This is a genomic window from Streptomyces lucensis JCM 4490, from assembly GCF_014650035.1.
Taxonomy (GTDB): Bacteria; Actinomycetota; Actinomycetes; order Streptomycetales; family Streptomycetaceae; genus Streptomyces; species Streptomyces lucensis.
Genome location: NZ_BMUE01000003.1, coordinates 570414 through 681285, shown reverse-complemented (window position 1 = coordinate 681285; position 110872 = coordinate 570414). Strand labels below are relative to the sequence as shown.

Sequence of the window (110872 nt, the reverse complement as noted above, 5' to 3'; positions counted from 1 at the left end):
CTGGTCGACTCGGCCGTCGTCGACCTGCCCTACGTCCTGATCGGCAGCGGCCGCCGCCGCGGCAAGCTCCTGGTGCCCGGCAAGGCCCTCGCGGAACTGCCGGGTGCGCTGGTGCTGGAAGGCCTCGGCTCCGTCTGACCGGGCCGGTCGTCCCGTCCGGCGGAGCACGGTCCCGGCGCCGGCCTCAGTACGCCGCCGCCGTCCCCAGGTACTGCTCGGCGAAGGCCGCCGCCGCGAGGGGGGAGGTGAACAGCCGGCGCAACCGGGCCAGCGTGGTTCCGGCCCGGTAGGGGTCGCCGCTGGAGACGCCGTGGTAGATGCCGGAGAGCCACTGCGAGAACTCCTGGTACTCCCACACGCGGCGCAGGCAGGTCCGCGAGTAGCCGTCGAGGCCGGCCGGGTCGCCCCCGGTCAGCCGCGCGGCGAGGCCGTCGCCGAGCAGGAACGCGTCGTGCAGCGCCAGGTTCATCCCCTTCGCCGCGATCGGGGCGACGAGGTGGGCGGCGTCGCCGGCCAGGAAGAGGCGGCCGAACACCATCGGCTCGACGACGTAGTTGTGCATGTCCAGCACCCGCTTCTCCAGCAGCCGCCCCTCCGTCAGCGGCGGGCGGTCCGCCGCCCGCAGACGCTGCTGGAGCTCGCTCCACACGCGCTCGTGCGGCCAGTCGTCCGGGTGGTCGCCGGGAGGGCACTGGAGGTAGTAGCGGGTGACCTCGGGGGTACGGGGCATGTGCCCGGCGAAGCCGCTCGGGTGCATTCCGAACAGCACCCGGTCCGAGGACGGCGGCGCCTCGGCGAGCAGCGCCAGCCAGGCGACGCCGAGGTCGTACCGGGACGTGCGCGCCCGATCGGGCAGCGCGGCCCGGCTCGCCCCGCGTGCCCCGTCGCACCCGGCGACGAAGTCGCAGCGCACCAGCAGCCGTTCACCGCTGTCCGGGTCGGTGTAGGAGACGGCGGGCCGGTCCGAGTCCAGGTCGTGCAGGCGTACGTCCCGCACGCCGAAGCGGATCTCGCCGCCGCGCACGTCGGCGTACTCGCGCACGAGGTCGCTCACGAGCAGCGGTTGCGGGTACACCCAGTGGTGACCGGCCGTCAGTTCCGTGTAGTCGAAGGGGTGTCCGTGGCCGTCGAAGCGGAACTCGCACACGGAGTGCCGCTCCGCGCGCTCCAGCAGGCCGCCGGCCAGACCCCGCTGTTCGAGTCCGCGTACGACCCGTTCCTCGATGAACCCCGCCCGCGGCCGCTGTTCGACGAACCGTCTGCTCTCGGTCTCCAGGACCAGACAGCCGACACCGGCGGCCCGCAGGATGTTGCCGACGGTCAGGCCGGCCGGCCCCGCGCCCACGACGACGACCGGAAACCGGGACGGGGCGGGGGAGTCCGAGTGGGGGGAGGGAGACGTCACGCACGCATTATGACGGTGTCCCGTCAGCAGAGCCGACGGGACACCGCGGGTGACGCGGGAGCGGGTCAGTGCGCAGGCGCGTCCGTGACCACGACCTCGTCGATGCTGCGCTCGATGGCCTCGGGGTGCGAGGCGACGGCCTTGGCCCAGTAGTAGATGACCAGGGAGAAGGCCGTGACGACCAGGATGTCCCACCACAGCGGGATGACGCCCCGGCCGCCGAAGCCGCCCAGCCAGGAGATCACGCCGAGGCCGATCAGGTAACCGGGCAGCCACTGCGCGGCCCGGAAGTCCAGCCGGGGCGCGTCGGGCAGCCGCTTGCTGGTGGCGTACCAGGCGTAGGAGCCCAGCAGTATGTAGCCCAGCAGGATCGCGAAGCCCAGCCGCCACAGGGTGTCCCAGCCGGCCCAGTAGATGATGAGGTTGGCGACCACGAAGGACAGCGGGGAGATGATCTTGCCGGCGGGCAGCCGGTAGGGGCGCTCGAGGTGCGGCAGGCGGTCGGCGAAGACGCCGTAGGCCAGCGGCGCGCCCGCGTACATCAGCACGCTCGCCGAGGTGATGAAGCCGACCAGCTCCTGCCAGCTCGGGAACGGCAGGAAGCAGACCACGCCGGTGACGAACGACATCAGGAGGCCGAACCACGGCACGCCGCGCTTGTCCGTCCTGGCGAACGCCTTGGGCGCGTAGCCGTTCTTGGCCAGGCCGTAGGAGACGCGGGAGGTGGCGGTGGTGTAGATCAGGCCGGTGCCACCGGGGGAGATGATCGCGTCGACGTACAGCACCCAGCCCAGCCAGCCGAGGCCCACCAGGGTCGCCAGGCCCGCCCACGGACCGCTGATGCCGGGGAAGTCCAGCTTGGCCCAGCCGTGCGCGAAGGAGGTGTGCGGCAGCGCGCCGATGAACACGACCTGCAGCAGGATGTAGATCACGGCGCCGATCGCCACCGAGCCGAGGGTCGCCCGCGGCAGGTCGCGCTTGGGGTTGCGGCTCTCGCCCGCCAGCTGGATCGCCTGCTCGAAGCCGAGCAGCGCGAAGATGATGCCGCTGGAGCTGATGGCGCCCAGGATGCCCTTGGCGCCGAACGGCGCGAAGCCCTCGGAGGTGAAGTTGCCCGCGTGGAAGTTGCCCGCGGCGATGACGAAGATCGCTCCGAGCGGGACGGCGATCTTCCACCAGGTCGCGGCGCTGTTGGTGTGCGCCAGGGCCCGGACGCCGAAGAAGTTGACGCCCACGAAGACGGCCATCAGGGCGACGGCGGTGACGAAACCGCCGGCGGTCAGGGTGCCGTCGGCGTGCTGCAGGCCCTGGGCCCACTTCCAGTGACCGGCGTAACCGATCATGGCCTCGACCTCGATCGGGGCCACGGTGGCCGCCTGCAGCCAGGCGAACCAGCCGAAGGACATGCCGGCCAGGCCACCGAAGGCGTAGTGCGGGTAGCGCGCCGTGCCGCCGGCCACCGGGAACATGCCGCCGAGTTCGGCGTGCACCAGCGCCAGCAGCACGATCGCTATCGCGCCGATCACCCACGAGATGATCGCCGCGGGGCCGGCCACGACGACCGCCTTCTCGGCGCCGTACAGCCAGCCGGAACCGATGATCGAGCCTACGGAGGCCCACATCAGGCCGATCAGCCCGACGTCCCGGCGCAGACCGCCGGACTCCGTCGTGGCCTGTGGCAAGGCGTCGACTTTCGCCATGTCAAGTGGCCTCTCACTTCATGAACGCGCAATTAACGAGCAAGGACGCCACAGGCTAGGAAGGGTTTCCGCGTCAGCAAAAGGCTGTTTTACAAAACTTGACCCAGGATCTTGCCGGGCTTGAAGGCAACTCACGAGTAAGGCTTCGTGCAGGTCAGGCATCGAGTCAGAATGTCAATATTCAGCGGAGAATTGTGAGAAGAAGGTGAGACAGGTCACCGCACACGGGGAATTTCGATCGCCGGGCACCGGTCCATGACCATCTCCAGACCCGCCGCCCGGGTCCGCGCCAGGGCGGCCTCGTCGACGACGCCGAGCTGGAACCACACGGCCCGCGCGCCCTTCGCCACGGCCTCGTCGGCCACCGCCCCCGCCAGTTCGCTGTTGACGAAGACGTCCACCACGTCCACGTCGAAGGGGATGTCGGCCAGACAGGCGTACCCCGGCTCGCCGTGCACCGTCTCGGCCTTCGGGTGCACCGGCACGATCCGCTTGCCGAACCGCTGCAGCACCTGTGCCACGCCGTACGCGGCCCGGTTCCGGTTGGCGGACAGACCGACGACGGCCCAGGTGTCGCCCAGCTCGGTCAGAATCCTGCGGATCGTCGCCTCGTCGCCGTACACGGCTGCCTCCTCGGGCTGCGGGGTCGTGGGGTCGTGCCGCTGGGGCAACAGCGCCTCCGGAACGCTGATTCCCCGCCCGGTACCCCGCCACGGTGTCCGGAATCGGCGTGAGGTGCCCCCCTTCGGCCGCCCGCCCGCCTACGCTCGCCCCGTGCTGCGCATCCTCGACGCCCGAACCGGTGACCCCGTCGCCGCCGCGCCCGCCCGCCGCGGCCTGACCCGTGTCGAGGCCCACGCCCACGGCCTCGACCTCACGGCCCTGCGGGTGCTGCTCACCGCCGACCTCCTCGTCCGCGCCCTCGAACTGGGCGGCACCCCGGTCTGGACGACTCTCGACGCCCCGCACCGGAACGCCGAACTGCGTGCGGCCGCCGCGACCCTGTCGATCCGCCCCTTCGAGGACGGCCGCGACCTCGCGTCCGGACTCGGGGAGGCGCAGGCGATCCACATCGTGGCCCAGGAGGGCGGGCGCGTCCCCGCCGAGGGGCCGGTGATGGCCGTGGCCCCGGCACGGTGGACGCGGGCGCGGTCCGGTCCGTCCCCGTCCGGTGACGCGCCCGGGCCCTCCTCGGACCCCGGTTCCGTCCAGGAGACGGAGCCCCCGTCCGGCGCGTTCCTCGCGCCGCCGCCGGACGACCCCGTCTCCCCGCCGGCCGCCCCGCTCGCCGACCCAGCCGCCCTGCGGCTGGCACTGCTCTCGGTGCCGCGCGGTGCGCCCGTGCGCCTGGACCGCGCCGTGCTGGACGGGGCCGCCCAGCGCCTCGCCCGCTGGCGGGGGGCCGCGGCCGGCTGGGCCCGGCAGCCCTCGCGCCCGGTGCCCGGCGAGGTGCGGGCGCGGCTGCGGGACGCCTGGGAGGACGACCTCGACCTGCCCGCCGTGCTGGAGGTGCTGCGGGACGTGGAGAGCGACCGCCACCTGCCCGACGGAGCCCGCTTCGAGACGTTCGTGTACGCCGACCGGCTGCTGGCCCTCGACCTGAGCAGCGCCCTCGGGAGCCCGGCGTGATCGAGCGGGCGGGCGCCGGCCCGCTGCGCCGCCTGGTCGTGCTGCGGCACGCCAAGTCCGCCTGGCCGGAGGGCGTCGAGGACCACCGCAGGCCGCTCGCGCCGCGCGGCCTGCGTGACGCCCCGGCCGCCGGGCGCGCCCTCGCCGAGGCCGGCGGCCTGCCCGACCTCGCCCTGTGCTCCACCGCCGTACGGGCCCGCCGTACCTGGGAGCTGGCCTCCGCCCAGTGGGGCACCCCGCCCCCGGTCCGTTACGACCGGCGGCTGTACGCGGCCGGCGTTCCCGGCCTGCTCCAGGTCGTGCGGGAGGTGCCCGGCGAGGTGGAGACGCTGCTGCTCGTCGGGCACAACCCGGGCCTCGAGGACCTGGTCCTGGAACTGGCCGGGGACGGCCTGGACGACGCGCTGGAGCGGGTGCGGACGAAGTTCCCGACCGCCGCGATCGCCGTGCTCACCTGGCGCGGCACCGGCTGGCCGGCCCTCGCCCCGGGCGCCGCGCTGCTCACGTCCTTCCTGGTGCCGCGCGGGGAGAAGGGCCACGGCGGCGGGCGCGGGAAGTAGCCGGCGCGGCGGGCGGGCGCCCTCGGCATAGGCTGACCGGATGCAGGACGAGTACCGCACCGTGGCCCGGCCGGGCGTGCACGAGACCGAGATCAACCGCTCCCGCTTCCTGTGCGCCCTCGCCCCGGCCGCCACGGAGCGGGAGGCGCAAAACTTCATCGCCTCCGTCCGCAAGGAGCACGCCGACGCCACCCACAACTGCTGGGCGTACGTCATCGGCGCCGACGCCTCCGTGCAGAAGGCCAGCGACGACGGCGAACCGGGCGGCACCGCCGGGGTCCCCATGCTGCAGATGCTGCTGCGCCGCGACGTGCGGTACGCCGTCGCCGTCGTCACCCGCTACTACGGCGGGGTCAAGCTCGGCGCCGGCGGACTCATCCGGGCCTACGGCGGAGCCGTCGGCGAGGCCCTGGACGCGCTCGGGACGATCACCCGGCGCCGCTTCCGGCTGGCCACGCTGACCGTGGACCACCAGCGCGCGGGCAAGGTGCAGAACGACCTGCGGGCCACCGGGCGCGAGGTGCGGGACGTCCGCTACGGCGAGGAGGTCACCATCGAGATCGGCCTCCCCGACGCCGACGTGGCCGCCTTCCGCGCGTGGCTCGCGGATGTGACGGCGGGCACGGCCGGGCTGGAACTCGGTGGTGAAGCCTACGGCGACGCCTGACAATTGGGGTTAATCGGACACAAGTGGCCTGTGGTCGCCCGGACGTGACGAGCTGGTACGGGAGTGACCGCCCGTGACGCCGGACCCGGCCGTTAGTCTCGGTCAACATGCGATTCCTGCACACGTCCGACTGGCATCTCGGCCGGGCCTTCCACCGGGTGGCCATGCTCGGGGCCCAGGCCGAGTTCATCGGGCACCTCGTCGCCACCGTGCGCGAGCGCGAGGTGGACGCGGTGGTCGTGTCCGGGGACGTGTACGACCGCGCGGTGCCGCCGCTCGCCGCGGTCGAGCTGTTCGACGACGCCCTGCACCGCCTCGCGGACCTCGGCGTGCCCACGGTGATGATCTCGGGCAACCACGACTCGGCCCGCCGCCTCGGCGTCGGTGCGGGACTCATCGACCGCGCGGGCATCCACCTGCGCACCGAACCGTCCGCCGTGGGCACGCCCGTCGTGCTGGCGGACCCCCACGGCGACGTCGCCTTCTACGGCCTGCCCTATCTCGAGCCCGCTCTGGTGAGGGACGAGTTCACGGTGGAGCGGGCCGGCCACGAGGCGGTGCTCGGCGCCGCCATGGACCGCGTCCGCGCCGACCTCGCCACGCGCGCGCCCGGCACCCGTTCCGTCGTCCTCGCCCACGCCTTCGTCACCGGCGGCCGGGCCAGCGACAGCGAGCGGGACATCACCGTCGGGGGTGTGGCCGCCGTACCGGCCGGCGTCTTCGACGGCGTCGACTACGTCGCCCTCGGGCACCTGCACGGCTGCCAGACGATCAGCGAGCGCGTCCGCTACTCCGGCTCCCCGCTCGCCTACTCCTTCTCCGAGGCCGACCACCGCAAGAGCATGTGGCTCGTCGACCTCGGCACCGACGGAGCCCTGGACGCCGAGCGCGTCGACTGCCCGGTCCCGCGCCCGCTCGCCCGCCTGCGCGGCACCCTGGACGACCTCCTCGCCGACCCTGAGCTGGCCCGGCACGAGAACGCCTGGATCGAGGCCACCCTCACCGACGCGGTCCGCCCGGCCGACCCGATGGCCCGGCTCGCCGAGCGCTTCCCGCACACCCTCAGCCTGGTGTTCGCCCCCGAGCGGGCCCCGGACGACCCGCAGGTGTCCTACGCCCGGCGGCTCGCCGGCCGCAGCGACCAGCAGATCGCCGAGGACTTCGTCGCGCATGTGCGCGGCGCCGGACCGGACGAACGGGAGGCGGCCGTGCTGCGGGACGCCTTCGACACGGTGCGCGCCGACGACGCCGCACGGGAGGTGGCCCGGTGAGACTGCACCGGCTGGACATCACCGCCTTCGGGCCCTTCGGAGGCTCCCAGAGCGTCGACTTCGACGCGCTGTCCGCGGGCGGGCTCTTCCTGCTGCACGGCCCGACCGGCGCCGGCAAGACCTCCGTCCTGGACGCCGTCTGCTACGCCCTGTACGGCTCCGTCCCCGGCGCCCGGCAGAGCGGCCAGGGCATGAACCTGCGCAGCGACCACGCCGAGCCCGGCACCCGCACCGAGGTCCGCCTCGACCTGACCGTCGCCGGACGCCGACTGGAGATCACCCGCCGCCCGCCCTGGGAGCGGCCCAAGCTGCGCGGCAGGGGCACAACGGTCGACAAGGCCCAGACCTGGCTGCGCGAGCACGACGCCACGGCCGGTGCCTGGAAGGACCGCAGCCGCTCCCACCAGGAGATCGGCGAGGAGATCACCCAGCTGCTCGGCATGAGCCGGGAGCAGTTCTGCCAGGTCGTCCTGCTGCCCCAGGGCGACTTCGCCCGCTTCCTGCGCGCCGACGCCGAGGCCCGGGGCCGCCTGCTCGGCCGGCTCTTCGACACCCAGCGGTTCGCCGACGTGGAGAAGCGGCTCGCCGAACGCCGCCGCGCCACCGAGGCCCGGGTCCGGGAGGGGGATGCCGCGCTGCTCGCCGACGCGCACCGCATGCAGCAGGAGGCGGGCGACGCCATGGAGCTGCCCGAGCTGGCTCCGGGCGAGCCCGGCCTGGCCGACGCCGTCCTCGGTGCCGCCGCCGTCGCCCGCAGCATGGCCCGCGAACGCCTCGCGGTCGCCCGCAGCGGCCTCGACGCCGCGGAGTCCGCCCACGCCGCGGCCCGAGGCGCCCTGGAGGACATGCGCGAACTCGCCCGGCTGCAGAGCCGGTTCGCCGAGGCGCGGCGACGTGCCGAACTGCTGCGGGAACGGGCCGGTGACCACCGCGAGGCACAGGAGCGCATGGCGCGGGCCCGCAAGGCCGAAGCCGTCGCGCCCGCGCTGGAACTGCGCGAGGCCGCCGAGGAGGAGCACCGCCGGGCCGCCCGGGCCGAGGCGCACGCGCGTGCGGCGCTGCCCGGCTCCCAAGCCGACGCCGACGCGAGCGGACTCGCCGCCGCCGCCCGCCGGGCCGCCGAGGAACTGGGCGGCCTGGACGCCGCCCGGCGCGCCGAGCGGCGCCTGGTCGGCCTGGTCGAGGAGCGGGCCGGACTCGACCGGCAGGAGCGCGCCGACGAGGACGTCCTGCGCGAGGCCGACGCCTGGCTCGACGGCTGGGACACCCGGCGCACGGCGCTGCAGGCGCGCGTCGAGTCCGCCCGGGAGGCCGCCACCCGCGCCGAGCAGCTCGCCGTCCAGCGGGAACCCGTGCGCCGGCGCCTCGACGCGGCCCGGACCAGGGACCGGCTGAGCGGGGAGCTGGAGCAGGCCACGCAGCAGGCCCTCGCCTCCGGGCAGCGGGCCCTGGACGCCCGTGCCCACTGGCTCGACCTCAAGGAACAGCGCCTCGACGGCATCGCCGCCGAACTCGCCGCACATCTCACCGACGGCGCGCCGTGCGCCGTCTGCGGGGCGACCGAACACCCGGCGCCGGCCCGCAAGGTCGCCGGCCACGTCGACCGCGAGGCCGAGGAACGCGCCCTCGCCGCCTGCCGGCGGGCCGACGAAGGGCACGCCGAGGACGAGCGGCGCCTCGGCACGGTCCGCGAGGCCCTGGCCGCCGCCACCGCCGAGGCCGGCGACGCCCCCACCGCCCGGCTCACCGCCGAGGCCGACGACCTGGAGCGGGAGTACGCCCGCGCCCGCCGCGACGCCTCCGCCCTGCACGCCGCCCACGAGGAGCTGCGCCGGGCCGAGCGGGAACGCGAACAGCGCCTCGCCGACCGCCAGGAGGCCGCCGTACGCACCGCCTCCCGGCTCACCAGGCGCGAGGCCCTGGAGCAGGAACAGGCCGCCCTGGAAGCCGAGTTGACGCAGGCGCGCGGCGCCGCCGGCAGTGTGGCCGCCCGCGCGGCCCAGCTGGAGCGGCAGGCGGCGCTGCTCACCGAAGCCGCGGACGCCGTGCGCACCGCGCGGGACGCCGCCCGGCTCCTGAAGGACGCCGACGCCCGCCTCTCCGACGCCGCCTACCGGGCCGGCTTCGACACCCCGCGAGCCGCGGCCGCCGCCCTCCTGGACGACTCGGCCCACCGCGAGCTGCAACACCGCCTGGACGCCTGGCAGTCCGAGGAGGCCGCCGTACGCGCCGTCCTGGCCGAGGCCGCGACCGCGGCGGCCGCCCAGCAGCCGCCCGCCGACGCCGCCGCGGCCGAACTGGCCGCCACCGGGGCGGAACACCGCCTGCGCGAGGCCGCCTCAGCACGTGACGCGGCCGCCCGCTGCTGCGCCGAACTCGACCGCCTCTCCGCCCGGGCCACCGAGGCCGTACGACGCCTCGCGCCGCTGCGCGACGAGTACGACCGCGTCGCCCGGCTCGCCGCCCTCACCGCGGGCACCTCCGCCGACAACGAACGCAGGATGCGCCTGGAGTCGTACGTTCTGGCGGCCCGCCTGGAGCAGGTGGCCGCGGCCGCGACCGTCCGGCTGCGGCGCATGTCGTCGGGCCGCTACACCCTCGTCCACTCCGACGACCGCACCGGACGCGGCCGCAGCGGGCTGGGCCTGCACGTGGTCGACGCCTGGACCGGCCGGGAACGCGACACCGCCACCCTGTCCGGCGGCGAGACGTTCTTCGCGTCCCTCGCCCTCGCCCTCGGCCTCGCCGACGTGGTCACCGACGAGGCGGGAGGGGTCCGCCTGGACACCCTCTTCATCGACGAGGGCTTCGGCAGCCTCGACGACCAGACCCTGGACGAGGTGCTGGACGTCCTCGACTCCCTGCGTGAACGGGACCGCAGCGTCGGCATCGTCAGCCACGTCCCGGACCTGCGGCGCCGCATCCACGCGCAGCTGGAGGTCGTCAAGGGCAGATCGGGCTCGGCGCTCCGCCAGCGGGGCGCCTGACCTCCACGGCCGACCGAACACCGGGCCCGCGTGGGTGGCCCGGTCAGTCGTTGCGCCAGATCTGGAGGGTCCACTTCCAGGATCCGGAATTGTCCCCGAGGTTCTCGTCGTTCATCCCCACCCCCATGCGCACCGGCAGTCCCGGAGCGGCCCAGCACCGCTGAACGTTGAGTTCGCGGACGAAGTGCGGGTTCCACGGGTTGGGGTCGCTCCCGCTGGCCACCCAGCCGCCCGGGTTGTTGTTCATCCGGAACACGTTCGCGTACTTCTTCCAGCCGGGGAACGGGTAGCCGGAGGTGGCGGCCTCGTTCTTGCCGTCGATGCCGTAGAACTCGGTGTTCCAATGGGAGATCGAGACTCGCGCGGACTCGTCCACCACCACGTGCAGGGCGTTGCCGGGGAAGATTCCGTTCGGCGGGTTGGGGCCTCCCGGGAAGCCGTCGTTCCCCCCGCCTGTCTGGGTGAAGGGAACGCTCACATCAGGCTGCCGGCCGTCCATGCACTTCTGCATGCCCGTCTGGCCGGCGACCGCGGGAACCGGGCTGAAGAGCATCGACGTGCTCACTGTGCCCAGGAGCAACACGGTCGTACCGATGCGCCGGCCGAGACGCCCGGCGGGTAACGGAGCGGATGGGATGTTCATGCGGTCCTCTCGATTGCCTCGGCCGTCAGGCCCGGGTGATCGGGGTGCCAGTCAACACAGGGCGGACGGTCCGTCGGTAGGGCGCGCGGGGGCTCGCGGAGCAGCCGGGGAACGCGGGTGCGTTGCGAGGGGTGATCGCGGGACTCCCGCTTCCGGTGAGGCATGCGGGGCCACCGGCCCCGGTGTTCAGCGGCCGAGTGGCCGCCGGGGGAGAGGGGAGGAGTAGACGACGCTGGTCGTCACCGAGCCGAGGGCGCCGATCCGGCCCGAGATCTCCTCCAGGTGGGACATGGAGCGCGCGGCGACCTTGATGACGAAGCAGTCGTCGCCCGTGACGTGGTGCGCCTCCAGGATCTGCGGTGTCGCCGCGACCAGGTCGTGGAACGGCTTGTAGTTGCCGTTCGGGTACCTCAGGCGCACGAAGGCCAGGATCGGCAGGCCGAGGCGCTCGGGGTCGACCACCGCCGCGTACCCCTGGATCACGCCCGCCTCCTCCAGCCGCCGGACCCGTTCGGTGACGGCGCTCGGCGACATGGAGACCTCGCGGGCCAGCTCGGCGTAGCTCACCCGCCCCGCACGCTGGAGGACGTCGAGGATGCGCCAGTCGGTGGCGTCCGGGGAATACGCGGTCATCCCGGATGGATAGCAGGGCAATCCCCGGCCGGGCAAGGCGGACGCCGTGGATCGTCACTTCAGGGGGCGGGCGGCGGGCCGTAGATTCTGGGTCATGATCACCACGGCTCCCGAGAACCCCGTCCTGCGGGTCGCGCCCGCCGCTCCCGCCGAGGCCGCCGCCCACTTCCGGGCGAGCCTCGCCTTCCACACCGACGTCTCGGACGTCGCCGCCGCGCTCGCGGGCGACGGCGACCCCGGCTTCGTCCTCGTGGACACCCGCTCCACCGAGTCCTGGGACCAGGGCCACGTCCCCGGCGCGGTCCACCTGCCGACCGCACTCGTCCCCGAGCAGGCCGGACGGCTCCTGGACAGGTCCGTGCCGGTGGTGACGTACTGCTGGGGTCCGGGCTGCAACGGCGCCGCCCGCGCGGCCCTCGCCCTCGCCGAACTCGGCTACCAGGTCAAGGAGATGCTCGGCGGCTTCGAGTACTGGGCCCGCGAGGGCTTCGCCTACGAGACCTGGCAGGGCCCGGCACGCCGGGAGGCCGATCCGCTGACGGCGCCCGTGCGGGGCGAGTGCGGCTGCTGACACCCGCCCGCGCGGGCGCCCCCGCGCGGTCAGCGCAGGGCGTCGAAGGCGATGCTCAGATGCCGGGGACCGCGCAGCACGGCGTTCTGCCGGTAGGGCGGCGGGTCCTCGACCAGGCGGGGATTCTCCAGCCGCCGGGCCAGTTCGGACAGCGCGATCTGCGTCTCCAGCCGGGCCAGCGGCGCCCCGAAGCAGCTGTGGATGCCGCTGCCGAAGCCGAGGTGCTGGATGTCCTCGCGGTCGGGGTCGAACTTCTCCGGGTCCTTGAACCGCTCCGGGTCCCGGTTGCCCGCGGCGAGCATCAGCCAGATGCGCGAGCCCTTGGGGATGGTCACCCCGCGCATCTCGATGTCGGCGATGCACGTGCGCTGCGGCACGATCTGCACCGGCGGCTCGTAGCGCAGCAGCTCCTCCACGATCCTCGCCGACAGCCCCGGGTCCTCCCGCAGCCGGTGCAGAACGTCCGGGTGGCGCAGCAGGGTGAGCATGCCGTTGGTGATGAGGTTGACCGTCGTCTCGTGACCGGCGATCAGCAGGAGCACCGCGGTGCTCATCACCTCCATCATGGTCATGGCGCCTTCCGGGCCACGGCTGTCGGCGAGGTCGGACAGCATGTCGTCCTGCGGGTCCTTGGTGCGCTGCTCGACCAGCCCGGCCAGGTACATGCCGAGCTGCATCCGCGCCTCCTGCGCCGACTTCACGAACTCCTCGTCCGCCTCCGCGCGCGTCTCGGGGTCCAGGGTGGCGACGAGCGGGTCGACCCAGGCGCGGAAGCGCGGTTCGTCCTCGCGGGGCACGCCCAGCAGCCGGCAGATGACCGTGACCGGGAACGGGTACGCGAACTGGTCCACCAGGTCGATCTCGCGCGCCTCGCCGAAGCCGTCGATCAGCCCGCCGACGATCGCGTGCAGCTCGCCCCGCATCGACTCGATCCGGTGCGGCTTGTGGGGCGGCCCGAAGGCGCTGTTGGCGATGCGCCGCAGCCGGTCGTGCTCCGGCGGGTCGAGTCGGAGGAAGGACGGGGGCAGTCCCGTGCTCTGCGCCTCGGCCAGCTCGTCCCCGGCCGCGGCCAGGTTCGCGGCGTCGGAGCTGATCCGCGGATCGTGCAGCAGGCTCCTGATGTCCCAGTACGAACTGATGACGTAGGGGCCGTCCTCCTCCTCGTGCAGTACCGGGGTCCTGCGCAGCTCCTCGTACAGCGGATACGGGTCGGCGCGGTTGGCGAAGTCGGTGATCCGGCGGAACAGTGAGGCCTGCGTCATGACAAGTCCTTGGGGCGTCGGGGCCACGGCGGGGTTCAGTGGCGGGCCGGGGTGAACACCAGCTGCTGGTCGGCCGGTGAGTAGCCGCTCAGCGTCACCGTGGGGCCGTGGGTCGGCAGGGACGGGTCGGGGAAGTCCGCGTCGACCGGCTGCCGGCCCTCCGGGCGCCGGTCCACGGTCGTGTAGTCCACCGGGAACGGCGCGCCCCGCTCGATCTGCCGCTGGTAGAACTCCAGCCAGCGCGTGTTGTCGAAGCTGACGGCGGCGACCACCCGGCCCTGGTGGCCGTAGACGCCGACGAACCGGCGCTCGGCCAGCGAGCCCTGCGTGATCATGATCTGGTCGCCCATCGGCGGCACGCCGACCGACTTGATGTTCACCTTGAACTGCGAGGACCAGAAGGCGGGCATCCACAGGTGCGGGCGCCGGTCGGCGCCCCGGCAGATCATGTTGTGCGCGGCGGTCTCCGCCTGGGCGACGGCGTTGCCCCAGTGCTCGAGGGAGAGGAACTGGTAACCGAACAGCGCGTGCGGCGACCGTGCGACGTCGCCCGCGACGAACACGTCGTCGGTGACGATGCCCCGGAAGTCGAAGGCCCGGCAGCCGGCGTCGCAGGCGATGCCCCGCGGGCCCGCTCCCAGCCCCGACCCGGTCAGCCACTCGGTGTTGCGCAGCGAACCGAGCGAGACCACCACGACGTCCGTCTCGACCTCGCTGCCGTCGGACAGGTGGACGGACCGCACCCGCCCCGCCGGGTCGCCCTCCAGCGCGGTGACCGTGATGCCGGTGCGCAGGTCCACGCCGTTCCCGGTCTGCAGGTCGGCGGCGACCGCACCGATCACCCCGCCGAGCGCGCCCACCAGCGGCGCTCCGGCCCGCTCCGCCAGGGTGACGGCGAGGCCCATCTCCCGGCACGCCGAGGCGACCTCGCAACCGGCGAACCCGGCGCCGATGATGAACACCCGGCGCGCGGACCTCAGCCGCTGGAGCAGCCGCGCCGCGTCGTCGCGGGTCCGCAGCAGGAAGACGCCGTCCAGGCGGCCCTCCTCCTCCTTGAACCAGGGCCGGGCCCGCACTCCGGTCGCGATCAGCAGCCGGTCGTACTCCACCTCGTCCCCGTCGGCCAGCCGCACCCGCTTGGCCGTCAGGTCGAGACCGGTCGCCGGGACGCCCAGCCGCCACTTGGCGTCGACCTCCCGGCGGTGCGGCAGCTCGGTGTGCAGCGGCGACGCCTTGCCCAGCAGGACCGCCTTGGACAGCGGCGGCCGGTCGTACGGCTCGTACGGCTCGTCACCGATCATGGTGAGCGAGCCGGTGAAGCCCTCGGCACGCAGGGTCTCGGCGGCCCGCAGTCCGGCCAGTGAGGCGCCCACGATCACGATCCGGCCCTCGCGCCTGAGCCAGTCCAGGTAGTCAGCGGCCATCGGCTGCCTCCCGCGCGGCTTCGCCCGCCGGCCCGCTCGGGCCGTCCAGGCCGTCGGCCGTGATCGCCTGCACCGGACAGGCGGCGACGGCACGCGCCAGCCGCTCCCGCTGCTCCTCCTGGGCGCGCGGACTGTACACCAGGGTCTCCTCGCCGTGCATGGCGAAGACATCGGGCGCGAGGAAGGCGCACTGCGCGTAGCCCTGACATTTGTTGAGATCGACGACGAGCCGCATCGACGCTCCGCCCTTCCGGTGGCCAGGTCCGGGGCGCGCCCCCAGGGCGTGCGGTGTCTCCGGACGGCGGTCATGTCCCGCACGCCAGCATGGGAGCCGGGCGGGGACCCCGCGCGGCGGGCGAGCCGTCCGGGTGAGCCGCGCTCCGCTTCCGGCCCGGTCAGGCGGGCCCGGCGGTACGGGCCCGCGCACGGCGGCCCGCGTTCAGGATGTGCAGGCCGAGCACGAGCGACCAGGCGGGGAAGACCAGTTCCGACCAGGGCACGTTCGAGGCGACGAAGAGCAGCGTCACGGCGGTGACGACGCCCAGGAGGGTGAGCGGCCGCGGCAGGACGCCGAGGCGGTGGCCGATCACCGACATGGAGGACACGAAGACGGCCGCCATCCGCGTCGCGTAATCGGTCAGCAGCGTGTACGCGAAATGGCGGCCGAAGTCCCAGGCGGCCAGGTCGGGAGCCTGGCCGGCGGGGTGCCCGACGGACAGCACGGCGCTCGCCGCCGCGGCCCCGGCGAACAGCGTCGCGGTGAAGACCAGCCCGCTGCCGAGCAGGACGGTGGCGAGGAACCTGTCCTCGGCCTCGCCGACGTGCGCGCGCACCGCGCCGACGAACCACAGGAAGAAGATGCCGGCGAACGGTACCAGCGCGAGGGCGGCCAGTACCGCTTCCCGGCGCCCCGAGTCCGTGAACGCCTCGGGGGTGACGGCGTCGGCCCCCTCGGGAATCCCCAGCCGCATCAGGACGATCGCAGCCGCCAGCAGCAGCGCGAAGACGACCCCGGCCAGCCCGGCGGCCCGCGGTGTCTCCAGCGCCTGCTGCCCCGGCCCCTTCTCCCGCATGCCCGGCCCGCCTCTCCGCGTCGGTTCCCGGGCACCAGCCAGCCGCGCCTCCCCCGCCCGCGCCACCGGGGTACGGCCGTACGGCCGAGCGGCCGTACCCGGAACGACGTCCTGGGGCCGGTCCAGGGCGGGTTCCGGCGTCGCGGCCGGCCCGCCGTCAGAGCCGGGACAGCTCGTCCACCAGGTCGTCGAGGCCCAGCGAGCCCTGCGAGAGCGCCGCCATGTGCCAGGCCTTCAGGTCGAACGCGTCGCCGTGCCGCTCGCGCGCCCTCTCCCGGCCCAGCAGCCAGGCCCGCTCACCGAGCTTGTAGCCGATGGCCTGGCCCGGGATCGTCAGGTACCGGGTCAGCTCGCTCTCCACGAAGTCCGCCGGCCGGCTGCTGTGCGCCGCGAAGAACTCCTGCGCCAGCTCCGGCGTCCACCGCTCCCCGGGGTGGAAGGGCGAGTCGGCCGGGATCTCCAGCTCCAGGTGCATGCCGACGTCCACGATCACCCGGGCCGCCCGCATCATCTGCGCGTCCAGGTAACCGAGCCGCTCCTCCGGGTCGGTGAGGTAGCCCAGCTCGTCCATCAGCCGCTCCGCGTACAGCGCCCAGCCCTCCGCGTTGGCGCTGACGCCGCCGACGGTCGCCTGGTAGCGGGAGAGGTCCCCGGCCACGTGCGCCCACTGCGCGAGCTGCAGGTGATGGCCGGGCACGCCCTCGTGGTACCAGGTCGAGACGAGGTCGTAGACCGGGAAGCGGGTGCGGCCCATCGTCGGCAGCCAGGTGCGGCCGGGCCGGGAGAAGTCCTCCGACGGGGCCGTGTAGTAGGGGGCGGCGGCACCGCCGGGCGGGGCGATGAGCGACTCCACCTTCCGGACCCGCTCGGCGAGTTCGAAGTGCGTGCCGTCCAGGTCCTCGATGGCCTTGTCCATCAGGCCCTGCAGCCACTCGCGGACCCCTTCCACGCCCTCGACGTGCCGGCCGTGCTCGGCGAGGTGCGCGAGCGCCTCCCACGGGGTCGCGGCGCCGGGCAGGATCTTCTCCGCCTCGCGCCTCATCTCGCCGTGGATGCGGTGGAACTCCGACCAGCCGTACGCGTACGCCTCGTCCAGGTCCAGGTCGGTGCCGTTGAAGTAGCGGGCCCAGCGCGCGTACCGCTCGCGGCCCACCGTGTCCGGGGCGTCCTCGACGGCCGGCGCGTACACGTCCCGCAGCCAGTCCCGCAGCTCCACCAGGGCACCGGTCGCCGCGCGGGCCGCCTCGTCCAGCTCGGCGCGCAGCGCCTCGGGCCCGGCGGCGGCGAAGTCCTCGTACCAGCCGCGGCCCGCGCCGTCCGTGTCCGTCCACTCGGTGAGCTGCCCGAGGAAGGTCCGGGTCGGCCGGGGCGCCGCGAACAGCTTGCGGTCGAGGCCGAGCCGCAGCGAGGCGCGGTAGCCCGCGACCGCGCCCGGCACCGCGCGCAGTCGCTCGGCGATCGCCGCCCAGTCCTCCTCCGTGCGCGCCGGGGTGACCGTGAACACGTCCCGCACCCAGTGGCCGGGCGTGTGCATGTTGCCGACCGCGCGCAGGTGCTCGTCCGCCTCGTGGACGGCGAGTTCGGCGGTCAGCCGCTCCCGCAGCAGCCGCCCGCAGCGCCGCTCCGCGTCGCTGTCCGCACCGGGCCGGCGCTCCGCCTCGTCCAGCTTCGCCAGCGTGCTGCGGGCCAGCTCCGCGAGGGCCTCCCGGCCGGCGGGCGAGTAGTCGGGCAGCCTGCTCGAACTCTCCTTCACACCGAGGTAGGTACCGGTGACCGGGTCCAGGGCAATGAGGTCGTCGACGTAGGCGTCGGCGACCTGACGGGGCAACGGGCTCTTGGTCTCAGACATGCGGCCCATCCTCGTACGGACAGGATCACCGCGTCACCCGTTCAGCTCTGGGCGTGGCCGGGAGGCAGCAGCGGCCCGCACTCCCACTGCTGGAAGATCAGCCGGGTCTCCACCCGGGCCACCTCCCGCCGCGCCGTGAACTCGTCCAGCACCAGCCGCTGCAGGTCGGCCATGTCCGCGACGGCCACATGCACCAGGTAGTCGTCCGGACCGGTCAGGTGGAACACCGTCCGTGCCTCCGGCAGCTCCCGGATCCGCTCCACGAAGGGTCCCACCAGCTCCCGCCGGTGCGGCCGCACCTGGACCGACAGCAGCGCCTGCAGGCCGCGCCCGAGCTTGGCCGGATCCAGCCGCAGGCGGTTGCCGAGGATCACGCCCGACCGGCGCAGCCGGGTCACCCGGTCAAGACAGGTGGACGGGGCCACGCCCACCTGCGCGGCGAGGTCGCGGTAGGTGGTCCGGGCGTCGTTCTGCAGCAGCCTCAGCAGATGCAGGTCCACCGGATCCAGTACGACGGAATCGGCCATTGGCCGAACGTAGCACGGTGTTCGATTCCAGAGAACCGTTCGATGTTCACCCTTCCGCCCATGGACACAGCGAGCACCGGTGCCTACGACGACGTACGCACCGCAACGAGAGCCCTGGCCACCGAGGCCGTCCACGCCGGCCGCGACGACCTCGCCGGACAGGGCCTGCACGCCCCGCCGATCGACCTGTCCACCACCTACCCCTCCTACGACAGCCGCGCCGAGGCCGCCCGCATCGACGCCTTCGCCACCGACGGCGCCGACCCGGTGGGCCCGCCCGTCTACGGCCGGCTCGGCAACCCGACCGTCGCCCGCTTCGAGACCGCGCTCGCCCGGCTGGAGGGCACCGAGTCCGCGGTCGCCTTCGCGAGCGGCATGGCCGCGCTCAGTGCGGTGCTCCTCGCCCGTTCCGCCATGGGCCTGCGCCACGTCGTCGCCGTACGGCCGCTGTACGGCTGCAGCGACCACCTGCTGACCGCCGGGCTCCTCGGCACGGAGGTCACCTGGACCGACCCGGCCGGCATCGCCGACGCGCTGCGCCCGGACACCGGCCTGGTGATGGTCGAGTCCCCGGCCAACCCGACCCTCGCCGAGCTCGACCTGCGGGCCGTCGCGCACGACTGCGGCACCGTCCCGCTGCTGGCCGACAACACCTTCGCCACCCCCGTGCTGCAGCGGCCCGCCGAGCAGGGCGCCCGGCTGGTGCTGCACAGCGCCACCAAGTACCTGGGCGGTCACGGCGACGTGCTGGCCGGAGTGGTCGCCTGCGACGAGGAGTTCGCGGGCCGGCTCCGGCAGATACGTTTCGCCACCGGTGGGGTGCTGCACCCCCTGGCGGGCTATCTGCTGCTGCGGGGGCTGTCCACCCTGCCGGTACGGGTCCGGGCCGCGTCCGCCAACGCCGCCGAACTGGTCCGCCGGCTCACCGCCGACCCACGCGTGTCGCGCGTCCACTACCCGCGGATCGGCGGCGCGATGATCGCCATCGAGGTGAACGGCGACCCCCACGAGGTCATCTCCGGCGTCCGGCTGATCACCCCGGCGGTGAGCCTGGGCAGCGTGGACAGCCTCATCCAGCACCCCGCGTCCATCAGCCACCGCATCGTGGACGCCGACGACCGGCGCGGCGCCGGGGTGAGCGACCGGCTGCTGCGGCTCTCGGTGGGTCTGGAGGACGTGGAGGACCTGTGGGCCGACCTGGACCAGGCCCTGGGCGAGCACACCCGCACGCCCGTACCGCTGCGGGAGGCGGTGGTCTGACGGGAGGACAGGCGGGCGCCGGGGACCGCCGGTCGGCTGCTGCCGACCTCACGCCCACCACACCGCCCGCGCGGTCACGGCGGCGCCGGTCATCGCCGTCGTGACTGAGCTGCGACGCGCCGCATCGCTCGTCGGCTGCTGCGCGACGCGGCCGGCCGGGGGATGCGGCTGGTCGGCGGATGCGGCCGGCCGAGGGCGGTCGGCTCGGCAGGTCCGCGCGAGCGAGTGCCCATCCTCGCCCGGCCGAGCGGTGCCGGCGGCCATCGAGCGCTGGGGCGGACGGCCCGGCGGGCAGGCGTCCGGTCGTCGCGCGCCTGCAGGTCACGAGGGGCGGACGGCCCGCCAGGGTGCGTGCGGACGGCCCGGCGGTGGTGCCGGGCCGTCCGCGGTCGGTGCGTGTACGAGGTCGGCTCAGTCGCGGTGCGCCGGGTCGGCGACGCGCTGCCGGTCGAGGTCGTACGGGGCCCCGGCGGCAACGGGTGCGGCGTCCAGGCGGGCCGTGACGACCAGCGTGCCCTCCTCGATCTGGTAGTCCAGCGGCAGCCCGAGGCCGCGCATCGCGGCGACCATGCCGGTGTTGGAGGCCTGTGTCACGGCGTACACGCTCTCGCAGCCGGCCCGCACCGCCATGGCCACCAGCCGGCCGAGCAGTTCGGCGCCGACGCCCCGCCGCTGCCAGTCGTCCTCGACCAGCAGGGCGACCTCCGTCTCGTCGCCGTCCCACAGCAGGTGCCCGAGCCCGACGATGCGGCCCGAGGCGGTCTGCGCGGCCAGGGTCCGTCCGAAGCGGGGGCTGAGCAGATGGTTCAGGTAGCGGTCCGCGTCACCGACCGGGCCGTGGTACCGCATCCCGAGAGTGCGGGCCGAGCACCGCTCGTGCATCGCCTTCGCCGCCGCCAGGTCCCCGGTGTCGACCCGGCGCACGGTGATGTCGCCGCCCTCCGGCAGCGTCAGCACGTCGTGGCCGGCCGGAATCCGCGGGCCGAGCCGGTTGTCCAGCTCCACCAGCGCCCGGGCCCGCGCGAACTCGGTGGGAGTGAACGGCAGGTACGGCCGCTCCACGGTGAGTACCCCGCCCTCGGGCGCCCGCAGCCGCATGACGGTGTCCTCCAGCACTCCCTCGGCCGGCACCGGGTCCGGTCCGCGCCCGCCGCCGACCGGCCTTCCGGGCAGTGAACGGATCGTGCACCGGCCCAGCAGCTGACGGAGCGCCAGCGGAAGTTCGGCGGCGTCCAGCGCGGTGCGGGCGGCCAGGCCGAGCACCCGGGTGGGAGCGTCGACCAGGTCGTGCGCGTCGGCCCGCTCGATCCACGTGGACGTGCCGCCGGCCAGCGAGACCGCCCGGGTGATCCCGGCCGCCGGCAGCGCCCCCGGGGCCCGCAGCAGGAACTCGTCCACGGTGCCCTCGGCCAGCGGGTGGGTCTGCAGACTGAGGATGTCGACCCGCCGCTCGGCCAGCGCCGTGCACAGCACGGCGAGCGAACCGGGTTCGTCCCGCACCGTCGTCCGCATCCGCCACAGCACGCTGGTGCCGGCCACGTCCGGCGCGACGGCACCGGCCGGCTCGCCGGTCGCGGGCCGCCCGGTGGGCCCGGCCGGCCGCCTTCCGGCGGCCGTCCGGGCACCGGTATCACTGACCGGCGGTGCGTGTCCGTGGCGCCGTGCCCACCAGACGTGGAATCCCGCCGTCGCCGCCAGGACGATCGCCGAGATCATCAGCAGTGCGGGGCCGTCGGGGCCGTGCCCGATCAGGTTCGCCACCGCGTCCGCCACCGCGACGGCAGTGAAGAGCGCGGCGAGTTCGACGACGTCGCGCCGCCAGTGGTGCACGGGGCGCCCGTGTTTCGTCCGGGTCACATCAGACATCTCTGGAGTCATACGACCACTGTGCAGGACGGGTGTTGCGTGATCACGAACGGTTTGTGACCGACAGGTAAAGCATGCTCCGCCCTATTTGTTGCGTTTTCCGTCGCCCGCCCGGGAACGGAGCCGCCGTGCCGCGCACCGGGGGATGACGCCGGGGCGCGGCACGGTCACAGAAGGGTACGGGAGCGGACGGCCCCGCCCCCCGCCTACTGGCCCACCCGGCCCGGCTGCAGCGTCCGCGTGAACAGCACGGTGCCGTCCTGCTCGCGCAGCCGGACCGTCAGCTCCCCGCTGCCGCCGTCGATGTCGACCTCGCCGAAGAACTGGTAGCCGCCCGCGGGCGACACGTTCGACGCGGACGGCGCCTTCACGAACACCCGCTCCGGACCGAACGTGCCGTCCAGCGCGCTGGCCGGGAAGGCGCCCGCGTTCAGCGGCCCGGAGACGAACTCCCAGAACGGCTCGAAATCGGTGAACGCGGCCCGCGACGGCTGGTAGTGCTGGGCGGAGGTGTGGTGCACGTCCGCCGTCAGCCACACGGTGCCGGTGATCCGCCGGTGCTTGACGAAGCGGAGCAACTCGGCGATCTGCAGCTCGCGGCCGAGGGGTGCGCCCGGGTCGCCCTGGGCCACGGCCTCGAAGTTCGGCCTGCCCTCCGTGGTGTCGGGCACCACGAGACCGAGTGGCATGTCCGCGGCGATGACCTTCCACACCGCACGGGAGCGGGCGAGTTCCCGCTTGAGCCAGCCCAGCTGCTCGCGGCCCAGGATGCCCTGCGGGTCGACGGTCCGGTCGCCGGTGGAGTTGGCGTTGCGGTAGGTCCGCATGTCGAGCACGAACACGTCCAGCAGCGGGCCCTGGCGCAGTACCCGGTAGACCCGGCCCTCCTTCGCGCCGGGCCGCAGGGTGCCGATCGGGAAGTACTCGCCGAACGCCCGCCGGGCACGGGCGGCGAGGACGTCGACGCTCTTCTCGGTGTACCGGGTGTCCGTGGCGGCGATCACCTCGCCGGGGTACCAGTTGTTGCGGACATCGTGGTCGTCCCACTGGACGATCGAGGGCACCTGGGCGTTGAACCGCCGCAGGTTCGCGTCGAGCAGGTTGTAGCGGAAGTTGCCCCGGTACTCGGCGAGGGTCTCGGCGACCTTCGACTTCTCCTCGGTGGTGACGTTGCGCCAGGTGCCGCCGTCGGGCAGTGCCTGCGTGGCGGCGATCGGCCCGTCGGCGTAGATGTTGTCGCCGCTGCACAGGAAGAAGTCCGGGTCCAGCCTGGCCATCGCCTCGTAGATGCGGTAGCCGCCCCGGTCGGGGTTGATGCCCCAGCCCTGTCCGGCCAGGTCGCCCGACCACAGGAACCGCACGCCGTCGCGGCGGTGCCGGGAGGCGGTGCGGAAGGCGCCCGTCACCGGTTCGCCGGTGCGGCGCGGGTCGTCGGGGTCGGCGAGGAGGACGCGGTAGTGGATCCGCTCGCCTGGCGGCAGCCCATGCAGCCGGGTGGTGCCGGTGAAGTCCGTGCCCGCGCCCAGCAGCGGGCCGTGCCAGCGGCGCGGGTCGCGGAACGACTCGGTGGCCGCGGTCTCCACGATCATCCGGGCCGGCCGGTCCGAACGCACCCACACCAGACCGGAGTCGGCGGTGACGTCGCCGGTCTGCACACCCCAGTCCGCCCGGGGGCGCCCGGAGCGGGCGAACGCCGGGGCCGCGCCGAGGCCCACGGGCAGGGTCAGGGCCGCCGACGCGGCGAGGGAGCCGCGCAGGACACTGCGGCGGGCGGGGAACGGACGGTGTGACATGGCTGCGCCTCCAGGGACGGGATCCGGCCAGTGTGCGCAGCCACACCTACTGCGGCGCCGCGGCGCGCACGGAAACCGGAGGTGAACAACGAGCCGTGCGGCCGGATCGCGGCGGCCCGGCCGGGGCTGACGGGGCGTCGGCCAGTGTTCCGCGGCGCGTCCGCGAGCAGCGCGACCGGAGCGCGCTGCGACCGCCGGGGCGTGCCCCGCCCGCCGCCGTGGCCGCCACGCACGCGAGCGGGGGAGGGGCAGCTGCGCGCCTGGCGTCCGCGCGCAGCTGTCCTTCCCCGCGTCGCTGTCCCTCCCCGCGTCGCCGGTACGCGCGCGCGTACCGGCGACGTGCGTGACGGTGGTGCCGGGCGCGTACGGCGCGTCCGGGTGGTGCCGTACGCGCCGGTCAGCGGCTGCGGTCCAGGATGACGCGGGAGACCAGCGCCGGGTCGTCGTTCATCGGGCAGTGGCCGCAGCCGGGCAGCCGTACGAGCCGGGCGTGCGGGATGAGCTGCTTGGCGCGGACGCCCTGGCGGCGGAGGAGGATGCGGTCCCGGGTGCCCCAGGCCACCGTGACCGGCAGGCCGGGCAGGGCGTCGGTGAACCGCACGCCGTCACCGGCCCGCAGGGTCGCGTCGAAGCCGGTGGCCCCCACGAGGGCCAGCGTCTCGGCGACCACGGCCTCCGGGGCGCGGCGCCCGGGGCGGGCGTAGATCGTGCTCGTCAGCGCCGTGCGGCCGGCGGCGGTGCGGCTCAGCCGTTCCACCAGCGGCAGCGGGAGCCGCTCGGCGGTGGCGCGCATCGCCCGCAGCACCGTGAAGGCGTAGCGGCGCTCGGCCTCCGTCCAGAAACCGGCCGGGGACAGGGCCGTGACGGACCGTACGAGCTTCTCCCGGCCCAGTTCCAGGGCGAGCAGGCCGCCCAGCGAGTTGCCGGCTACGTGCGGTCGGTCCAGCTCCAGTGCCTCGAACAGGGCGCCGAGCACGGCGTTGGTCGTCGGCAGGTCGTACGCCAGGCCGGCCGGCAGGCCCGGGGAGGCGCCGAATCCGGGGAGGTCGACGGCGATCACGTCGCGCTCGGTGGCGAGGATGTCCACGACCGGGTCCCAGACCTGCCGGTGATGGCCGATGCCGTGCAGCAGGACCAGCGGTTCGCCGCGTCCCGCGCGCGCGTAGGACACGGTCACGTCCCTCGGGCCGTGCCCGGTGGGGACCTCGAAGGAGACGGTGGCAGACATGGTTGCTCCTCGGCTGGGTGCTGACGGACGCCGTAGACAGCTTGTCAGCAATTGCTACCGACGGGTAGCCCCCAGGCGGCGTACACGGCGCCGGCATCCGCGCGTCAACGCGCGCGGCACACCTCGATGTTGAAGTCGGCGTGCCCGAACTCCCGGAACATCGTCAGCCACAGCGGCAGATACATCTCCACGGCCCGCGCCGACCGGATGCCGCCCAGGTCCAGGACCCGCCCGGCCGGCCAGCCGAACTCGCCGAGCAACTCCTTCACCTGCTCCTTCGCGTCGGCGTTCTCGCCGCACACGAACACGGCGTGCCCGCCCGGCACCCGTCCGGGGTCCACCATCACCTGGCAGTTCACGGTGTTCAGCGTCTTCACCACGCGCGCGTGCGGGAAGGCCTGCTGGATCCGCTCGCCCACGCTGTCCGACTCCACCGGGTCCAGCCGCGGTTGCCCGTCCTCGAACGCCAGCGGGTTGGACACGTCCACCACGACCTTGCCGTCGAGGTGTCCGGCGCCCACCGCCCCGAGGGCCTCGAGCGCCACCCGGCCGCCCACCGCGTTGATCACCACCTCGGACGCCGCGGCCGCCTGCGCGAAGGTGCCCGCGTGGGCCCGGCCCGCCGCGGCGGTGGACCACTCCCGCGCCACGGGGTTGTCCTCCGAGCGCGATCCGAGGGTCACCTCGTGCCCCAGCTCCACCAGCCTGCCGCCCAGTGTGCGGCCCACCTCGCCCGTGCCCAGCACCGCGTACCGCATCGGTTCCTCCAGCTCCACCTGCCGCCGGCCCCCGGCGGTCCGCGGACATTGTGATCGCCGCGCGGCCCGGACCCGGCGATTCCGGGTGGACACCCACCGGGCGTGTCGGATGGGATGGACAGGTGACCACCGACCTCGCGACCGACGTCTTCGAAGAACACCGGCCCCTGCTGATGGGCGTGGCCTACCGCATGCTGGGCCGGACCGCCGACGCCGAGGACGTGGTCCAGGACGCGTGGCTGCGCTGGTCCGGCGCGGACCGCGCGGAGGTCCGCGAACCGCGCGCCTACCTGGTGCGCATCACCACCCGTCTGGCCATCGACCGGCTGCGCCAGGTCAAGGCCCGCGGCGAGACCTACACCGGCCCCTGGCTGCCGGAGCCGTACGTCACCGAGTTCGGCGGCGCCGCCCCGGACACCGCGGACCGCGCCGTGCTCGCCGACACGGTCTCCCTGGCCGTGCTGGTCGTCCTGGAGTCCCTCTCCCCGCTGGAGCGGGCCGTCTTCGTGCTCAGGGAGGCCTTCGGATACCCCTACGCCGAGATCGCCGCGCTGCTCGACCGCGGCGAGGCGGCCGTACGGCAGCTCGCCGGGCGGGCCCGCAGGCACGTGGCGGAGGGGCGGCCGCGCTACGAGGTCGACCCCGCCCGGCGCCGGGACCTGACCGAACGCTTCCTCGCCGCGGCGGGCGGAGGCGACCTGGCGGGGCTGATGTCCCTGCTGGCCCCGGACGTCCGCCTGATCGGCGACAGCGGCGGCAAGGCCAAGGCGCCGCTGCGCACCCTGCACACCGCCGACAAGGTGGGCCGCTTCCTGGTCGCCGTCTCGGGCAACCGGCTTCCGGGCATGGCCCTGCGCTTCCTGGAGGTCAACGGCGGTCCCGCCGTCCTGGTGACGACCGACGGCAAGCCCGACAGCCTGATCCAGGTGGACGTCGCCGACGGCCGCGTCAGCACCGTGTACATCGTGCGTAACCCGGACAAGCTGCGGCACCTCGCCGACCGCTGAGCCACGCCCCGCGAGCCCCCGTCGTGCGACGGGGGCTTCGCCGTGCCGTCACACACACCGCCGTGTGCGAACGCCTCGTGAACGCTCCGCGGCGCGCCGCCCGTGCGCTGCCCAAGGGGCGAGGATTGGTCTTGACCAAGGGTGACCGCAGCCCTATCGTCGCAGAGAAGTGCAACAACCTTTAATAAACAAGGGCGCTAAAAACCGCCGGACCACGGCTCATGCGGAGGACAGGGTGGGGACCACGCAGCTGGATTCGGTGCCGGAACCTAAGTACTGGCATCTCAAGACCGTGCTCACCGAGGCACTGGACTCCGAGTTCTCGGTCGGCGAGATCCTGCCCAACGAGCGGGACCTCGCCGCGCGCTTCGGCGTGGCCCGCGCCACGCTCCGCCAGGCTCTCGAACAGCTGGAGCTGGAAGGCCGGCTGCAGCGCCGGCGCGGCGTCGGTACGACCGTCGCGCCGCCGCGTGTGGGGGTGGCGGTCGGCACCGAGCAGCACGCCTGGCCGGGGGCCGAAGGGGACGCCTGGCAGCCCGTCGACTGCGCTCTTCAGACGCCGCCGGCGGCCGTCGCCGCCGCTCTGGAGACCGGCGCGGACGAGCCCGTCCACACCGTCCACCGCTCCCGCGTGTCCCACGGCCAGCGCGTCGCCACCGAGCTGCTCTACATCCCGGCGGCCTCGGTGCCCGGCCTCACCGCGATCGACGCCCCGTCCGGCACGGCACGCACGCGTGCGGTGCTGCGCGAGCTGCAGCACCTCGCGCTGGAGGGCCAGGACCGCGCCGTCGAGCTGGGCTCCGCGCGCGCGGACGACGCCAAGGAACTCGACCGGCTGCCCGGCGCGCCCGTCCTGGTCGTCACCACCCGCTTCTTCGCGCAGGGCCGCACCGCGGCGCTGTCCGTGGCGACCTACCGCGCCGACACCTGCCGGCTGACCTTCGGCGACTCGCCCGGCGTGGAAATACACCACGACCCGGAACGACGGGCCTCCTGAGCCCCGACCCCGACGTGGGCCGGACGACCTGAGCCCGTCCGCCGCCCACGGCCCGACACCGGCCGGCCCGCGCGCCGGATCGGTGCCGGGCCGCCTCGCGCCGTCCTGAACCGGGCGCAGGCCCGCCCTCCGGTGCGGTCCGCTCCGCCGCCAACACGCCGCCGCCAACACGCCGCCGCCAACACGCCGTCAGCAACACGCCGTCACCGTGGCGTATACGGTGACCAGTTGCGTCTCGACGTGGCCGCGTGGTGCCGCGGTGCGCCTGCGGCACGACGCCTCGCCGTCCTGTGCGTCACCGGTTCCCGTTCGCCGGGCTCCGGACCGTGCTCCGGGTCGGGTCGGGTCGGTCAGCGGCGGGCCGTCACCGTGCCGTCCACCGCGAAGAGTTGCTCCTCCACGTGATCCAGCGCGAGCCGCAGCGCGCCCGTGGCCACGGCCGCCTCGCCCAGCAGGGACAGCGCCACCCGGGGCGGCCGCAGGCAATAGCGGTCCAGTTCGCGCCGCAGCGGTTCCAGGACCCCGTCGAGGCCGGCGGCCCAGCCGCCGATCACGACCAGTTCCGGATCGAGCGCGAGCACCAGCGCGGCCACGTCGTGCACGAGCCGCTGGATGAACCGTTCGACCGCCGCCCGCGCCCGCTGGTCGCCGTCCCGTGCCAGTGCGAACACCTCGGCGACCGCCTGCTCGTCCAGCGGGTGCAGCGGCTGGTCGGTGGTGGACAGCAGCGTCTCCGGGGTCACCTCCCGGCCCAGCAGGTGCAGCGCGCCGATCTCCCCGGCCGCCCCGCCGTAGCCGCGGTGCAGCCGACCGCCGATCAGCGAACCCGCACCGGGGCTCAGCCCGGCCAGCACGAACACCACGTCGTCCGTCTCGGTCGCCGCCCCCTTCCAGTGCTCGGCGACGGCGGCCGCGTTCGCGTCGTTCTCCACCAGCACCGGGCACTTGAACGAGCGGCTGAGCCGGTCGGCCAGCTTCAGCCCCGTCCACTGCGGCAGGGCCGTGCTCAGCCGTACCGTCCCGTCGGACCCCACGATGCCCGGTGTGCCCACACCCACCGCCCGCAGCGAGCCGCGCGCCACCCCGGCCCGGCGCAGCAGCTCGGCGACGGCGCCGCGCAGCCGGTCGAGCCGCTCGTCCGCCGGGGCGGTCTCGTCGACCTCCTTGGCCTGCGCGCCCAGCACCCGCCCGTCCAGATCGGACAGCAGCGCCGCGACCCGGTGCGGCCCGATCTCCAGGCCCAGCAGGTGCCCGGCCTCGGCCCGGAACCGGAACCGGCGGGCGGGCCGGCCCTGGCGGCGCGCGGTGCCCTCGTCGGCCGCCGTCTCCACGACGAGCCCGGCCTCCATGAGCCCCTCGACGACGCCCTCGACGGTCGGCCGGGACAGTCCGGTGACCCGGGTGACCTCGGTGAGTGTCGCGCAGTCCGTGGCACGCAGCGCGTGCAGCACCACCGCGGAGTTGATCCTTCGCAGCAGCGAGGGATCGCCACCGGTCAGCTGCCCCACCGTCCGTCCTTCCAGCTCGCACGCGTGTTGGGCGGATCGTACTCGCCCCGGCGTACCCCGGCGAGCGCCGGGTTCCGCCCGGGGCCCGCCCGACGTGCACCCGGTACGGCGCGGCGCGGCCGGGCGGTTCGCGTGGTGCCCGTCAGCGTGGCGCCACGTACCCCGATTCGCGGCGGCGGACCTCCCCCGCACGGGGGAGACGATCTGCTGATCGTCCTTCGCGATCGGCGACATGTCCTCGGGCGTGGCCGGCCTGCTGCCCGACCGGGCCGGCCAAGTGGCGCTGCACAGCACCTGGGACGGCTCCCTCGGTCCGTGGGACGGGCCCGCGGTGGCCACGCTGTGGGCGGCGGCGGCCCTGCTCGCCGGGGCGTGGTCCCCGCACCGCAGGGACGTCTGACGGGCCGCCAGTTGTCAGTGGTGCCCGCTTTACTGGGTCGCATGGACATCGCGAAGTGCCTGAGCCTCATGGACCTGCTGTGCGCCCGGGAGTTCCCAGCGGTGCACGGCAGGTCGGAGCACGGCGAGAGCGGTCCCGGCTATCACATGGCCGCCTTACGGACGAGCGGTGACTTTTGGGAGGACGACGGCACGGCGTGGGAGGAGACCGCGGCGCAGTTCGAGGCCGACCGGGACGGTCTGGCCGAGCGGCTGACGGATCGGTGGGGGCCGCCCCAGCACTTCAGCCTGCGCGGCGTTCTCGGCCGGGCGATGGGAGGCGAGGACATCGAGGAGCCGTGGGCCGGCCTCAGCGAGCACGTGCCGGACGTCCACCTGTGGCAGGCCACCGGCTCGGGCCGGTGGGTCGCGCTCGGCGTCTCCCACTGGGACAAGGAACTGCCCCTTCAGCTCCTCGGCGTGGTGACCGAGACGGATCCTCCCTGATCCGCCGCGCCGGCCGCCTCCCGCAGCCGGGCGAACTCCTCGGCCATCGTCGTCGCGGTCCAGTGCGCGTTCAGCCCGCTCGGGTTGGGCAGCACCCACACCCGCGTGCCGCCGACGGTCCGCTCCTGCGGCCCCACCAGCGCCCGGCGGTCGCCGAAGGCGGCCCGGTACGCGGTCACCCCGACGACGGCCAGCCATCCGGGCCTCAGCCGCGCCACCTTGGCGGTCAGCAGCCGGCCGCCCTCGGCGTACTCCCCGGCGGTCAGCTCGTCCGCCCGCGCGGTCGCCCGCGCCACCACGTTGGTGATGCCCAGCCCGTACGACAGCAGTTCGTGCTGCTCCGCGGGCTTCAGCAGCCTCGGGGTGAAGCCGGACAGGTGCAGCACGGGCCAGAACCGGTTGCCGGGGCGGGCGAAGTGGTGACCGGTCGCCGCCGTCATCAGACCGGGGTTGATGCCGCAGAAGAGCACCCGCAGGCCGTCCGCGACGACGTCCGGCACGAGACGGTCGCGGGCGGCCTCCAGGTCGGCCCGGGTGAGGCGGGGAGTGCTGGTCAGAGGATCGCTCCGGGGGTGTACCCGGCGGCCTCCGGGTGCTGCTTCGTGATCTCCTCGATCCTGCCGACGACCACGCCGACCTGGGCCGCCGCGGCGCCGGTGAAGGACAGCTTGTCGGCCATCAGCGCCGCCAGCTGCTCACGGTCGAGCGGCAGGCGCTCGTCGGCGGCGAGCTTGTCGAGCAGGTCGTTGCGCTCGGCGCCCCGCTCGCGCATGGCGAGCGCGGTGGCCACGGCGTTCTCCTTGATCGCCTCGTGCGCCACCTCGCGGCCGACCCCGGCGCGCACCGCGCCCATGAGCACCTTGGTGGTGGCCAGGAAGGGCAGGTAGCGGTCCAGCTCACGGGCGACGACCGCCGGGAAGGCGCCGAACTCGTCGAGGACCGTCAGGAAGGTCTCCAGCAGGCCGTCCAGCGCGAAGAAGGCGTCCGGCAGCGCGACCCGGCGCACCACCGAGCAGGAGACGTCGCCCTCGTTCCACTGGTCGCCCGCCAGCTCACCGGTCATCGAGGCGTAGCCGCGCAGGATGACCATGAGCCCGTTGACGCGCTCGCAGGAGCGGGTGTTCATCTTGTGCGGCATGGCGGAGGAGCCGACCTGGCCCGGCTTGAAGCCCTCGGTGACCAGCTCGTGGCCGGCCATCAGCCGGATCGTCTTCGCCAGCGAGGACGGCGCCGCCGCGAGCTGCACCAGCGCTGTGACGACCTCGTAGTCCAGCGAGCGCGGGTACACCTGGCCGACCGAGGTGAACGCCTGCGAGAAGCCGAGGTGACGCGCGATGCGGTCCTCCAGCTCGGCGAGCCGCGCGGCGTCCCCGCCGAGCAGGTCGAGCATGTCCTGCGCGGTGCCGACCGGGCCCTTGATGCCGCGCAGCGGGTAGCGGCCCAGCAGCTCCTCGACGCGGCCGTGGGCGGCGAGCAGTTCGTCGGCGGCGGTCGCGAACCGCTTGCCCAGGGTGGTGGCCTGCGCGGCGACGTTGTGGGAGCGGCCGGCCATGACCAGCTCGGCGTACTCGCCGGCCAGCTTGCCCAGGCGCGCCAGCACGGCCACCGTACGGTCGCGCATCAGCTCCAGCGAGAGCCGGATCTGCAGCTGCTCGACGTTCTCGGTGAGGTCACGGGAGGTCATGCCCTTGTGCACGTGCTCGTGCCCGGCGAGGTCGTTGAACTCCTCGATCCGCGCCTTCACGTCGTGCCGGGTGACCTTCTCCCGCTCGGCGATCGAGGCCAGGTCGACCGTGTCGAGGACGCGCTCGTAGTCGGCGATCGCCTCGTCGGGCACCTCGATGCCGAGGTCCTTCTGGGCCCGCAGCACGGCGAGCCAGAGCTGCCGCTCCAGCTTCACCTTCTGCTCGGGGGACCAGAGCGTGGCGAGCTCGGCGGAGGCGTAGCGTCCGGCGAGGACGTTCGGGATGCGGGGCTTGGCGGGCGCAGAAGTCACGTGAACAGAGTCTACTGGCGATTCGTGCAGGCCAGCGCCACTGTCCTGTTCGGCGGAAGCTACGAGAGCCGCGTCACGTCCCCGGTGCCGACCGGTCGCGCGGGCACGGCCGCCCGGGCGTCCCGGGAGTGTCCGCCGCTACGCGGGGCCTTCGTACGGCAGCAGCTCAGGCCGCTTGGCCGGGCGGCCGTCGCCGGAGGAGCGGCCGGTCAGACGCCGTCCTATCCACGGCAGCAGGTGCCGCCGGGCGAACCGCGCGTCCGCGACCCGCCGGGTCAGCCACCCGGGCGGGAGCGTGGCCGCCATCGGCACGTGCCACTCGCTGTCCTCCGGCTCGTACCCGAGCGTCTGCCACACCGCCTCGGCGACCCGGCGGTGCCCCTCCGCCGTCAGGTGCAGCCGGTCCACGTCCCACAGCCGCGGGTCGGCCAGCGACGGCGCCCCGTACAGATCGGCCACCAGGGCACCGTGCTTCGCCGCCAGCTCGTCCACGCAGGCGAACAGCTCCTCCATGCGCGGCCGGAAGCGCTCCAGCACCGGTCCCTGACGGCCGGGGCTGCGCATCAGCACCAGCTGCCCGCAGGACGGCGCCAGCCGCTCCACGGCCTCGGTGAGCAGGTCCCGGACCCGGACCATGTCGCACTTGGGACGCAGGGTGTCGTTGAGCCCGCCGACGAGGGTGATCACGTCGGCGCCCATCGCGGCCGCCACGTCCACCTGCTCGTCGACGATCTGCCCGATCAGCTTCCCGCGCACCGCGAGGTTGGCGTACCGGAACCCGGGGGTGCGCGCGGCCATCCGGGCGGCGAGGAGATCGGCCCAGCCGCGGTAGGAGCCGTCGGGCAGCAGGTCCGACATGCCCTCGGTGAAGGAGTCGCCGACCGCGACCAGGCTGGTGTACGTGCGGGGTGTGGGATTCGTCTGCATGGCGACAGGGATCGTATCCCGGCTCCATACCCGTCGGTCGGTCGGCCCCGGCCGCGGTCCGGCCGGCCTTCGCTCGGGCTGCCTCGCGCATGTCCCGCACGTGCCCCGCCCGCGGCTCACACGGGCTGGCCGAACAGCTCCCGCAGCACGTCCTCCATGGTGACCAGGCCCGCCAGCCGCCCGTCGTCGCCGAGCACGGCCGCCACGTGCGTACGGCTGCGCCGCATGGCGGTGAGCACGTCGTCCAGCGGGGTCCGCTCGCGCACCCGCGGGATGGGCCGCATCTCCCGCAGCCGGAACGGCACGTCGCGCGGCGAGGCGTCCAGCGCGTCCTTGACGTGCAGGTAGCCCACGATGCGCCGGCCCTCGTCGACGACCGGGAACCGGGAGAACCCCGACTCGGCCGAGAGCCGCTCCAGCTGTTCCGCGGTGACGCCCACGCGCGCGTAGACCACCCTTTCCAGCGGTACCACCACGTCCCGCACGGGCCGGCTGCCCAGCTCCAGGGCGTCGTGCAGCCGTTCCTGCGCCCGGTCGTCGATGAGGCCCGCCTCGCTGGCGTCCTTGACGATCTCGGCGAGTTCGGTGTCGGTGAAGGTCGCCGCGACCTCGTTCCTGGCCTCCACCCGCAGCAGCCTGAGCAGGCCGTTCGCGAAGGCGTTGATCGTGAAGATCACCGGGCGCAGCGCCCGGGAGAGCGTGACCAGGGGCGGCCCGAGCAGCAGCGCGCTGCGCACCGGTTCGGCGAGCGCGATGTTCTTGGGGACCATCTCGCCCAGCAGCATGTGCAGGTACGTCGCCAGGGTCAGCGCGATCACGAAGGACACGGCGTGACCCACGCTCACGGGGACGCCCAGCGCGTGGAACACCGGCTCCAGCAGGTGGGCGATCGCCGGTTCGGCGACCACGCCGAGGACCAGGGTGCACAGGGTGATGCCGAGCTGGGCTGCGGCCAGCAGGGCCGAGACGTGCTCCAGGCCCCACACCACACTCCGGGCGCGCCGGTCGCCCTCCTGGGCGAGCGGTTCGACCTGCGAGCGGCGCACGGAGATCAGCGCGAACTCCGCGCCCACGAAGAAGGCGTTGACGACGAGGGTCGCCAGGCCGATGAGCAGCTGTACGGCGGTCATCGCGCACTCTCCGGCGTGTCGTCGGTCTTCTCGTCGGCCAGCGGCGCGTGCAGCAGCACCCGGGCCGCCCGGCGGCCCGAGGCGTCCACCACGTCCATGCGCCAGCCGGCCACGTGCACCGCGTCACCGATCTCGGGTATCCGGCCCAGCCGGGTGGCGACCAGGCCGGCCAGGGTCTCGTACGGCCCCTCGGGCACGCGCAGGCCCACGCGCGCGAGCTGGTCGGTGCGGGCGGCGCCGTCGGCCGAGTACAGGGCGCGGCCCTCGGCGTCCGCGCCGGCGGGCGCGAGGTCGGGCGTCTCGTGCGGGTCGTGCTCGTCCCGCACCTCGCCGACGACCTCCTCGACGATGTCCTCCAGCGTCGCCACGCCCGCCGTGCCGCCGTACTCGTCGATGACGACGGCCATGGTGCGCCTGCCGGAGAGCCGGTCCAGCAGCCGGTCCACGGTCAGGGACTCGGGGACCAGCAGCGGCTCGCGCATCATCTGGGAGACGCGCCGGTGGCACCGCTGCTCGGCGGGCACGGCCAGGACGTCCTTGACGTGCGCGGTGCCGACGACGGAGTCCAGGCTGCCCCGGTAGACGGGGAACCGGGACAGGCCGGTGGCCCGCGTCGCGTTCGCCACGTCCTCGCAGGTGGCCTGGGCGTCGAGGGCGATGACCTGCACGCGCGGGGTCATCACGTTCTGGGCCGTGAGGTCGGCCAGGTTCAGCGTCCGGACGAACAGCTCCGCGGTGTCCGCCGCCAGGGCGCCCGCCTTGGCGGAGTGCCGGGCGAGGGCGGCCAGCTCCTGCGGACCGCGCGCGGAGGCCAGCTCCTCGGCCGGTTCGATGCCGAGCCGGCGCACGAAACGGTTGGCCGTGTTGTTCAGGTGCGTGATGAAGGGCCGGAAGGCCGCGCTGAACCAGCGCTGGGCGCTGCCCACCCGCCTGGCCACCTTCAGCGGTGAGGAGATCGCCCAGTTCTTGGGCACCAGCTCGCCGACGACCATCAGGAACACCGTGGACAGGGCCGTGCCCAGCACCAGGGCCACCGAACTCGCCGTGGTCTGCGACAGGCCCATCGCGGTGAACGGTCCGGCGAGCAGCCTGGCGATCGACGGCTCGGCGAGCATGCCGACCACCAGATTGGTCACGGTGATGCCGAGCTGGGCGCCGGAGAGCTGGAAGGTCAGGTTCCGCACGGCCTCCAGGGCGCCCTTGGCGCCGCGTTCGCCGCGTGCGGCGGAGCGCTCCAGCTCGCTGCGCTCCACCGTGGTCAGCGAGAACTCCGCCGCCACGAAGGCGCCGCAGGCGAGGGAGAGCAGGATCGCCACCAGGAGGAGGAGCACTTCGGTCATCGGGTCACCCCCGTCCCATGATCGGACAGGGCGGGGCGGAACGCGCGGTGTCGCCGACCGGGGGGATCGCCCATGGGCGGACGCTCACAACCTTTCATAGAGGGCCGAGTGCTCCCTCAAGGGTAAAGGATGGGCAAAGAAGGCGGTGATCTCATCGCGTCAGAGGCTTGACCCACCGCCGCCAGCGCTCCTCGGGGCCGTACCCGGCCGCGGTCCAGGCGTGGTGGGCCGTCTCGTTGCGCACCAGCACCATGGCGTCCGCGCGCCGGCCGCCGAGCCGTACGAAACGCTCCTCGGCGGCGGCCAGCAGCGCCGAACCGATGCCCTGCCGCCGCCGGCCCGGGCTCACCGCGAGCCGGTACAGATGGCACCGCCAGCCGTCGAAGCCGGCGATCACGGTGCCGACCAGCTCGCCCTCCGACTCGGCCAGGAGCAGCGCCTCCGGGTCGCGGGCGACCAGCCGCTCCACCCCGGCGCGGTCGTCGCTGATGCTCGTGCCCTCGGCGGCGCTCCGCCAGAAGGCGAGCACCGCGTCGAGGTCGGCGTGGACGGCGGGGCGGACGCGCACATCAGTCATGTGATCATCGGAGCACGGTCGGCGTGGCCGGCCCCGGCATTTCCATCATGCGGACTCCTCGCGAAGCCGTTCCATCACCGGGGCGAACGCCTCCATCGACGGTTCCAGCACGGTCAGGTACGAGAACCCGAACCGCTCGCGCTGCGCCCGCACCTTGGCGACGACGTCGTCCAGCGGGCCGGCCAGCACGATGGGCAGCGCCAGGGCCTGCTCCAGGGTCAGTCCGGGCAGCCGCTCCAGCAGGGGCTTCAGCACCGGTCCGGGGTCGTCCGTGACGGCCACGAGCTGGATCAGCAGGTTCAGCTCGGCCGGTCGCGCGCGGCCCGCCGCCAGCCCGCGGTAGCGGGCCACCCGCTCGTCCAGCTCCTCGGCGGTCAGCGGCTGCAACGACCCCGCGGCGGCGCCGGGCCGGGCGCCGGTGAACGCGGCGATGTCCGCGTGCCCGGCGGTCAGGCGCAGCATCCGGTCGCCGTTGGCGCCGATCAGCAGCGGCACCCGGGGCTGGACGGGCCGCGGCGCGTGCTCCTCGGAGCCCAGCAGCCGGTCCAGTTCGACGACCGTGCGCCGCAGGTGGTCGACCCGCTCGCGCGGTGAGCCGAACGGCAGTCCGGCCGCCTCGTGCTCGGCCGGGACGTACCCCGTGCCGAGGCCGAGTTCGAGCCGGCCACCGGTCAGCGCGTCCGTCGTCGCCACCTCGCGGGCGAGCAGGGCCGGGTTCCAGAAGCCCGCGTTGAGCACGAAGGTGCCGAGCCGCGGCCGCTCGGTCGCCTCGGCGGCCGCGACCAGCGCCGGGAAGGGCGCGACCATGCCCAGGTGGTCGGGGACCAGGATCACGTCGTAGCCCAGCTCCTCGGCGCGACGGCACGTCGCCCGCCACTCGGCGCCGGGTGCGGGCGCGAGCAGATTGACCCCGAAACGGAACGGACGCGGCATGAACTCTCCTCCTGAGCACAGGACTTGCTCTGCACCGGTCATTCCATCACGCCCGCGGCACGCCCGACGCCCGCCGGAGAGCGCCGCGAGGGCCCGCGTCACTCGTGCGCGATCGCCGCCAGCACGTTCATCCGCGACGCCCGCAGCGCCGGCAGCAGGGCCGCCACGACGCCCACCACCGCCGAGCCGATCACCACCGTGACGAGCGTTCCCCAGGGGATCGCGAGCGCCGTCAGCCCGCGCAGGGCCAGCACCTGCTGCATGCACACCCCCCACACGAGCCCCAGACCCAGCCCCAGGACCGCGCCGAACACCGCGATCACCACCGACTCCAGCCGGATCATCCGGCGCAGCTGCCGCCGCCCCAGCCCGATCGCGCGCAGCAGCCCGATCTCCCGGGTGCGCTCCACCACCGACAGGGCGAGGGTGTTGACCACGCCGAGCACGGCGATGACGATCGCCAGCCCGAGCAGTGCGTACACGAGGTAGAGCAGGACGGCGATCTGGTCGTGGACCAGGTTCTTGTAGTCGCTCTGATCGCGCACCTGCACCTGCGGGAACGGCTTGAGCGCCCGCTCCAGGCGGGGGCGCAGCTCGGCCGCCGTCGTCCCGGGAGCCGTGTTGACGTACACCGCGGAGTCCTGACCGTGCGGGACGTACCTCTCCAGTGTGCGCAGGCCGAGGAAGACGCCGCCCTGCGTGCCGAACCCCCCGGCCGGCTCCTGCTCGGTGAGCGCCCCGACCGTCAGTTCCGCCCGGCGCCCGCCCGGGAACTCGACCGGGATCACGCCGCCGGTCCGGACGCCGTGGTCCCGCGCGAAGCCGGCGTCCATGCCGAGGCGCCCGTCCGCCAGCGCCTGCGCCGAACCACCGCGCGCGTAGGTGAGGTGCGCGACGTCGTCGAGCCGGGGCCCGTACCCGGTGGCGGTCGTCCTGACCCGCGTGCCGTCCGGCATCCGCACGGCGACGGGGCTGAGCCGCTGCCGTACGACGACGCCGGCGCCGGGCGTGCCGGCCACCCGGTCGGCGACCTCCTTCGTGAAGGGCGTGAAGCCGGCGCTCTGGACGATGAAGTCGGCGCCGAGTGTCCGGTCGATCCGCTGGTCGAACGACGCCGACAGGGAGGCGCTCGCCACCGACATCCCGCCGACCAGGGCCAGGCCCACCATCAGGGCGGCGGCCGTGGCGCCGGTGCGGCGGGGGTTGCGCAGGGCGTTGCGCCGGCTCATCCGGCCGACCGGGCCGAACACCAGGGGGAAGGCCGCGCCGAGCACCCGGATCACCGGCCGCACCAGCAGCGGTCCGGCGACGACGGTCGCGATCAGGGACAGCACCACGCCGAGCCCCAGCAGCGACGCCGCCTGTGCGGTCCGCGTGGCCGCCGTGCACCCGGCGAGCGCGGCCGCGCCGGCCGCCCCGACCACCGCGCCGGTGATCGCCCGCGCCCTCAGCGGCCTGCCCACCCCGGCCACTTCGGCGTCCGCGAGCGCCGCCATGGGCGAGACGGCCGCCGCGCGCCGCGCGGGCAGGTAGGCGGCCACGAAGGTGACGCCGAGGCCGACGGCGTACGCGGCGACGGGCGTCCCCCAGCCGATGACCGTCTCGGCGGCCCTCAGGTTCGTCCCGAACGCGCTCATCAGCCGGATCAGCCCGAGGGCCAGCCCGATCCCGGCCGCGAGGCCGAGGGTGGAACCGACCAGGCCCAGCAGCAGTGCCTCCGTGAGCACCGACCGGCGCACCTGCCGCCGGTCCGCGCCGAGTGCCCGCAGCAGGCCCAGTTCCCGGGTGCGCTGGGCGATCAGCATGGAGAAGGTGTTGACGATGAGGAAGACGCCGACCAGCACCGCGACGCCGGCGAAGCCCAGCATCACGTACTTGATCACGTCGAGGAAGGTGCCGAGGCCGGCCGAGGCCGACTTGGCCTGCTCGTCCGCGGTCCGCAGGTCGTAGGTGCCGGTGCCGATCGCCGCGCCGACGCGGCGCTGGAGCTGCGCGTCGGTCACGCCCCGCGCCGCGTCCACCGAGACGCTGGTCGCCCTGGCGGCGGACCCGAGCAGCTGCCGGCCGGCCACGGCCGGGTCCAGGAAGATCCGTGCGGCACCCGGGTTGGTCGTGGTGAAGGTGGCGATGCCGACGACACGGACGTCGAAGGTGCCCGGTTGTGCCTGCACGGTCAGCGTGTCGCCGATCCGTACGTGCTTCCGGCCGGCGGTGTCGGCGTCCAGCAGCGCCTCGCCCGCGCCGTGCGGCGCGTGACCGGAGGTCAGTTCCACCGGGCCGCGGCGGGTGGCGTACCAGGAGGCGGCGATGGTGGGCGCGCCGGTGGTCGGGCCGACGGACCTGTCGTGGCCGTCGACCACCACGACGTTCTGCACCGACACGTCCGCGTAGGCCCGGGCCACCCCGGGGACCACCGCCACCCGGTCCCGCAGCGCGGCCGGCAGGGTCTGCACCGCGCCCGTCGCCCGCGCCGCCCGCGGGTCCTCCTTGGGGCTCACGGTGACGTCGGCGGCGGTGGAGGCGAACAGCCGGTCGAAGGTGCGGCCGACGGTGTCGGAGAAGACCAGGCTGCCCGCGACGAAGGCCACGGACAGGAGCACGGCCACCGCGGACAGGGCCAGCCGCCCCTTGTGCGCGAGGAAGCTCCTCAGGGTCGCCTTGAGCACCGGGTCAGTCCTCCTGGGCGGCGACGACGCCGTCGCCGAGCCGGCCGCGGACCACGTCGAACCGCTTCATGCGCTCGAGCACGGCATCCGCCGTCGGCCGTTCCATCTCGTCCACGATCCGCCCGTCGGCGAGGAACAGCACCAGGTCGGAGTGGGCGGCGGCGCCCGGGTCGTGGGTGACCATGACGACGGTCTGGCCTAGGTCGTCCACCGCGCCGCGCAGGAAGCCCAGCACCTCCAGACCCGCCCGCGAGTCCAGGTTGCCGGTCGGCTCGTCGGCGAAGACCAGCTCGGGCCGGGAGGCCAGCGCCCGCGCGCAGGCGACGCGCTGCTGCTGACCGCCGGAGAGCTGCGCGGGCCGGTGCGTCAGGCGCCCGCGCAGTCCGAGGGCGTCGATGACCTGGTCCAGCCACCGCCGGTCGGGTTCGCGGCCCGCGATGTCCATCGGCAGGGTGATGTTCTCGGCGGCGGTCAGGGTCGGGATGAGGTTGAACGACTGGAACATGAACCCGATCCGGTCCCGCCTGAGCCGGGTCAGCTCCCGCTCCCTCAGCCCGGTGATCTCGGTGTCGCCGAGCCACACCTGACCGGCCGACACCGTGTCGAGGCCCGCCAGGCAGTGCATCAGCGTGGACTTCCCGGACCCGGAGGGGCCCATCACCGCGGTGAAGCGGTGCCGCGCGATGTCCACGTCGACCGAGTCCAGGGCGACCACGGCCGTCTCGCCGGAGCCGTAGGCCTTGGTCAGTGCGCGGGCCCGGGCCGCCACGCCACCGTCCGGGGGGAGTCCCGGGGCGTGCTCCGCAGCAGAAGTGGACAAGACCGCCTCCAGGTCGCCTCGACGTCCCGACTCCATGGCCCCCAGCCGAGCCTAGTGTGACGCCTCCCACGGCCGGAATCCCTCCTTGAGCCGGGGACACGCACCCGATGCCGGCGACTCCCGCCCGGTCCCTTGCCGCTGCCGGCGCTCCGGCGCAGTTCGCCCTCCGCGGTGGCCTACGCCTACCTGGTCGCGAGCGGCGAGAAGGCCGCCACCACGCGCGAACAGGTCCGGGACCTCGCCCGGCTGGTCAAGGACGGCGCGGCGAGCGTCGACGACATCGCGCGGGAACTGCGGCTGGAACCAGGGACCGCGGCCGGGGCCCGGGCGCGGCCGGGCCCGTGATCAGCGGGTGTCCGGCTCGTCCGGGCGCCAGGCGACGCCGAGCGCGCAGTACGAGGCCGGCAGCGCCGGACCCTCCTGCGGCAGCATCACCCGCCTGAGCGGTCCTAGCCGGAACCCGGCCTCGCGCAGCGCGGCCACCGGCTCGCGGGACAGGTGGCAGCCGCCGCTCAGCAGCGGCCACACGGTGCGGTCCAGGGTCTGCTGGGTCAGCGTCATCACCCGGCCGCCGTCCCGCCCGTGCTCGAAGAACCGCACCTCGCCGCCCGGCCGGAGCACCCGACGCACCTCGCCCAGTGCCCGCGTCACGTCCCGCACGCTGCACAGCACCAGCGACAGCACGGCCGCGTCGAAGGCCTCGCTCTTGACGGGCAGCGCCTCGGCCGCCCCCGGCACCACGTCCACCGGTACCTGCGCGCGCAGCGCCGCCCGCGACGCCAGCTTCCGCAGCAGCGGCTCCGGCTCGATGGCGACGACCTCCGCCACGGTGCCCGGATAGTGCGCGAAGTTCAGCCCGTTGCCCGCGCCGATCTCGATCACCCGCCCGGACAGCCCGGCGAGCAGCCGCTCGCGCACGCCGGCCATGCCGAGCCGGGTCTCGGCGCCCACACTGAGCCGGGCGTAGCAACGGGCGAACAGCGGATGGCGGACGGGACTCCGCGCCATCGTGCCGCTACCGGTCGACGACAACCGCATGACAACCTCCCCGGGGCCGCTCGGGCCCGCCTACGGTGAGTGTCCCCCGTACGGCTGTCCCGCACCCCCGCCGAACGGGGCAACCACCCGCGTCCGGGGCCGGAAGGGCGTCAGGGCGCCTGCCGGATGCGGAACGCCTCCGCTTCCCAGGTCCCGTCCAGCCGCGGCGCCAGCCAGCCCGGCGCCGCCGTGCGGAAGCCGGCGGGCGGCAGTGCCGCGGCCCCGGCGGGCAGCGCGCCGAGCAGCGGGGCGCCGGCGACCTCGGGCAGGTCGGCGACGTTGCAGCGGGCGGCGAGGTCCGGTTCCGTGGGCCAGCTGCCGATCACCACACCTGCCAACTCGATCTCCCGCCGTCGCAGTTCGCGCGCGGTCAGCTCGGTGGCGTTCAGGGTGCCCAGCCCGGCGGGGGTGACGACCAGCACCGGCGCGCTCAGCAGCCGGGCCACGTCGGCCAGCGTGCCGCCCGCCGCGTCGAACCGGACGAGCAGCCCGCCCGCCCCCTCGATCAGCACCAGATCGTGCTCGGTGGCCAGCTTGGCGGCCCGTTCGGCGACGTCGTGCGGGTGCACGGGCGTCATCCCGGCCCGCCGGGCCGCCGTGCCCGGCGCCAAGGGCTCGGGGTAGCGGGCCAGTTCGGTCGCCGTGACCGGGCCCGCGAGCCGCGCGACCTCCTCCGCGTCCCCGCGCTCGTCCGGCCCCACGCCCGTCTGCGCGGCCTTCAGCACCGCCACCGATCGCCCGGCCGCGAGCGCGGCGGCGGCGACGGCGGCGGTGGTGACGGTCTTGCCGATCTCCGTGCCCGTCCCTGTGATCACCAGTACCGGCATGTCATCCCTCCCGCGCCGCGGCGCACACCGCGCGCGCGATCCGTGCCACGTCCTCGTCCGAGGTGACGTACGGCGGCATCGTGTAGATCAGGTCGCGGAACGGGCGCAGCCACACGCCCTCCCGCACGGCCGCCCGGGTGGCGGCGGCCATGTCGACGTCGTGGTCGAGCTGGACGACCCCGATGGCGCCCAGCACACGCACGTCCAGGACCCCGGGCAGTTCCGCGGCCGGCGCGAGTCCCTCGCGCAGGGCCGTCTCGATCCGCTTGACCTCCGACAGCCAGTCCTGGCCGAGGAGCAGATCGAGGGAGGCGCAGGCCACCGCCGCGGCGAGCGGGTTGCCCATGAACGTCGGTCCGTGCGCCAGGACGGGCACCTCGCCGCGGGAGATGCCGTCGGCGACCCGCGCGGTGCACAGGGTGGCCGCCAGCGTCAGGTAGCCGCCGGTCAGCGCCTTGCCCACGCACATCACGTCCGGGGTGACACCCGCGTGGTCCGCCGCGAACAGCGCGCCGGTACGGCCGAAACCGGTGGCGATCTCGTCGAACACCAGCAGCACGTCGTGCGCGTCGCACGCCTCGCGCAGCACCCGCAGGTAGGCGGGGGAGTGGAAGCGCATGCCGCCCGCTCCCTGCACCACCGGCTCCACGATCACGGCGGCCAGCTCGTCCGCGTGCTCCGCGATCAGCGCGCGCAGCTGCGCGGCGTACGACTCCTCGTACTCCGCCGGCGGCGCGTCCGCGAAGACCTGGCGGGGCAGCACCCCGCTCCACAGCTGGTGCATCCCGCCCTCGGGATCGCACACCGACATGGGAGTCCAGGTGTCACCGTGGTAGCCGCCCCGCCAGGTCAGCAGCCGCTGTTTGCCGGCCCGGCCGAGCGAGCGCCAGTACTGCAGGCACATCTTGACCGCGACCTCGACCGACACCGAGCCCGAGTCGGCCAGGAACACGTGCTCCAGGCCATCGGGCGACATGTCGACAAGACGCTTCGCCAGCCGCACGGCGGGCTCGTGCGTGAGCCCGCCGAACATCACGTGGCTCATCCGGCCGAGCTGTTCCCGCGCGGCCTGGTTGAGCAGCGGGTGGTTGTAGCCGTGGATCGCCGACCACCAGGACGACATCCCGTCGACCAGCTCGCCGGAACCGTCCGCGAGCCGCAGCCGGACACCGCTCGCCGACTCCACGACGAGCGGTTCGGCGCGGCCGGGCATCGGGCCGTAGGGGTGCCAGACGTGCCGCCGGTCCAGCTCCAGCAGTTCGGGCACGCCCAGCCGGGGCAGGTCAGGCATTGGGCGCGAGGTCCGTTCCGGCGCCCCGGCGGCGGACCGCGACGAGGTCGGGACGCGGCTCGTTGGCGGCGGCGGAGGCCGTGCCGCACCCGTCCGCGCCCGCGTGCGAGCCGCACCCGTCCGCATCGGCGTGCGAGCCGCACCCGTTCGCGCCTTCGTGCGAGCCGCAGACGGATCCGCAGCCGGCGCTCTCGTGCGAGCCGCAGCCGCCCCCGGCGGCCGCGGCCCGGTGCTCCGGCAGCGTCACCTGGTCGGCGCCCTCCACCTCGAACCCGGCGTCCGCGATCATGTCCAGGTCGGCCTTGCCGGCCTGGCCCTCGCTGGTCAGGTAGTCGCCGAGGAAGATGGAGTTGGCCAGGTTCAGCGCGAGCGGCTGCATCGTGCGCAGGTGGACCTCGCGGCCGCCGGCGATGCGGACCTCCACGTCCGGGCAGACGAACCGGACCATCGCCAGGATGCGCAGGCAGCGCTGCGGGGTGAGGTTCCACTCCTTGGCGAGCGGAGTGCCCTCGAACGGGATGAGGAAGTTGACCGGCACCGAGTCCGGGTCCAGCTCACGCAGCGAGAAGACGACGTCGACCAGGTCCTCGTCGCTCTCGCCCATGCCCGCGATCAGGCCGGAGCAGGCGGACAGGCCGGCCGCGTGCGCCTTCTGCACCGTGTCCACCCGGTCGGCGTACGTGTGCGTGGTCGTGATGTCCCCGTACGTCCCCTCGGACGTGTTGAGGTTGTGGTTGTACGCGTCCGCGCCCGCCTCGCGCAGCTTCTCGGCCTGGCCGCCGGAGAGCAGGCCGAGGCAGGCGCACACCTCGACGTCCTCGTTCTGCTCCTTGATGGTCCTGATGGTCTCCGAGACCCGGTCCACGTCCCGGTCCGTCGGGCCGCGCCCGCTGGCCACCAGGCAGACGCGCTTGGCGCCTCCCGCCAGGCCGGCGGCGGCCGCCTGGGAGGCCTCGTCCGGCTTGAGCCAGGTGTACTTGAGGATGTCGGCCTTGGAGCCGAGCCGCTGGGAGCAGTAGGAGCAGTCCTCCGGGCACAGGCCCGACTTGAGGTTCACCAGATAGTTGAGTTTCACCCGTCGCCCGAACCAGTGTCGGCGCACCTTCCCGGCCGCGGCCACCACATCGAGCAGGTCGTCGTCGGAGGTGGCCAGAACGGCGAGTGCTTCCTCGCGGGTCGGCAGCTCGCGCCGAAGCCCCTTGTCCACCAGCGTGTTCAGCAGGTCCATGAGGTCCGATCCTGTCCTACGGGACCGCTCCCGGCCAAGGAGAGTTTGCACAACGGAGACGGTTCACCGTGTGGGTATCGCCACACCCTGGGCCGTCCGGGGTACCGCTAGGGTCTGTGCGCTACCTACAAAAGCACCGGAGGACCCATGGCGTTCGGCTGGATCGACGAACAGGCCGGGGCGCGCCGCCGTGCCGGTCTCGTACGGACCCTGCGCCCGCGCCCCGCCGACTCGCCGCTGCTGGACCTGGCGAGCAACGACTACCTGGGCCTGGCGCACCACCCCGAGGTCACCGAGGGCGCGGCCCGGGCCGCCCGGACCTGGGGCGGCGGTTCCACCGGCTCCCGGCTGGTCACCGGCACCACCGAGCTGCACACCGAGCTGGAGCGCGAGCTGGCCGCCTTCTGCGGCTTCGAGGCGGCCCTGGTCTTCTCCTCCGGCTACGCCGCCAACCTGGCCGCGGTCACCGCGCTCGGCCCGCACGGCTCCCTGATCGTCTCCGACGCGGGCAACCACGCCTCGCTCATCGACGGCTGCCGGCTCGCCCGGGGCGGCACCCAGGTCGTGGGGCACGCCGATCCCGAGTCCGTGCGCAAGGCCCTGGCCACGCACGAGGGGACGGCGATCGTCGTCTCCGACACGGTCTTCTCCGTCGACGGGGACCAGGCGCCGCTGGCCGCGCTGGCCGAGGCGTGCCGCGAGCACGGCGCCGGGCTGGTGGTGGACGACGCCCACGGCCTCGGCGTGCTGGGCGACGGCGGCCGGGGCGCGCCGTACGCGGCCGGGCTCGCGGGGGCCGGCGACGTGGTGGCGACGGCCACCCTGTCCAAGTCGCTGGGCAGTCAGGGCGGTGTGGTGCTCGGTCCCGCCCGGGTGATCGACCATCTGGTCAACGCGGCCCGGACGTTCATCTTCGACACCGGTCTCGCTCCCGCGGCGGCCGGTGCCGCCCTGGCCGCGCTGCGGCTGCTCGTGCGCGAGCCGCGGCGCGCGGCACGGGCCCGCGAGGTGGCCGCGGAGCTGCACGCACGGCTGACCACCGCGGGCCTGGAGGCGGTACGTCCGGACGCCGCGGTGGTCTCGGTGCGGGCTCCGTCCCCGGAGCAGGCCGTGCGCTGGGCGGCCGACTGCCGAACGGCAGGGCTGGCCGTGGGCTGCTTCCGTCCTCCTTCCGTGCCCGACGGCATCTCGCGGCTGAGGCTGACCGCCCGTGCGGACCTCTCCGGGACCGAGATCGAACGCGCTGTACGTGTGATCGGCGAGACGCGACCATGAGTCGGCGTGACACGGCCGTGTGTCGCACGAGATTGGCGAAAAAACTGACGAGAAACCGACGAGAAATTGACGAGAGCGGACGAGGTGGGACGGGAGCGGGCGAGACTGATCGGCTCTGATCAGCGTCGGCCGGTCGGCAGCGGACCGGACGCGGTCACCGCAGCGCGGTGACGAATCCCGACCAGCTCTCCGGGGAGAAGAGCAGCGCGGGTCCGGCCGGGTTCTTGGAGTCGCGCACGGCGAGCAGCCCGGCCCGCGGGCCGACGTGCGGCCTCGCCGTCTCCACGCAGTTGTTGGCTCCGGTGCTGTGGCTGCTGCGCAGCCAGCGCACGTCATTGAGGTCGGTACTGGCAGGTACGTTCCGAGGCAGTGCGGTCATGGTGCCTCCCTACGCGCCGTCACCTATTCCGGCGATGTAGTCCAACGATTCCTCGGGTGAAAGGGCGTGGAACTGAAGGGTGTCGAAGGCCTCTGAGTAGGCCACCAGGTCTTCTTTCCGTTCCAGGTAGAGGCTACTCGCCAACTGGTCAAGGACAACTACGTCCAGATCAGAAGTGCTCGGAAATGAGAAAATAACGAAAGGCCCGGTGAGGCCGATATGTGCTCCCGCCGTGAACGGCAGAACCTGGAGCCGTACCTGGGGCAGCCTGGCCGCCTCGGTCAGCCGCTCCAGTTGCCGGGCCATCACCTCGGGACCGCCGACCTCGCGCCGCAGCACCGCCTCGTCGAGTACCGCGTTCAGTTCGAGCGGTGGGTCCGAACGCAGCACGTCCTGCCGGGCGAGGCGCACCTCCACCAGCCTGTCCAGGCGTTCCTCGTCCACGTCCTTCACGGCCGCCCGGGTCACCGCGCGGGCGTATTCGGCCGTTTGCAGCAGGCCGGGCACGACCGTGGTCTCCAGGGTGCGCATCGCGCTCGCCTGCGACTCCAGGCTGATGAAATCCCGGTACGTGGGCGGAAGCACCCCGCGGTAGGCATGCCACCAGCGGTCGCGGCCACCGGCGTCCTCGGCCCCCGCCAGCATCATCAGCAGCTCGCGCAGCTGGCCGTCCCGCACCGCGTAGGCGTCCAGCAGTAAGCGCAGGTCGTCCGCTTTCACGCCGCTGGCGCCGGTCTCGATGCGGCTGACTTTCGACTGGTGCCAGCCGACCAGTTGGGCCGCCTCGCCGCTCGTGAGTCCGGCGCCGGTACGCAGCGTGCGCAGTTCGGCGCCCAGTTTGCGGCGGCGCACCGCCGGACCGTTCTGCATGGGCCCCTCCTTTACTCCTGACGGGCCGCCCCAATACGGTCTCGCGTCGCAGAGTTCACCGCTTCGAGCGACAGATATATGCATAACCAGGTGGATCGCTCCCCGTGACCGGCCCGGTGATGGCAGGCTGACGAGGAAGCACCAGACCGGGACCGTACTCGAACCATCAGCTCCGTGTGGACTGCGGTCCCGTGGGAAAGGGACGACGTCGCCATGGCAGACCATCTGGAAGCATCCGTCACTCTGCCGAGCGATCCCGCCTCGGTCTCCGCCGCCCGCACCTACGTCGTGGGAACCCTCGCGGAGTGGGGTCTGTCGTCGGACACCGAAGCGGCCGACACCGTACGGCTCATCGTCTCCGAACTCGCCACCAACGCCGTGCAGCACACGTTCGGCCAGTCACCCACCTTCACGGTCGACATCGCGCTGGACCGTGACGAACACCTGCGCATCGGCGTCACGGACGGCCACCCCCGCTTCCCCAAGAGACTGCCCGCCGCGGTCCAGCAGGACAACGGCCGCGGCATGGTGATCATCCGCTGTCTCACCGCCGAGTGCGGCGGCAGACTCCGCGTCCGCCCCACCCGCGAGGGCGGCAAGACGGTCTTCATCGAACTCCCCTGGACCCTCACGACCGATCCCGCCACGCCGCCGGGCCGGCCGTAGGACTCCTGGCTGGCCACAGGACTGCGGGCCGGCCGCAGGATTCCGGGCCGGCCGCCGCCCTCCGGGCCGAGGGGGCTGTCCGCCCGGGGTGAGAGACCGGACGGTGGCGGGCCGGGGCGAGAGGCCGGACGGTGGCGGGTCCGGGAGCGGCGGGCGTGGGTGGACCGCCGCGGACGGGCCGGGCGGCCGCAGGCGCCCTGTGAGGGGGCGGAAGCAGGAGGAGACGTGCCGAGCGGCGGCGGGTCGGCGGACGGCCCGCGGACGGGTGGCCGGCACGCGCCGGCGTGCCCCACAGGATTCCGCGGGTCTCCGAGGGCCCTCGGACGCCCGCCCCGCCGGAAGCGCCCCGCGGCGAGGCCGGGAAGGCGCCCGCGCCGGGGCGTCCCGCCGGTGACGCCGGCGGTGCCGGGAGCGGCCCGCTGCCGGAGCCGCTCCCGCCTTGACGAAGGGTCAGCTGACCCGGCCGTACCAGACGCTCTTGGTCCAGAGCTTCTGCAGCTTCACCACGTCACCGGTCTTGGGGGCGTGCCAGATCTTGTTGTGGCCCGCGTAGATGCCGACGTGGTAGACGCTGGAACCGTAGTGGAAGAAGACCAGGTCGCCGGCCTTGCGGTTCCTGGCGGAGATGTGGTGCGTCTTGTTGTACTGCTGGGCGGCGGTACGCGGCAGCTTCTTGCCCGCCTTCTTGAACGAGTACAGCGTGAGTCCCGAGCAGTCGAACCTGCGCGGCCCGGTGGCCCCCCAGGCGTAGGGCGCGCCCTTCTTGGAGGCCGCGACCTTGAGGGCTTTCGCCGCCACGGTCGCCGCCGAGGCCTCGGTGGCGAGGCCGGGCACCGCGATCGAGCCGCCCACGGCGGCGAGAGTGAGTGCCGAGGCCGTGCCGGCCCGGGCCATCAGCGACGGGACACGATTGAGCGCAGTCATGCGCAACCCTTCGTCAGCCGCCTGTGAAGGATGACCTGTCGGATTCGGGCTGGCGAAGTTGCCCGGCCGCGTTGCCGCGGCTTCACCCCAAGGGTTTCCGGAACATCGGGCCGTCTGCAGGGTGCAGACGGACATCCGTTCCGGCGACCCGTCATGCTCGGGTCCTCCACTCCTGCCGATCCACTCCTGTCGACCGGTCATCCGGGCGGCGGCAGGACTCGGCGTCCGCCCGGACCGCCCCGCCGCTGTGGCGGGGGCTTGTCGTCAGCAAGGGATCTTCACCCACAGCTGTCTGAAAATCCCAACGGAACCGGGGATTTGTGGCGTTACTCACCACTCACCCGTTCGGGTGGACAGCGTTGCGTTCGAGGCACCGTCAGTTCCCCGACGTAGCCCCCGAGCTGGGGCGGAGCACCCCTGCGGCGGTCCCGGAGCCCCCGGTCGCGCAACTCGGGAGCCCCGGAAAACGATCTGGATATACACCGGTCGGTGGTAAGTCGTTCGGGCCGTTTCAAGTCGGGCCCGGAACACGTGTGGACGCAGAGGACCCGTCGCTCCGGAACGTGTGTCCGCGTCAGCCGCCGCAGTCGGGCGGGAGCGTGACGCGCGCGGCGCGGCGCTCACCGTCCAGCACCCGCAGAGCCCGTGCCAGCGTGTCCCCGTGCAGCTCCGTCTCGCCCCGCTGGTGCATCACCGTGAGCGCGTCGCACAACCGCGCCGCCTTGTGCACCAGGGCCTGCGCCGCCCGCAGGGCGCGGTAGGTGTCGCCGTCCCGTGCCGGGTTGATCCGGCCCAGCAGGTCGATCGCCTCCAGGTACCGGTCGATCAGTTCGCCCTCGGCGCGCGTCAGGGCGGGCAGCGGCGGCAGCTCCGGCGGCAGCATCCGCGCTCACCCCGATTCCGGTGCGCCGGGCATGCTCCGGCGGCTGGGCACGACGGCGTCGACCAGGCCGTGGGCCAGCGCTCCCGGGGCGTCCAGGACCAGGTCCCGTTCCAGGTCCCCGCGCACCTGCTCCGCCGTGCGCCCCGTGTGCCGTACGAGCATCCGTTCCACCAGGTCCCGGGTCCGGGTCAGTTCACGGGCCTGGATCACGAGGTCGTCCGGCTGACCGTGCACCGGCTCGGGCAGGGCCGGCTGGGTGATCACCACGCGTGCCCCCGGCAGCGTGAACCGCTTGCCCGGTGTGCCGGCCGCGAGCAGGACTGCGGCGACGGAGGCGGCCTGCCCCAGGCAGTAGGTCGCCACGTCGCACCCGACGTACCGCATCGTGTCGTAGATCGCCGTCATCGCGTCGAACGAACCCCCCGGGGAGTTGACGTACAGCGTGATGTCCCGCTCCGGGGCGGCGTGTTCCAGGTACATGAACTGCGCCGTCACGTCGCTCGCCGCTGCGGCGTCGACCGGCGTCCCGAGGAAGACCACCCGCTCCTCGAAGAGCCTGCCGTAGGGATCGAGCGTGCGCGCCCCCGTTCCGGTGCGGTCGGTGAACTCGGGCAGGACGTGACGGGCGGACGGTCGGGACACGGGCATACCCCTCCTCACGCCGGGGCCCCTCGTGGGCCCGGCATCTGTAAAAAATGTACAGGACGTACGTGACGTTATGATGGGGGTATGGCCTACGAGATTCCGGTGACGCAAGCCAGGGCTGAACTCGCCGACCTGATCAACCGGGTGGTGTACGGCGGTGAACGCGTCGTCGTGACGCGTCACGGCAAGCCGCTGGTCGCGCTGGTCTCGGCCGCCGACATGGAACGCCTCGACGCGCTGGACGCCCTCGACGAGCCGGCCGAGGAGCAGATCGTCAGCACGGTGTCGCGGATCCACGAGGGCGGTTCCGCCGCCCGTGAACGGCACCGCTTCGGCATAGCGGCGGAACACCGCCGGCCCGGCGCGCCGTGAGCGGAGCCGGTAGGCGGGAGCCCATCGCGCGGTCATGGGCGGATCAAGGCCCGGTTAACGTCGTTGAAACTCCGGGGAACTAGCCTGCCGATCCACGCCACCAGGGGTTTTTCTGCCCGTGTTGCTCGCGATCGGGTCAATTGTCTGTGTGTTACACCTATCCCGTCGTGGTGGCTGCGGCGACCGGACCCCGCACGGTCCGGAGCGAGGGACTGTGAGGTGGGACGTGCAACTGACCCCGCACGAGCAAGAGAGGCTGCTGATCCACGTGGCGGCCGACGTGGCCGAGAAGCGAAGGGCGCGCGGGCTGAGGCTCAACCACCCGGAGGCGATCGCCTACATCACGTCGCACATCCTGGAGGGCGCGCGTGACGGTCGCACCGTCGCCGAGCTGATGTCCTCCGGCCGCAAGCTCCTCACGAGGGACGACGTCATGGACGGGGTCCCGGAGATGATCCACGACGTCCAGGTGGAGGCCACCTTCCCGGACGGCACCAAGCTCGTCACCGTCCACGAGCCGATCATCTGAGGGGGGCGCGTCGTGATTCCCGGAGAGATCCTGTTCGCGGACGAGCCCGTTCTGTGCAACGAGGGCCGCGCGGTCACCCGCCTGACCGTGCTCAACGCCGCCGACCGGCCCGTGCAGGTCGGCTCCCACTACCATTTCGCCGAGGCCAATCCCGGCCTGGAGTTCGACCGCGCCGCCGCCCGCGGCAAGCGGCTGAACGTCGCCGCCGGTACCGCCGTGCGCTTCGAACCGGGCATTCCCGCCGCGGTGGAACTCGTGCCCCTGGCCGGCGCCCGCATCGTGCCGGGCCTGCGCGGGGAGACGGGAGGCGCCCTCGATGCCTGAACTCTCCCGCGCCGCCTACGCCGACCTGTTCGGCCCCACCACCGGCGACCGCATCCGGCTCGCCGACACCGATCTGCTGATCGAGATCGAGGAGGACCGCTCGGGCGGCCCCGGAACCTCCGGCGACGAGGCCGTCTTCGGTGGCGGCAAGGTCGTCCGCGAGTCGATGGGCCAGTCCCGGGCCACCCGGGCCGAGGGCACCCCCGACACCGTGATCACCGGGGCCGTCGTCGTCGACCACTGGGGCGTCGTCAAGGCCGACGTCGGCGTCCGGGACGGCCGGATCACCGCCCTCGGCAAGGCCGGCAACCCCGACACCATGGACGGCGTCCATCCGGACCTGGTCATCGGTCCCGAGACCGAGATCATCGCCGGCAACGGGCGCATCCTCACAGCCGGCGCCATCGACGCGCACGTCCACTTCATCTGCCCGCGGATCGCCGACGAGGCGCTGGCCTCCGGAATCACCACCCTGGTCGGCGGCGGCACCGGTCCGGCCGAGGGGTCCAAGGCGACCACCGTGACGCCCGGCCCGTGGCACCTGGCCCGCATGCTGGAGGCGATGGAGGCGTACCCGGTCAACGTCGGCCTCCTCGGCAAGGGCAACACCGTCAGCCACGAGGCGATGCTCTCCCAGATCCGCGGCGGCGCCGTCGGCCTCAAGCTGCACGAGGACTGGGGCTCCACCCCCGCCGTCATCGACGCCGCGCTCACCGTCGCCGACCGCACCGGCGTCCAGATCGCCATCCACACGGACACCCTGAACGAGGCGGGCTTCGTCGGCGACACCCTCGCCGCGATCGCGGGCCGGGGCATCCACACGTACCACACCGAGGGCGCCGGCGGCGGCCACGCCCCGGACATCATGACCGTGGTCTCCCGGCCCAACGTGCTGCCCAGCTCCACCAACCCGACCCGGCCGTTCACCGTCAACACCGCCGAGGAACACCTCGACATGCTGATGGTCTGCCACCACCTCAACGCGGCGGTCCCGGAGGACCTGGCGTTCGCCGAGTCCCGGATCCGGCCCTCCACCATCGGCGCGGAGGACGTCCTGCACGACCTCGGCGCGATCTCGATCATCTCCTCCGACTCCCAGGCCATGGGCCGCGTCGGGGAGGTCGTCCTGCGCACCTGGCAGACGGCGCACGTGATGAAGGGCCGTCGCGGGGCGCTGCCGGGCGACGGTCGCGCGGACAACCACCGGGTACGGCGCTACGTCGCCAAGTACACGATCAACCCGGCGCTCGCCCAGGGCCTCGCCGCCGAGATCGGCTCCGTCGAGACCGGCAAGCTCGCCGATCTGGTGCTGTGGGAGCCGGCGTTCTTCGGGGTCAAACCGCTCCTCGTCCTCAAGGGCGGGCAGATCGCGTACGCGCAGATGGGCGACGCCAACGCCTCCATCCCGACCCCGCAACCGGTCCTGCCCCGCCCGATGTACGGCGCGATCGGCCGCGCCCCGGCCGCCAACTCCGTCAACTTCGTCGCCCCGGCGGCGGTCGAGGACGGGCTGCCGGAGCGGCTGCGCCTCGGCAAGCGGTTCGCGGTGATCGAGTCGACGCGCCGGGTCACCAAGGCCGACATGCGTGAGAACGACGCCCGGCCGGACGTCCGGATCGACCCCGACAGCTTCGCCGTGCACATCGACGGCGAGCTGGTGGAGGCGACACCGGCGGCCGAACTGCCCATGGCCCAACGCTACTTCCTCTTCTGAGGGGGCGCGATGTCACGGGCGGCACTGCTCGTCCTGGCCGACGGCCGCTTCCCCGCCGGAGGGCACGCCCACTCCGGCGGGGCGGAGGCCGCCGTCAAGGCGGGCCGGATCACCTCCGCCGCGACCCTGGAGGACTTCTGCCGCGGGCGGCTGCACACCGCCGGGCTGGTGGCGGGCGCGCTCGCGGCGGCGGCCGTACTGGGCGTCGAGCCCGCCGCGCTGGACGCGGCGGCCGACGCCCGCACGCCGTCCCCGGCCCTGCGCAACGCCGCGCGCCGGCTCGGGAGGCAACTGACGCGTGCCGCGCGGGCCTGCTGGCCGTCGCCCGAACTGGAAGCGCTGGCAGGGGAGTTTCCCAGAGGCGCGCACCAGCCGGTCGTGCTCGGCCTCGCCGCCCGGGCGGCCGGCCTCGCCCCCGGGGACGCCGCGTACTGCGCGGCGTACGAGTGCGTGAGCGGGCCGGCGACGGCCACGGTGCGTCTGCTGAGCCTCGACCCGTTCGACGCGACCGGTGTGCTGGCGCGGCTGGCGCCGGAGCTGGACCGGGTCGTGGACCGCGCGGTGGAGGCGGCACGGCGGGCGGCCGACGAGGGCGTCGGCGCGTTGCCCGCCGCGTCCGGACCCCTGCTGGAGAGCGGTGCGGAGTGGCACGCGGCCTGGTCCGTACGTCTCTTCGCCTCCTGACCCGGGGACTTCGCCCCCTGACCCCTGTCCCGGCCGACCCCTGGAGCCGCCGTATGCACCTCGATCACCACCGTCACGGCCCCGCCGCCGTGAGCGCCGACGCACACCGGCCCGACGGCTCACACCGTGCCCTGCGCATCGGGCTCGGCGGGCCGGTCGGGTCCGGGAAGACGGCGACCGTCGCCGCGCTGTGCCGGGAACTGCGCGCCGAGCTGTCCCTGGCCGTCGTCACCAACGACATCTACACCCGCGAGGACGCCGAGTTCCTGCTCCGTGAGGCCGTGCTGCCGCCCGAGCGGATCACCGCCGTCGAGACCGGCGCCTGCCCGCACACCGCGATCCGCGACGACATCTCCGCAAACCTCGAAGCCGTCGAGGACCTGGAGGACACGGTCGGCCCGCTGGACCTGATCCTTGTCGAGTCCGGCGGGGACAATCTGACCGCCACCTTCTCCAAGGGCCTCGTGGACGCGCAGATCTTCGTGATCGACGTGGCCGGCGGCGACGACATCCCCCGCAAGGGCGGCCCAGGCGTCACCATGGCCGACCTGCTGGTCGTGAACAAGACCGACCTGGCCCCCCACGTCGGCTCCGACCTCGCCCGGATGGCCGCCGACGCGAAGGCGCAACGGTCCGAACTGCCGGTGATCCTGCAGTCCTTGCGCGGTGGAAGCGGGGTCGCCGACGTGGCCGCGTGGGTCCGGGAGCGGCTCGCCGCGTGGACGGCGTGACGGCCGCCGGGGTACGGGCGAGCTCACGGATCGTCGCCCGCGCCGACGGCCGCGGCGGCACGGCGCTGCCGGTGCTGGACGGCGAGGGCCCGCTGGCCCTGCGCCGCACCCGGGCGAGCGGCGGCGAGGCGAAGGTCATGGTCGTCGGCGCGATGAGCGGCCCGCTCGGCGGCGACCGGTTCACGCTGGCCGCGCGGGTGGAGGAAGGCGCCCGGCTGCACGTCGGATCGGCCGCCGCCACGCTCGCGCTGCCGGGTCAGACCAAGCACGAGGCCCGCTACGACGTGCGGCTCGACGTGGCGGACGGCGGCGAACTGCACTGGCTGCCCGAGCAGTTGATCTCGGCCCACGGCAGCGAACTGCAGGTCGCCACGCGGGCCGAACTCGGCGCCGGGGCACGGCTCGTGCTGCGCGAGGAACAGGTGCTCGGGCGGGCCGGGGAGGTCCCCGGGAGGCTCACCAGCCGGCTGACCGTGCGCGTCGCCGGCCGGTGCGTGCTCGACCAGGAACTGGCCTGCGGACCCGGTGCTCCCGGCGGCTGGGACGGCCCCGCCGTGCTCGCCGGGCATCGCGCGGTGGGGCAACTGCTCGTGGCCCGACCGGAGTTCGCTGAACGGCCGCCGATCGCCCGCATGCTGGGGGAGTGTGCCGCGCTGATGCCGCTGGCCGGGCCGGCCGTGCTCGTCAGTGCCGTGGCGCCCGACGCCCTCCTCCTGCGCGGGCTGCTGGACGAGGCACTGGCCCTGCTCGGCCCGTGACCGGGGCTTTTCCGTACCGACCCGATGGCCCGTCACCTCCGTTCCGCTCAGCGGGACATGATCATCCGGTTATCGGATTGGTAAAGATGGGCGGCGAACCCTGTTCTCGGACGGCTCACAGCCGAGAGGATCCCCGCCTGACCACTCGCAGCGAGTCACGCGGAGGGCCCCCTTGAGGGAGAACAGACCGAAGAGCCGCCTGCTGGCGCTCGGTTCGGCCGGAGCACTCGTCACCGCCACCCTGATCGCCGGTGTCGTGTCGGCGCCCGCCGCCGGTGCCGCCGCCCGGCCCGCCCAGGACCGGGAGGCCAAGGGCGCCGAGATCGCGGCCGCCCGCGCCGCCAAGGCCGGCGTCCACTGGCAGGACTGCCCCGAGGACTGGGGGCTGGAGAAGCCCATCCAGTGCGGCTGGGTCAGCGTGCCGCTCGACTACGCCCGCCCCTACGGCAAGCAGATCAAGCTCGCCGTGGACCGCATCGGCAACACGGGCACCAAGAAGGAGCGGCAGGGCGCGCTCGTCTACAACCCGGGCGGCCCCGGCGGCTCCGGCCTGCGCTTCCCGCGCCGCGTCACCACGAAGAACGCCGTCTGGGCGAACGTCGCCAAGGCCTACGACTTCGTCGGGTTCGACCCGCGCGGCGTCGGCCACTCGGCGCCCATCTCCTGCATCGACCCGCAGGAGTTCGTCAAGGCCCCCAAGGCCGACCCGGTGCCCGACACCGAGGCCGACAAGACCGCGCAGCGCAAGCTGGCCCGCCAGTACGCCGAGGGCTGCGGCAAGCGCAGCGGCACCATGCTGCCGCACATGACCACGCCGAACACCGCCCGCGACCTGGACGTCGTCCGCGCCGCGCTCGGCGAGCGGAAGCTCAACTACCTCGGCGTCTCCTACGGCACCTACCTCGGCGCCGTCTACGGCACCCTCTTCCCGGGCCACCTGCGCCGCATGGTCGTCGACAGCGTGGTCAGCCCCTCCCGCGACAAGATCTGGTACCAGGCCAACCTGGACCAGGACGTCGCCTTCGAGGGCCGCTGGAAGGACTGGCAGGACTGGGTCGCCGCGAACGACGCCGCCTTCCACCTCGGCACCACCCGTGCCGCCGTCCAGGACAAGTGGCTCCAGCTGCGCGCCACCGCCAAGAAGAACCCGATCGGCGGAGTCGTCGGCCCGGCCGAGCTGATCTCCTTCTTCCAGAGCGCGCCTTACTACGACTCCTCGTGGGTGCCGGTCGCGACGGTCTTCAGCAAGTACTACGCCGGTGACACCCAGGCGCTCGTCGACGCGGCGGCCCCGGACCTCTCGGACACCGCGGGCAACATCGCCTCGGAGAACAGCAACGCCGTCTACACGGCCGTCGAGTGCACCGACGCCAAGTGGCCGACCAGCTGGCGCAAGTGGGACCGGGACAACACCCGGCTCCACAAGGACCACCCGTTCATGACCTGGGCCAACGCCTGGATGAACCTCCCGTGCGCCACGTGGCCGGTCAAGCAGCAGACGCCGCTCGAGGTCAGGACGCACAAGGGCCTGCCGCAGGTGCTGATCGTGCAGTCCACCCGGGACGCCGCCACCCCGTACGGCGGCGCCGTCGAGCTGCACAAGCGCTTCAAGGGCTCCCGCCTGATCACCGAGAAGGACGCGGGCTCCCACGGCGTCACCGGCCTGGTCAACCCCTGCATCAACCAGCGCGTCGACGCCTACCTGCTCGACGGCCGGCTGGACCGCTCGGACGTGACCTGCGCACCGCACGCCACGCCGAAGCCGTAACCCGGACCGGGACACGATGAGGGGCGGCCGGTCTTCCCGGCCGCCCCTCGCTCATGTCCCCGGCCACCAGGCGTCCTCCGCCGCGTAGTCGAACAGGTCGCCGTAGGCGCGGACCATCTTCGGGAACGCCTCCCGCCAGTCGCCCCCCGCGAGCCGGCGCTCGATCCACGCGACGGTCTCCGGCAGGGACTCGGCGTACCCCACCACCGGGCGGTAGCCCAGTTCGCGTTCCGCCGCCGTCATGTCCGCCACGACCGGGTACGGCACCGACCACGGCGTCTCGCCCACCCCCGGCGCCGGGGGAGCGCCCTCGACCAGGACCGTCTCGTTCGTCACGCCCATCACCGCGTCTACGGCGGCGGCGATCGCGGCGACGGTGGGCGCCTCGCCGTCGCAGGCGTTCAGCACCCGGGCGCCGGGCCGGGCCGCGGCCAGCCGGACCAGTTCCGCGATGTTGTGCACGCTCGCCGGGTGGAAGCGGCTCCCGCCGCCGTACGCGAGCACGCGCCGGCCCCGCCGGTCCAGGTTCCGCTTGACGAAGTACAGCTCGCGCGGGCTGCGGCAGAACGGCCCGTGGACCGCGCCCGCCCGCAGCACGGTGGCCGGCAACCGGTCGCCCGCCGTGAGGAGTTCACGCTCCAGCGCGATCTTGCGGGTGCTGTAGGTGGCCTCACCCGCGGCCACCGTCCGCTGGGTCTCCGGTATGGGCACGGGATACCCGGGGAAGCCGTCCGGTTCCGTCTGGGTGTCGAAGCCGCGGCCCCTGGCGTCCTCGTACACCGACACGCTGGAGACGACCACGACGGATCCGATCCGGCCGGCGAGAGCGAGCAACTGCCGGGCGTGCGCGGCGTCGTAGGCCACGACGTCGACCAGCACGTCGCATCCCTCGCCGACCACCCCGGCCAGCGCCCGCCCGTCCTCCCGGTCGAGCCGTACCGCCCGCACCTCCCCGGGCCAGGACGCGTCCCGGCCTCCGCCCCGCGAGGCGGCCGTCACCTCCCAGCCGTCCCGGGCCAGCGCCGCCACCGTCGCACGCCCGATCTGCCCCGTCGCCCCGATCACCACAGCACGCTTCATGCCGCGACCGTACGGCCACCGGGGCGCCGGCCGCGCCGCCTTCTGCCGACGGCAGAGGATCAGCCGAGCGGCGCCCGCGGCAACCGCCGCTCCCGGCCCTTCCGCGCCGCCTGCCGCTCCTTGACCACCGCCGCGTACTCGTCGACGTACTCCTGCTCGGACAGCGTCAGGATGGCGTACATGATCTCGTCGGTGACGGCGCGCAGGACCGCCTTCTCGTTCTCCAGGCCGGCGTACCGGGAGAAGTCGAGCGCCTTGCCGAAACGGATGGTCACCGGGCGGATCCGCGGGACCACCTTGCCCGGCGGCTGCGCCTCGAAGGTGCCGATCATCGCGCACGGCACGACCGGCACCCCGGCCTTCAGCGCCATCACGGCGACGCCCACCTTGCCCTTGTAGAGCCTGCCGTCGTGCGAGCGGGTGCCCTCCGGGTAGATGCCGAGCAACTCGCCCCGGTGCAGCACCCCGAGGCCCTCGCGGATCGCGGCCCGGCCCGCCTCCTTCCCGGAGCGGTCCACCGGGATCTGGCCGGCGCCGCGGAAGAAGAAGGCGGTGAGCCGGCCCTTGACGCCCGGCCCGGTGAAGTACTCCGCCTTGGCGAGGAAGGTGATGCGGCGCTTCAGGATCGCCGGCATCAGGAAGTGGTCCGAGAAGGACAGGTGGTTGCCGGCGACGATCGCGGCGCCCTCGTCGGGCACGTGCTCCAGCCCCTCGATCCGGGGCCGGAACACCAGCCTGAGCAGGGGGCCCAGCAGCACGTACTTGAGCAGGTAGTAGAACACGGCTCGTTCCTCACTCTAGCGGGACCGCTGCTGACCAGGTGTCACGCGGGCGTGCACGGATCGCGGAAGGCGCCCTCACGCACACCTGTAGTACATCTGTAACCGTGTGTCCACGTGCTCATGCTGGCCCCTCGTCACGTGGTGTGACGGGGAGCTGACGCACCGCTGCCCGCGGCCGGGCGGGACTGTCCCCCGGCAGGGCGCTTCGGGCATTCTGTCCTCCATGGTCAGGAGCAAGGAAGAGGGCACCGGCATGGACGAGCGGTCGCCGGCGGAGCATGCGGGCCCGGTTGCGCCGTTGAGGATGGACGCGCTGCTCAATGAGCTGCAGGAACACGTCCAGCGGGTCCGGGGCGGGCGGGACCGCATGCAGACGCTGCTGGACGCGGTCATGGCGATCGGCAGCGACCTCGAACTGGAGGACCTGCTGCGGCGGATCGTGCAGTCCGCCGTCGAGCTGGTGGACGCTTCCTACGGCGCGTTGGGCGTCGTCGGCGAGGAAGGCAGGATCCGGCAGTTCGTCACCGTCGGGATGGACGAGGAGACGATCGCGGAGATCGGCCACTACCCCGAGGGCCACGGCATCCTGGGCCTGCTCATCCGCGAACCCCGGCCACTGCGCCTGATCGACCTCGGGGAGCACCCGGAGTCGACGGGATTCCCGCCGGGGCATCCGCCCATGCGCACGTTCCTGGGCGCCCCCGTGCAGGTGCGCGGCAAGGTCTTCGGCAACCTGTACCTGACGGACAAGCGCGGCGGGCTGCCCTTCGACGCCGACGACGAAGTGGTGATGCAGAGCCTGGCCGCGGCCGCCGGTGTGGCGATCGACAACGCCCGGCTCTACGACGACAGCCGGCACCGCGCGCGCCGGCTGTCCGCCAGCGCGGACATGACGCGTGCCCTGCTGTCGGGGGCGCCGCCCGAGGAGATACTGCGGTCACTGGCCGACACCGTCCGGCAGATGACGGGAAGCGACCTGGTCACCCTCGCCCGCCCCGTGGGGGAGGGCCCGGACCTGGTCGTGGAGGCCGCGGCCGGTGAGACGGCCGACCAGGTGCTCGGCCTGGCGCTGCCGGCGACCACCCTGGCGGCGAAGGTGTTCACCACCGGGGAGCCGGTCACCAGTGAGGCCCTCAGCGACGATCCCCGTGGCGCGGGCGGCAGCGCCTCCGTGGTGCGCCTGGGCGCCGCCTTCTTCGTGCCCGTGGGAGACAGCGAGGGGGTGCGGGGCGTTCTGCAGGTGGCCAACGAACCCGGCAGGCCCGCCTTCAGCGACGCGGCCTTCGAGATGGTGCTCACCTTCGCCGACCAGGCGGCCCTGGTGCTCAAGATCGCCGAGCACCGCCGGGAGACCGAACAGCTCACGCTCCTCGGTGACCGCGACCGCATCGCCCGCGACCTGCACGACCAGGTCATCCAGCGGCTCTTCGCCGACGCGCTGACCCTGCAGGCGGTGCTCGGCCGCGTACGCGACCAGCCCGTCGCCGCCGAACGCATCCAGCGGGTCGTGGACGACCTGGACGACACCATCAAGATCATCCGGTCGACCATCTTCGGCCTGCAGCACCGCGACCGGGAGGAACGGTCCGGCGGCCTGCGCGCCCAGTTGCTGTCCCTGACGGACGAGGCCACCCGGACGCTCGGCTTCACCCCGGCCCTGCGCATGACCGGCCTGCTGGACACCGACGTGCCCGCCACCCACGCCGGCCATCTCCTCGCCGTCCTGCGCGAGGCCCTGTCCAACGCGGCGAAGCACGCGCAGGCGACCGCGGTGGAGGTCACCGCCGAGGCGTCCGGCCGGACGCTCCGGCTGACCGTCGCCGACGACGGCCGCGGCGTCGACCCGGCCGTCACCCGCTGCAGCGGACTGGCCAACCTGCGCAGTCGCGCCGGGGAACTCGGCGGGACCTTCCGCGTCGTTCCCGGCGACCCGTCCGGAACGCTCCTGGAGTGGACGGTGCCCCTGCCCGTCGGCGACGGCGGCTGAACCGCCGCCGGACGCCTACGGCGCCGAGGGCGCCGGCAGCGCCGGCGTCCCCACGTCCGGGAGGTCGTCGGCCGCCGTGAGGCGGACGCCGGTGACCAGGTCCGGCCGGATGCGCACGGCGTAGTCCATCGTCTGCCGCACCCAGGGCGCCAGCAGGCCCCCGTGGCGCGCCAGTTCCGCCGGATCGGTCACCAGATGGGCGTAGCCGGTGACCACCACGCTCCAGCCGAGGTGGGTGTCCGGGTCGATGACGTCGGCCTCGTAGGCGACGACGACGCCGGAGCCGCCCGCCTCCTCGGTGTGCGAGGTGAGGGCGGCTCCCTCGTGGGTGCGGATGACGACGTCGCCGTCGACCAGGACGTGGTTCACCGGGCGCACGGTCGGCAGGGCGTGCCGCGTGAAGACGATCCGGCCGAGCGAGACGCTGCCGAGAAGCCGCAGGGCCTCGTCGGGGTCCAGCTCGACGCTCTGGCGCGGCCCGGCGGGGAGGGAGCGGGTGCTGTCGATGGTCATGGAGGTCTTCCGTGCGGTCTCGTGACCCACTGCCGTGGGTCTTGGGGCGACGTGCGACGTCCTGGCGTCGGTCCGCCGCAGGACACCGGGGCGCGCGCCGCGGACGGACACCGTCGGGTCATTCGACGCCCGCCGCCGCCTGCCGCACCAGGGCCGTTCGGCCCTAGTCGTGCCGTCCGTCCGGCCCCGCCCACCGCAGCCGCGGTGAGCCCATGGCCGGCCCGCGGGAAGCGGCCGGCGGCCGTGATCACGCCGGATGCCGGATGCGGGAGACTGGAGGCGGACAGGGCCCACCGGCCCTGTCCGTACGTCTGGACGCGAGCAGGGAGCGATTGATGGCAGACAGCGAGCAGCACGGCCCCGGCAACCCGATCCGGGTCTTCCTGATGGACGACCACGAGGTGGTACGGCGTGGCGTGCGCGACCTGCTGAACGACGAGCCGGACATCGAGGTCATCGGTGAGGCCGGGACCGCGGAGCAGGCCCTGGTCCGCGTCCCCGCGCTGCGCCCGCACGTGGCGGTGCTCGACGTCCGCCTGCCCGACGGCGACGGCGTCTCCGTGTGCCGGGAGCTGCGCTCGCGGATGCCCGAACTGGCCTGCCTGATGCTGACCTCCTTCGACGACGAGGAGGCCCTGCTGGACGCGATCATGGCGGGTGCCTCGGGATACGTCCTGAAGCAGATCCAGGGCTCGGACCTGGTCTCCGCGGTGCGCACGGTCGCCGCCGGCCAGTCGCTGCTCGATCCGAGCGCCACCACCAGGCTGATGGCCCGGCTGCGCGACGGGCAGCAGAAGGAGGAGGAGCCGGAGGCGCTGCCGGGCCTGACCGACCGGGAACGGGAGATCCTGGCCCTGATCGGCGAGGGCCTGACCAACCGGCAGATCGGACAGCGCCTGTACCTGGCCGAGAAGACGGTGAAGAACCACATCTCCCGCCTGCTGGCCAAGCTCGGCGTGGAGCGCCGGGTCCAGGCCGCCGTGATCGCCACTCAGGTGAGGGACCGGCAGAAGCAGGACCGCGGCTGACGGCCGGGACGGTGACGCGGGTCACCGTCCCGGCCGCACAAGCCCGTTGCCGTGATGCGGGAGAAGGGCCCCCGGCGGGCGCCCTGGGCTGAGCGGGCCCCGGCGGCCGGGACCAATGGGTCCCGGGCGGGGCCGAGCGGCCACTGACCATGTGCTGCGCGGCGCAGAAAGATCGTTCGCAGATCGACTCACCTGGACGAACTGACGAACCGACGAACTGCGCAAGGAGCACGCCATGCCCGGATCCACACAAGGCCGGAAGGGGGCGCCGCCGGCGGCGCTCGGCCTGCCCGCCGCCTCCGCGCTGGTGATCGGCAGCATCATCGGCACCGGAGTCTTCGCGCTGCCCTCCGCCCTCGCCCCCTACGGACCGATCTCCCTCGTCGCGTTCGTCGTCGTGACTCTCGGCGCCCTCGCGCTGGCGCTGACCTTCGGCGCCCTGTCCAAGCGCGTCCCGGCCAGCGGCGGTCCGTACGTCTACGCCCGCGAGGCGTTCGGCGAGTTCACCGGGTTCCTCAACGCCTGGTCGTACTGGATCACCGCCTGGGCCGGCAACGCCGCGATCGTGGTGGCCTGGGTCGGCTATGTCGAGGTGTTCGTCAACACCGGGCACCACGAGTGGATTTCGGTGCTCCTCGCGCTGGTCGGACTGTGGATCCCGGCCGCGATCAACCTCACCGGCGTGCGCAACACCGGCGCGTTCCAGGTGATCACGACCGCGCTGAAGTTCGTCCCGCTGGTCTTCATGGCCACCGTCGGGCTCCTGTTCGTCGACCCCGCCAACTTCGGCCCGTTCAACGCCAGCGGCCAGTCGGCGCTGGGCGCGATCTCGGCCGCGAGCGCCATCGCCCTGTTCAGCTACCTCGGCCTGGAGGCGGCCTCCGTGGTCGCCGGGCGGGTCCGGGAGCCGGGGCGCAACGTTCCGCGCGCCACCGTCTACGGCACCCTCGTCTGCGCGGTGATCTACATCCTGGGCACGCTCGCCGTCTTCGGCACCGTCTCCCACGGCCGGCTGGGTGACTCGACCGCGCCCTTCACCGACGCGGCGAACAACATCTTCGGTGGCACCTGGGCCGGTGACGTCGTCGCCGTCGCCGCGATCATCTCCGGGATCGGCGCCCTCAACGGCTGGACCATGCTGTGCGCCGAGATGCCGTACGCCGCAGCCCGCGACGGCCTCTTCCCCCGTGCCTTCGCCCGGCTGCGCGGCGAGGGCGACGTGCCCGCGTTCGGCATCGTCGCCTCCACGGTGCTGGCCTCGCTGATCACGGTGTTCAGCTACACCCGCTTCGAGGACGTCTTCACCAAGATCGTGCTGCTGAGCGTGTTCACGGCCGTGATCCCGTACCTGTTCTCCGCCGCCGCCCAGCTGTACTGGCTCCTCGTGCGCGACGCTGAGAAGCCGAACCCCCGGCGGCTCGCCCGTGACGTCACGGGCGCCGCACTCGCCCTCGCCTTCTCGTACTGGTCGATCCAGGGCAGCGGCTACCAGACCGTCTACTACGGCTTGTTCGTCCTGCTGCTGGGCGTGCCCGTCTACGTCTGGCTCAAGCGCGGCCAGGACACCCACGGCGAGGCGGCGCCGGCGGACGCGCGGCTGCGGGCCCAGCCGGAGCGTGCGCCCGAGACGCCCCCGACGCCCCGGAGCACCACCCGAGGGCCGCGCGCCAACCGCATCGGAGGCCAGCGGGACCAGTACGGCCTCCGCCACCACGACTGACCACCCCGAGCACACGAAGGACCCCTCCTGATGAACACCTTCCACGTCGACTCCGAAGTCGGGCGGCTGCGCCAGGTCGTCCTGCACCGCCCCGGCCTCGAACTCTCCCGCCTCACCCCGCGCAACGTCGACGCCCTGCTCTTCGACGACATCCTGTGGGCCAAGCGGGCCCGCGAGGAGCACGACGCCTTCGCCCAGGTCCTGCGCGACCACGGCACCCGCGTCCACTACTTCGCCGACCTGCTCGCCCAGACCCTCGACGTACCCGAGGCCCGCGACTGGCTCCTCGACCGGGTCGTCACCCCGGCCGTCGTCGGCCCCGCCCTCGTCGACCCGGTGCGCGAACTATGCGCCGGCCTGGACGGCGAGACCCTCGCGGGCTACCTCATCGGCGGACTGCTCAAGAGCGACCTGCCGCTGACCGACCCGCGCAGCCTGGTGTGGAGCGCGCTCGACGCCGACGACTTCGCCCTCACCCCGCTGCCCAACCACCTCTTCCCGCGCGACAACTCGTGCTGGATGTACGACAGGCTCTCCGTGAACCCGATGGCCAAGACGGCCCGGCGCCGTGAGAGCCTCCACGCGGAGGCGATCTACCGCTTCCACCCCATGTTCGCGGGCGCCGCGCCCGAGCCCCTGCTCGACGGTGCCGTGGGCACGCTGGAGGGCGGCGACGTCCACGTCCTCGGCAACGGAGCCGTCATGGTCGGCATGGGCGAGCGCACCACGGCGCAGGCCGTCGAGAGCCTGGCCGCGCGGCTGTTCGCGGCCGGAACGGCGAGCCGGCTGATCGCCGTCCAACTGCCCGCCACCCGCGCCTACATGCACCTCGACACCGTGCTCACCATGCTGGACCGCGACGCCTTCGCCATCTACCCCGGTCTGGCCGACTCCCTGCGGTCCTGGACCCTGCGCCCCAGCGACACCCGGCCCACCGGCTTCGACGTGACGCCGAACTCCGACCTGGCCACCGCGCTCGCCGAGGCCCTGGACCTGGACAAGGTGCGGATGCTGTCCGCGCCGCAGGACATCCGGGGCGCCGAGCGTGAACAGTGGGACGACGGCAGCAACTTCCTAGCCCTCGCGCCGGGCGTCGTCGTCGGCTACGAGCGCAACGTCACCACCAACACCTACCTGCGCAAGCAGGGCATCGAGGTCGTCACCATCGCCGGCGCCGAACTCGGCCGCGGCCGTGGCGGCCCCCGCTGCATGAGCTGCCCCGTCGAACGCGACCCGGCCGTCTGACCCCACGTCCCGGGGACACCACCATGACCGTCGACCTGCGAGGCCGCTCCTACCTGAGCGAACTCGACTTCACCGCCGCCGAGATCCGGCACCTCCTCGGCCTGGCCGCCGAACTCAAGGCGGCCCGCCGCGCCGGCACCGAACAGCCCCGGCTCACCGGCAGGCACATCGCCCTCGTATTCGAGAAGACCTCCACCCGCACCCGCTGCGCCTTCGAGGTGGCCGCCGCCGACCAGGGCGCCGCCACCACCTTCCTCGGCCCCGGCGACACCCACGTCGGCCACAAGGAGTCCGTCACCGACACCGCCCGCGTCCTCGGCCGCATGTTCGACGGTATCGAGTACCGGGGCTCCGCCCAGTCGATCGTCGCCGAACTCGCCGTTCACTCGGGCGTACCCGTCTACAACGGGCTGACCGACACCGCCCATCCCACCCAGAGCCTGTGCGACGTGCTCACCATGAGCGAGCACAGCGCCAAGCCGCTCACCGACATCAGCTACTGCTATCTCGGCGACGCCCGCAACAACATGGGCAACTCCCTGCTCTCGATGGGCGCGCTGCTGGGGATGGACGTGCGGATCGCCGCCCCGCGCGCGCTGTGGCCCGACCCCGGCCTGGTCATCACCTGCCGGGTGCTCGCCGGGCGCAGCGGAGCCCGCATCACCCTCACCGAGGACGTCGAGACCGCCGTACGCGGCGCCGACTTCCTGCACACCGACGTCTGGGTCTCCATGGGGGAGCCCGCCGGCACCTGGCGCGAGCGGATCGACCTGCTCCTGCCGTACCAGGTGAACGGCAAGACCGTGGCGGCGACCGGCAACCCGGACGTCAAGTTCATGCACTGCCTGCCGGCGCTGCACGACGAGAGGACGAGTCTCGGCCGGGAACTTCGGGCCACCTACGGCCTGAGCGGGCTGGAGGTCACCGACGAGGTCTTCTCCTCACCCGTCTCCATCGTGTTCGACCAGGCGGAGAACCGGCTGCACACCATCAAGGCCGTCCTCGTGGCCACCCTGGAGGACTGAACCATGCGCATCGTCGTCGCCCTCGGCGGAAACGCCCTGCTGCACCGCGGGGAACGCCCCGACGCGGCCGTCCAGCAGGCCAACATCGACCGGGTCGCCATGGCGCTCGCGGCCCTCGCCAAGGAACACGAGCTGGTCGTCACCCACGGCAACGGCCCGCAGATCGGGCTGCTCGCCATGGAGAGCGAGGCCGACCCCGCGCTCAGCGCACCGTACCCGCTCGACCTGCTCGGGGCGCAGACCCAGGGCATGATCGGCTCGTTGCTGGCCCGCGCCCTGCACGACACCCTGCCGGGGCACCGGATCGCCGCGCTCGTCACGCACACCGTCGTGCGGGCCGACGATCCCGCGTTCACCCGGCCCGTGAAGTTCGTCGGCCAGGTGTACTCCCGGACCGTGGCCGAGGAACTGGCCCGCAAGCGGGGCTGGCGCATCGCCCGGGACACCACGGGCTGGCGCCGTGTCGTCCCCTCTCCGGCGCCCGAACGGGTCCTGGAGACCGACACCGTCCACGACCTGCTGGGCCTGGGCGCGCTGGTGATCTGCGGCGGCGGGGGCGGAGTCCCCGTCACCGCCGACGCCGACTGCGGCGCCCTGACCGGTGTGGAGGCCGTCGTCGACAAGGACCTCACCGCCGCCCTGCTCGCCGAGGACCTGAAGGCCGACTTCCTCCTCATCCTCACCGACGTGCCCTGCGTGTACGAGCGGTACGGCACCCCCGACCAGCGGCCCGTGCCCGACGCCACGCCCGCCGACCTGCGCCACGGCGGCTTCCCCGACGGCTCCATGGGCCCCAAGGCCGAGGCCGCCGCGCGGTTCGTGGAACGCACCGGAGGACTGGCCGCGATCGGCGCCCTGGACGCCGCCTACGAGATCGTCCACGGCCGGGCCGGCACCCTCGTCCGCCCGGACCTCACGGTCGGCTGACAGGAGCCGCGGTCCCCGCGGCGGGTCCCGGCGCTCGCCGACAGGCCCGGCGGACAGGGACGTTGAGCCCCATCGCCCGAGCCCTTCGGCATCCGGCGCGGCACCCCGCCGGCCGCGAGAGTGGGGGTGCCGGCCGGCACCGATCGAGTTCGCCTTCGAGGCCGCCGCCAGCCGTGGCGTGCCCCTGCGGGTGCTGCACGGCTGGAACGAGCCGTACTACTACCCCTACGGAATGTCCCCCGACCCCCAGGTCACCGAAATGCTGGCGCAGAGCGATGCGGACGCCCTCACCGAGGTGCTGCAGCCGTGGAGGCAGAAGCACCCCGGCGTGGAGGTCGTGACGGACTCCCGTTCCGGCAGCCCTTCGCTCCTCCTCATCGACGCCTCCCACGAGGCCTCCCTGGTCGTCGTCGGCCGGCGCGTCCGCCGCTCGTCCGTCGGCGCCCACATCGGCCCCGTCGCCCACGCCGTCCTGCACCACGCGGCGGCCCCCGTCGCGGTCGTCGCCCACGACTGAGCGGAGAGAAATCATGACCGCAGCCCGGCAGCAGCCGCGCGCCTACCTCGTCGGCGGGGGCATCGCCTCGCTGGCAGCCGCCGTCTTCCTCGTCCGCGACGCGGGCCTCGCCGGACAGGACATCCACATCCTGGAGGAACTGCCGCTCGCCGGGGGCTCCATGGACGGACGCGGCGAGCCCGCCGGATACGTCTCCCGCGGCGGGCGCATGCTGGAGGACGAGGCCTACACCTGCCTGTGGAACCTCCTGGAGACCATTCCCACCCTGACCGACGAGACGGTGTCGGTGCGCGAGGAGATCCGCGCCTTCAACGCCAAGTGGCCCACCGACGCCAAGGCCCGCCTGATCGGCAAGGGCGCCGAGATCCTCGACGCGTCCGACTACGGCCTCGACACCCGGGACCGCCTGGAGCTGACCCGGCTGCTCGTGCTGCCGGAAGCCGTGATCGGGGCCCGCCGGATCGAGGACTTCTTCTCCCCGCACTTCTTCGAGACCAACTTCTGGACGATGTGGCGCACCACCTTCGCCTTCCAGAACTGGCACAGCGCGATCGAGCTGCGCCGCTACTTCCTGCGCTTCATGCAGGAGTTCCCGCGCATGCACACGCTCGCGGGCGTGCGCCGCACCCGTCTCAACCAGTACGACTCGATCATCCGCCCGGTGCGGGCCTGGCTCGAGGAGTGCGGCGTGCGCTTCGAGCACGGCGTGCGGGTCACGGACGTCGACTTCGCCACCGGTGACGACGGCACCCGCCGGGCCCGGCGTCTGCACCTCGACCGGGCCGGCGAACCGGACACCTACGACCTCGGCGACACCGACTACGCGTTCGTCACCCTCGGCTCGATGACCGCCGACGCGGCCTACGGCGGCGACGACCACGCACCGGAACTGATCCGTGACAAGCGGGACGGCGCCTGGCGGCTGTGGGAGACGATCGCCGCGAAGGCCGACGACTTCGGCCGGCCGGCCGCCTTCCACGGCAACGTCGACGAGGCCAAGTGGGAGTCCTTCACCCTCACCATGCGCAGTCCGCTGCTGCTGCACCGCATCGAGGAACTGTCCGGCAACCTCCCCGGCACGGGCGCCCTGATGACGTTCAAGGACTCCGGCTGGCTGATGTCCGTCGTGGTCCCGCACGCCCCGCACTTCGAGGGCCAGCCGGAGGACGTCCACACCCTGTGGGGGTACGGCCTGTTCGCCGACAACGAGGGCGACTTCGTCGGCAGGCCCATGGCCGGGGCCACCGGCCGGGAGATCCTCACCGAACTCCTCGGCCACCTCGGCCTGTCGGACATCGAGGACCGCGTCGCGGCCACCACGACCGTCATCCCGGTGATGATGCCCTACATCACCAGCCAGTTCGCTCCCCGCACCACCGGCGACCGGCCGCTCGTCATCCCCCGCGGCTCGGCGAACTTCGCCTTCCTCGGCCAGTTCACGGAGATTCCCGAGGACGTCGTCTTCACCGTGGAGTACTCCGTCCGCGGTGCCATGCACGCCGTCTACGGTCTGCTGGGTCTCGACCACGAGATCCCCGGCGTCTACCACGCCCTCGCCGACCCGAAGACGGCGCTGGGAGCGCTCAAGGCGGCCCTGGCCTGAACCACCCGGCGGTGAGCGGGCCGGCGAGGGGCCCGGGTCACCCGGACGGAGCGCACACGGTGAGCCCCGGACCGCCGGCGGACCCGGCCCCCGTACGATGGCACCGATGCCCAGCACCGGACCGTACGTCTCGCGCCCGCCCCGGCGGCACCGCGCGCTGCTCGTGCTCGCGGTGCTGGCGGGGCTGCTGGGCATGCACGCCCTGGCGCCCGGCGGCGGCATGGGACACCGCATGGGACAGGCGGAGCACGCCCGTTCCGCGCACATGACCGCCGCCGTCGCCGCGCAGGACGACTGCCCGGGCGGCGAGGGCCACTGCGGCGGCCACCACCCGCACCACGCCGACGCGGCCTGCGCGTCGGGCGCGGTCAGCGGCGCACCGCAGCCGCCCGCCCTGCTCCCGGACCACGGGACCGTTCTCGCGCCGGCGCACCGCGTACGGTCCCTCAGGGCCACGGCACCGGAAGGCGCCCGCGCCCCGCCCTCCCTGGCGGAACTCCAGCTCCTGCGGATCTAGAGGCCGCGGCGGCCCGGACCGCTCCCCGTACGCGCGGGAGCGCCCCCGGCCGTACCCACGCGTGCCCGCAGCACCCCATCCCACAGCAGGAGTTCCGCATGACCACCCGTACCCTGGCGCGCCGCGCCGCCCTCGTCGCGGCCGCCGCCACCGCGGTCCTCGCCCTGACCGCCTGCGGCGGCGAAACGTCCGGCAGCGGCACCACGGCGGGCGCCCCCGGCGCGAGCGCCACCGCCACCGCCCACAACGCCCAGGACGTCCGCTTCGCGCAGGGCATGATCCCGCACCACCGGCAGGCCCTGGAGATGGCGCGGCTCGCCGCCGGCCGGGCCTCCTCGGCCCGTGTGAAGGATCTGGCCGCCCGCATCGAGAAGGCCCAGGACCCCGAGATCCGCACCATGACCGGCTGGCTCAGGTCCTGGGGCGAGCAGGTCCCCACGGCCGGCATGGACCACTCGGCCCATTCCGGCCACACCGGAATGCCCGGTATGTCCGGCATGCCCGGGATGATGGGCGACGACGACATGACGGCCCTGAAGAAGGCCCACGGCAGGGCGTTCGACACGGCGTTCCTGTCCCTGATGGTCGAACACCACCGGGGCGCCGTCGAGATGGCCGGCACCGAGCGGTCGAAGGGCGCCTACGGGCCCGCACGGCGCACGGCGGATGACATCGTCACCGCCCAGAACGCCGAGATCAAGGAGATGAAGAAGCTCCTCGGCGCCGGCTGACGGCACGGGCGGGGGCCGGCGCCCACGGCACCGGCCCCCGCTCACGGGCCCTCAGACCAGGACCTTCTCCAGCGCCGCCAGCGCGGAGCGCAGTTCGTCCTCCGTGATGGTCAGCGGGGGTGCCAGCCGGATCGTCGAGCCATGGGTGTCCTTGGCCAGCACGCCCTGCCGCATCAGCCGCTCGCTGACCTCACGGCCGGTGCCGATCGCCGGGTCGACGTCGACGCCCGCCCACAGCCCGCGGGAGCGGAAGCCGAGCACGCCCCTGCCGACCAGCTCGGTCAGCCCGTCCCGCAGGACCACGCCCAGCTCGGCGGCCCGGCGCTGGAACTCGCCGGTCTCCAGCAGCTCCACCACGGCCGTGCCGACCGCCGCGGCGAGCGGGTTGCCGCCGAACGTCGAGCCGTGCTCGCCCGGGTGCAGCACGCCCAGCACCTCGCTGCGGGCCACCACCGCCGACACCGGCACGATGCCGCCGCCCAGCGCCTTGCCGAGCAGCAGCACGTCCGGCACGACGTCCTCGTGCTCGACGGCGAGGGTGCGGCCCGTGCGGCCGAGACCCGACTGGATCTCGTCGGCGATGAACAGGCACCCCTTGCGGCGGGTCAGCTCGCGCACCCCGGCGAGATAGCCGTCGTCCGGGATGATGACGCCCGCCTCGCCCTGGATGGGCTCGATCAGCACCGCGGCCGTGGTGTCGTCCACCGCGGCCTCCAGCGCGGCCAGGTCGTTGTACGGCACGACGCGGAAGCCGGGCGTGAAGGGACCGAAGCCCGCACGGGCCGTCTCGTCCGTGGAGAAGCTGACGATGGTCGTCGTACGGCCGTGGAAGTTGTCCGCCGCGACCACGATCGTGGCCCGGTCGGCGGGGACGCCCTTCACGTCGTACGCCCACTTGCGGGCCACCTTGACGCCGCTCTCCACCGCCTCGGCGCCGGTGTTCATCGGCAGCACCATGTCCAGGCCGGTCAGCGCCGCGAGCCGCTCGGCGAACTCCGCGAGCCGGTCGTTGTGGAAGGCCCGGGAGGTGAGCGTCAGCAGATCCAGCTGGCGGTGCGCGGCCTCCACGAGCGCCGGGTGCCGGTGGCCGAAGTTGAGCGCCGAGTAGCCCGCCAGCATGTCGAGGTAGCGGTTGCCCTCGACGTCCTCCACCCAGGTGCCCTCGGCGCGGGCCACCACCACGGGCAGCGGATGGTAGTTGTGCGCGAGAACCGGCTCCTCCGCGCGGATCAGGTCGGCGGACGTGCGCGTGCGCGCGGGTGCGGTCATCAGCGGATCTCCTGGGTGCAGCACTTGATTCCGCCGCCGGCCTTGTGGAACTCCGACAGGTCGACGGGGACGGGGACGTAACCGTGGTCGGCGAGGGCCCCGGCGAGGGCCTCGGCGCGGGGGGCGATGAAGACGTTGCGGCCGTCGGACACGGAGTTCAGGCCGAACGCCATCGCGTCCTCCCGTGTGGCGAGCACCGCGTCCGGGAACAGCCGCCGCAGCACCTCCCGGCTGCCCGCCGAGAACGCCTCCGGGTAGTAGCAGACGTTGTCGTCGTCCAGCACGAACAGGGCCGTGTCGAGGTGGTAGAAGTACGGGTCGACCAGGGTCAGGCCGATCACCGGGTGGCCGAGGAACTCCTGCGCCTCGCGGTGCGCCTCGCGGGTGGTGCGGAAGCCCGTGCCGGCGAGCACGTACCGGCCCGTCCACACCAGGTCGCCCTCGCCCTCGGACACCGACTCGGGGCGGTGGACGTCGTAGCCCGCCGCCTTGAACCAGGTGTCGTAGTGCACCGACTCCGGGCGCCGCTCCGCCGCGTGGAACAGCGAGCCGAAGACCCGGCCGTCGACCACGAACGCCGCGTTGGCGGAGAAGACCATGTCCGGCAGGCCGGGCACCGGCTCCACCGACTCCACGGTGTGACCGTGGGCGCGGTAGGCGCCGATGAGCGCCTGCCACTGCTCCTGGGCGAGATCCACGTCGACGGGCCGGTCGGGATTCATCCAGGGATTGATCGCGTACTGCACCGCGAAATGTCTGGGTTCACAGACGAGGAAGCGCCGGGGGCGCCGCACACGGCTTTCGGACACAGAGGGTTTCCTCCGTTTCCTGTGTGTCACTGAGGGGTGACACAACGGTAGGAAGGGAGGCGTACGGAGGACAAGCGCGAAAAGCTGCGCGTACGTGCAGCATCGCTGCGTCTCGCCGCGGGGAAACGCACGGGTGCTGCGCATGATGCGCCGTCATTGCGGCGCCGCGTGGGTGGCGCCCGCCTCGGGGCTTTCCGGGAGGAGGTGGGAGAGCACCATCACGCTGATCGTCTTGCGGATGAACGGCTCGGCACGGATGCGCTCCAGCACCTCCTCGAAGTGCTCCACGTCCCGCGCCCGCACGTGCAGCAGCGCGTCGGCGCCGCCCGTCACCGTCATGGCCGCGGTGATCTCCGGATGGTTGCGGACGACCTCCGCCAGACGCCTGGGCGGGGCCGCGCCCTCGCAGTAGACCTCGACGTACGCCTCGGTGCGCCAGCCCAGCGCGGAGGGCTTCACCGTCGCCGTGAACCCCGTGATCAAGCCCGTCTCCCGCAGCCGGTCCACCCGGCGCTTGACCGCCGTCGCGGACAGCCCGATCGCCGCCCCGATCTCCGCGAAGCTGGTCCGGGCGTTCGCCATCAGGGCGGTGACGATTCTGCGGTCGAGGTCGTCGAACGAGGGCGTCCTGCTGTTCATGCGGGCACTGTAATCAGCGAGAGGTCCTGGTGCCCGCACGGCGCCTCACGACTGGGTGACGACCATGACCAGGGTCAGCAGACCCAGCACCACCCAGCCGAACCACAGCCAGCCGTTGCTGCCGAGCGCGACGGTGTAGGCGGTCACGGCGACGAGCCCGCCGACCGTGAGCGCACCCATCGCCTTGGTGGAACCGTTCGTGGAACCGGGCATCGCGGCACCCTCCTCGTGGTCCGTCCACGACCATGGTGCCCGTAATCCCGCCCGTCGGGGATACCGCGTGCTCAGCCCTCGCGCGCGTTCAGCGAGGCCAGATAGGCGTTGTACGCCTCCAGCTCCTTGTCCCCGTCCCGGTCGGCGGCCCGGTCCATGCGCTTGGCCTGCCGCTGCTCGGAGCCGTACCACTGGAAGAGCAGCGCGATCAGTACCAGCACGGACGGGATCTCGCTGAACGCCCAGGCGATGCCGCCCGCCGCGTTCTGGTCGGACAGCGCCTCGATGCCGAGCGAGGCGGGGGGGTTGCGGAACGTCTCCACCATCGGGGACGACGCCATCATCAGCGCGATGCCGAAGAACGCGTGGAACGGCATGCCCGCGAACAGCTCCAGCATCCGCATCAGGTGCCCCGGGCGGTGCGGGCCCGGGTCCACGCCGATGATCGGCCAGAAGAAGGCGACGCCGACCGCGAGGAAGTGGACCATCATCGCGACGTGCCCGGCCCTGGAGCCCATCAGGAAGTCGAAGAGTGGGGTGAAGTAGAGGGCGTACAGGCTCGCGATGAACATCGGGATCGTGAACGCCGGGTGGGTGACGACCCGCATGTACCGGCTGTGCAGCAGCGCCAGCAGCAGCTCGCGCGGACCCTTGCGGTTCCGGCCCGCGGTGGGCAGCGCGCGCAGCGCGAGGGTGACCGGCGCGCCGAGCAGGATCAGGATCGGCGACAGCATGCTGATCACCATGTGCTGCACCATGTGCACGCTGAACATGACCATGCCGTAGTCGTTCAGCTTCGTGCACATCATCAGGCCGATGGTGAGCACGCCGACGGCGTACGAGACGGTCCGGCCGGCGGGCCAGGAGTCCCCGCGCCGCCGCAGCCGCACGACGCCCCAGCCGTACAGGGCCAGCCCGGCCAGACAGGCGACGAGGAAGAACGGGTCCGCCGACCACTGGAGCCCCCGCCCCAGCGTGAACGGCGGCAGATCCGTCATCATGCCGTGTCCGCTGTGATCCATCGGGCGGCTCCTGTTTCGTGGGGGTTGTGCGATTCTGTCCGCCCCAAGAGTAGAACCGCCCCCGGTCAGCGCCGTGACCGGGGGCGGGTTGTGCCCGGGCGGACTACAGCACGCACTCCGCCTCGTCGTACCGCTCGGCGGGAACCGTCTTCAGCGTCTCCACGGCCTCCGACAGCGGCACCATTACGACGTCGGTGCCCCGCAGGGCGGTCATCCGGCCGAACTCGCCCCGGTGCACGGCCTCCACCGCGTGCCAGCCGAACCGCGTGGCGAGCACCCGGTCGTAGGCGGTCGGCGTGCCGCCCCGCTGGACGTGTCCCAGGATCACCGGCCGCGCCTCCTTGCCGAGCCGCTGCTCCAGCTCGATCGAGAGCTGCCGCGCGATCCCGGCGAAGCGCTCGTGGCCGTAGACGTCCTTGCCGCCCTCGTCGAACTCCATGGAGCCCGGGCGCGGCTTGGCCCCCTCTGCGGCGACCACGATGGCGAACCGCTTGCCCGCCTCGAACCGCGCGCCGACCTTCCCGGCCAGCTCCTCGATGTCGAAGGGCCGTTCGGGCACGACGATGGCGTGGGCGCCGGCCGCCATGCCGGAGTGCAGCGCGATCCAGCCGGTGTGGCGGCCCATGACCTCCACGATCAGCACGCGCTGGTGCGACTCGGCGGTGGTCTTCAGCCGGTCCAGGGCCTCCGTCGCCACGGTCACCGCCGTGTCGAAGCCGAAGGTGACGTCCGTGACGGCGATGTCGTTGTCGATGGTCTTGGGCACGCCCACGATGGGCAGCCCGTTGTCCGACAGCAGCCGGGCCGCCTTCAGCGTGCCCTCGCCGCCGATCGGGATGATCGCGTCCAGGCCGAGTTCCGCGACATGGCCCCTGGCGCGCTCCACGCCGTCCCGCAGGTGCTCCGGGCGGACCCGGGAGGAGCCGAGGATGGTGCCGCCGCGGGCCAGGATGCCGCCCACGGCGTCCAGGTCGAGCTTCGTGTAGTCGCATTCCAGGAGGCCCTTCCAGCCGTCCCGGAAACCGATGACCTCGTCGCCGTGGTCGGCGACCGCACGGTGCACGACGGACCGGATGACGGCGTTCAGGCCGGGGCAGTCGCCGCCGGACGTGAGGACACCAATGCGCATAGCCCGATATACCTTCTCAACGTGGGCCGGGAAACCGGACCACGTCGTCCGGCGGATTCCCGGTCACCCTACCGGCGCGAGGGGGGGACCCCGTAGCGGGCGTCCGCCTGCTGGACGCGCCCGCACATGTGAGCGGACGAGCCGTCAGGCGGGCCCGCCGCGGCCCTGCCGGACCACGCCGGGGCATCGCCGTGGCGGGGCCTACGCAGGCTGCTGAGCAGCCGCGATGCGCTCGGTGCGGAGCGCCTCGTACCAGCGGTCGTCGACCGGCGGCAGCGCGTTGACGTCGAGCGCCAGCTTCAGCAGCAGGTCGGCGATCTGCGGGTTGCGGGCGAGCACCGGGCCGTGCATGTAGGTGCCGAAGACCGTCCCGTTGTAAGCGCCCTCGGTGCCGTCCCCGGTGCCGTTGCCCTTGCCGATCTTCGTCCGGGCGAACGGGCGGGCGGTGGCGCCGAGGTGGGTGACGCCCTGGTGGTTCTCGAAGCCGGTCAGCTGGGGCAGCCCGAGCTGCGGGTCGATGTCGGCCAGCACGTCGCCGACGCACCGCTCGCCCTCGCCGCGCACCGACACCACGTCGAGCAGGCCGAGGCCCGGCTCGCGCTGGCCGAGGTCGTTGATGAACTCGTGGCCGAGGATCTGGTACCCGGCGCAGACGGAGAAGACGATCGCGCCGTTCTCCACCGCCCGGTGCAGATGGCCGTCCCGGCGCAGCCGCTCGGCCGCGAGCCGCTGCGGACGGTCCTCGCCGCCGCCGATCAGGTAGATGTCGCCGGAGGTCGGGATCGGCTGGTCGCTGCGCACGTCGAGCCGGGCCACGTCCAGGCCGCGCTGCCGGGCGCGGCGCTCCACGACCAGCGCGTTGCCCTGGTCGCCGTAGGTGCTCAGCAGGTCCGGGTAGATCCACACCAGCCGCAGTTGGTTGTCGCTCATGAGGTGATCGCCCTTCGAAGATCAGTTGCCGACGCGGCGGCGCAGGTCCTGGAACGCGGTGTAGTTCGCGATGACCTCGATCCGTCCGGGCGGGCACAGCTGCACGGCCTGGTCGAGGTCGTCGCAGACCTGGAAGTGCTGGTTGGCGACCTCCAGACGGACGGCGAGGTCCAGCTTGCGGTCACCGATCACGAAGATCGGGTGGCCGGTCAGCCGCGTGTAGTCGACGTCCCACAGCCAGGAGGTGTCGGTGCCGTCGGCCCCGCGCGCGTTCACGGACAGGATCACCGGGGCGGGCGGCGGGTCGATCAGGGAGAACGTCTCCAGCCAGCCGGCCGGGTTCTTGGCCAGCAGCAGCCGCAGGTCGCGGTTGTGGAACTGGACGACGTCGTACCGTCCGGCCACGGCCTGCACCTGGTACATCCGCTCCAGGGCGACCTGCGGCGGCACCCCGAAGACGGCGGCGACGGCAGCGGAGCTGGCCGCGTTCGCCTTGTTGGCGCGGCCCGGCAGCTGGAGATGGATCGGCCAGGCGGACCCGTGCGGGTCCAGCACGTGGTCGCCGGACAGCGCCCAGGTCGGCGTGGGCCGGCGGAAGCCGCACTCGCCGCAGAACCAGTCGTCGCCGGGGCGCTGCATCACGCCGCCGCAGGACGGGCAGGACCAGGCGTCGTCCTTCCACATCTGCCCGGCCGCGACCCAGATCACGTTCGGGGAGGAGGACGCGGCCCAGACCACCAGCGGGTCGTCGCAGTTCGCGACGATCACGGCCTTGGTCCCGGCCAGGCCCTCGCGCCAGTTCTCGGCGAGCATGCGGGTCTCGGCCGCGCGGTCCAGCTGGTCGCGGGAGAGGTTCAGCAGGGCGATGCACTTGGGGTCGGTGTCCCGGGCCACGCCGGCCAGGTACTTCTCGTCGACCTCGATCACGCCGAACTTGGCGTCCGACCCGCCCGCGAGCGCCGACGTGATGCCGGCCGGCATGTTGGCGCCGAGCGCGTTCGAGACCACCGGGCCCGCGGCCCGCAGGGCCTCCGCGATGAGCCGGGTGGTCGTGGTCTTGCCGTTGGTGGCGGACACCAGGACGACGTCCAGGTTCTGGGCGAGCCGGGCGAGCAGATCGGGGTCGAGTTTCAGCGCGACCCGGCCACCGATCACCGACCCGCTGCCGCGCCCCGCGGCGCGCGATGCCGCAGCGACCGCCTTGCCCGCGGTCACGGCCAGCTTGGCCCGCGGCGAGAGCGGGTCCGAGTTGCCTGCCATCAGTTCTCGATCCTCCTTGCGTACGCGCCGCGCCTGGGGCCGTTCGGCAGCGTGGTGTGAGCCTCAGCCTATCGAGATCCATTCGCACACCCGAATCCCGGCCCACACCTGGGCGGCGGGCGTGGGCTGAACGAACCGTACCCTTGCCGCCATGCGACATGGCACGATCCCGGGCGCCCGCGGGCGCGTCCGGCCCCTTTCCCTGCTCGGCGACCCCGTCCTGCGCGAGCCCTGCCGGGACGTCACCACCTTCGGTGCCGAACTGGCGGCACTCGTGGAGGACTTGTTCGCGACCATGTACGCGGCCCAGGGAGTGGGCCTGGCCGCGAACCAGATCGGTGAGTCCCTGCGGGTGTTCGTGTACGACTGCCCGGACGACGAGGATGTCCGGCATCTCGGACATGTGGTGAATCCGCGGCTCGTGGCGACGGACGGCGTCGTGATCCGCGGTCCGGAGGGCTGCCTGTCGCTGCCGGGTCTGGAGGCGGGCACGGAGCGCTACGACCACGCGGTGGTCGAGGGCTTCACGGTGACGGGGGAACCGGTCACCGTGCACGGCACCGGGTTCTTCGCCAGGTGCCTGCAGCACGAGTGCGATCACCTGGAGGGCCGGGTGTACGCCGATCGCCTCACGGGCCTGCGCGCTCGCCGGCTGGCGAGGCGGATCTCCCGTGCGCCGTGGAGCCGGGCGGGCGGACCCGCCTGATCCGTCAGAACCCGGGGCCGCCCACCCGGTCCCCGGCCGCCGCCAGGCGCCCCCACAGGAGGTCCGCGAGGAACCGCACCAACTCTGCGCGCGAGCAGGGCCGTTCGCCGAGCCACCAGTCACCGGCGGCGTGCATCATCCCGACGATCCCGTGCCCCCAGGCCCGGGCCAGCTGCTGACCGCCGGGTCCCAGATCGACGCGCTCCTCGATGACCTGGGCCAGCTCCTCGCCCATCCGCCGGAGCAGCGGGGCCGAGTGCTTGCCGACGTCGAAGCCCTGGTCGGCCCCGCCGCCGCCCTCCGCGGGGTGCATCAGGAACCGGTACACCTGGGGCCTGGCCTCGATCGCCGCGAGGTAGGTGTCCAGCGTGGACTCGACCCGCTCCCGCCGGTCGGCGGGGGCGTCCAGCGCGGCCCGCAGCGAGTCCAGCAACGCGTCCGTGTGCCGCTTGGCGAGCGCCGCGTAGAGCCCGCCCTTGTCGCCGAAGTGCCGGTAGAGGATCGGCTTGGTGATGCCGGCCTCCGCGGCGATCGCGTTCATCGACGCCTGCGGGCCGTCGCGCAGCACCACCCGGTCGGCGGCCTCCAGCAACTCGCGCCGTCGGCGGTCGGCGGACCGCTGCTGATCGGTCCGCTGCGTGGTGTCCATGTGCTCTCCCCACCCGTGCTCATTCGGTGACGCCTGCGCAAACTAACACTGACCGGGCCGCCGGCATCGAACGGGATGCCGTGCCGTCATCGGCGGTTGACTTTTACTACCCGTCGGTAACAGACTCGTGTTACCGCTAGTAACATCGCACCGCCGGCAACTGGAGGGGACATGGCCGAGTTCACCATGGAGCTCAACGACGAGCAGAAGGAGGTCCGGGACTGGCTCCATGGCTTCGCAGCGGACGTGATCCGCCCCGCGGCCGCCGAGTGGGACGAACGCGAGGAGACTCCCTGGCCGGTCATCCAGGAGGCCGCGAAGGTCGGCATCTACTCCCTCGACTTCTACGCGCAGCAGTACTTCGACCCCACCGGCCTCGGCATCCCGATGGCCATGGAGGAGCTGTTCTGGGGCGACGCGGGCATCGCCCTCTCCATTGTGGGCACCGGTCTGGCCGCCGTGGGCGTTCTCGCCAACGGAACCGAGGAACAGATCGGCACCTGGATCCCGCAGATGTACGGCGACCAGAACGACGTCAAGGTCGCCGCCTTCTGCTCCTCCGAGCCGGACGCCGGCTCCGACGTGGCCTCCATGCGCACGCGCGCGGTCTACGACGAGGCCAAGGACGAGTGGGTGATCAACGGCACGAAGACCTGGGCGACCAACGGCGGCATCGCCAACGTCCACGTCGTCGTCGCGGTCGTCGACCCGGACCTGGGCTCCAAGGGGCACGCGTCCTTCATCGTCCCGCCCGGCACGCCGGGTCTCGCCCAGGGCCAGAAGTTCAAGAAGCACGGCATCCGCGCCTCGCACACCGCCGAGGTCGTCCTCGACGACGTCCGCGTTCCCGGCTCCTGCCTGCTCGGCGGCAAGGAGAGGCTGGACGAGCGGCTCGCCCGGGCCCGGGAGAGGGCCAAGGCGTCCGGCGGCGAGCGGGTGAAGAACGCGGCGATGGCCACGTTCGAGGCCTCCCGGCCGGCGGTGGGCGCGATGGCGGTCGGCACCGCCCGGGCCGCCTACGAGGTCGCCCTCGACTACGCCACCACCCGTGAGCAGTTCGGCCGGCCCATCATCGACAACCAGGGCGTCGCCTTCCAGCTCGCGGACATGCGGACGCAGATCGACGCGGCACGGCTGCTGGTCTGGCGGGCCTCGTGGATGGCGGTCAACGGCAAGCGGTTCACCGCGGCCGAGGGGTCGATGTCCAAGCTGTTCGCCAGTGAGACCGCGAAGAAGGTGACCGCGCAGGCGGTCCAGATCCTCGGCGGCAACGGTTACACCCGTGAGTACCCGGTCGAGCGGATGCACCGGGACGCCGCGATCTACACGATCTTCGAGGGCACGAGCGAGATCCAGCGGCTGGTGATCGCGCGGACGCTGTCGGGGATGCCGATCCGGTAGCGCCGCCGGGTCGCCGCGCGGCCCGGTCACGCGATGCCGCCCGTCGGCGGGGACGCCGGCGGGGGGGGGTGCCGCGTGCCCGGGCCGGGCCGTCACCTGTGTCTGAGCGGGGTCAGTTGCCGGATGTCGTACTTCTCCCGCAGGGCCTCGATGGCCTTCTGGTCCGGTGGGCCGCCGTCGCGCAGGATCTCCAGCAGTTCCTCGAAGTAGCGCTCGTGGTCCGGGGGCGGGCTCGCCTGGAAGAACATCCTCGCCGGCGTGTCCGTCGGGTTCGCGAAGGCGTGCGGGCACCCCGGCGGCACGACGACGACCGTGCCCGGGGTGGCCCGGACCACCCGGCTGCCCGAGACGGACTCCCACCTCTGCCAGTTGTCGGGGGTGCGGACGCGGGGTTCGAAGGCGAGCACGTCCAGCTCGCCCTCGAGGACGTAGAACAGTTCCTCGCTGCGCGTGTGCACGTGGGCGCCGACGTCGAAGCCCGGCGGGACCTCCACCTCGAAGGTGGAGGCCATCCGCGAGTGGGTGCCGGTGACCTTGAACGTCACCCGCTGCGCGGGCGTCTCGACCACACGGCCGTGGCCCGGCGGCACGTACAGTCCCTCCGTCTGCGTCATGGGTCGCTCACCAGGTCACCGGCAGGGCCTCGGGACCCCGGATCAGGGCGCCCTTCCTGAAGGGGACCTGATCCGGCGCCACGGCCAGCTTCAGGCCCGGCACGCGGTCCAGCAGGGCGTCCACCAGGAGCTGCGACTCCAGCCGGGCCAGCATGCCCCCCGGGCAGTAGTGCGGGCCGAAGCCGAACGCCACGTGCGGGTTGGGGTCGCGGGCGAAGTCGATGGTCTCCGGGGCCGGGAAGACGTCCGGGTCGCGGTTGGCGGCCAGGTAGGACACGTACACCGGGTCTCCGGCGCGGATGCGGACGCCGCCGATCTCCACGTCCTCCATCGCGATCCGGGACAGGCCCACCGCGTTGCGGTGCGGGATGTAACGCAGCAGCTCGTCGATGGCCCGGGGGCGGATCTCCGGCTCGGCGCGCAGCCGTTCGGCCAGGTCGGGGCGGGTCAGCAGCAGGTAGAACATCTGTCCGCTGTTGTTGGTGACCGCCTCGCCGCCGATCTGGAGCAGGACGGCGAGGCCCACGGCCTCCTCCAGGGTCACCTCGCCCCGGCCCACGGCGGCGCCGAGCAGCGAGGTGACGTCCTCGCCCGTGCTGTTCTCGCGCAGCCCGACGAGGTCGGAGAAGTAGGCGCTCATCTCGCGCTTCGCCCTCTCGCTGACCTCCTTGCCGTGCGCGGAGGACAGGATCACCTGTGTCCAGGTGTGCATCTCGTGCCGGTCGGCGGCCGGGACGCCCATCAGCTCGCAGATCACGGCGATGGGGAAGGGGCTGAGTACGGCCGCGGTGAGGTCGGCGGGCGGACCGCCCCGCAGGAGTTCGCCGACCAGTTCGTCGAGCATGCCGCGCGCCCTGTCGCGGACGCGTTCCACGCCCTTCGCCGTGAACGCGGCGGCGACCGAGCGGCGCAGCCGGGTGTGGTCGGGCGGGTCCAGGAAGCCGACCGCGCCGCGGTCGGGGATGAAGTGCGGGGCGAGCCGGGTGACCGGCTTGTCCATGACCGCCTCACGGCTGAAGCGGGCGTCGTTGGTCACCATGCGCACGTCGTCGTACCGGGTGACCAGCCAGGCCCAGCCCTCGCCGTTGGGCAGCTGGATGCGGGTGACCGGGCCCTCCTCCATCAACTCGGTCAGCACCGGGTCGAAGTCCGTCCCGGACAGGTCGGCCGCCGGCCACCGCCGCACGGGCGGCGGCGTCCCGGTGAGCGTCGTCTCCCCGCTCATCGCGCGTCTCCGTCCGCGCCGACCCAGCGGCCCACCGTCATCTCGGCGGTGATGCCGGGACCGAACCCGGCGAGCAGGCCGCGCGCCCGGTCCTCGGCGCCGCCCTCGTCGAACAGCCTGCGCAGCGCGTCCAGGACGACGGCACTGGCGATGTTGCCGTACTCGGTGAGCGTCGACCGGCTGAACCGGAACGCGTGCGGGTCGACCTGCAGGAACTTGCTCAGGTCGTCGAGTATTCGGGGCCCGCCCGCGTGGATGATGTAGAAGTCCAGGTCCGACGCGTCCCAGCCGTGCGTGCCGGCCAGGTCCTTCAGCGCCGGGGCGAGCGGTTCCATGGTGGTCGGCACCCGCTTGTCCAGCAGGAAGTGGAAGCCGGTCTCCCGGACGTCGTACGCGATCCACTCCTCGGTCTTCGGGATCAGGTACGAGCCGTTGCGCTCCAGCCGGACGCCCGTGCCGCCGCGCCCGCGCACCACGGCGGCGGCGATGCCGTCGCCGAACAGGCCGTTGGACAGCAGCGATCCGACGCCTAGGTCGGTGGGCTGGTAGCACAGCGAGCAGAACTCGCAGGCCACGATGAGCGCGTTGGCGTTCGGGTAGGCCGAGCAGAAGTCGTGGGCCCGGTTGATCGCCGCACCGCCGGCCGCGCAGCCCAGCTGGGCTATCGGGAGCTGGCGGGTGGTGCTCTCGAAGTCCATCTCGTTGATCAGCCACGCCGTGAGCGAGGGCATCATGAAGCCCGTGCACGACACGTAGATGATCACGTCGATGTCGCTGGTGAGCAGCTCGGCGTCGTCGAGCGCACGCTGGATCACCGCCGGGACCCGGGCCTTGGCCTCGGCCTCGTAGAGCTTGTTGCGCTCCTCGAAGCCCGGGTGCTTGAGGGTCTCCTCGATGGGCTGCACGATGTGCCGGGTCTTCACGCCCGTGTTCTCGATCAGCCGCAGGGCGAGTGCCAGTTGAGGGTGGTCCGCGTGGCGGGAGCGCGCCAGCTCCAGCGTCTCCTCCATCGTGATCACGTGCTCCGGGACCGACACCGAGGGTCTGCACAAAGTCGCCATGAACCGTCCCTGCTTTCCGCGAGTGGTTCACCTCTGGGGTGCTCCACCCACGGTCACCCGGGAGGGCGACGATCTCGCGTTGGATTACTCCGAACCGGGGACCCCCGCGTCCGCGGGGCGCGGTGACGAATCCTTACGGCGCCCCGCTGCTGTGGGCGATACAGGCCACGTCGATGCGGTCCGCCAGTTTCGCCAGTTCGATGGTCAGCGCGGCGACCGTGTCCTCGTCCAGCCCCTGCTCCCCGGCCTCGACCAGGTGCAGCCACCGCCCGCCGACGGTCCGCAACAACTTGCTCACGTCGGCCGCGGCCACCTGCAAGGTACCGCGGTCGTCGACGATCAGAGGCAGGGTCACTTCGCGGTTCACAAAAGGGGATGGTAGCCGCGCAGTGGTCACACACCCTGCCAAACCGTGGTGATGTTGCAGAACTCCCGGATTCCGTGCCCGGACAGCTCACGTCCGTACCCCGACCGCTTCACGCCGCCGAACGGGAACGCCGGATGCGAGGCGGTCATCCCGTTGACGAACACGGAGCCGGCCTCGAGGTCCCGCGCGAACCGGTCGATCTCGCTCCGCTCCCGCGTCCAGACGTTGGAACTCAGCCCGAACAGCGAGTCGTTCGCGATCAGGACCGCCTCGTCCAGGTCACCGGCCCGGTACAGGGTGGCGACCGGCCCGAACGCCTCCTCCCGGTGGATGCGCATCTCCCGGGTGATGCCCGCGAGCACGGTCGGCGGGTAGAACCAGCCCGGCCCGTCCGGGCGCTCGCCGCCGCACAGCACCTCGGCCCCGGCGCGCCTGGCGTCGTCGACCAGTTCCTCCAGATCCGCCCGGCCCCGCTCGCTGGCCAGCGGGCCGACGTCCGTGCCCTCGTCCAGGGGGTCGCCGACCCTGAGCGCCCGCATGCCCGCGACGAACTTCTCGGTGAAGGCGTCGTAGACGTCGGAGTGCACGATGAACCGCTTGGCGGCGATGCAGGACTGCCCGGTGTTCTGCGTCCGGGCGGTCACCGCGATCTCGGCCGCCCGGTCCAGGTCGGCGGAGGGCATGACGACGTACGGGTCGCTGCCGCCCAGCTCCAGCACCGTCTTCTTGATCATCTCGCCCGCGGTGGAGGCGACCGCACGCCCGGCCGGCTCGCTGCCGGTCAGGGTCGCGGCCTTGACCCGCTCGTCGCGCAGGACGTCGTCCACGGCCGCCGAGCCGATCAGCAGCGTCTGGAAGCAGCCCTCCGTGAAGCCCGCCCGGTGGAACAGGTCCTCCAGGTACAGAGCCGTCTGGGGGACGTTGGAGGCGTGCTTGAGCAGGCCCACGTTGCCCGCCATCAGCGCGGGGGCGGCGAACCGGACCACCTGCCACAGCGGGAAGTTCCACGGCATGACCGCGAGCACCGGGCCCAGCGGGCGGTAGCGCACCCGGACGTGGGAGGCGCCCGAGTCGCGGACGTCCGACTCGGCGGGCTCCTCGTCGGCGAGCAGCGCCTCGGCGTGTTCGGCGTACCAGCGCATCGCCTTGGCGCACTTCGCGGCCTCCGCGCGGGCCTGCTTGACCGGCTTGCCCATCTCGGTGGTCATCACCCGGGCGATCTCCTGCCCGTCCTCGTCCAGGAGATCGGCGGCCTTGTTCAGCAGGCGGGCGCGCTCGGCGAACGGAGTGGTCCGGTAGGTGCGGAACGTGGCCTCGGCGAGCTGGAGCCGGCGTTCGAGCTCCTCCTCGCCCATGGGCTCGTACGTCTTGAGCGTCTCGCCGTTCGCCGGGTTGACCGTCGCGATGGGCATGGCTGTCCTCCCTTTGAGCGGGCTTGCTTCGACCTTCGCGCGCGGGCGTGCGCACCGCAACGCGTGCGGCCCCGCTCAGCCCGAGTGCTCCGCCAGCCGGTCGAGAAACGCCGCCTGCGCCGTGATGATCACCTCACGGGCCCGGTCCGTACGGAACCACGCCACCCGGTCCAGCTCCGGGAACTCCTGCCGGCGGCCGGACCTCGGCGGCCACTCCATGGTGAAGGTCCCCGGCACGACCGTCGCGGGATCGAGGTCCGCCTCGACGGCCCACGCCGTGACGATCTTGCCGTTGCGCTGCGTGACCTCGCCGAGCGGCAGGGCCCGCCCCGCGGGCGGCGCCACGCCCAGTTCCTCCTGGAACTCCCGCCGGGCCGCCTCCCAGGCGGGCTCGTCCGGCTCGTACTCTCCCTTGGGCACGGTCCACGCACCCGCGTCCTTCTTCGCGAAGAACGGGCCGCCCATGTGGCCGAGCAACACCTCCGTCCCTTCGCCGTCGCGCCGGAACAACAGCAGACCCGCGCTGCGCCTCGTCGCACGTACCGTCATGGCCCGACCTCCGGATGAGCCGCCAGCAGGGCCTCCACCGTGTCGGCCTCCTCGGGGCGCTTGTCCTCGCGGTAGCGGATCACGCGGGCGAAGCGCAGGGTGACGCCGGCCGGGTAGCGCGAGGAGCGCTGCAGGCCGTCGTAGGCGATCTCCACCACCAGTTCGGGGCGGACCCGGACGCCCCAGCCGCTGTCCTCGACGGCCAGCTCCCGCAGTCTCTCCGTCTGCCAGGTGAGCATCGCGTCCGTCATGCCCTTGAAGGTCTTGCCGAGCATCGTGAAGGCGCCGTCGCGGTCGCGGGCGCCGAGGTGGAGGTTGGACAGCTTGCCGGTGCGGCGGCCGTGCCCCCACTCGGCGGCCAGCACGACGAGGTCGAGGGTGTGCACGGGCTTGACCTTGAGCCAGGAGGCGCCGCGCCGGCCCGCGCTGTAGGGCGCGTCCAGCGCCTTCACCACCACGCCCTCGTGGCCGCGGGCCAGGGTGTCGGCGAGGAACCGTTCCGCCTCCGGGATGTCCGCGGCGCCGCTGGCCACGGTCCGCCGGACCCGCATCGGCTCGGGCACCAGGCGGGTCAGCCGCGCGTGCCGTTCGGCGAGGGGCAGGTCGAGCAGGTCCCGGCCGTCGACGGAGAGGACGTCGAAGAAGACGGGGGAGACCGGGACCGCCGCGGCGGCCTTCGCCACGTCCGTGCGGGAGCCGACCCGGCCGGCCGTCTCCTGGAACGACCGGGGACGGCCCCCGGCGTCGAAGGAGATCACCTCGCCGTCCAGGATGAAGCGCTCGCCCGGCAGCCGGCGTGCGGCGGCGCTCACCTCGGGCAGCCGGTCGGTGATGTCGTCCAGGGTGCGGGTGTGGATCCGCACCGTGTCGCCGTCGCGGTGGACCTGCACCCGGATGCCGTCCAGCTTCTCCTCCACCGCGCAGGCGCCGAGCCTGTCCACCGCCTCGGCGACCGAGGAGGCGCTGTGCGCCAGCATCGGCAGCACCGGACGGCCCACGGTGAGCCGGAACCGCTCCAGCGCCCCGGGCCCGTCGGCGAGCAGGGCCTGGGCCACCGTCTGCAGCGACCCGGCGAGCATCACCGCCCGCCGGACGTCCGCCGGGTCCGCGCCGGTCGCCCGGGCCAGCCCCTCCACGGCCACCGCGTCCAGGGCGCCCTGCCGCACCTCACCGGTGAGCAGGCCGAGCAGGAAACGCTGCTCGTCGCCGGTGGCCGCGCCCATCAGCTCGCCGACGATCCGGGTGCGCTCCGCCTGGGAACCGGGTCCGGACACCTTGCCCAGCTCGGTGAGGCGCGCGTCGACCTCCCGGACGGTGAGCGAGGGCCCGGCGGCGGGCGGCACACTGCGCCCGAGCACCTTCCAGCCGACACCGAGGCGCCCCTGCGGCAGCCGCCCGGCCAGATAGGGGATGACGATCGGCACGTCGTCCGCCTCCGCCTCCCGGAACAGCTCCGCGAGCAGCGCGGTCTTGCGGGACCGGGCCGCGGTGGCGGCCACCTCCCGGGACACCTCGGCGAGCCGGGTCAGCAGCATGCAGTCATGGTGCACCAGCACCGCGCCCGGCGCACGGATGCGCACGGCGGGCCGCGACGCCACCCCCGCGTCCGGCGACGGGCCGGAGACTGCTGTGTTGACAAACACCTTTGCCGAAACTGCAATGCCGGCATGAGTACCGACGACGTCCTCGCGGAGGTGGGAGCGCGGCTGCGGCGCATCCGCAGGGAGCGGGAGGTGACCCTGGCGGCCCTGTCCGGGGCCACCGGCATCTCCGTCAGCACCCTCTCCCGGCTGGAGTCCGGCCTGCGCCGGCCCAGCCTGGAACTGCTGCTGCCGATCGCCCAGGCCCACCAGGTGCCGCTGGACGAACTGGTCGGCGCCCCGCCCGTCGGCGATCCCCGGGTGCGGGCCGAGCCCCTGCGGCGGGACGGCCGCACCTTCTTGCCCCTGACCCGCCAGCCCGGCGGCCTGCAGGCCTACAAGGTCCTCGAACCCCGGCGCGAGCGGGAACCGGAGCCGCGCAGCCACGAGGGGTACGAGTGGCTGTACGTGCTGTCGGGGCGGTTGCGGCTCGTCCTCGGGGAGCACGACGTGGTGCTGTCCGCGGGGGAGGCGGCGGAGTTCGACACGCGCGTGCCGCACTGGTTCGGGTCGGCGGGGCCGGGGCCGGTGGAGTTCCTGAGCCTGTTCGGGCCGCAGGGTGAGCGGATGCACGTACGGGCCAGGCCGGCGCGCAGGGCCCGGGAGGGCTGACTTTTCGGTCCTTTTCGGCCTCGTCATCGGCCGAATCCCGCTGTTGTGCCGATCGGCCGACTTCTACTGTTCCGGAAGAGTGCGTGACGGTCCGGGGGAGACGGCGTCGCCGGGTTCCCCGAAGGGTGTTCCCTGACGGGCAAGCGACCGCTTAGTATGTCGCCGGACCCGGTCAGACGAAGCAGTCCCGTGGAGGCCCCGCATGCAGGCATGGCAAGTGCACGAGAACGGCGAGCCGGGCCAGGTGATGCGCCTGGCGGAGGTGGAGCAGCCCACCCCCGGCGAGGGACAGGTGCTCCTGCGCGTGCGGGCCGCCAACGTCAACTTCCCGGACGCCCTGCTGTGCCGGGGCGAGTACCAGGTCCGCCCGCCGCTGCCCTTCACGCCGGGGCTGGAGATCTGCGGCGAGACCGAGGACGGCCGCCGGGTGATCGCCAACCCCGTCCTGCCGTACGGCGGCTTCGCCGAGTACGCCCTCGCCGACGCCCGCGGGCTGCTGCCCGCGCCCGAGTCGCTCGACGACGCGGAGGCCGCCGCACTGCACATCGGCTACCAGACGGGCTGGTTCGGCCTGCACCGCCGGGCCCGCCTGGAGGCGGGGGAGACCCTGCTCGTGCACGCCGCCGCCGGTGGCGTCGGCAGTGCCGCCGTGCAGCTGGGGAAGGCGGCCGGGGCCACCGTCATCGGTGTCGTCGGCGGGGCCGACAAGGCCGCCGTGGCCCGCGAACTGGGCTGCGACGTCGTGGTCGACCGGCGCGGCGAGGACGTCGTCGCCGCCGTGAAGGAGGCCACCGGCGGCCGCGGCGCCGACGTCGTCTACGACTCGGTGGGCGGCCAGGCCTACGCCCAGTCGGCGAAGCTGGTCGCCTTCGAGGGCCGGATCATCGTCGTCGGCTTCGCCAGCGGCACCATCCCCAGCCCGGCGCTCAACCACGCGCTGGTGAAGAACTACTCGATCGTCGGCCTCCACTGGGGCCTGTACAACACCAAGAACCCCGAGCTGATCCGGCACTGCCACGACCGGCTCACCGAACTGGCCGCGCAGGGCGCGATCAGGCCTCTGGTGAGCGAGCGGGTGCCGCTGGACGGCGCCGCCGCGGCCGTGCAGCGCGTCGCCGACGGCGTGACCACCGGCCGGGTGGCCGTCGTCCCGGAGAAGGGAGCCACCGCATGACCGACGCCGACGAAGTACGCACCCGCACACGCGAGCTGCTGGCGGCCCACCCGCCCGCCACGACCGGCCGGCTGGAGTTCCTGCGGGCCCGCTTCGACGCCGGCCTGGCCTGGGTGCACTACCCGGAAGGGCTCGGCGGACTGGGAGCCCCGCGCTCCCTGCAGGGCGTCGTGGACGCCGAACTGGAGGCCGCGGGCGCACCCGGCAACGACCCCCGGCGCATCGGCATCGGCCTCGGCATGGCCGCGCCGACCATCCTGCGCTACGGCACCGAGGAGCAGAAGCGGCGCTACCTGCGGCCCCTGTGGACCGGGGAGGAGGTCTGGTGCCAGCTCTTCAGCGAGCCCGGTGCCGGCTCCGACCTGGCGGCGCTCGGCACCCGGGCGGTCCGGGAGGGCGACTCCTGGGTGGTCGACGGGCAGAAGGTGTGGACCTCCAGCGCCCACGTCGCCCGCTGGGCCATCCTCATCGCCCGCACCGACCCGAACGCGCCCAAGCACGCGGGCATCACCTACTTCGTCTGCGACATGACCGACCCGGGTGTCGAGGTGCGGCCGCTGCGCCAGATCACCGGCGAGGCCGAGTTCAACGAGGTCTTCCTCACCGGCGTCCGCATCCCCGACTCCCGCCGCCTCGGCGAGGTGGGCGACGGCTGGCGGGTCGCCCAGACCACGCTGATGAACGAGCGCGTCTCCATCGGCGGCATGGCGCTGCCCCGCGAGGGCGGCATGATCGGGCCGGTCGCGCGCACCTGGCGGGAACGCCCCGGACTGCGCACGCACGACCTGCACCAGCGCCTGCTGACGCTGTGGGTGGAGTCCGAGGTCTCCCGGCTGACCGCCGAGCGCCTGCGCCAGCAGCTCGCCGCAGGCCAGCCCGGCTACGAGGGCTCCGGCATGAAGCTCGCCTTCGCCCGCCTCAACCAGGAGATCAGCGGCCTGGAGGTGGAACTCGGGGGTGAGGAGGGCCTCCTGTACGACGACTGGACCATGCGCCGCCCCGAGCTGGTCGACTTCACCGGCCGCGACGCCGGCTACCGCTACCTGCGCTCCAAGGGCAACAGCATCGAGGGCGGGACCAGCGAGGTCCTGCTGAACATCGTCGCCGAGCGCGTCCTGGGCCTGCCCGCCGAGCCGCGCACCGACAAGGACGTCGCCTGGAAGGACCTGGCCCGATGAGTACACAGCCGGATCTTCTCTACTCCGAGGAGGAGGAGGCGCTGCGCGCCGCCGTCCGCGACCTGCTCACGGACCACTGCGCCCCGGCCGGCGTGATCACCCGCGCGGAGTCGGACGCCCCCCACGACCTCGCCCTGTGGAAGTCCCTCGCCGAGGCCATGGGTCTCGCCGGCCTCCTGGTGCCCGAGGCGCAGGGCGGTCAGGGCGCGTCCCACCGGGAGGCCGCCGTGGTGCTGGAGGAGCTGGGGCGGGCGGTCGCCCCCGTGCCGTACCTCACCAGCGCCGTCGTGGCCACCGAGGCCCTGCTCGCCTGCGGTGACGAGGAACTGCTGGCGCGGCTGGCCTCCGGGCGCGCCATCGGCGCCCTGGCGGTCGGGCTGCACACGGCCCCGGGCGCCGCCCACGCCACCGCACGGGTCGAGAACGGCGTCCTGCACGGCGAGCTGACGGGGATCGCGGACGCCGCCGCGGCCGACGTCCTGCTCGTCCCGGCCGACGACGGCGGCCTGTACGCCGTGGCCGCCGACGCCGTGACCGTCACCCCGCAGGTCTCCCTCGACCTGACCCGTCCGCTCGCCGCCGTCACCCTCGACGGGGCGCCCGGCCGTCGCGTCGGCGACGCCGGACCCGCCGTGCGCCGGGCCCTGCGCGCCGCCGCCGGACTGCTCGCCTCCGAGCAACTGGGCGTCTCCGACTGGGCGTTGACCGAGACTGTCCGGTACCTCAAGGAGCGCAAGCAGTTCAACCGGCCGGTCGGCGGCTTCCAGGCGCTCAAGCACCGGCTCGCCCAGCTGTGGCTGGAGGTCGTCAGCCTCCGGGCCGCCGCCCGCGCCGCCGCCGACGCGCTCGCCACCGGCGAGGACACCGATGTCTCGGTCGCCGTCGCCCAGGCGTACGCGGCGCCCGTCGCCGTCCACGCCACCGAGGAGGCGGTGCAGCTGCACGGGGGCATCGGCATGACCTGGGAGCACCCGGCCCACCTGTACCTCAAGCGGGCCAAGGCCGACTCGATCGCCTACGGCACGGCAGGGGCGCACCGCTCGGCACTGGCCGCACTGGTCGACCTGCAGGCACCCTGACGGCGCCCGCCGAAGCCCGCCCCCCGGGGCGGGCTTCTCGCGCGCCTGCCCCGGTGAAGTGAACGAGGGGCGGCGATCCGGCCAACTCGGCCCGCGAACGGCCCTCTTGAGCGGTCCGTGCACGCATACTCTCCCCGGTCCCGTCCGGCACCCCAAGGGAGGCAGCGCATGGCCCTCACCACTCGTCGCGGAGCCCTCACCACCCTCGGCGCCGCCTTCACCGGCGCGGCCGTCCTGCCCGCCGCGCGGGCCCGGGCGGCCGGCGGCCATCGCGGTGCGCCTCCGCTGCGGCACGCACACGCCCACAACGACTACGAGCACGCGCACCCGCTGTCCGACGCGCTCGGCCATCGCTTCGGCAGCGTCGAGGCCGACGTCTTCCTCGTCGGCGACCAGCTCCTCATCGGCCACGACGCCTCCCGGCTGGACCCGTCCCGCACCCTGGAATCCCTCTACCTCGATCCGCTCGCCACCCGCGTGAAGGCCAATCACGGCCGTGTGTTCCGGGGTTGGCGGCGTCCCCTGCAGCTGCTCGTCGACATCAAGACCGAGGGCTCCTCGACCTACCTCGAACTCGACCGCCACCTCAGGCGCTACCCGCACCTGTTCACGCGGTACGCGCACGGCCGCGTCCACCCCGGCCCGGTCACCGCCGTCGTCTCCGGCGACCGTGCGGCCCGCGCCCCCATGGCGGCCCAGACCGAACGCCGCGCGTTCTACGACGGCCGGCTCACCGACCTCGGCAGCGCCGCGACCGCCTCCTTCGTCCCGCTGATCAGCGACAACTGGGCACTGAACTTCACGTGGACGGGCGCGGGCCCTTTCCCGGAGGCGGAGCGGCGCAAGCTGCGCGGCATCACCGCCGCCGCCCACGCGCGCGGGCAGCGCATCCGCTTCTGGGCGACCCCCGACACGGCCGGCCCGGATCGGGACGCGCTGTGGGCGCAGCTCCTGGCCGGGGGCGTCGACCAGCTCAACACCGACGACCTCGCCGGCCTGGAGAGCTTCCTCGACGCCCACTCCTCGGCGTGACACCACACGATCGGAGGACACGTCAGCCGCCCTGTCCAACCCTCCGCTACGCCACACTTGCGGCCGAACGCCGCTCACGGGGCGTGGCGGAGGAGGTTTGGATGGCCATTTCCATCTCGGTGGTGCTGCTGCTCCTGATCCTGGCAGTGGTGTTCATCCGCAACGGCGCGCTGAAGATGTCGCACGCCCTGGTCTGCATACTGCTCGGCTTCTACATGGCCAGCACCAGCATGGCGCCCACCATCCACGACGGGCTGTCCGCGACGGCGGAGCTGGTGAGCGGCCTGCGGCCGTGAGACCGGCGGCCGTGAGACCGGCGGCCGCGGTCGGGCGGCCCCGGCCGGGCGGCCGTGCTCAGGCGGCCGAGAAGACGCCGATGCCGTTCGGCACGGGGCGTTCGGCGCCGCCGCTCGGATGGTTGCGCACCGTCACGGCGGTGGCGTCCGCGTCCCGGGCGACCAGCTCCGTCGAGCCTCCGCCGTCGAGGTTGACCGCGTCGGAGGCCCCCAGCTTCCGCATGGTGTCCGCCTCCTCCGCGACGGTCAGGCCGCTGCGGTAGGCCGCGGCCCCGTCCAGCGCCAGGATCAGCAGCTGCCGTCCGCCGCCCCGGAAGCCCACGACCGTGCGCACCGCCGAGGCGGCGTCGTCGAGGCCGGGCAGGCTCCTGCCGTCGCGCAGCACCGGGAAGCCGCCGACCGCGAACGCGTACGGGACCCCCGACGTGGCCGCCACCAGGGTGTGCGTGACGGTCACCGGGTCACCCGGAGACAGCTCGCGCAGCTGCCGTGCGCCCTCCTCACGGCCCAGCAGGACCGTGCTGCCCACGGGGACGGAGCCGCTGCCCGGGGCGTCGGACACGGAGACCACCCGGTCGCCGCTCACCGTGACCTCGCGGGTGTCGGCGGTGCAGGGCGCCGACCGCTGGGTGTCGGTGCCGCAGACGGCACGCGCCCGGGAGGCGCCGCCCCAGCGTTCGGTGAAGGCGCCGACGGAGTCCTGCGGGAGCGCGTACTGGTTGAGGCCCCCGAGGGGCAGCCGGCCCTCCGGCGTGGTGACGGAGCCGGCGAGGGTCAGCCGGTCCAGCCGGGGCCGCCGGTCGGTGCCCACGCCGAAGACGTCCTCGGTGGTCGTCCCCGGCGGCAGCGCGGGCCCGAACCTCTGGCCCGCGGGCACCGCCGCCTTGAGCACCCGCCCGTTCGCGACCGCCGGACCGACGGGCGCGCCGGTGGCCTCCACGCCGGGGTGCTGGGTCTCGGTGATGTTGAAGAAGTCCCCGTTGACCCCGGCGACCGCCCCGGCCGAGTCCGCCAGCCGGGAGACGGTGTCCCGGGCCGCCACCGCGCCCGGGTGCAGCAGATCGACGCGGACGCGCGGGTCGCCCAGGTCGACGGTGAGCAGATGGGCGTGCGCCGTACCGGCGGCGCCCTCGACGTCGAACTGCCGGTAGGTGACGCCCGGCGCGATCCGTCTGCCCGCCGGCGCGGCACCGGCCGGGGCCGCCCCCGCGAGGCCCGCACCGGCCAGCACACCGACCGCCGTGACCACCGTGAGAACCGCTCTGCCCGCTGCCGTACGCCTGCGACGTCTCGCCACCGTGCCCCCTGATGTTCCGTCAACTGTCCCGCACAGCGGGGCCAGTGCACCAGACTCCGGGGGCCGGCGGGCCTACTGGGCGTCGACTACGCGAGAACGGGTGAGGAAACGCACCCCCTCGGGTGCCTCCAGGGAGAAGCCGCTGCCCCGGCCCGGCACGACGTCCACGATCAGCCGCGTGTGGCTCCAGGCCCCGTACTGGCTCCGCGACATCCAGAAGGTGACGGGTTCCTCGACGCCCTCCACCGCCAGCTCGGCCAGCAGCACGTCCGAGTCGCCGGTGCGGAACTCGCCGTCGGGGTAGCACATGGGCGCGCTGCCGTCGCAGCAGCCGCCGGACTGGTGGAACATCAGCGGACCGTGCACGGCCCGCAGCCGGCGTACCAGCTCGGCGGCACGCGGGGTGAGTTCGACGCGGGGCACTGTCTCTTCCATGTGGCCGTCCTGAGAACCGTGGGCACCGGACCCGGTTCAGTCTCACGGACGGTCACCCCTGCGTCCAGAAGGCGTCGTTGCCGACGGGCGCACGGTCCCGGCGGCGGCCCGGCTGGGACGATGGGTCCATGAGTCCTTTCGTTTTCGGCCCGCCCGGACCGCGCTTCGTGGCGGTGGGGGAGTACCCGGTGTGGGACGAGGCGCTGGCGGCGGTCAACCGGGACCTGGCGGTGACCCTGCCCGAGCAGCCCGCGCTGCGCCTCGTCGCGTACCCCGACGAGGACGGGGGCGAGTGGGTCCACGTGGCACTCGCGAACGGCGACGCGCACGGCAATGCGCTGGAACCCGTGTCGTCCGCGGCCGAAGCCCTCCGGGCCGTGGCCGGGGCGGCCCAGGACACGGTCATGGAGCTGCTGTGGCGGGCATGGCCGGTCTGCACGCTGCACGGGCTGGGGATGCACGCCGCCTGGGACGCGGGGCGTGCGTACTGGCGGTGCGCCGGGGGCACCGGCCCGGGCGACCCCGCACACCTGCGCGGGGCCGTCGGCGAGCTGGACACGATCCACCGGCCTCCCCGGCCCGGCCGCAGGCGCCGCGGGGGACGCTGACCTGCCCGGGGTCAGCGCGGGGAGCGGCGGCGCTCGCGGCGTGAGCGGCGGGCCTCGATCAGCAGCGGCAGCAGCGAGAGGACGACGACCACGGCGACCAGCGGCAGCAGATAGTCGTCCACGTCCGGGACGGATGCGCCGAGGGTGTAGCCGGCGAGGACGAGGGTCTGCGACCAGAGCACCCCGCCCACGGTCTGCCACACCGTGAAGGTCCGCGTGGGCACCTCGAGCACGCCGGCCACCGGGTGCAGGACGGTCCGCAGCAGTGGTACGAACCGCCCGATGACCAGGGCCTTGCGGTAGCCGTAGCGGGCCAGCAGCGCCTCCGCTCGTGCGACCGCCTTCCCGGGCCGCCGTCCGGAGGCGCGGGCCAGCAGGGGCCGCCCGCCGTGCCGCCCGAGCAGGAAGCCCACCTGGCCTCCGGCCACGGCGCCGACGGCGGCGCACAGCAGCACCTGCCACAACGCGAGGCGGGCCGGGGCCTGAGCGGTTCCGGCGCACAGGACGCCGGCCGGGAACAGCAGTGTGTCGCCGGGCAGGAAGAACCCGACGACCAGCAGCCCGGACTCGGCGAAGGTCACCACGAGCACTCCGAGGGCGCCGAAGGCGGCCAGCACCGAGGCGCTGTCCATCGGGTTGACGGCGATCACCGCCATCGCCTCCTGGCCGTCCTCGTCGGGGTCGTTCCCTCCAGCATCCCGTGCTCGCGTCGCATTTTGGACAATCCCGACATAACGTCCTTCGCTTGATATAAAGATCACGTCAAGGCGCGGTTCCGCCCTGGGCGGGTTGAGCGGACGCGCCGGTGGTCCGAGTTCGGAGCTTCGAAGGAGAAGCATGCGGCCGTCCCACATCGCGGCACCCCGGCAGGCGCCGGTCTCCCTGCCGCCCGTGCCCGTTCGTCCGAGGGCCGGCGCGGCCCGCTGGTACGGACCCGTGTCCGTCTGCGTGGACGCGGCCGGCGCGGCGCTGCCCGTCGCGGCGGCGATCGTGGAGGTCCAGGAGCCGCACCCGCTGCGCCTGGCCGCCGTCGCGGCCGTGCTGTGGCCGTTGACCAGAGTGGCCGGCCGGCGGTACACGCCCTCGGCGTGGGGCGACGGGGGCGGCCTGCGGGCCGTACTGGGGGACTGGCTGCTGCTGGTCGGCGCACTGGCGACGCTGCGCGTGCTGTGCGGCCTGAGCAGCGTGCCGGCCGAGGCCTTCACCGCCCTGATCCCCGCGCTGGCCCTCACCGCCGTGTGCCACAAGGTGATCCACCGTCACCTGCTGGCCGCCCGCCGCGACGGCCGGGCGCTGCGCCCCGCCGTGGTGGTAGGCGCGGCCGCGACGGTCGACGCGGTGGTCGGGCAGCTCGCCCAGCGCACGGATCACGAGCACGTGATCGTCGGATCCTGCCCGGTCGGGGACGACGAGGTGCTCTCCGGCGTACCCGTGTACCGGCGGCTGTCCCGCGAGGTGCCCGCGGACCCCGGACAGGACGCGGCGGCGGTGCTCGGCGCGGTCGACGAGCTCTCGGCCGAACTGGTCTTCGTGGTGCCGGGCCCGCAGATGTCCGGTGAGCGGCTGCGGTGGCTCTCCTGGGCACTGCACGACCGGGGGCACCAGCTCGTCGTGGTGCCCGGCGTCGTCGACGTCGCACGGCGCCGGGTCCGGCTCACCTCGGCGGCCGGGCTCACCATGCTGCACGTCGTGCCACCGCTGCGCCGGGGCGTGCCGGTCCTGGCGAAGGCCGTGCTGGACCGCGTGGGCGCACTGCTGCTGCTCGCCCTGCTCGCGCCGCTGTTCCTCGTGCTGACGCTGGCCGTCCGGCTCGGCTCGCCGGGCCCGGCCTTCTACCGGCAGATCCGGGTGGGCCGGCACAACACGCGGTTCCCCATGTGGAAGTTCCGCACGATGGTGGTCGGCGCGGACCGGCTGAAGGCCGGGCTGGAGGCGGCGAACGAGAACGACGGCCACATGTTCAAGATGCGCAGTGACCCCCGCGTCACCCCGCTGGGACGTGTCCTGCGCCGCTACTCGCTGGACGAGCTGCCCCAGTTGTTCAACGTCCTGCTCGGCCACATGTCCCTGGTCGGCCCGCGTCCTCCGGTGCCCGAGGAGGTCGCCGAGTACAACGAGGTCGAGATGCGCCGCCTCCACGTGAAGCCGGGCCTGACCGGGCTGTGGCAGGTCAGCGGACGCTCGGACCTCTCCTGGCACGAGACGGTCGCGCTCGACCTGCGCTACGTCGACAACTGGACCCTGGCCGGGGACCTGCACGTGGTGGCCCGTACCGCGCGGGCGGTGCTGGACGGACAGGGCGCCTACTGACCGGGCGTCCCGGACGCGGACGGCACCGTTCGCCCTGGGCCATGTCGTCGAACTCCCGCATGCCCCGCGACGCCATGCACGCACTCTCGCCGTACCGGGCCCAGGTGCGAGTACATCCCGTACGAGGGCCAGGACCCGGCACGCCTGGAGCACGCACGTGACGCCGCGAGGCCCGCCCACCGGGCGGACGCCGGGAGGGCGGCGACAGGGCCTAGCGGCCGGGGACACCGATGCGCCATCCGGGCAAGCCTGCCGCCAACACGACCGAATCACGGGGCATGCGGCCGCCGCGGCATGAAGGATCGCGCGGGTGACCGCCTCGGCCCTCGGCCCCGGCCCTCGGCCCCGGCTCTCGGAAAGGGACACCTTCATGGCGCAGACCGCAGCCGCCCCCCAGCCCGGCGAATCCGTGCGGGGCATGACACACCGGCCCGTCGTGGCGCGCTCGCTGCGCGGCTTCACCGGCGCCGGATACGACAAGGGACGGCCCCTGCTCGTCCAGGCCGCCTGGTTCGCCGCCCTCCATCTGCTCTTCGTCAAGTGGTGGTTCCCGGCCCGCTGGCGGCCCGCGCTGCTGCGCGCCTTCGGCGCACGCGTCGGACAGCGGGTGCTGATCCGGCACGGGGTGCGGGTGCACTGGCCGTGGAAGCTGGAGATCGGCGACGACGTGTGGATCGGCGAGGGCGCCTGGATCCTCAACCTCGAACCCGTCACGATCGGCAGCGACTGCTGCGTCTCGCAGAGCGCGCTGCTGTGCACGGGCAGCCACCGCCGCGGCTCCGTCACGTTCGAGTTCGACAACGGCCCCATCCGGCTGGAGCCGGGCAGCTGGGTCGCGGCCCGTGCCGTCGTCCTGCGGGGCGTCACCGTCGGCAGCGGCGGTGTGGTGGGAGCGGGCGCCGTCGCCCACCGGGACCTGGCGCCCGGCGCGATCCTGACGACGAAGGGGGTCGCGGCGTGAGACTGCTCCACGTGGTCACGCTCGTCAGCGACGACGGCGCCTACGGCGGGCCGACGAGCGTGGCGGTCGCCCAGCTGGAGGAGCTCGCCGCGCGCCGTCACGACGTCACGCTGACGGCGTTGTGGCGTGGCGTGAGCCGGGCGCCCGACCGGCTCGGCCCGATCCGGCTGCGCTCCCGCCCGGCCCGCGCGCTGCTGCCGTCGCGGGGCTTCACCGGCGTGCTGCATCCCCTCCTCCTGCGCGACCTGTGGGGGGCCGTGGGCGACGCCGACGTCGTGCACGTGCACGCGGGACGCGATCTGGTCTCGCTCGCCGCTCTCGCCGTCGCCGCCGCGCGCCGCGTTCCGTACGTGGCGCAGACCCACGGCATGGTCGAGCCGCGCACCGCGCTCCCCGTCCGGCTGTTCGACCTGCTGTACCTGCCGCTGCTGCGCCGCAGCCGCGCCTGCCTGGTCCTCACCGAGCACGAGCGCCGGCTGGTGGCGCGGGTGCTGGGACCCGACGGCCCGCCGCTGCGGGTCCTGCCCAACGGCATCCGGCCGGGCGCGCCCGAACCGGAGCCGCGGCGGCCGCGCGAGCCCCGGGTGCTGTTCCTGGCCCGGCTGCATCCGCGCAAACGTCCTGAGGCGTTCGTGCGGATGGCCTCGCTGGTGCACGAGACGGTGCCGGAGGCCCGCTTCACGCTGTACGGCCCGGACGACGGATCACTGCCCGCCGTGCGGCGCCTGATCGCCGACGGACTGACGGACGTGGTCCACTACGGCGGGGCCCTCGACCCCGCCGACGCGCGCGAGGCCTACCGGACGGCCGCCGTCCATGTGCTGGCGAGCGAGAACGAGCCCTTCGGCATGACCGTCATCGAGGCCCTCGCCGCCGGCACGCCCGTCGTCTGCACCGACACCTGCGGCATCGCCGGCGAACTGGCGCGCCGCGGCGCGGCCCTCGTCACCGACGGCAGCCCCGAGGCCATGGCGGACGCGGTCCGCCGGCTGCTGGGCGACCCCGTCCTGTGCGCCCGGATGGCGCGCGCCGGCCGGCGGGCGGTGGAGGACGTCTTCTCCATCGACGCGGTGGCGGACCGGCTGGAGGAGATCTACCGGGACAGCGCCCGCAACCGGCCCGCCGTCCTGGGCGACCCTCGTGACGAGGTACGCCCCGCCGGCGGCCGCCCCCGACAGGAGCCGTCCGCCGCGGAGCCCACGGCCTGACCGCCGCCCCGGGCCGCCGGGCAGACGGCCGTGGCCCGGGACGGCGCAGGCGCCGCCGAGGACCGGCGCCTGCGGTGGGGTGGTCCGCGGGCCCGGCGCGTCCGGGCAGCGGACACCGCCGGTGGGACCGCACGTCACGGGGCCGGTGGCCCGATCGCCGGTCCCGGGGACGCGTTGCGGGGCCGGTCGTGGCGTGGCCCGGCGCCGGGCCGGGGACGGCCGGACGGCCGTGGCCGGCGGTGCGGCCGGCCACGGCCGTCGTGCTTCAGTCGCTGCTTCAGTCGCTGCTTCGGCCGGCGGCGCCGGTCACCCTCCGCAGGATGTCCTCGAACCGGGAAGCGCATCCCTCCAGGGCGAACTCCCGCTCGGCCAGTGCACGGCTCTCCTTGCCCAGCCGCTCGGCGTGGCCCGGGTCGGACAGCACCTCCCGGACCCAGGCGGCCGCGCCGTCCAGTGCGGACTCCTCCGGTGGGAAGACCGCCGACCCCGCCCGGTGGAGCAGCCGGGCGGCGAGATTCTCCGCGGGCATCAGACCGAGCACCGGTCGCCCGGCGCACAGGTACGACAGCGTCTTGGACGGCACCGAGAACTGCCCCGCGTCCGGGCCCAGCAGGACGACGAGGACGTCGCCCGTGCCCAGCACCTCGGGCAGCCGTTCATACGGCTGGAAGGGCAGCAGCACCAGATCGACGCCCCGGGCCGCTGCGGCCTCCCGCAGGACCGGGACGGCGGGGCCGTCGTTGACGACGACGAGACGCACCCGCACACCCCGTTCACGCAGTCGCTCGGCCAGGCTCACCAGCAGGACGGGATTGTGCTTCAGGCCCAGGGTGCCGGAGTACAGCACCGTCCGCACATCGTCCAGACCGTGCTGCGCCGACCAGGCGTTGGCCCGCGGCAGGGGCACGATCTCGTCCAGCGGCGCCCAGTTGGGGATGACGGTCACCTTGCCGGCGGTGCCCCACTGCTCGTGGACCCGCACGAAGGAGTCGGCGATCACGACGACGGCGGCGGCCCGCCGCGCCGACCACTTCTCGCCCGCCTCGAAGACCTTGGCGGCGACACCCATCGACTTCGCGACGTCGGCGGCGGCGAAGCTCTTCAGCGCCACCGCGGTCACGTCCTGGTGCCACAGCACCCACGGGACCCGCAGCCGGCCGAGGACGGCCGCCGCCACGACGAGCACCGGGATGGGCAGGTTGGACAGCAGCGCCACGTCGGGCTTCTCGCGCCGTACCTGCCGGGCGAGTTGGAGGCCCAGCCGGGTCTCCTGGCCGAGCCGCCGGAAGTAGGCCTCCTTGCGGAGGCTGACGCCGTCCCCGATGGTGACGAAGCGCAGGCCCGGGGTGCCTCCGGCGAGGTTGCCCTTGCCGGAGACGTACGCCGTGCACGTCGAGTGGACGACGTCGTGGCCGCGGCGTGCCAGCTCCCGGCTCAGCTGGGCCTGGAACGGGTGGCCGCTGTAGTCGTGGACGAGGATCCTCATCGGCTCTCCATGTCCTCGCGACGGTCCGGCCGTCACTGCTGGGAGCGCTTGACCTGGTCGTAGACCCAGGCGTAGGTCTTCTCGAGGCCGTCGAACAGGGAGACGGACGGCTCCCAGCCGTGGATCTCGCGGATCATCGTGTTGTCGGAGTTGCGCCCGCGCACGCCCTGCGGAGCGTCCAGCCGGTGGCTGCGCTCGCAGCGCACGCCCGCGATCTCCTCGACGATGCCGACGAGCTGGTTGATGGTCACCAGCTCCGAGGAACCGAGGTTGACCGGTACGCCGCTGTCCCCCCGCATGATCATCTGCGTGCCGTGCAGGCAGTCGTCGATGTACATGAAGGAACGGGTCTGCAGGCCGTCCCCCCAGATCTCGATCCGGTGGTCACCGGAGATGACCGCTTCGGCCACCTTCCGGCACACCGCCGCGGGCGCCTTCTCCCGGCCGCCGGCCCAGGTGCCGTGCGGGCCGTACACGTTGTGGTAGCGGGCGACGCGCGTGGTGAACCCGTAGTCCTCCGTGTAGTGGCGGCACATGCGCTCGGAGAACAGCTTCTCCCAGCCGTAGCCGTCCTCCGGCTGCGCCGGATAGGCGTCCTCCTCCCGCAGCGCCGTGACGTCCGGGTCCGTCTGCTTGCCGGCGGCGTAGACGCAGGCGGAGGAGGAGTAGAAGTAGCGCTCCACACCGGCCTCGTGCGCGGCCTGCAGCATGTGCGTGCTGGTGAGCACCGACATCATGCAGGCGGCCTTGTTGTTCTCGATGAAGCCCATGCCGCCCATGTCGGCTGCCAGCATGTACACCTGTCCCGCCTCCCGCACGGCGGCCCGCGCGTTCTCCAGGAGCGACAGGTCGGCGATCACGTTCTGGGCGGCGCCGTGCACCTGGTACCACTCGTGCCGGGGCTTGATGTCCACGCAGCGGACGCTGAGCCCCTGGGCCAGGAGGTCTCCCACGAGATGGCCCCCGATGAATCCCCCGCCACCGGCAACGACGACGTCGACCTGCTTGCTCATGGGCAACTCCCTGTCCGGAGATCTGATGGGTGGTCGGTCAGTGCCCAAGGAATACATATTTGTCACGATTTGGAACCAAAGGCACGCCGCGCGGCCGCCCGCGTCCACCCGATGGCTGTGGAGCGCGGGGGGCGGACCGCGTGCGCCGCCCCGGATTCGCGCGCGCCTGTGCGGGTTCGGATGTCGCGCCCGCTATAAACCTGTTGATGACTTTCCAGGCGAATTGCCCCAGTGGTGCGGAGTCCGGTACGGACACCCCTGTCCGCAGCGTGGCGGCGGTCTGCCTCTGGGCCGTGGCGCTGGTCGCGGTGCTGCCCGGGCTGGTCCTCGTGTCGTGCGACGCGCGCCTCACGGCGGTACTCGCCGCGCAGGGCGTCGTCGTGGCGCACACCGGCGCGGCGCTCACCCGGGTGCTCACCGCGACCAAGGTGCGGCTCGTCGCCCTCGGCTTCTGGGCCTTCGCCTACATCTGGCTCGGCCTCGCACCCCTGGCGCAGCTCGGCACCGACACCTATCCGTGGCCCTACCGGACCGGCGAGGGCACCGCCCTCGCCGCCGTGGCCGTCGTCGAACTCGGCCTCCTCGCCCACAGCGTCGGGACGTCCTGCGCCGCCCGCCGCGAGCGCACCCGCGCCGCCCGGCCGGCCGCCACCTCACCGGGGCCGCTGGAGCGGCTGCTCGCCCGCCGCCTCGCCCCCTGGCGGCTGCTGACGCTCTGCGGGCTCGCCCTGGCCCTCGCGGTGGTACTCGTCCCGGCTCAACCAGGCGGACCGGCCGCCTACTTCACCAGCCGCCAGGCCCTGCGGGAAGCGGGCACCGCGGACGGCTCCGGTGACGCCTTCCGGCAGGCCCTGCGCAGCTGGTCGCTGTCCGTACCAGCGTTCTGGGCGCTCCTGGGCCTGCTGCACGTGCCGCGCCTGCCCGGCGGCGACCGTCTCCTGCGGGTCCTGCGCCTGTCGCTGCTGCCGCTGCTCCTCGCCCTGAACGCGCTCGTCAACAACCCTGTCAGCAAGCCGAGGTTCTGGGCCGGCACGGTGCTGCTGACGCTGCTGTTCACCGTTCCCCGGCTGTGCCGGCCGCGCGCCTTCCGCGCCATCGCGGCCACCCTCATGGCGACCGTCCTCGTCGTCTTCCCGTACAGCGACTACTTCCGCTACAGCGACCGGGAGCAGATGGCCGTGGTCTCCCTCGCCGAGCAGTTCACCACCAACGGCGACTACGACGCCTTCCAGCAGGTGCAGACCGGTCTCGACTACGTGGCGGAGAAGGGCTTCGCCCCCCTGGACGCCCTGGGGCCCCCGCTGTTCATGGTGCCCCGCCCGCTGTGGCCGGACAAACCCGAGGACACCGGCATCGCCCTCGCCCGGTACGCCGGTTACGACTTCCTCAACCTCTCCGCGCCGCTGTGGGCCGAGAGTTATCTGTGGGCCGGCCCGGCCGCGGTGGCCTTGGTGTTCTTCCTGCTCGGCGCCGCCGGACGCCGCATGGACGACGTACGGCACCGGCTGCGCGACCGGACGGACACCCTCGCGGTGCTCCTGGTCCCCGCCTTCGCCTTCTACCAGATGGTCTTCCTGCGCGGCAGCCTGCTCGGCATCGTGGGCCCGCTGACGCTGCTGATGACCGTACCGCTGCTCATCACCACCCCGACGGCCCGGGCTCCCCGGCTCGCGGCGGCGCCGCCGCCCGCACCCACCCGTCGCGCATCCATCCCCGGAACAGGAGGGCACTCGTGACCGGCCCCATCCACTTCGACGACCGGTACGACGAGCCGGACCAGCTACGCGACCAACTGCGCCGGCTCCTGCGCCACCGCGCGGCGATCGCGCTGGGCATCGCCGTGGGGCTGCTCGGCGGGGCGGGCCTCGCGCTGCTTCGCGCCCCCGTCTACACCTCCACGAGCGAAGTCCTCGTACGCTCCACCGCCGACCCCTTCGGCGCGGCCGGCGTCGCCGCCGACAGCCAGCTCAGCATGGGCACCGAGCAGCAGATCGCCGCCGGCGCCACGGTCGCCGTCCGCGCGGCACGCGCCCTCGGGCAGCCCGCCGGCCGGGCGGGCGCCCTCGAGGACGACCTGCGGATCACCAGCCCGCCCAAGTCCCAGGTGCTGCGCTTCGCCTTCACCGCCGGCACGCCCGAGCGCGCGGCGCGCGGCGCCAACGCCTTCGCCGAGGCCTACCTGGCCGACCGCGGGAACCGCAACGAGGCCGCGGTACAGCGGGCCACCCGTGGCCTGAAGGACCAGATCGCCGCGATGAACCGGCAGGCCCGCAAGGACCCGGAGGGGGAGACCGCGGACTCCGCCACCCGCGGCGCGCTCGACACCCTGCACAAGCGCGTCATCGACATCGGCTCCCGCGACACCACCGGCGGCGACATCGTCCGCAGGGGCGAGGCCCCCACCCGGCCCGCGGGCCCCGGCCGGGCGCTCCTGCTCGCGCTCGGACTGGCGGGCGGCCTCGCCCTCGGCATCCTGCTGGCCTGGCTGCGCTCCTCGTTCGACTCCCGCGTGCGGTCCGCCGGCGACGTCCGCTCCGCGCTGCGCGCCCCGGTGCTCGGCATGCTGCCACCCGCCGGCGCCGAGGACGACCCGCTGACGGTCGGCCGGCACGACGGCGACCGCTCGGAGGCCTACCGCGCACTGGCCTACCGGCTGCGCGGCACCGGGCTCCCGGCCGGCGCCGGCCGGGTCCTCGTCGTGGCTCCCCGGCACGGCGCCGCCACCGGGGAGGTCGCCGTCAACCTGGCCGCGGCACTGGCCGAGTGCGGGGACGAGGTGCTGCTGGTGGACGCGGGCCCCGGCCCGTCCTCCCTCGCCGACCGGCTGCCGCTCGTGCCGGCCGGCGGCGCCCGCACCGCGCGGGACGGAACCCGGCCGAAGGGCAGCCGCCTCGTCGACGCCGGCACCGCCGGACGGTTCACCCTGTGCGCCGCCGACGGCACCGGCGCGCACGGCCGGGCGGGCGTGTCCGCCGCCGTCCACCGGGTCCTGCCCGCCGCGGGCTCCCGCACCGCGGTCGTGGTCACCAGGCCGCTCCTGGAACACGCCGACGCCCTGGCGGTCGCCCAGCGCGTCGACGGCGTCCTGCTGGTCGCCGGCGCCGGGACCACGCGCCGCGACGATCTCAGGCGGGCGCACGAGCTGATCGGCAGTGCGGGCGGGACCCTCCTCGGCGCGGTGCTCGACGCCGGCCGGCGACGCGGACGCCTGCGCGCCGCCCTGCGCCGTCCCTGGCGGCGTCCCGGGGCGGCGCCCGCCACGCCGCCGGCGGCCGTGCACCTCCCCGCCCAGGACGACGCCCTCACGGCCTCCCGCGGGTGACCGCCCGGGAAACGGCCGCGCCCGCGCCCGCCGGGACCACCGCACCCGGCGGGGTGGCCGCCGCCGCACGCGGCGGATGGTTCGGCATGGCGGGCTCCGCGGTCAACGCCGTCTTCGCCTTCCTCCTCGTCGGCCTCATCACCCGGGCCGTCGGAGCGCAAGGCGCCGGCGCGGTCTTCACGGGGGTCGCGCTGTTCACCATCCTCGGCCACACCTGCAAGCTGGGCGCCGACACCGGACTCGTCCGCTTCGTCTCGCGCGACCTCGCCGTGGGCGGCGGCCACTCGGTGGGCGCCCTGCTGCGGGCCGCCGTGCTGCCGGCCGCCGTGGCCGGCACCGCGGCCGCCCTGCCCCTGCTGCTCTTCCCGCAAGTGGCGACCACGCTCCTGCCCCACCTCGGGCAGGCCGACGCCATCACCCTGGTCCGGCTCTTCGGCGTGTTCCTGCCGCCGGCCACCGTGGGGCTGGTCCTCCTCGGCGCCACCCAGGGCCACGGCACGGTGGTGCCGTTCGTCGGTGTGGAGCAGATCGGCAAACCGGTGCTGCGCGTACTGATCGCGCTGCCCGTGGCGTACTACGCGCCCGGCATGCTGCCCCTGGCCGCCGCCTGGCTGCTGCCCACGCTGTGCGGAACCGTCGCCGCCTGGCTGGCCCTGCGCCGCTGCCGTGCCGTCCGCGGCACCGCGCACCCCGCCGGGTGGAAGGACGTGCCCTGGCGCACCTTCTGGGGATTCGCGGCACCCCGAGCGATCTCCTCCGTCTTCGACATCAGTGCCGTCTGGGTCGGCGTCATCCTGCTGTCGGCCCTGGCCACCAGCACCGAGGCGGGCGTCTACACCGCCATCGGCCGTGTCGTCACCGCGGGCACCCTGCTCCAGCTCGCCGTCCGGCTCGCCGTGGCGCCCCAGATCAGCCGGCTGCTCGCCATGGAGGAGACCACCGGGGCGCGCCGCCTGCACCACGTCTCGACCTGCTGGATCGTGCTCTTCTCGTGGCCGCTGTTCCTCCTCGTCGCGGGCTTCCCCCGGACCGTGCTGTCGGTGTTCGGCCCGGAGTTCGTGCGCGGCGCGCCCGCGCTGGTCGTGCTCTGTGCGGCCGCGATGATCAACGTGGCGGTCGGCAACGCGCAGACCGTGCTCCTCATGGCGGGCAAGAGCTCCTGGCACCTGGCCGTCACCGCGACGGCGTTCACGGTCCAGCTGACGGTCGGCGTGCTCGCCGTACCGGCGTGGGGCGTTCTCGGCGCGGCCGTGTCCTGGGGCGCGGCCATCGTCGTGGAGAACGTCTCCGCCGCCCTGCTGATCCGCGCGCGCCTCGGCTTCACGACCGTCGACCGCGGCTACACCACCGCCCTCGGCACCGCACTGGCCGTCGCCGTGGTGCTGGGAGCCGCCCGGATGCTGGAAGGCGACAGCACGTCAGGACTCGCCGTCGCGATGACCTTCGGATCGTGCGTACTTGGAACTAGTTTGTGGTGGTATCGGAGGTCGCTGGGAGTGAGCGAGCTGGTCGGAGTGCTGCGCCGTCGCGCCGCATGACCCAGGGAGGTCGCAACCCCCGGGCTGAAAGCCCCGCGCCATTCCCGCGCGCCGCCCCACACCACTGCCAACCGGGGTGTCCCTTGCGCCTGAGAACGCCAACGAAGGCGGCGGCCACGGCTGTCGCCGCCGTCCTTAGCTCCGCCGCCCTGCTCAACGCCTCCCTCGCCACGGCCGCCGGCACGGCGCCCGGGACGTCCTTCACGGCCGACCCGAGGGCCACGTGGCAGACGGACGGCATCGTCTGGGCACTCGCCCCCGCGAACGGCGTCGTCTACGTCGCCGGCACCTTCGGCTCGGTACGGCCGCCGGGCGCCGCACCCGGTGAACGGAGCGTCCCGCGCCGCAACTTCGCCGCGTTCGACGCCGTGACCGGCGCCCTGCTGCCCTGCGCCCCGTCCTTCACCGGCGGCGCCGGAACCGTACGCGCGCTCCACGCCTCCCGCGACGGCAAGATCCTGTACGTGGGCGGCTCCTTCAGTCGTGCCGGAGCCGTCAGGGTGGCCAACGCCGCCGCACTGAACACGGCCGACTGCACCGTGCGCAAGGCCTTCCGGCCGTCGGTGACCGCCACCGTCCGGGCGATCGACGCCACGGACCGGGCGGTGTACCTGGGAGGCGACTTCACCAGGGCCGGCGGCCGCGCCAGGAAGCGGATCGCCGCCTTCGCCCCCGACGGCTCACTGCTGCCCTTCCGGGCGGACCTCGACGCGCCCGTGCGCGCCCTGTCGGCGGTGCCCTCCCGTGCGAAGGTGTACGCCGGAGGCGACTTCGAGTCGGTCAACGGCCACCGGGCCCACGCGCTCGTCGCGCTCAGCTCCACCACCGGCGCGACCGCGCACTCCTACCCGGGCTGGCTGCCGCCCCGTTCGGTGGTGAAGTCGATCGCGCACGACGGCACCCGCTTCTACGTCGGCGCCGAAGGCCACGGCCGGGGCGTCTTCGACGGCCGTGTCGCGGGCCGCCTCGAAGACGACACCATGGCGTGGAAGGACACCTGCCTCGGCGCCACCCAGGCGGTCCTGCCCTACGAGGGCGTCCTCTACAGCGCCTCGCACGCACACGACTGCGGCAGGACACCCGGCGGGTTCCCGGAGCAGCGCGGCGGCGACCGGCAGCACCTGCTGGCCCAGTCGCCGGGCAACCGCACCATCCTGCACTGGTTCCCCGACACCGACGAGGGGGCCGGCGAGCAGATCGGGCCCCGCGCGCTCACCGTCGCGCGCGGAGTGCTCTGGGTGGGCGGCGAGTTCACGAAGGTCAACGGCAAGCCGCAACAGGGTCTGACCCGCTTCGCCGGCGGTCCCGACACCGGAGCGCCGAAGGCCCCCGCCCTCCTGCCCTCCGCCGCGGGCCGCGGGAAGGTCGTCCTGCGCTGGCGGGCCGCCTGGGACCGGGACGACGCGTCGCTGACGTACCGTCTCTACCGCGACGGGCGGCTGGTCTCGCGGCAGAAGGCGGCGTCCACCCCCTGGAACCGCCCGCGGATGAGCTACACCGACGTCGTGCGCGCCGGTACGCGCCACGTCTACACGATCGAGGTGACGGACGGGACGAACACCTCGCCTAGGTCCGCCCCGGTGACCGTCGCCGTACCCGCGAAGGCGGTCCGGCAGAAGGGTGGTGCGCGGACGTGACCCGCACCGGATACGCTCCCGGCGTCTACGACCTGTTCCACGTCGGGCACCTGAACATCCTGCGTGAGGCGCGCCGGCGCTGTGACCGACTCGTCGCCGGCGTCACCTCCGACGAACTGACCGTGCGCCTCAAGGGCAGGCGGCCCGTCGTCCCGCTCGAGGAGCGCCTGGAGATCGTCCGCGGCCTCCGCTGCGTCGACGAGGCCGTCGTCGAGTCGGCGGAGGACAAGCTGGAGACGTGGCGGCAGGTCGGCTTCGACGTCATCTTCAAGGGTGACGACTGGCGCGGCACGCCCAAGTGGCTGGCGCTCGAACGCCGTTTCGCGCGGGTCGGCGTCGAGGTCGTCTACTTCCCCTACACCAGGCACACTTCCAGCACGCTCCTGCGTGGCGCCCTGGAACTGCTCGCGCGGCCCGAGCCGCCGCGGGCCCGCTCAGCGCAGCTCGCGGAACCACTTGACCAGGAAGGCGGCCATGAACAGCACGTGGGCCAGCAGCAGCGCGCAGTAGAGGACGAGGAACAGCTGCTGGCTTCCCAGAAATAGGAAGCTGAGACAGATCACGCCGTAGTCCACCGGCAGGAGGACCACGGACCGCAGCGCCGGGGCCGATCCCGCCGGCGCTGCGGCCGTCGTCCGCCGCCGCAGCTTCTCCGTCAGGATCCCGGCGAAGAAGATCACCACGGCCGCGACCTCGAAGACCATCGGCGCCAGCAGGAAGACGGGGCTGGGCAGTGCGAAGAACCGGTAGAACGCCACCAGCACCACCAGGTGCAGGGTGGCGAGCTTGACGCAGTCCAGCACGTGGTCGAGCCATTCGCCGGACGGGCTGCCCGAGCGCTGACCGCGCGCGAGCTGACCGTCCGCCGAGTCCAGGGCGAACCCCACGGCCAGGGCAGCGCACACACAGACCGCCATCAGCCGGCCGGGCGGCACCAGAGCCACGGTGGCCAGTGCCGGGAGGGTGAACAGCGCTCCCAGCACGGTCAGTTGGTTGGGTGTCGCCCCGATCCGGTAGGCCACCGCGGCCAGTACGCGGCCGGCCGGGCGGTTCACGAACAGGGTGTAGGCCGACACCCCCTTCGCGGGTTTCTGCGCCGCCGCCAACTGCCTGAGGGTGGTGGAGAACTCGGTCATTTTCCTCCTTCTCGGACAAAGGGTTGAAAGAAGGCATTATGACAGGATGGGGTGACGGAATCTCCCGTGTCGGACGCCGGAGTCTTCTGCGTGGCGGGGCGACCGTGCTCGCCGCGACGGCCCTGTCCGCCTCCGGCGCGTCCGCCGTCGGCACCCGCCCCGAACGCGCGCGTCCACCGGACCGGCGCGCAGGGGCCGCGCGTCCACCGGACCCGCACACGGGGATGCTGAACGTGCGCGACCTCGGGGCGAGGGGGGACGGGCGGACCGACGACACCGAAGCCTTCGAGGCCGCCTACTCGTTCGCCGCGGCCCACGTCTCCTCGGGGGTCGGCCGCGTGGTGGTCGAGATCCCCGCCGGCGACTACCTCATCACCCGGCCGCACGCCCTGCTGAACGGCACCGCCCCGCCGCGCCCCGCGAGCGGGCTGCGCTTCTGCGGCACGGGCAAACGCATGACGAGCCTCGTCTTCCGCCCGGAGACCGGACCGGACTCGTACCTGTGCCGCAACCAGGACGCCTGGTCCAACATCTCCTTCGAACGCATGCAGTTCCGCTCGGCCACGCCGGGCGCCTCCTTCTTCCGCTCGTACTCGACCGGACAAGCGCAGGACTACCGGTTCTCGGAGTGCGAGTGGATGGGGGAGTGGGAGTACGGCCTCGCCCTGGACGGCACGGACACCAACTCGGAGATGCGGTGGGAGGCATGCCGGGTGGGCGGGAGCTACCGGCGGGCGTTCCTCTACTCGGGGATGACGGGCGGCGGGCAGACCGAGCCGAACGACCAGGACCAGTTCCTCAACTACTGGTTCACCGACATGAAGGTCGAGTACGAGTGGGGCAACTTCCTGGAGTTCCCCTACGGAGGATCGATCACCTGCCGGGGCGGCTCGTACATCATCACCGGCCGCCGCCCGCGGAGCACCCCGGAGTACGGCACCACCAGCACGTTCTTCCGCTTTCCCGTACCCCAGCATCACGACTCGGTGCAGCGCTTCCACGCCCAGGACATCCGCTTCGAGGTGCGCGACCCCGACGTGGTGGTCATCGACTGCACATGGAACGGCGGTACGGTCCACTTCAGCGACTGCGACGACACCGGCTTCGCCCACAAGGACTTCTCCGCCGACGTCCGCCCGCACCGCTACACGGTGGGGCCCAGGGGGCCGCTGATCCGCTACG

107 protein-coding genes, 3 pseudogenes and 1 riboswitch (2 of these 111 only partly in view) are annotated in these 110872 nt (G+C 73.4%); of the genes and pseudogenes, 51 read left to right on the top strand and 59 right to left on the bottom strand.

Annotated elements, in window-relative coordinates; translation table 11 throughout:
* A protein-coding gene (locus tag IE177_RS10955) for a YbaK/EbsC family protein (RefSeq protein ID WP_190015007.1) crosses the window boundary here: on the top strand, nt 1–138 show its final stretch. It extends 420 nt beyond the left edge of the window; only the last 138 of its 558 coding nucleotides appear in the window; the start codon falls outside the window, past its left edge; its stop codon occupies nt 136–138.
* A gap of 46 nt (nt 139–184) precedes the next feature.
* Here IE177_RS10955 and IE177_RS10950 read toward each other — a convergent pair whose 3' ends face one another.
* The 3 genes from IE177_RS10950 to IE177_RS10940 form a co-directional block, all read right to left on the bottom strand.
* Nucleotides 185–1405 (bottom strand): 4-hydroxybenzoate 3-monooxygenase, encoded by a 1221-nt coding sequence (locus tag IE177_RS10950; RefSeq protein WP_190015006.1) that lies wholly within the window; start codon nt 1403–1405, stop codon nt 185–187.
* A gap of 65 nt (nt 1406–1470) precedes the next feature.
* Nucleotides 1471–3105, bottom strand: a complete 1635-nt coding sequence (locus IE177_RS10945) for an APC family permease (RefSeq protein WP_190015005.1) — start codon at nt 3103–3105, stop codon at nt 1471–1473.
* A 215-nt stretch (nt 3106–3320) separates the two neighbouring features.
* Nucleotides 3321–3728 (bottom strand): CoA-binding protein, encoded by a 408-nt coding sequence (locus IE177_RS10940; protein WP_190015124.1) that lies wholly within the window; start codon nt 3726–3728, stop codon nt 3321–3323.
* 151 nt (nt 3729–3879) lie between these two features.
* On the opposite strand from IE177_RS10940, the gene IE177_RS10935 reads away from it, so the two are divergent.
* The 5 genes from IE177_RS10935 (at nt 3880) to IE177_RS10915 (ending at nt 10219) form a co-directional block, all read left to right on the top strand.
* The gene (locus IE177_RS10935) at nt 3880–4734 is read left to right on the top strand and encodes a hypothetical protein (protein WP_190015004.1); all 855 of its coding nucleotides are present in this window, start codon (nt 3880–3882) and stop codon (nt 4732–4734) included.
* Complete coding sequence (locus IE177_RS10930) at nt 4731–5294, top strand: SixA phosphatase family protein (RefSeq protein ID WP_190015003.1); 564 nt, start codon at nt 4731–4733, stop codon at nt 5292–5294. Before IE177_RS10935 ends, IE177_RS10930 begins: the two co-directional genes overlap by 4 nt.
* A 40-nt stretch (nt 5295–5334) precedes the next feature.
* Entirely contained in the window at nt 5335–5961 is a 627-nt protein-coding gene (locus IE177_RS10925) for a YigZ family protein (RefSeq protein WP_190015002.1), read from the top strand.
* 107 nt (nt 5962–6068) lie between these two features.
* A complete protein-coding gene (locus IE177_RS10920; RefSeq protein ID WP_190015001.1) occupies nt 6069–7232 on the top strand; it encodes an exonuclease SbcCD subunit D in 1164 nt (387 codons plus the stop codon).
* Entirely contained in the window at nt 7229–10219 is a 2991-nt protein-coding gene (locus IE177_RS10915; protein ID WP_190015000.1) for an AAA family ATPase, read from the top strand. Before IE177_RS10920 ends, IE177_RS10915 begins: the two co-directional genes overlap by 4 nt.
* 43 nt (nt 10220–10262) lie before the next feature.
* On the opposite strand, the gene IE177_RS10910 is transcribed toward IE177_RS10915, so the two are convergent.
* Together IE177_RS10910 and IE177_RS10905 are read right to left on the bottom strand one after the other, a co-directional pair.
* On the bottom strand, nt 10263–10784 hold the full coding sequence (locus IE177_RS10910) for a hypothetical protein (RefSeq protein WP_190014999.1): 522 nt from the start codon (nt 10782–10784) through the stop codon (nt 10263–10265).
* Nucleotides 10785–11048: 264 nt separating this feature from the next.
* Nucleotides 11049–11495, bottom strand: a complete 447-nt coding sequence (locus IE177_RS10905; protein WP_190014998.1) for an Lrp/AsnC family transcriptional regulator — start codon at nt 11493–11495, stop codon at nt 11049–11051.
* A gap of 94 nt (nt 11496–11589) precedes the next feature.
* On the opposite strand from IE177_RS10905, the gene IE177_RS10900 reads away from it, so the two are divergent.
* On the top strand, nt 11590–12066 hold the full coding sequence (locus IE177_RS10900; RefSeq protein ID WP_190014997.1) for a rhodanese-like domain-containing protein: 477 nt from the start codon (nt 11590–11592) through the stop codon (nt 12064–12066).
* 29 nt (nt 12067–12095) lie between these two features.
* Here IE177_RS10900 and IE177_RS10895 read toward each other — a convergent pair whose 3' ends face one another.
* The 6 genes from IE177_RS10895 to IE177_RS10870 form a co-directional block, all read right to left on the bottom strand.
* On the bottom strand, nt 12096–13328 hold the full coding sequence (locus tag IE177_RS10895) for a cytochrome P450 (protein ID WP_190014996.1): 1233 nt from the start codon (nt 13326–13328) through the stop codon (nt 12096–12098).
* Between the two features lie 35 nt (nt 13329–13363).
* Entirely contained in the window at nt 13364–14752 is a 1389-nt protein-coding gene (locus tag IE177_RS10890; RefSeq protein WP_190014995.1) for an NAD(P)/FAD-dependent oxidoreductase, read from the bottom strand.
* Nucleotides 14742–14987, bottom strand: coding sequence for a ferredoxin (locus IE177_RS10885; protein WP_190014994.1), 246 nt, complete (start codon nt 14985–14987; stop codon nt 14742–14744). The genes IE177_RS10890 and IE177_RS10885 overlap by 11 nt, the downstream gene beginning before the upstream one ends.
* Nucleotides 14988–15147: 160 nt before the next feature.
* A complete protein-coding gene (locus IE177_RS10880) occupies nt 15148–15825 on the bottom strand; it encodes a hypothetical protein (protein ID WP_190014993.1) in 678 nt (225 codons plus the stop codon).
* A 157-nt stretch (nt 15826–15982) separates the two neighbouring features.
* A complete protein-coding gene (locus IE177_RS10875) occupies nt 15983–17674 on the bottom strand; it encodes a DUF885 domain-containing protein (RefSeq protein ID WP_190014992.1) in 1692 nt (563 codons plus the stop codon).
* Between the two features lie 41 nt (nt 17675–17715).
* Complete coding sequence (locus IE177_RS10870; protein WP_190014991.1) at nt 17716–18201, bottom strand: Lrp/AsnC family transcriptional regulator; 486 nt, start codon at nt 18199–18201, stop codon at nt 17716–17718.
* Between the two features lie 60 nt (nt 18202–18261).
* Between IE177_RS10870 and IE177_RS10865 the strand changes: the two genes are divergently transcribed.
* Entirely contained in the window at nt 18262–19461 is a 1200-nt protein-coding gene (locus tag IE177_RS10865) for a trans-sulfuration enzyme family protein (RefSeq protein WP_190014990.1), read from the top strand.
* 411 nt (nt 19462–19872) lie between these two features.
* Here the strand turns inward: IE177_RS10865 and IE177_RS10860 are convergent, their stop codons facing one another.
* The 4 genes from IE177_RS10860 to IE177_RS10845 all read right to left on the bottom strand — a co-directional run bounded on the left by IE177_RS10860 (nt 19873) and on the right by IE177_RS10845 (nt 25106).
* Nucleotides 19873–21327: a GNAT family N-acetyltransferase gene (locus IE177_RS10860; RefSeq protein ID WP_229815987.1), complete on the bottom strand. Its 1455-nt coding sequence runs from the start codon at nt 21325–21327 to the stop codon at nt 19873–19875.
* A 206-nt stretch (nt 21328–21533) separates the two neighbouring features.
* Nucleotides 21534–23120 (bottom strand): alkaline phosphatase D family protein, encoded by a 1587-nt coding sequence (locus IE177_RS10855; RefSeq protein ID WP_190014988.1) that lies wholly within the window; start codon nt 23118–23120, stop codon nt 21534–21536.
* 397 nt (nt 23121–23517) lie between these two features.
* A complete protein-coding gene (locus IE177_RS10850; RefSeq protein WP_190014987.1) occupies nt 23518–24348 on the bottom strand; it encodes an alpha/beta fold hydrolase in 831 nt (276 codons plus the stop codon).
* 104 nt (nt 24349–24452) lie between these two features.
* The gene (locus IE177_RS10845) at nt 24453–25106 is read right to left on the bottom strand and encodes an NADPH-dependent F420 reductase (RefSeq protein WP_190015123.1); all 654 of its coding nucleotides are present in this window, start codon (nt 25104–25106) and stop codon (nt 24453–24455) included.
* Nucleotides 25107–25228: 122 nt separating this feature from the next.
* Between IE177_RS10845 and IE177_RS10840 the strand changes: the two genes are divergently transcribed.
* Nucleotides 25229–26113, top strand: a complete 885-nt coding sequence (locus tag IE177_RS10840; protein WP_190014986.1) for an RNA polymerase sigma-70 factor — start codon at nt 25229–25231, stop codon at nt 26111–26113.
* 235 nt (nt 26114–26348) lie between these two features.
* The gene (locus tag IE177_RS10835; RefSeq protein ID WP_190014985.1) at nt 26349–27110 is read left to right on the top strand and encodes a GntR family transcriptional regulator; all 762 of its coding nucleotides are present in this window, start codon (nt 26349–26351) and stop codon (nt 27108–27110) included.
* Nucleotides 27111–27460: 350 nt separating this feature from the next.
* Here IE177_RS10835 and IE177_RS10830 read toward each other — a convergent pair whose 3' ends face one another.
* On the bottom strand, nt 27461–28618 hold the full coding sequence (locus IE177_RS10830) for an ROK family transcriptional regulator (RefSeq protein WP_190014984.1): 1158 nt from the start codon (nt 28616–28618) through the stop codon (nt 27461–27463).
* A 214-nt stretch (nt 28619–28832) separates the two neighbouring features.
* Here IE177_RS10830 and IE177_RS10825 point away from each other — a divergent pair.
* Both IE177_RS10825 and IE177_RS10820 read left to right on the top strand, forming a co-directional pair.
* A pseudogene (locus IE177_RS10825) lies at nt 28833–29018 on the top strand (ABC transporter permease); the annotation flags it as partial.
* Nucleotides 29019–29059: 41 nt separating this feature from the next.
* On the top strand, nt 29060–29503 hold the full coding sequence (locus IE177_RS10820) for a hypothetical protein (RefSeq protein ID WP_190014983.1): 444 nt from the start codon (nt 29060–29062) through the stop codon (nt 29501–29503).
* Here IE177_RS10820 and mug read toward each other — a convergent pair.
* The 9 genes from mug to IE177_RS10775 all read right to left on the bottom strand — a co-directional run bounded on the left by mug (nt 29464) and on the right by IE177_RS10775 (nt 39892).
* Nucleotides 29464–30003 (bottom strand): G/U mismatch-specific DNA glycosylase, encoded by a 540-nt coding sequence (gene mug / locus IE177_RS10815; RefSeq protein ID WP_190014982.1) that lies wholly within the window; start codon nt 30001–30003, stop codon nt 29464–29466. The genes IE177_RS10820 and mug overlap by 40 nt on opposite strands.
* A gap of 53 nt (nt 30004–30056) precedes the next feature.
* Nucleotides 30057–31499 (bottom strand): adenylosuccinate lyase, encoded by a 1443-nt coding sequence (gene purB, locus IE177_RS10810; RefSeq protein ID WP_190014981.1) that lies wholly within the window; start codon nt 31497–31499, stop codon nt 30057–30059.
* Between the two features lie 138 nt (nt 31500–31637).
* Complete coding sequence (locus IE177_RS10805) at nt 31638–32426, bottom strand: SGNH/GDSL hydrolase family protein (RefSeq protein ID WP_190014980.1); 789 nt, start codon at nt 32424–32426, stop codon at nt 31638–31640.
* A gap of 116 nt (nt 32427–32542) precedes the next feature.
* Nucleotides 32543–33556 (bottom strand): hemolysin family protein, encoded by a 1014-nt coding sequence (locus tag IE177_RS10800; RefSeq protein WP_190014979.1) that lies wholly within the window; start codon nt 33554–33556, stop codon nt 32543–32545.
* Nucleotides 33553–34896: a hemolysin family protein gene (locus IE177_RS10795; RefSeq protein ID WP_190014978.1), complete on the bottom strand. Its 1344-nt coding sequence runs from the start codon at nt 34894–34896 to the stop codon at nt 33553–33555. Before IE177_RS10795 ends, IE177_RS10800 begins: the two co-directional genes overlap by 4 nt.
* A gap of 151 nt (nt 34897–35047) precedes the next feature.
* Nucleotides 35048–35473 (bottom strand): GNAT family N-acetyltransferase, encoded by a 426-nt coding sequence (locus IE177_RS10790; RefSeq protein ID WP_190014977.1) that lies wholly within the window; start codon nt 35471–35473, stop codon nt 35048–35050.
* A gap of 45 nt (nt 35474–35518) precedes the next feature.
* The gene (locus IE177_RS10785; protein ID WP_190014976.1) at nt 35519–36406 is read right to left on the bottom strand and encodes an LLM class F420-dependent oxidoreductase; all 888 of its coding nucleotides are present in this window, start codon (nt 36404–36406) and stop codon (nt 35519–35521) included.
* 98 nt (nt 36407–36504) lie between these two features.
* Complete coding sequence (locus IE177_RS10780; RefSeq protein ID WP_190014975.1) at nt 36505–39072, bottom strand: ABC transporter permease; 2568 nt, start codon at nt 39070–39072, stop codon at nt 36505–36507.
* A 4-nt stretch (nt 39073–39076) separates the two neighbouring features.
* Nucleotides 39077–39892 carry an ABC transporter ATP-binding protein gene (locus tag IE177_RS10775; protein WP_190014974.1) on the bottom strand — a complete coding sequence of 272 codons (816 nt, stop codon included), beginning with the start codon at nt 39890–39892 and terminating at the stop codon, nt 39077–39079.
* 138 nt (nt 39893–40030) lie between these two features.
* Between IE177_RS10775 and IE177_RS10770 the strand changes: the two are divergent.
* Nucleotides 40031–40237 (top strand): annotated as a pseudogene (locus tag IE177_RS10770) (hypothetical protein); the annotation flags it as partial.
* Here the strand turns inward: IE177_RS10770 and IE177_RS10765 are convergent.
* From IE177_RS10765 to bioB, 4 genes are all read right to left on the bottom strand, one after another.
* Complete coding sequence (locus IE177_RS10765; protein ID WP_190014973.1) at nt 40238–40930, bottom strand: class I SAM-dependent methyltransferase; 693 nt, start codon at nt 40928–40930, stop codon at nt 40238–40240.
* Nucleotides 40931–41040: 110 nt separating this feature from the next.
* Nucleotides 41041–41757 (bottom strand): dethiobiotin synthase, encoded by a 717-nt coding sequence (gene bioD / locus IE177_RS10760; protein WP_190014972.1) that lies wholly within the window; start codon nt 41755–41757, stop codon nt 41041–41043.
* Nucleotide 41758: 1 nt separating this feature from the next.
* A complete protein-coding gene (locus IE177_RS10755) occupies nt 41759–43048 on the bottom strand; it encodes an adenosylmethionine--8-amino-7-oxononanoate transaminase (RefSeq protein WP_190014971.1) in 1290 nt (429 codons plus the stop codon).
* Complete coding sequence (gene bioB, locus IE177_RS10750; protein ID WP_190014970.1) at nt 43041–44276, bottom strand: biotin synthase BioB; 1236 nt, start codon at nt 44274–44276, stop codon at nt 43041–43043. The genes IE177_RS10755 and bioB overlap by 8 nt, the downstream gene beginning before the upstream one ends.
* A 147-nt stretch (nt 44277–44423) precedes the next feature.
* Here bioB and IE177_RS10745 point away from each other — a divergent pair, with 147 nt between their 5' ends.
* Entirely contained in the window at nt 44424–45551 is a 1128-nt protein-coding gene (locus tag IE177_RS10745) for an 8-amino-7-oxononanoate synthase (protein ID WP_190014969.1), read from the top strand.
* Nucleotides 45552–45705: 154 nt separating this feature from the next.
* Here IE177_RS10745 and IE177_RS10740 read toward each other — a convergent pair whose 3' ends face one another.
* Both IE177_RS10740 and IE177_RS10735 read right to left on the bottom strand, forming a co-directional pair.
* Nucleotides 45706–45930, bottom strand: a complete 225-nt coding sequence (locus IE177_RS10740; protein ID WP_190014968.1) for a DUF397 domain-containing protein — start codon at nt 45928–45930, stop codon at nt 45706–45708.
* A 9-nt stretch (nt 45931–45939) separates the two neighbouring features.
* The gene (locus IE177_RS10735) at nt 45940–46800 is read right to left on the bottom strand and encodes a helix-turn-helix domain-containing protein (RefSeq protein ID WP_190014967.1); all 861 of its coding nucleotides are present in this window, start codon (nt 46798–46800) and stop codon (nt 45940–45942) included.
* A 213-nt stretch (nt 46801–47013) separates the two neighbouring features.
* Between IE177_RS10735 and IE177_RS10730 the strand changes: the two genes are divergently transcribed.
* Nucleotides 47014–47466, top strand: a complete 453-nt coding sequence (locus IE177_RS10730; protein WP_190014966.1) for an ATP-binding protein — start codon at nt 47014–47016, stop codon at nt 47464–47466.
* 450 nt (nt 47467–47916) lie between these two features.
* Here the strand turns inward: IE177_RS10730 and IE177_RS10725 are convergent, their stop codons facing one another.
* From IE177_RS10725 to IE177_RS10715, 3 genes are all read right to left on the bottom strand, one after another.
* Nucleotides 47917–48390 (bottom strand): C40 family peptidase, encoded by a 474-nt coding sequence (locus IE177_RS10725; protein ID WP_190014965.1) that lies wholly within the window; start codon nt 48388–48390, stop codon nt 47917–47919.
* Between the two features lie 3 nt (nt 48391–48393).
* Nucleotides 48394–48546: riboswitch (cyclic di-AMP (ydaO/yuaA leader) on the bottom strand.
* A 418-nt stretch (nt 48547–48964) separates the two neighbouring features.
* A complete protein-coding gene (locus IE177_RS10720) occupies nt 48965–49273 on the bottom strand; it encodes a hypothetical protein (protein WP_190014964.1) in 309 nt (102 codons plus the stop codon).
* A gap of 6 nt (nt 49274–49279) precedes the next feature.
* Nucleotides 49280–49915: an ATP-dependent Clp protease proteolytic subunit gene (locus tag IE177_RS10715; protein WP_190014963.1), complete on the bottom strand. Its 636-nt coding sequence runs from the start codon at nt 49913–49915 to the stop codon at nt 49280–49282.
* 87 nt (nt 49916–50002) lie between these two features.
* Here IE177_RS10715 and IE177_RS10710 point away from each other — a divergent pair, with 87 nt between their 5' ends.
* The 8 genes from IE177_RS10710 to IE177_RS10675 all read left to right on the top strand — a co-directional run bounded on the left by IE177_RS10710 (nt 50003) and on the right by IE177_RS10675 (nt 56798).
* Nucleotides 50003–50290 carry a type II toxin-antitoxin system Phd/YefM family antitoxin gene (locus tag IE177_RS10710; protein WP_190014962.1) on the top strand — a complete coding sequence of 96 codons (288 nt, stop codon included), beginning with the start codon at nt 50003–50005 and terminating at the stop codon, nt 50288–50290.
* Nucleotides 50291–50516: 226 nt separating this feature from the next.
* Nucleotides 50517–50819 (top strand): urease subunit gamma, encoded by a 303-nt coding sequence (locus tag IE177_RS10705; RefSeq protein WP_190014961.1) that lies wholly within the window; start codon nt 50517–50519, stop codon nt 50817–50819.
* Nucleotides 50820–50831: 12 nt separating this feature from the next.
* The gene (locus IE177_RS10700) at nt 50832–51143 is read left to right on the top strand and encodes an urease subunit beta (protein WP_190014960.1); all 312 of its coding nucleotides are present in this window, start codon (nt 50832–50834) and stop codon (nt 51141–51143) included.
* Nucleotides 51136–52857: an urease subunit alpha gene (locus tag IE177_RS10695; RefSeq protein ID WP_190014959.1), complete on the top strand. Its 1722-nt coding sequence runs from the start codon at nt 51136–51138 to the stop codon at nt 52855–52857. The genes IE177_RS10700 and IE177_RS10695 overlap by 8 nt, the downstream gene beginning before the upstream one ends.
* A gap of 9 nt (nt 52858–52866) precedes the next feature.
* Nucleotides 52867–53541, top strand: coding sequence for an urease accessory protein UreF (locus tag IE177_RS10690; RefSeq protein WP_190014958.1), 675 nt, complete (start codon nt 52867–52869; stop codon nt 53539–53541).
* 53 nt (nt 53542–53594) lie between these two features.
* Nucleotides 53595–54272: an urease accessory protein UreG gene (gene ureG, locus IE177_RS10685; protein ID WP_190014957.1), complete on the top strand. Its 678-nt coding sequence runs from the start codon at nt 53595–53597 to the stop codon at nt 54270–54272.
* Nucleotides 54269–55030 (top strand): urease accessory protein UreD, encoded by a 762-nt coding sequence (locus tag IE177_RS10680; protein WP_190015122.1) that lies wholly within the window; start codon nt 54269–54271, stop codon nt 55028–55030. Before ureG ends, IE177_RS10680 begins: the two co-directional genes overlap by 4 nt.
* A gap of 172 nt (nt 55031–55202) precedes the next feature.
* Complete coding sequence (locus IE177_RS10675; RefSeq protein WP_190014956.1) at nt 55203–56798, top strand: alpha/beta hydrolase; 1596 nt, start codon at nt 55203–55205, stop codon at nt 56796–56798.
* 51 nt (nt 56799–56849) lie between these two features.
* Here IE177_RS10675 and IE177_RS10670 read toward each other — a convergent pair whose 3' ends face one another.
* Nucleotides 56850–57878: an NAD-dependent epimerase/dehydratase family protein gene (locus IE177_RS10670; RefSeq protein WP_229815985.1), complete on the bottom strand. Its 1029-nt coding sequence runs from the start codon at nt 57876–57878 to the stop codon at nt 56850–56852.
* A gap of 59 nt (nt 57879–57937) precedes the next feature.
* On the bottom strand, nt 57938–58660 hold the full coding sequence (locus IE177_RS10665; protein ID WP_190014955.1) for a lysophospholipid acyltransferase family protein: 723 nt from the start codon (nt 58658–58660) through the stop codon (nt 57938–57940).
* A gap of 253 nt (nt 58661–58913) precedes the next feature.
* Here IE177_RS10665 and IE177_RS10660 point away from each other — a divergent pair, with 253 nt between their 5' ends.
* Nucleotides 58914–60647, top strand: a complete 1734-nt coding sequence (locus IE177_RS10660; protein WP_190015120.1) for a GAF domain-containing sensor histidine kinase — start codon at nt 58914–58916, stop codon at nt 60645–60647.
* A 15-nt stretch (nt 60648–60662) separates the two neighbouring features.
* Here IE177_RS10660 and IE177_RS10655 read toward each other — a convergent pair whose 3' ends face one another.
* Nucleotides 60663–61160: a pyridoxamine 5'-phosphate oxidase family protein gene (locus IE177_RS10655; protein WP_190014954.1), complete on the bottom strand. Its 498-nt coding sequence runs from the start codon at nt 61158–61160 to the stop codon at nt 60663–60665.
* A gap of 335 nt (nt 61161–61495) precedes the next feature.
* Here IE177_RS10655 and IE177_RS10650 point away from each other — a divergent pair, with 335 nt between their 5' ends.
* From IE177_RS10650 to IE177_RS10610, 9 genes are all read left to right on the top strand, one after another.
* A complete protein-coding gene (locus tag IE177_RS10650) occupies nt 61496–62188 on the top strand; it encodes a response regulator (RefSeq protein ID WP_190014953.1) in 693 nt (230 codons plus the stop codon).
* Between the two features lie 307 nt (nt 62189–62495).
* Nucleotides 62496–63908, top strand: a complete 1413-nt coding sequence (locus tag IE177_RS10645) for an APC family permease (protein ID WP_373305066.1) — start codon at nt 62496–62498, stop codon at nt 63906–63908.
* 30 nt (nt 63909–63938) lie between these two features.
* The gene (locus IE177_RS10640) at nt 63939–65153 is read left to right on the top strand and encodes an arginine deiminase (protein ID WP_190014951.1); all 1215 of its coding nucleotides are present in this window, start codon (nt 63939–63941) and stop codon (nt 65151–65153) included.
* A gap of 23 nt (nt 65154–65176) precedes the next feature.
* Nucleotides 65177–66178 carry an ornithine carbamoyltransferase gene (gene argF, locus IE177_RS10635; protein WP_190014950.1) on the top strand — a complete coding sequence of 334 codons (1002 nt, stop codon included), beginning with the start codon at nt 65177–65179 and terminating at the stop codon, nt 66176–66178.
* A gap of 3 nt (nt 66179–66181) precedes the next feature.
* A complete protein-coding gene (locus tag IE177_RS10630) occupies nt 66182–67105 on the top strand; it encodes a carbamate kinase (RefSeq protein WP_190014949.1) in 924 nt (307 codons plus the stop codon).
* 142 nt (nt 67106–67247) lie between these two features.
* Nucleotides 67248–67622, top strand: a complete 375-nt coding sequence (locus IE177_RS10625; protein WP_190015119.1) for a universal stress protein — start codon at nt 67248–67250, stop codon at nt 67620–67622.
* A 13-nt stretch (nt 67623–67635) separates the two neighbouring features.
* Nucleotides 67636–69225 carry an oleate hydratase gene (locus tag IE177_RS10620; protein WP_190014948.1) on the top strand — a complete coding sequence of 530 codons (1590 nt, stop codon included), beginning with the start codon at nt 67636–67638 and terminating at the stop codon, nt 69223–69225.
* Nucleotides 69226–69331: 106 nt separating this feature from the next.
* Nucleotides 69332–69742, top strand: coding sequence for a DUF6153 family protein (locus IE177_RS10615; protein ID WP_190014947.1), 411 nt, complete (start codon nt 69332–69334; stop codon nt 69740–69742).
* 98 nt (nt 69743–69840) lie between these two features.
* A complete protein-coding gene (locus IE177_RS10610) occupies nt 69841–70473 on the top strand; it encodes a DUF305 domain-containing protein (protein WP_190014946.1) in 633 nt (210 codons plus the stop codon).
* 51 nt (nt 70474–70524) lie between these two features.
* Here the strand turns inward: IE177_RS10610 and rocD are convergent, their stop codons facing one another.
* The 8 genes from rocD to IE177_RS10570 form a co-directional block, all read right to left on the bottom strand.
* Nucleotides 70525–71742 carry an ornithine--oxo-acid transaminase gene (rocD, locus tag IE177_RS10605; protein WP_190014945.1) on the bottom strand — a complete coding sequence of 406 codons (1218 nt, stop codon included), beginning with the start codon at nt 71740–71742 and terminating at the stop codon, nt 70525–70527.
* Entirely contained in the window at nt 71742–72551 is an 810-nt protein-coding gene (gene ddaH / locus IE177_RS10600; protein WP_190014944.1) for a dimethylargininase, read from the bottom strand. Before ddaH ends, rocD begins: the two co-directional genes overlap by 1 nt.
* Nucleotides 72552–72704: 153 nt before the next feature.
* Nucleotides 72705–73190 carry an Lrp/AsnC family transcriptional regulator gene (locus IE177_RS10595; protein ID WP_190014943.1) on the bottom strand — a complete coding sequence of 162 codons (486 nt, stop codon included), beginning with the start codon at nt 73188–73190 and terminating at the stop codon, nt 72705–72707.
* A 45-nt stretch (nt 73191–73235) separates the two neighbouring features.
* A complete protein-coding gene (locus IE177_RS10590) occupies nt 73236–73403 on the bottom strand; it encodes a hypothetical protein (protein WP_190015134.1) in 168 nt (55 codons plus the stop codon).
* Nucleotides 73404–73474: 71 nt separating this feature from the next.
* Nucleotides 73475–74425 (bottom strand): cytochrome c oxidase assembly protein, encoded by a 951-nt coding sequence (locus IE177_RS10585; RefSeq protein WP_190014942.1) that lies wholly within the window; start codon nt 74423–74425, stop codon nt 73475–73477.
* A gap of 103 nt (nt 74426–74528) precedes the next feature.
* Nucleotides 74529–75554, bottom strand: coding sequence for a 6-phosphofructokinase (locus tag IE177_RS10580; protein WP_190014941.1), 1026 nt, complete (start codon nt 75552–75554; stop codon nt 74529–74531).
* A gap of 201 nt (nt 75555–75755) precedes the next feature.
* Complete coding sequence (locus tag IE177_RS10575; RefSeq protein WP_190014940.1) at nt 75756–76484, bottom strand: type 1 glutamine amidotransferase; 729 nt, start codon at nt 76482–76484, stop codon at nt 75756–75758.
* A 21-nt stretch (nt 76485–76505) separates the two neighbouring features.
* Nucleotides 76506–77744, bottom strand: coding sequence for a MurT ligase domain-containing protein (locus IE177_RS10570; RefSeq protein WP_190014939.1), 1239 nt, complete (start codon nt 77742–77744; stop codon nt 76506–76508).
* 151 nt (nt 77745–77895) lie between these two features.
* Between IE177_RS10570 and def the strand changes: the two genes are divergently transcribed.
* The gene (gene def, locus IE177_RS10565; protein ID WP_190014938.1) at nt 77896–78450 is read left to right on the top strand and encodes a peptide deformylase; all 555 of its coding nucleotides are present in this window, start codon (nt 77896–77898) and stop codon (nt 78448–78450) included.
* Nucleotides 78451–78454: 4 nt separating this feature from the next.
* Here the strand turns inward: def and IE177_RS10560 are convergent, their stop codons facing one another.
* On the bottom strand, nt 78455–79099 hold the full coding sequence (locus tag IE177_RS10560) for a TetR/AcrR family transcriptional regulator (protein ID WP_190014937.1): 645 nt from the start codon (nt 79097–79099) through the stop codon (nt 78455–78457).
* A 171-nt stretch (nt 79100–79270) separates the two neighbouring features.
* On the opposite strand from IE177_RS10560, the gene IE177_RS10555 reads away from it, so the two are divergent.
* On the top strand, nt 79271–80500 hold the full coding sequence (locus IE177_RS10555) for an acyl-CoA dehydrogenase family protein (RefSeq protein ID WP_190014936.1): 1230 nt from the start codon (nt 79271–79273) through the stop codon (nt 80498–80500).
* A gap of 92 nt (nt 80501–80592) precedes the next feature.
* Here IE177_RS10555 and IE177_RS10550 read toward each other — a convergent pair whose 3' ends face one another.
* From IE177_RS10550 to IE177_RS10520, 7 genes are all read right to left on the bottom strand, one after another.
* On the bottom strand, nt 80593–81114 hold the full coding sequence (locus IE177_RS10550; RefSeq protein WP_190014935.1) for a cupin domain-containing protein: 522 nt from the start codon (nt 81112–81114) through the stop codon (nt 80593–80595).
* 7 nt (nt 81115–81121) lie between these two features.
* Nucleotides 81122–82339, bottom strand: a complete 1218-nt coding sequence (locus IE177_RS10545; protein WP_190014934.1) for a cytochrome P450 — start codon at nt 82337–82339, stop codon at nt 81122–81124.
* The gene (locus IE177_RS10540) at nt 82336–83400 is read right to left on the bottom strand and encodes a type III polyketide synthase (protein ID WP_190014933.1); all 1065 of its coding nucleotides are present in this window, start codon (nt 83398–83400) and stop codon (nt 82336–82338) included. The genes IE177_RS10545 and IE177_RS10540 overlap by 4 nt, the downstream gene beginning before the upstream one ends.
* A gap of 133 nt (nt 83401–83533) precedes the next feature.
* Nucleotides 83534–83767 (bottom strand): DUF6213 family protein, encoded by a 234-nt coding sequence (locus tag IE177_RS10535; RefSeq protein WP_073894992.1) that lies wholly within the window; start codon nt 83765–83767, stop codon nt 83534–83536.
* A gap of 26 nt (nt 83768–83793) precedes the next feature.
* Complete coding sequence (locus tag IE177_RS10530) at nt 83794–85179, bottom strand: NADP-dependent succinic semialdehyde dehydrogenase (protein ID WP_190014932.1); 1386 nt, start codon at nt 85177–85179, stop codon at nt 83794–83796.
* 75 nt (nt 85180–85254) lie between these two features.
* Nucleotides 85255–85728: an NUDIX hydrolase gene (locus IE177_RS10525; protein ID WP_190014931.1), complete on the bottom strand. Its 474-nt coding sequence runs from the start codon at nt 85726–85728 to the stop codon at nt 85255–85257.
* Nucleotides 85725–87263 (bottom strand): ATP-dependent DNA ligase, encoded by a 1539-nt coding sequence (locus tag IE177_RS10520; RefSeq protein ID WP_190014930.1) that lies wholly within the window; start codon nt 87261–87263, stop codon nt 85725–85727. Before IE177_RS10520 ends, IE177_RS10525 begins: the two co-directional genes overlap by 4 nt.
* A gap of 132 nt (nt 87264–87395) precedes the next feature.
* Between IE177_RS10520 and IE177_RS10515 the strand changes: the two genes are divergently transcribed.
* The 6 genes from IE177_RS10515 to IE177_RS10490 all read left to right on the top strand — a co-directional run bounded on the left by IE177_RS10515 (nt 87396) and on the right by IE177_RS10490 (nt 92739).
* A complete protein-coding gene (locus tag IE177_RS10515; RefSeq protein WP_190014929.1) occupies nt 87396–87980 on the top strand; it encodes a helix-turn-helix domain-containing protein in 585 nt (194 codons plus the stop codon).
* Nucleotides 87981–88182: 202 nt separating this feature from the next.
* Entirely contained in the window at nt 88183–89154 is a 972-nt protein-coding gene (locus IE177_RS10510; RefSeq protein WP_190014928.1) for an NADPH:quinone oxidoreductase family protein, read from the top strand.
* Nucleotides 89151–90332, top strand: coding sequence for an acyl-CoA dehydrogenase family protein (locus IE177_RS10505; protein ID WP_190014927.1), 1182 nt, complete (start codon nt 89151–89153; stop codon nt 90330–90332). The genes IE177_RS10510 and IE177_RS10505 overlap by 4 nt, the downstream gene beginning before the upstream one ends.
* Nucleotides 90329–91411, top strand: a complete 1083-nt coding sequence (locus IE177_RS10500; RefSeq protein ID WP_190014926.1) for an acyl-CoA dehydrogenase family protein — start codon at nt 90329–90331, stop codon at nt 91409–91411. The genes IE177_RS10505 and IE177_RS10500 overlap by 4 nt, the downstream gene beginning before the upstream one ends.
* A 168-nt stretch (nt 91412–91579) precedes the next feature.
* Nucleotides 91580–92443 (top strand): phosphatidylinositol-specific phospholipase C/glycerophosphodiester phosphodiesterase family protein, encoded by an 864-nt coding sequence (locus tag IE177_RS10495; protein ID WP_190014925.1) that lies wholly within the window; start codon nt 91580–91582, stop codon nt 92441–92443.
* Between the two features lie 101 nt (nt 92444–92544).
* Entirely contained in the window at nt 92545–92739 is a 195-nt protein-coding gene (locus IE177_RS10490; RefSeq protein ID WP_190014924.1) for a hypothetical protein, read from the top strand.
* A gap of 58 nt (nt 92740–92797) precedes the next feature.
* Here the strand turns inward: IE177_RS10490 and IE177_RS10485 are convergent, their stop codons facing one another.
* Nucleotides 92798–94036 carry a phosphodiester glycosidase family protein gene (locus tag IE177_RS10485; RefSeq protein ID WP_190014923.1) on the bottom strand — a complete coding sequence of 413 codons (1239 nt, stop codon included), beginning with the start codon at nt 94034–94036 and terminating at the stop codon, nt 92798–92800.
* A 72-nt stretch (nt 94037–94108) separates the two neighbouring features.
* Entirely contained in the window at nt 94109–94471 is a 363-nt protein-coding gene (locus IE177_RS10480) for a DUF779 domain-containing protein (RefSeq protein WP_190014922.1), read from the bottom strand.
* Nucleotides 94472–94599: 128 nt separating this feature from the next.
* Between IE177_RS10480 and IE177_RS10475 the strand changes: the two genes are divergently transcribed.
* Nucleotides 94600–95079, top strand: a complete 480-nt coding sequence (locus IE177_RS10475; RefSeq protein WP_190014921.1) for a hypothetical protein — start codon at nt 94600–94602, stop codon at nt 95077–95079.
* Nucleotides 95080–95090: 11 nt separating this feature from the next.
* Here the strand turns inward: IE177_RS10475 and IE177_RS10470 are convergent, their stop codons facing one another.
* The gene (locus tag IE177_RS10470; protein ID WP_190015118.1) at nt 95091–95729 is read right to left on the bottom strand and encodes a DedA family protein; all 639 of its coding nucleotides are present in this window, start codon (nt 95727–95729) and stop codon (nt 95091–95093) included.
* A 187-nt stretch (nt 95730–95916) separates the two neighbouring features.
* Here IE177_RS10470 and IE177_RS10465 point away from each other — a divergent pair, with 187 nt between their 5' ends.
* The 3 genes from IE177_RS10465 (at nt 95917) to IE177_RS10455 (ending at nt 99558) form a co-directional block, all read left to right on the top strand.
* A complete protein-coding gene (locus IE177_RS10465) occupies nt 95917–97389 on the top strand; it encodes an exopolysaccharide biosynthesis polyprenyl glycosylphosphotransferase (RefSeq protein WP_229815984.1) in 1473 nt (490 codons plus the stop codon).
* A gap of 370 nt (nt 97390–97759) precedes the next feature.
* On the top strand, nt 97760–98350 hold the full coding sequence (locus IE177_RS10460; protein WP_373305059.1) for an LbetaH domain-containing protein: 591 nt from the start codon (nt 97760–97762) through the stop codon (nt 98348–98350).
* Nucleotides 98347–99558, top strand: coding sequence for a glycosyltransferase (locus tag IE177_RS10455; protein ID WP_190014920.1), 1212 nt, complete (start codon nt 98347–98349; stop codon nt 99556–99558). Before IE177_RS10460 ends, IE177_RS10455 begins: the two co-directional genes overlap by 4 nt.
* 277 nt (nt 99559–99835) lie before the next feature.
* Here the strand turns inward: IE177_RS10455 and IE177_RS10450 are convergent, their stop codons facing one another.
* Together IE177_RS10450 and IE177_RS10445 are read right to left on the bottom strand one after the other, a co-directional pair.
* Nucleotides 99836–101044, bottom strand: coding sequence for a glycosyltransferase family 4 protein (locus IE177_RS10450; RefSeq protein ID WP_190014919.1), 1209 nt, complete (start codon nt 101042–101044; stop codon nt 99836–99838).
* A 32-nt stretch (nt 101045–101076) separates the two neighbouring features.
* Nucleotides 101077–102057 carry an NAD-dependent epimerase/dehydratase family protein gene (locus IE177_RS10445; protein ID WP_190014918.1) on the bottom strand — a complete coding sequence of 327 codons (981 nt, stop codon included), beginning with the start codon at nt 102055–102057 and terminating at the stop codon, nt 101077–101079.
* A 206-nt stretch (nt 102058–102263) separates the two neighbouring features.
* Here IE177_RS10445 and IE177_RS10440 point away from each other — a divergent pair, with 206 nt between their 5' ends.
* The 5 genes and pseudogenes from IE177_RS10440 to IE177_RS10420 form a co-directional block, all read left to right on the top strand.
* The gene (locus tag IE177_RS10440) at nt 102264–103793 is read left to right on the top strand and encodes a hypothetical protein (protein WP_229815983.1); all 1530 of its coding nucleotides are present in this window, start codon (nt 102264–102266) and stop codon (nt 103791–103793) included.
* Nucleotides 103790–105379 carry a hypothetical protein gene (locus tag IE177_RS10435; protein ID WP_190014917.1) on the top strand — a complete coding sequence of 530 codons (1590 nt, stop codon included), beginning with the start codon at nt 103790–103792 and terminating at the stop codon, nt 105377–105379. Before IE177_RS10440 ends, IE177_RS10435 begins: the two co-directional genes overlap by 4 nt.
* Nucleotides 105376–106917, top strand: coding sequence for an MATE family efflux transporter (locus IE177_RS10430; RefSeq protein ID WP_229815982.1), 1542 nt, complete (start codon nt 105376–105378; stop codon nt 106915–106917). The genes IE177_RS10435 and IE177_RS10430 overlap by 4 nt, the downstream gene beginning before the upstream one ends.
* 83 nt (nt 106918–107000) lie before the next feature.
* Entirely contained in the window at nt 107001–108554 is a 1554-nt protein-coding gene (locus IE177_RS10425) for a fibronectin type III domain-containing protein (protein ID WP_190014916.1), read from the top strand.
* Nucleotides 108551–108970 (top strand): annotated as a pseudogene (locus IE177_RS10420) (FAD synthase family protein); the annotation flags it as partial. The gene IE177_RS10425 and the pseudogene IE177_RS10420, both read left to right, overlap by 4 nt.
* Before the next feature lie 18 nt (nt 108971–108988).
* Here IE177_RS10420 and IE177_RS10415 read toward each other — a convergent pair.
* Nucleotides 108989–109690: a CDP-alcohol phosphatidyltransferase family protein gene (locus IE177_RS10415; protein WP_190014914.1), complete on the bottom strand. Its 702-nt coding sequence runs from the start codon at nt 109688–109690 to the stop codon at nt 108989–108991.
* 38 nt (nt 109691–109728) lie between these two features.
* On the opposite strand from IE177_RS10415, the gene IE177_RS10410 reads away from it, so the two are divergent.
* On the top strand, nt 109729–110872 hold the 5' portion of the coding sequence (locus IE177_RS10410) for a glycosyl hydrolase family 28-related protein (protein WP_190014913.1). It continues 365 nt past the right edge of the window; only the first 1144 of its 1509 coding nucleotides appear in the window; it begins with the start codon at nt 109729–109731; the stop codon falls past the right edge of the window.

What these genes read in the sequence shown, in the direction of transcription:
- IE177_RS10655 (WP_190014954.1), bottom strand. Translation starts at nt 61,160, where the DNA reads ATGACCATCGACAGCACCCGCTCCCTCCCCGCCGGGCCGCGCCAGAGC.
- IE177_RS10515 (WP_190014929.1), top strand. Translation starts at nt 87,396, where the DNA reads ATGAGTACCGACGACGTCCTCGCGGAGGTGGGAGCGCGGCTGCGGCGC.
- IE177_RS10480 (WP_190014922.1), bottom strand. Translation starts at nt 94,471, where the DNA reads ATGGAAGAGACAGTGCCCCGCGTCGAACTCACCCCGCGTGCCGCCGAG.
- IE177_RS10490 (WP_190014924.1), top strand. Translation starts at nt 92,545, where the DNA reads ATGGCCATTTCCATCTCGGTGGTGCTGCTGCTCCTGATCCTGGCAGTG.
- IE177_RS10590 (WP_190015134.1), bottom strand. Translation starts at nt 73,403, where the DNA reads ATGCCCGGTTCCACGAACGGTTCCACCAAGGCGATGGGTGCGCTCACG.
- IE177_RS10570 (WP_190014939.1), bottom strand. Translation starts at nt 77,744, where the DNA reads ATGGCAGGCAACTCGGACCCGCTCTCGCCGCGGGCCAAGCTGGCCGTG.
- IE177_RS10445 (WP_190014918.1), bottom strand. Translation starts at nt 102,057, where the DNA reads ATGAGCAAGCAGGTCGACGTCGTCGTTGCCGGTGGCGGGGGATTCATC.
- IE177_RS10495 (WP_190014925.1), top strand. Translation starts at nt 91,580, where the DNA reads ATGGCCCTCACCACTCGTCGCGGAGCCCTCACCACCCTCGGCGCCGCC.
- IE177_RS10895 (WP_190014996.1), bottom strand. Translation starts at nt 13,328, where the DNA reads ATGACGCAGGCCTCACTGTTCCGCCGGATCACCGACTTCGCCAACCGC.
- IE177_RS10860 (WP_229815987.1), bottom strand. Translation starts at nt 21,327, where the DNA reads ATGTCTGATGTGACCCGGACGAAACACGGGCGCCCCGTGCACCACTGG.
- IE177_RS10595 (WP_190014943.1), bottom strand. Translation starts at nt 73,190, where the DNA reads ATGAACAGCAGGACGCCCTCGTTCGACGACCTCGACCGCAGAATCGTC.
- IE177_RS10620 (WP_190014948.1), top strand. Translation starts at nt 67,636, where the DNA reads ATGACCGCAGCCCGGCAGCAGCCGCGCGCCTACCTCGTCGGCGGGGGC.
- IE177_RS10745 (WP_190014969.1), top strand. Translation starts at nt 44,424, where the DNA reads ATGGCGTTCGGCTGGATCGACGAACAGGCCGGGGCGCGCCGCCGTGCC.
- IE177_RS10525 (WP_190014931.1), bottom strand. Translation starts at nt 85,728, where the DNA reads ATGACGGTACGTGCGACGAGGCGCAGCGCGGGTCTGCTGTTGTTCCGG.
- IE177_RS10560 (WP_190014937.1), bottom strand. Translation starts at nt 79,099, where the DNA reads ATGGACACCACGCAGCGGACCGATCAGCAGCGGTCCGCCGACCGCCGA.
- IE177_RS10795 (WP_190014978.1), bottom strand. Translation starts at nt 34,896, where the DNA reads ATGACCGAAGTGCTCCTCCTCCTGGTGGCGATCCTGCTCTCCCTCGCC.
- IE177_RS10610 (WP_190014946.1), top strand. Translation starts at nt 69,841, where the DNA reads ATGACCACCCGTACCCTGGCGCGCCGCGCCGCCCTCGTCGCGGCCGCC.
- IE177_RS10540 (WP_190014933.1), bottom strand. Translation starts at nt 83,400, where the DNA reads ATGGCGACTTTGTGCAGACCCTCGGTGTCGGTCCCGGAGCACGTGATC.
- IE177_RS10735 (WP_190014967.1), bottom strand. Translation starts at nt 46,800, where the DNA reads ATGCAGAACGGTCCGGCGGTGCGCCGCCGCAAACTGGGCGCCGAACTG.
- IE177_RS10725 (WP_190014965.1), bottom strand. Translation starts at nt 48,390, where the DNA reads ATGACTGCGCTCAATCGTGTCCCGTCGCTGATGGCCCGGGCCGGCACG.
- IE177_RS10730 (WP_190014966.1), top strand. Translation starts at nt 47,014, where the DNA reads ATGGCAGACCATCTGGAAGCATCCGTCACTCTGCCGAGCGATCCCGCC.
- IE177_RS10575 (WP_190014940.1), bottom strand. Translation starts at nt 76,484, where the DNA reads ATGAGCGACAACCAACTGCGGCTGGTGTGGATCTACCCGGACCTGCTG.
- IE177_RS10580 (WP_190014941.1), bottom strand. Translation starts at nt 75,554, where the DNA reads ATGCGCATTGGTGTCCTCACGTCCGGCGGCGACTGCCCCGGCCTGAAC.
- IE177_RS10945 (WP_190015005.1), bottom strand. Translation starts at nt 3,105, where the DNA reads ATGGCGAAAGTCGACGCCTTGCCACAGGCCACGACGGAGTCCGGCGGT.
- IE177_RS10925 (WP_190015002.1), top strand. Translation starts at nt 5,335, where the DNA reads ATGCAGGACGAGTACCGCACCGTGGCCCGGCCGGGCGTGCACGAGACC.
- IE177_RS10790 (WP_190014977.1), bottom strand. Translation starts at nt 35,473, where the DNA reads ATGACTGATGTGCGCGTCCGCCCCGCCGTCCACGCCGACCTCGACGCG.
- ureG (WP_190014957.1), top strand. Translation starts at nt 53,595, where the DNA reads ATGCACCTCGATCACCACCGTCACGGCCCCGCCGCCGTGAGCGCCGAC.
- IE177_RS10510 (WP_190014928.1), top strand. Translation starts at nt 88,183, where the DNA reads ATGCAGGCATGGCAAGTGCACGAGAACGGCGAGCCGGGCCAGGTGATG.
- IE177_RS10845 (WP_190015123.1), bottom strand. Translation starts at nt 25,106, where the DNA reads ATGCGGTACGCGGTGCTGGGCACGGGCGAGGTGGGCCGCACACTGGGC.
- IE177_RS10550 (WP_190014935.1), bottom strand. Translation starts at nt 81,114, where the DNA reads ATGACGCAGACGGAGGGACTGTACGTGCCGCCGGGCCACGGCCGTGTG.
- IE177_RS10465 (WP_229815984.1), top strand. Translation starts at nt 95,917, where the DNA reads ATGCGGCCGTCCCACATCGCGGCACCCCGGCAGGCGCCGGTCTCCCTG.
- IE177_RS10765 (WP_190014973.1), bottom strand. Translation starts at nt 40,930, where the DNA reads ATGCGGTTGTCGTCGACCGGTAGCGGCACGATGGCGCGGAGTCCCGTC.
- IE177_RS10890 (WP_190014995.1), bottom strand. Translation starts at nt 14,752, where the DNA reads ATGGCCGCTGACTACCTGGACTGGCTCAGGCGCGAGGGCCGGATCGTG.
- IE177_RS10865 (WP_190014990.1), top strand. Translation starts at nt 18,262, where the DNA reads ATGGACACAGCGAGCACCGGTGCCTACGACGACGTACGCACCGCAACG.
- IE177_RS10720 (WP_190014964.1), bottom strand. Translation starts at nt 49,273, where the DNA reads ATGCTGCCGCCGGAGCTGCCGCCGCTGCCCGCCCTGACGCGCGCCGAG.
- IE177_RS10440 (WP_229815983.1), top strand. Translation starts at nt 102,264, where the DNA reads ATGACTTTCCAGGCGAATTGCCCCAGTGGTGCGGAGTCCGGTACGGAC.
- argF (WP_190014950.1), top strand. Translation starts at nt 65,177, where the DNA reads ATGACCGTCGACCTGCGAGGCCGCTCCTACCTGAGCGAACTCGACTTC.
- IE177_RS10505 (WP_190014927.1), top strand. Translation starts at nt 89,151, where the DNA reads ATGACCGACGCCGACGAAGTACGCACCCGCACACGCGAGCTGCTGGCG.
- IE177_RS10530 (WP_190014932.1), bottom strand. Translation starts at nt 85,179, where the DNA reads ATGCCCATCGCGACGGTCAACCCGGCGAACGGCGAGACGCTCAAGACG.
- IE177_RS10690 (WP_190014958.1), top strand. Translation starts at nt 52,867, where the DNA reads ATGTCACGGGCGGCACTGCTCGTCCTGGCCGACGGCCGCTTCCCCGCC.
- def (WP_190014938.1), top strand. Translation starts at nt 77,896, where the DNA reads ATGCGACATGGCACGATCCCGGGCGCCCGCGGGCGCGTCCGGCCCCTT.
- IE177_RS10755 (WP_190014971.1), bottom strand. Translation starts at nt 43,048, where the DNA reads ATGCCTGACCTGCCCCGGCTGGGCGTGCCCGAACTGCTGGAGCTGGAC.
- IE177_RS10630 (WP_190014949.1), top strand. Translation starts at nt 66,182, where the DNA reads ATGCGCATCGTCGTCGCCCTCGGCGGAAACGCCCTGCTGCACCGCGGG.
- IE177_RS10415 (WP_190014914.1), bottom strand. Translation starts at nt 109,690, where the DNA reads ATGACCGAGTTCTCCACCACCCTCAGGCAGTTGGCGGCGGCGCAGAAA.
- IE177_RS10885 (WP_190014994.1), bottom strand. Translation starts at nt 14,987, where the DNA reads ATGCGGCTCGTCGTCGATCTCAACAAATGTCAGGGCTACGCGCAGTGC.
- rocD (WP_190014945.1), bottom strand. Translation starts at nt 71,742, where the DNA reads ATGACCGCACCCGCGCGCACGCGCACGTCCGCCGACCTGATCCGCGCG.
- IE177_RS10805 (WP_190014980.1), bottom strand. Translation starts at nt 32,426, where the DNA reads ATGCAGACGAATCCCACACCCCGCACGTACACCAGCCTGGTCGCGGTC.
- IE177_RS10820 (WP_190014983.1), top strand. Translation starts at nt 29,060, where the DNA reads ATGGACATCGCGAAGTGCCTGAGCCTCATGGACCTGCTGTGCGCCCGG.
- IE177_RS10695 (WP_190014959.1), top strand. Translation starts at nt 51,136, where the DNA reads ATGCCTGAACTCTCCCGCGCCGCCTACGCCGACCTGTTCGGCCCCACC.
- IE177_RS10650 (WP_190014953.1), top strand. Translation starts at nt 61,496, where the DNA reads ATGGCAGACAGCGAGCAGCACGGCCCCGGCAACCCGATCCGGGTCTTC.
- IE177_RS10520 (WP_190014930.1), bottom strand. Translation starts at nt 87,263, where the DNA reads ATGCTGCTGACCCGGCTCGCCGAGGTGTCCCGGGAGGTGGCCGCCACC.
- IE177_RS10460 (WP_373305059.1), top strand. Translation starts at nt 97,760, where the DNA reads ATGGCGCAGACCGCAGCCGCCCCCCAGCCCGGCGAATCCGTGCGGGGC.
- IE177_RS10875 (WP_190014992.1), bottom strand. Translation starts at nt 17,674, where the DNA reads ATGTCTGAGACCAAGAGCCCGTTGCCCCGTCAGGTCGCCGACGCCTAC.
- IE177_RS10555 (WP_190014936.1), top strand. Translation starts at nt 79,271, where the DNA reads ATGGCCGAGTTCACCATGGAGCTCAACGACGAGCAGAAGGAGGTCCGG.
- IE177_RS10855 (WP_190014988.1), bottom strand. Translation starts at nt 23,120, where the DNA reads ATGTCACACCGTCCGTTCCCCGCCCGCCGCAGTGTCCTGCGCGGCTCC.
- IE177_RS10670 (WP_229815985.1), bottom strand. Translation starts at nt 57,878, where the DNA reads ATGAAGCGTGCTGTGGTGATCGGGGCGACGGGGCAGATCGGGCGTGCG.
- IE177_RS10615 (WP_190014947.1), top strand. Translation starts at nt 69,332, where the DNA reads ATGCCCAGCACCGGACCGTACGTCTCGCGCCCGCCCCGGCGGCACCGC.
- IE177_RS10545 (WP_190014934.1), bottom strand. Translation starts at nt 82,339, where the DNA reads ATGAGCGGGGAGACGACGCTCACCGGGACGCCGCCGCCCGTGCGGCGG.
- IE177_RS10905 (WP_190014998.1), bottom strand. Translation starts at nt 11,495, where the DNA reads ATGACCGCGTATTCCCCGGACGCCACCGACTGGCGCATCCTCGACGTC.
- bioD (WP_190014972.1), bottom strand. Translation starts at nt 41,757, where the DNA reads ATGCCGGTACTGGTGATCACAGGGACGGGCACGGAGATCGGCAAGACC.
- IE177_RS10870 (WP_190014991.1), bottom strand. Translation starts at nt 18,201, where the DNA reads ATGGCCGATTCCGTCGTACTGGATCCGGTGGACCTGCATCTGCTGAGG.
- IE177_RS10450 (WP_190014919.1), bottom strand. Translation starts at nt 101,044, where the DNA reads ATGAGGATCCTCGTCCACGACTACAGCGGCCACCCGTTCCAGGCCCAG.
- IE177_RS10660 (WP_190015120.1), top strand. Translation starts at nt 58,914, where the DNA reads ATGGACGAGCGGTCGCCGGCGGAGCATGCGGGCCCGGTTGCGCCGTTG.
- IE177_RS10475 (WP_190014921.1), top strand. Translation starts at nt 94,600, where the DNA reads ATGAGTCCTTTCGTTTTCGGCCCGCCCGGACCGCGCTTCGTGGCGGTG.
- IE177_RS10640 (WP_190014951.1), top strand. Translation starts at nt 63,939, where the DNA reads ATGAACACCTTCCACGTCGACTCCGAAGTCGGGCGGCTGCGCCAGGTC.
- IE177_RS10850 (WP_190014987.1), bottom strand. Translation starts at nt 24,348, where the DNA reads ATGTCTGCCACCGTCTCCTTCGAGGTCCCCACCGGGCACGGCCCGAGG.
- IE177_RS10500 (WP_190014926.1), top strand. Translation starts at nt 90,329, where the DNA reads ATGAGTACACAGCCGGATCTTCTCTACTCCGAGGAGGAGGAGGCGCTG.
- bioB (WP_190014970.1), bottom strand. Translation starts at nt 44,276, where the DNA reads ATGGACCTGCTGAACACGCTGGTGGACAAGGGGCTTCGGCGCGAGCTG.
- IE177_RS10900 (WP_190014997.1), top strand. Translation starts at nt 11,590, where the DNA reads ATGATCACCACGGCTCCCGAGAACCCCGTCCTGCGGGTCGCGCCCGCC.
- IE177_RS10800 (WP_190014979.1), bottom strand. Translation starts at nt 33,556, where the DNA reads ATGACCGCCGTACAGCTGCTCATCGGCCTGGCGACCCTCGTCGTCAAC.
- IE177_RS10920 (WP_190015001.1), top strand. Translation starts at nt 6,069, where the DNA reads ATGCGATTCCTGCACACGTCCGACTGGCATCTCGGCCGGGCCTTCCAC.
- IE177_RS10880 (WP_190014993.1), bottom strand. Translation starts at nt 15,825, where the DNA reads ATGCGGGAGAAGGGGCCGGGGCAGCAGGCGCTGGAGACACCGCGGGCC.
- IE177_RS10710 (WP_190014962.1), top strand. Translation starts at nt 50,003, where the DNA reads ATGGCCTACGAGATTCCGGTGACGCAAGCCAGGGCTGAACTCGCCGAC.
- IE177_RS10740 (WP_190014968.1), bottom strand. Translation starts at nt 45,930, where the DNA reads ATGACCGCACTGCCTCGGAACGTACCTGCCAGTACCGACCTCAATGAC.
- IE177_RS10585 (WP_190014942.1), bottom strand. Translation starts at nt 74,425, where the DNA reads ATGGATCACAGCGGACACGGCATGATGACGGATCTGCCGCCGTTCACG.
- IE177_RS10785 (WP_190014976.1), bottom strand. Translation starts at nt 36,406, where the DNA reads ATGCCGCGTCCGTTCCGTTTCGGGGTCAATCTGCTCGCGCCCGCACCC.